Here is a 115343-nt window from a genome sequence, read left to right as displayed (position 1 = left end):
GCCGAACGCACCGCGGGCGTCCTGGCCGAGCGCGAACGGCTGGCCCGCGAGATCCACGACACCCTCGCCCAAGGCCTGTCCAGCATCCAGCTGCTGCTGCGCGCCGCGGAACGCTCCCTGCCCGACCGGCCGGGAGACGCCCTCGGCCACGTACGGCACGCCCGCGAGGCCGCCGTCGACAACCTCGCCGAGGCCCGCCGCTTCGTGCACGCCCTGAGCCCGCCGGGCCTGGACCACAGCTCGCTGCCCGCCGCCCTGGAACGGCTGTGCGCCACCACGGCACGCGCCTCGGGGCTGGCCGTGCACTGCCAGGTGTCCGGTACGCCCGCGGGGCTGCCCACCGCCCAGGAGGTCGCCCTGCTCCGTATCGCCCAGTCGGCGCTGGCCAACACGGTGCGGCACGCCGCGGCACAACGGGTGGAACTGACCCTCAGCTACATGGACACCGAGGTCGCCCTCGATGTCGTGGACGACGGCGCCGGTTTCCGGCCCGACGCGGTCCCGGCGCCCGGCACCGACACCGAAGGCTCCGGCTTCGGCCTTGCCGCGATGCGTGCCCGGGCGCGGGCTCTGCACGGCACCTTCGTGGTCGAATCGGCGCCGGGGGAGGGCACGGCCGTCGCGGTCACCCTGCCGTTCGCGCACCCGTCCACCGCCACCACGCCGTCCGGCCCCTCCGAACAGGACCGCACGTGACCGACGCCCCGTACACCGGCAGTCCCGCCGCACCGGAAGGCGGCCGCATCCGCCTCCTGCTGGCCGACGACCACCCTGTCGTACGCGCCGGGCTGCGGGCCGTACTGGAGACCGAACCGGACTTCGAAGTGGTCGCCGACGTGCCCACCGCCGAGGAAGCCGTGGCGCTCGCGGCCCGGCCCGGCGTCGACGTGGTCCTCATGGACCTCCAGTTCGCCGGTGAGATGCGCGGCCCGCAGGCCACCGCGGAGATCACCGCCCGGGACGGCGCCCCGCGCGTCCTGGTGCTCACCACGTACGACACGGACGCCGACATCCTCGCCGCCATCGAGGCAGGCGCCACCGGCTACCTCCTCAAGGACGCGCCGCCCGAGGAGCTGGCCGCCGCCGTCCGCACGGCAGCGGCGGGGAAGTCGGCACTCGCGCCGGCCGTCGCGCTGCGCCTGATGGACCGCATGCGCACTCCGGCGGCCGCGCTCTCGCGCCGCGAGACCGAGGTGCTGCAACTGGTCGCCGACGGCCTGTCCAACGCGCAGATCAGCAAGCGGCTCTTCCTCAGCCAGGCGACCGTGAAGTCCCACCTCGTGCACATCTACACCAAGCTGGGGGTCGACTCGCGCACGTCCGCGGTCGCGGCGGCGACGGCGCAGGGGATCGTCCGGCGCTGATCCGCGCCGTGGTGGCGGGTGCCGACCGGCCGCGGCCGGGTTTGTCGGTGCGGGGTGCGAGAATCGAGCCCGACCGACAAGCCCGCCGGCGACCGCCGGCCGAGCAGACCGACCAGGGAGACGTCACGATGGCACCCGGCATCCCCGCCGCGATGGACCGACCGCACTTCATCGGCATCGGCGGCGCCGGCATGTCCGGCATCGCGAAGATCCTGGCGCAGCGCGGCGCCGCCGTCGCGGGCAGCGACGCCCGGGAGTCGGCGACCGTCCTGGCCCTCCGTGAGGCCGGCGCCACGGTCCACATCGGCCACGCCGCCGAGCATCTCGGCGCGGACGCCACCAGCGTCGTCGTCTCCTCCGCCATCCGCGCCGACAACCCGGAGCTGGCCGCGGCGGCCGAGCGAGGCATCCCCGTCGTGCACCGCTCCGACGCGCTGGCCGCCCTGATGGACGGCGCCCGCCCGATCGCCGTCGCCGGCACGCACGGCAAGACGACCACCACCTCCATGCTGGCCGTCGCGCTCACCACCCTGGGTCTCGACCCGTCGTACGCCATCGGGGGCGACCTCGACGCGCCCGGCTCCAACGCCCGGCACGGCGCCGGCGAGATCTTCGTGGCCGAGGCCGACGAGTCGGACCGCAGCTTCCACAAGTACGCCCCGGAAGTCGCGATCATCCTCAACGTCGAGCTGGACCACCACGCCAACTACGCCTCGATGGAGGAGATCTACGAGTCCTTCGAGACGTTCGTGGCCCGGGTCCGCCCCGGCGGCACCCTCGTCGTCTCCGCCGACCACCCCGGCGCCCGCGAGCTGACCTCCCGCCTCGCCGGTCGCGCCGACGTCCAGGTGGTCACGTACGGCGAGGCCGAGGACGCCGACGTACGGGTCTTCAAGATCAACCAGCGCGGGCTGACCAGCGAGGTCACCGTCACCCTCGCGAACGGCAAGGTCCTCACCTTCACCGTCTCGGTGCCCGGCCGGCACTACGCCCTCAACGCCGTCGCGGCCCTCGCCGCCGGCACCGCGCTCGGCCTCCCGCCGCACAACCTGGCATCGGCCCTCGGCTCGTACACCGGCGTCAAGCGCCGCCTCCAGCTCAAGGGCGAGGCCAAGGGCGTCCAGGTCATCGATTCCTACGCGCACCACCCCACCGAGATGACCGCCGACCTGGAGGCGATCCGCGGCGCCGCGGCCGGTTCCCGCGTCCTCGTCGTCTTCCAGCCGCATCTCTTCTCCCGCACCCAGGAGCTGGGCCGCGAGATGGGCCAGGCGCTGGCGCTGGCCGACGCCTCCGTGGTCCTGGACATCTACCCGGCCCGCGAGGACCCGATCCCGGGCGTGACCAGCGACATGATCGTCAAGGCCGCCGAGGCGGCCGGCGCGACGGTGACCGCCGAGCACGACAAGGCCGCGATCCCCGAGGTCATCGCCGGAATGGCAGGCCCGGGTGACCTTGTTCTGACCATGGGCGCGGGTGACGTGACGGAGCTGGGACCCGAGATCCTGGCCCGCCTCGACGCCTGAGGCGGCCCCACCGGACACCCACCGGCCCGAAGGAGCGAGACCATGGCCTACGAGATCGACAAGCCCGACGAGCAGTGGCGCGCCGAGCTGAGCCCCGCGGAGTACCACGTCCTGCGCGAGGCCGGCACGGAGCCCGCCTTCGTCGGCGAGTACACCGACACCGAGACGCCCGGCGTCTACTCCTGCCGGGCGTGCGGCGCCGAACTGTTCCGCTCGGACACGAAGTTCGCCAGCCACTGCGGCTGGCCGTCCTTCTACGACCCGAAGGACTCCGACGCCGTCGAGCTGCTGGAGGACCGTAGCCACGGAATGGTCCGTACGGAGGTGCGCTGCGCCCGCTGCGGCTCCCACCTGGGTCACGTCTTCGAGGGCGAGGGCTACCCCACCCCCACCGACCAGCGCTACTGCATCAACTCCATCTCGCTGCGGCTGGCTCCGGAAGAGGGCTGAGCCCGTGGGCCGGCCGAGCGGCCCGGGCCCGCTTCCCGCAGGTGAGTGACGAGGCCCTGCCCGAGAGGCGGGGCCTCGCTCGCATGTGCCTCGTAGCCTGCCGCCGGGCGGGTGCGGGAGTCGGCCGGCGGCAGGCTGCGCCGCGCTTCACCGCGCGGCGTACCGGAAACCGTTGCGGTACTCGGTCGGCGTGGTCGCCAGTTGGCGGCGGAAGGCCCGGATGAGGGTGTCGACGGTGCCGAAGCCGCAGGTCGCGGCGATGCGTTCGAGGGTCTCGTCGGTCGACTCCAGCCGGTTGCGGGCGAGTTCGACGCGGGCGGACTCGATGTAGGCGGCCGGTGTCGTGCCGAGGTCGGCCTTGAAGATGCGCGAGAGCTGCCGCTCGGAGACGTGGGCGTACGCGGCCAGGTCGGCGAGGCCGAGAGGCCGGGACAGGTTGCGGCCGATGTACTGCCGCAGGTCCTCGATGCGGCGGGTCGGGGAGACCGGTTCGAGGGGTACGGAGAACTGGCTCTGCCCGCCGGGGCGCTTGAGGTACATCACGAGCTGGCGGGCCACCCGAAGGGCGGCGGCCTCGCCGAAGTCCTCGGCGACCAGGGCCAGGGACAAATCCAGGCAGGAGCTGATGCCCGCGCCGGTCCACACGGCGCCGTCGCGGATGAAGATCGGGTCGGCGTCCACGGTGACGGCGGGGTGGTCGGCGGCGAGCTGGCGGGCGGTCGACCAGTGCGTGGTCGCGCGCTTCCCGTCGAGCAGGCCCGCGGCGGCCAAGAGGTGGGCGCCGACGCACACGGAGGCGATGCGGCGCGCGGCGCCCGCGAGCTGTGCGACGCGTGCGGTGACGGCCGGGTCCGCCAGGGCGGTCACGCGCCGGTCGGCGTCGATGCGGACGGAGCCGGGGACCAGGAGCGTGTCGATGCTCCGGCCGGTCACCTCCTCGAACGTGGTGTCGGGCAGGACCCGCACGCCGGCCGCGGTGGTGACCGGCTCCGCGGTCTCGGCGGCCAGTAGCACCTCGTAGCCGGTGTCGGAGTCGACCTCGCGCTGCAAGAGGGCGAACACCTCCGGCGGGCCGGTGATGTCCAACAGGTCGACCCCGTCGAAGACGACGATGACGACGAGGCGTTTCGGTGCGGCCACGCTTCCCCCTGGGTGTCCGGATCTGCAAGTCGGATGACATTGCAGACATCAGCGCGCGGATCGTAGCGTCGAACACGTCGGCGCCGCCAGGCGGCCGGCGCCCCAACACCCCGCCTGAGAAGGGCTTCTGCCATGCCTACGACGACGCTGCGCCAGGTCAACGGATTCGACGAGACCCCGGCGTCCCTCGCCGACGCCACACTGATCATGGTCGACTTCCAGAACACCTACACGCGGGGCGTGATGGAGCTGACCGGCTGGCGCGCCGCCCTGGACGCCGCGGCGGCGCTGCTGGCGCGGGCGCGCGAGGCGGGGACGCCGGTCGTCCACGTCGTCCACGACGGCGGTCCGGACACCCCGTACGACATCCGTGCGGAGATCGGCGCCGTCCACCCCGACGTGGCCCCCGTGGACGGGGAGCCGGTCGTGGTGAAGCACGCGCCGAACTCGTTCCACGGCACCGACCTCCAGCAGCAGATCGAGGCCGCCGGTCGCAAGGACGTGATCATCGCCGGCTTTATGACGCACATGTGCGTCACCTTCACCGCCGAAGGTGCGTTCCTGCGCGGCTACGCGCCCACCGTCGTCGCCGACGCCTGCGCCACGCGGCCCCTGACGGGCGGCGGTACCGAGCTGACCGCCGAGCAGATCCACCACAGTGCGCTCGCCACGATCGGGGACCTCTACGGCGTCGTCGTACCGAAGGGCGCCGACCTGGCGTGACGTTTCGGCGGCCCGTGGGCCTGCGCACGGCCTCACTGCACGGTGCGCGTCAGTACCTTCCCCAGGTCGTACCGCACCGGCTCCTCCAGCTGGGCGTACGTGCAGCTCTCCGGGGCGCGGTCCGGGCGCCAGCGGCGGAACTGGGCCGTGTGCCGGAAGCGCTGCTCGTTCTCCATGTGGTCGTACGCCACCTCCAGGACGCGCTCCGGGCGCAGCGGCAGCCAGGACAGGTCCTTCTTGCCGCTCCAGCGGCTGGGCGCGCCGGGCATCCGCGCGGACTCGTGCGCCTCGGCGTTCGCCCAGTCCGCCCACGGGTGGCCCGCCGCCGACTCCATGCGCAGCGGTTCCAGCTCCGCCACCAGCTCCTCGCGGCGCTTCATGGAGAACGCGGCGCACACGCCTACGTGCTGCAGCGCGCCGGCCGCATCGTAGAGGCCCAGCAGCAGTGAGCCGACCACCGGGCCGCTCTTGTGGTAGCGGAAGCCGGCCAGTACGCAGTCCGCCGTGCGCTCGTGCTTGACCTTGACCATGACCCGTTCGTCGGGCCGGTACGGCATGTCCAGCGGCTTGGCGAGCACGCCGTCCAGCCCCGCGCCCTCGTACTGCGTGAACCACTCGGCCGCGACATCGGGGTCCGTGGTGGCGGGTGCGAGGTGCACGGGGGCCTCGGCGCCCCGCAGCGCTTCGGTGAGCCGCGCCCGCCGCTCCTTCTGGGGCGTGCGCAGCAGCGCTTCGTTGTCCAGCGCCAGCAGGTCGAACGCCACGAAGCCGGCCGGGGTCCGCTCGGCCAGCGTGTCCACCCGGGACTTGGCGGGGTGGATGCGCTCGGTGAGCGCATCGAAGTCCAGCCGGTCGCCGCGCGCGATCACGATCTCGCCGTCGAGGACGCAGCGCGCGGGCAGATTGGCGCGCACCGCCTCGACCAGCTCGGGGAAGTAGCGGGTGAGGGACTTGCCGGTACGGCTGCCGAGCTCCACCTCGTCGCCGTCCCGGAAGACGATGGCCCGGAAGCCGTCCCACTTGGCCTCGTACTGCATGCCGGGCGGGATCTTCGCCGCCGGCTTCGCCAGCATCGGCTTCACGGGTGGCATCACCGGGAGATCCATGCCTCGATTGTGCTCGTACGTCCCACATGTCGCCCGACGAGTGCACCCGGCCGCGCGGCCGGCGCCCGACGAGCGCCCCCACCCGGGTGCCCTTACCGTGGCGCTCATGGGCGGTTCAGGTGGCGCCGGAGCCACGAGCGGTGCCAAGGGTGCGAACGACGCCGAAGGCGGCGCGAAGGGCAGCCGAAAGCGTGCGGGCGGCGCGGCGACGGAGATCGAGGCCGGCGGCCGTACCGTACGGCTGTCGCATCCGGACAAGGTCTACTTCCCGGAGCGCGGCTTCACCAAGCTGGACGTGGCGCAGTACTACCTGGCCGTCGGCGACGGCATCCTCCGCGCGCTGCACGACCGGCCGACGACCCTGGAGCGGTACCCGGACGGCGTCACCGGCGAATCGTTCTTCCAGAAGCGCGCCCCGAAGAACAAGCCCGACTGGCTCCCGACGGCGCACATCACCTTCCCCAGCGGCCGGTCCGCCGACGAGATCTGCCCCACCGAACTCGCCGCCGTGCTCTGGGCGGCCAACCTCGGCTGCCTGACCTTCCACCCCTGGCCGGTCCGCCGCGACCGGCCCGACCACCCCGACGAGCTGCGCATCGACCTCGACCCGCAGCCGGGCACCGACTACGCGGACGCCGTACGGGCCGCACACGAGCTGCACGCGCTCCTGGACGAGCTCGGGCTGCGCGGCTGGCCGAAGACCTCCGGGGGTCGCGGCCTGCACGTCTACGTGCCGATCGAGCCGCGCTGGACCTTCACCGAGGTGCGGCGCGCGGCCATCACGCTCGGCCGCGAGCTGGCCCGCCGGATGCCCGACCAGGTCACCACGGCCTGGTGGAAGGAGGAGCGCGGCACCCGGGTCTTCGTGGACTACAACCAGATGGCGCGGGACCGCACCATCGCCTCCGCCTACTCGGTGCGGCCCCGGCCGCAGGCCACGGTGTCCGCGCCGCTGCGCTGGGACGAGCTGGACGACGCCGAGCCGCTCGACTTCGACCTGGCCACGATGCCGGCCCGGTACGCGGAACGGGGCGACGTGCACGCCGACATGGCCGACCAGGCCTTCGGACTGGAGCCCGTGTTCGCACTCGCCGAGCGCGATGCCGAACTCGGCGACCTGCCCTACCCGCCCGACCACCCGAAGATGCCCGGCGAGCCCACCCGCGTCCAGCCGAGCCGCGCCCGGCACTGAGGCGGGGCATCGGCCGGCTCTCAGGGGCGGCCTTTCGGCCCACTCTCGTGCGGCGCCTCCCGCACCCCCAGGTGGCTCGCGCCCCGCGTCACTCGTGTCACGCGCCCCGCTCCGCCCGAAGGCGCAGCGCTCGTGCCGCCTCCGTGTACGGATGGGTCTCCCCGTACGCGGCGGCGCAGGCCCGTTCGCTCCGCCGGGCGGCGGACCGCGCCGTGTCCCAGTCGGTCTGTTCGGCCCGCGGTCCCTGCCGGCCGGCCAGTGAGAGGCCCTGCTCGCGCGCGTCCGACTCGGCCGCACGCAGCGCCTCGCGCAGGACGGCGGCGGCTTGGGCGAACTCGCCCGAGGCCAGCAGCTCTTCGCCCCGGGCCAGCTGTTCCGCGGACGTGGGCGCGGATGCGTGGCCCGGTGGCGCGCGGTGCACGTGGAACGTCCGGCGGTCCTCGATGATGTACTGATCCCGGCCCGACTGGTGGACGCGGCCGTCGCCGCGCGCCTCGGCGCGGAAGGACTCGTCGCTCACGGAACCTCCTGCCCCCTCGTTCCGCCGGGAGGCTACCCCCGAAGGGCCGCGCCCGCTCCCTTGTGGACGGCGGGCCGTACCCGTGGCGCGGGCGGGCCCGCCCGCCACGGGCGCCGCGGTGTCACACCTGCCCGCCGCGCCGGATCCGGGTGGCCAGCCACAGGTCGAAGCGGTCGTCGGCGTCGTCCAGGCGGCGGCCGGTGAGGGACATCGCCTTGTCGAGGCGGTTGCGGACGGTGTGGCGGTGCACGCCCAGGCGGCGGCTGGTGGTGTCCCAGGAGCCGCCGGACTCCAGCCAGGCGGCCAGCGTCGCGATCAGCTCCTCGCCGTTGTCCGTGAGGTCGAGAGGGCCGAGGACGGCGTCCGCGTAGCCGAGGAGGGTGCGCCGGTCGCCCAGGTCCAGCAGCAGCCGGCTGGCCTGGCTCTCCCGGGCCTCCACGGGCTCGCCCGCGGCCCGGCTGAGGCTCAGCAGCCCGGCGGCCTGCCGCAGGGACGTCCGTACGGTCTCCGGGGCCGTCAGCGGGCCGAGGCCCGCCGGGCAGCCCGGCGCGAAGCGGCCGAGCACGTCCCGTACGTCCAGCTCCGCGCCGACCACGGCCTCGACGAGGCCCTTCTCGGTGACCCGCACCAGGCCGCCCGGTACGGCGAGGGCGAGATCGGCGGCCGACTCCTGGGCGCTTTCTCGTGGCGCCTCGAACACCACGCCACGTACGCGGTCGGCGGCCAGGCCCACGGAGGCGAGGATGTCCCGCGCGCGGCCCGCCGCACGCTCCTGGCCGGCCTCCGGTTCGGTGAGAAGTTCGGCGAGCAGCGCGGAACGGCGGCGCCGTTCGGGCTCGTCCATGAGGTGGCGACGCTCCAGCTCCAGGGAGAGGAGCGAGACCAGGCCGGGTACGACGGCGCGGGCCGCGGCGTCGGGGCCGCCACTGAGGAGGAGCAGGCCGCGCAGCCTACGGGCGCCCAGCGGCTGCACCTCCAGTTGCCGCCCGCCGGCCGTGCTGGCGGCGCTGCCGCGCAGCCCTCGGGAGGCCACCCGGTCGACGAGGTCGCGGGCGTCCTCCACTACAGGGGCGGCGTCCGCCCCGCCCGAAGCGAGCAGTCGGCCCATCGGGTCCAGGACTGCTGCGCCGACCCCGGTGGCGGCCGTCCACTCCTCCAGCATCGGGCGCAGCCCGTTGTCGGTGGCCGCCGCGGTCAGCCGCCGCTGGGTCGCGAAGGCCCGCTGGAGCACCTGCCGCTCCTCGTGGGCGCGCGCCTCGAAGACGGCCTTCGTGACGGCGATGAACGGCACCTCGTCCGGGACGGTGAGCAGCGGCAGCCCGGCCTCCTGCGCCGCGTCCACCAGGGGCTGCGGCGCCGCCTGGTACGGCAGGCCGTGCCCGAGGCCGAGCGCCAGGGCCGCGGCGCCGCCGGCCGCCACGTCGGCGACGTACGCCCGGCAGTCGGCGGGCTCCATCGGGAGCAGCAGGCCGATGGTCATCAGCAGCTCGCCGCCCTGCAGCCACTCTCCGGGATGCAGCAGGTCGGAGACGGTGGCGGCCTCGATCGTGCGGTCCAGTAGCCCGGGCGCCGGGGCGCCGGTGACCGAGAGGTTCAGGTCGGCACGGGCGAGGAGGTCGGTCAGGTACAACGGCATAGACATAGTGTCCATCACATATCTATCGGATGGACGATCGGGCGATCGAAGCGGCTCCGAACGGACCGTAGGTTCACACCACCGCGCTGACCCCCGGGCCGCACCACCCCCGTAGGCCCCCACCGTCCCCGTACTACGGCCCCCGAGCCGAGCACCGCACCACCCGAGGAGGACCCATGGATGCCGCCCCCAGGGTCATCGAACAACGCTCGATCGACTACGTGCCCGTGCGCGAGCGCCACGGCAAGGTATGGCACCAGGGGCCGTTCTGGTTCACCGGGAACTTCGTGCTCACCACGATGGTCACCGGCTTCCTCGGCCCCGAGCTGGGCCTGAGCCTGGGCATGTCCGTGCTGGCCGTGATTCTCGGTGCCTGTTTCGGCACCTTCTTCATGGCGTTCCACGCGAACCAGGGCCCCCGGATGGGCCTGCCGCAGATGATCCAGTCGCGCGCCCAGTTCGGCACCCGCGGCGCCATCGTGCCCTTCGCCGCCGTCGTCTTCGTGTACGTCGGCTTCAACGTCTTCAATGTGGTGCTGGCCACGGAGGGGCTGCAGACGGTCCTGCCCGGTGGCACCACCCTCTGGTACGCCCTGATCATCGCCCTCGCGATCGTTCTCGCGGTCGTCGGCCACGATCTGCTGCACCTCGTGCAGCGCTGGCTGACGTACGTACTGATCGCCGTCTTCGGCGTGCTCACCATCGGGGCGTTCGTTCAGCTGGACCCGGGTACCGCGCACGCCGCCGCGTCCGGTGGCGGTTCGACCTGGACCTCCTTCCTGGTCGTCTTCTCCGCCGCGGCCGGCTACCAGATCAGCTACGCGATCTACGTCTCGGACTACTCGCGCTACCTGCCGAAGGACGTCCCGGCCCGCAAGGTCATCTGGTGGACCTACGCCGGCGCGGCCGGTTCCGCCGTCTGGCTGATGTCGCTCGGCGCGCTGCTGTCCTCCGCGCTGCCCGAGCCGGGCGCGATCACCGGTATCCGCCAGGTCGGCAACGACATCCTGCCCGGCTTCGGCACCTTCGCCGTGGTGGTCTCCTCCGTCGCCCTGATCGGCATCACGGCCGTCAACGCGTACGGCGCGATGCTCACCACCACCAGCGCCGTGGACGCCTTCCGTACGGTCAAGCCGACCGTCCGGCTGCGGGTCGCCGGCATCGCGGCGGTCGGCGTCGTGATCTTCACCGTCGCCATGCTGCTCCCGGAGAACTACCTGGAGAGCTTCAACACCTTCGTGCTGATGATGCTGTACTTCCTGGTGCCGTGGACCGCGGTCAACCTGGTGGACTTCTACTGCGTGCGGCGCGGCCACTACGCGGTCACCGCGATCTTCGACTCGAACGGCGGCATCTACGGTCGCTGGTCCTGGCGCGGCATCGTCTCCTACGCCGTCGGCTTCGTCACGATGATCCCGTTCTTCGCCACGCACGCCTGGGAAGGCCCGGCCGCCAAGGCCTTGGGCGGCGCGGACCTCTCCTTCGTGCCCGGTCTGCTCATCGGCGGCGGGCTGTACTACCTGCTCAACCGCAACCTCGACCTGGCCGCCGAGCAGGCCGCGGTCGAGGCGAGCGAGCGCGAGCTGGACGGCGACCCGGAGCCGGCGGACGCGGTGGAGCCGGCAGAGGCCACCGCACCGTAGGAACGCGCGAGAACAGCGGGAACACGAACGGCCGCCGGTGGACCCGGCGGCCGTTCGCTGTGGGGGGTGGGGCGGGGAGGGCTGGAGGGCATGGACCCGGACTTACGGGCCGTCCACCACGTACGCCTCCTGGCTGTCCGTGTTCGCCGGACCGCCCTTGTCGTTGATGACGTGGTGGATGGTGCCCGTACCGCCGAGCGAGACCGCCACCATGTGGTGGAACGTCACGCCGTCCGCCTGCGGCACCTGGAATGCGCGGTCGGCGGCCACGGACTTGTCGACGTTGAAGAAGCAGTAGCTGCCGAGACCGTACGCCTGGTGGTCGGTGACCCCGTCGGCCACCTTGTACGCGGCGTAGCCCTTGGTGTCGCCGTCCATCCAGGAGCCCTGGTCCGGCGGGTCGTAGGGCATCTCGTTCTGGAAGAAGTACGTCCGGCCGCCGTTGCCGTTCCAGACGACCTGGTCCTTCTGGTAGTGCTCGACGAAGAGGCCGTACATCGTGACGTCGTCACCGTTGACGGTCAGGCCGTTGTCGGCGGTGTTCGCCGTCCAGCCGACGCCGTCGCCGTGGTCGGCACGCCAGATCCAGGTGTGGTCGCCGATGACGTCCGAGCTGTTGATGACGAGGCTCCTGGTCGCCTTGCCGACGCCCGCGCCGCCGACCCGGAAGTAGACGTCGTGGAGGGAGGACGGATCGGCGGAGTGATCTGCGGAAGCGCCCTTCTGACCCATCTCCATCAGCGTGTCGGAGTTCTCCTTGCCGGCGTCGATCAGCAGGCCGGCGATCTTCGCACCGTCGACGTCGGCCACCGAGAGGGCGGTGACGCCGCCGTCCGGGACGAGGGTGGCGAGCCCGAGGCCCAACACCACGGTGTCCGGCTTCGTCACCTTGATCGTGTCGTCCAGGTGGTAGACGCCGGGCGTGAACAGCAGGTGCTTGCCCGCGTCCAGGGCGGCGTTGATCTCGGACGCCTGCACACCGGGCTTGGCGATGAAGAAGTCGCCGATCGGCAGGGACGTGCCCTTCGGGGCGCCGCCGGCCCATGTGGTGCCCTGGGAGTCCGTGGCGACGTCGGGGACGAAGACCTTGTACGCGCCCGCCTCGTCGACGTAGAGGAACGGCTTCTCCCGGGACTTCGGGGTCTTGGCCACCGTGGTGTACGGCGGCTCGGGGAAGTCGCCGGAGGGCGGGTTCGTCGCGCCGACGAACACCATGTTCCAGTTGGCGCCTTCCCAGCCGCTCCACTCGGTGTTGCGGGAGAGGTACTGCTGCTGCGACCCGGAGGAGACCGAACCGTCGACCTTGGTGTCGGCGAGCAGACCACCGCTGGACCAGCCGTGGTTCCTCGGGTCCAGTTGGAGGTTGCCCTTCACGTGCATCCGGCGGAACGGCGCGGCCTGGGAGACGGCCCACCGGTCGGTGCCGTTCGCCGGCGTCACCGCCAGGTTCTCGGCGCCCCGCCAGAAGTTCTGCGTGGCGTTGTCGTCGAACCAGTCGGCTTCGGCGTGCACATCACCGTTGATGTCGGTGTCGTCGGGCGACAGGCCGAGCCCGGCGACCTGCGTGTAGAAGCCGACGTTGGCGTCCACGTCGTACTTGCCCGGCTTGAACAGCAGAGCGTGCCGCTCCTCGCCGAACTGGTTCTTCTCCTGCTCCTTGAAGACCGCGTCGAGCCGGGACTGGATCTTGTCCTTGGACATCGATGGGTCGAAGACGTCGACGTTCGGGCCGAGGTCGGGGGCGTCGGCCGCGGTGATGTTCTGCCGGGACGCGGCATGTTCGGGCTTCGCGCTCGCACTCTCGGTGGAGAGCAGGGCGGCCGTACCGGTCGTCAGGACGAGGGCGACGGCAGCGGCGGGCAGGGCGCGGCGCCTGCGGTGGCGCGGGCCGCCGGCCGCGGTGCGGGGCGTGATCGGCTTCATGTGGCGGCCTCCTCAGCCCGTGTATCCGGCGAAGATGTTGGCGAACTGCCAGGGCTCCTGGTCCACTCCGGAGCAGGTGTCGTCGTTGGGGTAGTCGCCGGCACACGGCCGGTCGTGGTTGGCCGACCAGTAGGTGAGCCGGGCGAGGTGGTGCTCCTGGGCGTAGGCGCGGATGGCCTCGAAGTTCTTCGTGGTGACCCGCTCGTCGGCGTCGGTGATGCCGTTCATCGAGGAGATGCCGCTGTGCCGGTAGGCCGCGTCGTCGCTGTAGCCGTAGGCGTCCTTGACGGTGTTCTTCAGGCCCTCGGCGGCCTTCTTGGTCAGTTCGCCCATGTCCTGGCCGCCCGCGTCGCCGAAGTCGAACGGCATGATCGTCCAACCGTCGACCTCCAGCCCCGAGTCGGCGGCCCGCTTGATCATGGTGTCGTCCGGGCCGTCCTGGGCGCTGGGGAACGTGACGTACGTCGTCAGACCGGAGTTGTCGGCCTTCACCTGCTTCAGCGCGTCGATGGTCTTCTGCTGTACGTCGGGGTCGCTGTAGGCGTCGCCCTCGATGTCGATGTCGATGGCCTTGAGGCCGTAGGCGTCGATCACCTTCTGGTACGCGCCCGCCAGTGCCGAGGCGTCCGAGCAGGTCTGTTCCAGCTTGTTGCCGCTCGCGCCGCCGAAGGAGGGGATGACGTCGCCGCCCTTGGCGCGGACCGCTTCCACGGTCTTCGCGTCGACGCCGCCGGTCAGGGGGCGGCTGCCGTCCCACTGGGGGTCGCACTCGCCGTTGCTGAGCACGAAGGCCAGGGTGAACCACTTGACGCCGGTGGCGTCCATGACCGTGGCGGGATCGGGCGTGTCGCCCCACCCGTTGTACAGGTACGGGGCGACGGCCTGCGGCGCGTCGGCCGCCTTCGGGCCGGCGGCCGGGGCGGCGCCGGCCACCGCCATGGTGGTGCCGCCGATGACCGCCGCTGCGGCGACGCCGATCGCGCCCCGGCGGACGGCGCGTATGCGCCGTTTCCTGCTTCCGTGTCGTGCAGATGAACGCATAAGGGCTCCTGTGCGGTGTGGGGGGGAGCGGGGGAGACCCGAGGACGGCCGCACTGCCGTCAGAAGTGCGTGTGCACCGGAGCATTGAAGTCCTGGACGCTCACGTCATGGACGTCGTACTCCTTCCCCGGCGGTGCACGGCCGGTCAGGCCGCGTCAGGACGGCCGGGAATGGCTCAGGATTCGCGCAACTCGCGCTGGTCCAGACCTAATTCACGCCTTGAGTTAACTCGGCGCGCGAAGGGGCGTCAAGGGATTCGGAACCATCCGCATCACTTCAAGAGGTGAACGCTATGGTCCTCACGACGCGAGGATCGCCACCGACTCCGGCGGCAGTTCCAGCGCCCCGCCCGCCACGGGGGCCGGCTTCGCGGGCCAGCCGGCCAGCGGCTCGGCGGCCGTGTCCGGCAGCTGGATCGAGGCCGTCCGGGACGGGTGCAGATTGACTGCGACATGCACCCCGGTCACCGCCTGTGACCGGGGTGCCGCCCGCACCGCCGTACGGTCCAGCCGCAGCCACCGCCCCTCCTCGTCGTACGCCACCCGCGTCCGCGTCAGGTCGGGGTCGGTGAGCGCGGCACGGTCGCGACGGAGCGCGAGCAGCGTGCGGTACCAGCCGAGCAGGCCGGCGTGCGGTGCCCGGCCCGGCTCCGCCCAGTCCAGGCAGGAGCGCTCCCGCGTGGCCGGGTCCTGCGGGTCGGGGATCTCCTCCGCCTGCCATCCGTGCGCGGCGAACTCGCGGCGCCGCCCGTCGCGCACCGCCGCCGCCAGCTCGGGGTCGGTGTGGTCGGTGAAGAACTGCCAGGGCGTGCCGGCGCCCCACTCCTCACCCATGAAGAGCATCGGCGTGTACGGAGCGCACAGCACGAGGGCCGCGGCGCAGGCCTGGAGGGCGGGCGAGAGCCGGTCCGAGAGGCGGTCGCCGAGCGCGCGGTTCCCGATCTGGTCGTGCGTCTGGACGTAACCGAGCAAGCGGTGCGCGGGGACGGTGTGCGTGTCCAGCGGCGCGCCGTGCGTGCGTCCCCGGAAGCTGGAGTACGTGCCGGCGTGGAAGAAGCCGCTGGTCAAGGTAGTGGCCAGGGCCGCCATCGGGGCCTGCGCGAAGTCCGCGTAGTAGCCCTGCGACTCGCCGGTCAGTGCGGCGTGCAGGGCGTGGTGGAAGTCGTCGTTCCACTGTGCGTGCAGGCCGTGCCCCCCGTAGGGGCGTGGCGCGGTGGTACGAGGGTCGTTGAGGTCGGACTCGGCGATCAGGAACAGCGGCCGGCGCAGCTGCGCGCCGAGCGCGTCCACGGCCTCCGAGAGCTCGGCGAGGAAGTGCCGGGCCCGGCTGTCGTGCAGCGCGTGCACGGCGTCCAGGCGCAGCCCGTCGATGCGGTAGTCGCGCAGCCAGGCCAGGGCGCTGCCGAGGAAGTAGGCGCGGACCTCGTCGGACCCGGGGGCGTCGAGGTTGACGGCGGCGCCCCAGGGGGTGTGGTGGGTGTCGGTGAAGTACGGCCCGAAGGCGGGCAGGTGGTTGCCGTGCGGGCCGAGGTGGTTGTGCACGACGTCCAGGACGATGCCGAGCCCGAGGCCGTGCGCGGCGTCCACGAAGCGCTTCAGCCCGTCCGGGCCGCCGTACGGCTCGTGCACCGCCCAGGGCGCTATGCCCTCGTACCCCCAGCCGTGGGTGCCCGGGAAGGGGCAGACCGGCATCACTTCGATGTGCGTGATGCCGAGATCCTTCAGGTGCGGCAGCCGTTCGACGGCCGAATCGAACGTGCCGCCGGGGGTGAACGTGCCTACGTGCAGCTCGTAGAGGACCGCGCCGGGCAGCCCGCGGCCCGGCCAGTCGTGCTGCCAGGCGTACCGGGCGTGGTCCACGACCGCCGCCGGGCCGTCGGGTCCGTCCGGCAGCCGGGCGGCGCGCGGGTCGGGCAGCGGCTCACCGCCGTCCAGCCGGAAGGCGTACCGGTCCCCGTGGCGGGCCGGTGCCTCGACCCGCCACCAGCCCGTACGGGAGGGGCAGCGCGCCAGGGGCGCGGTCGCGGGGGTCGCGTCCCGGCCCCCGTCGCCGTCCCACCGTTCGAGCTCGACCCGCTCGGCCTCCGGAGCCCACACCTCGAAGAGCACGATGGCCTCTCCCTCCTCGCCACAGCACGGCGACGCGCCCCTCGGACCCGATGCACCTGCGCACGCCTACCTGTCGAAGAAAGCACGCTCCTGGGTGACCGGGTACCCCGCCTTGGCGAATGCCGCCGCCATTGGGGTGTTGTGCTGGTCCGTATCGGCGACGATGCGGTCCACGCCGAGCGAGGCCAGCCGCCGTGTGCAGTCGACCAGCAGGTCGTAGGCGTAGCCGTGGCCACGTTGGCCGGGAACCACCCCGATGAAGCCGACGATCGGGGAGGTGTGGTTGCGGGCGGGGACATGCAGCCCCACCACGTCGCCCGCGGGCGTGTACGCCACCCGCCACCACTCGCGCGGCGACGGGCACCAGTGGAAGAACTCCAGCTCCTCGCGGGCGGCCCGCTCGATGCCGCCCGCGGCGACGGTCTGTCGGGCGTGTGCGTCCAGCGAGCCCCGCTCGACCTCCCGGAGCACGTCCAGGAGCACCTCGTCGTCCGGCTCCGGCCGGAAGACCAGCCGCCCGGGGGCCGCCGGCACGCCGCATTCGGGGGTCCAGGTGTACCGGAAGCGCTCGACCATGAGACGCAGCCCCGCGGCCCGCACGACAGCGGTGCGGGCCGCGGCGGCGGCCCGTACGGTGGGCAGATCCCGCCATCCGGGTGGCAGCATCAGCACGTACTCGGCCGACAGCGGCGCGGTGCGCAACAGCTCCGTCGCGGCGGCCGCCTCGCCGGGCGCGAAGTCCAGCCGGTCCAGGGAGAGCGGGCGGGCGTCGTCCGGTCCCGCCCACCACGCGGCGCGTGCCACGACGACGCCGTCGCGCAGCGCGACCCACGTCCAGTCGGGGCGGTACTCGCCGCCGGCCGCACGCGTGGCGTAGGGGCGGCCGAAGCGTTCGTGGCCCAGGAGCGGGGCCGTGGGGTCGTCCAGGGTGTGGAAGAGATGCGCGTCGTCCTCGGTGAGCGCGCGGATGACCGGATCGGTCACGGGTGGGGTCCCCTCGGGAGGCGCGCTCCCGACGGCCCGTCAGCGTAGCGAGCGGGCGGAGCGGGAGTGCGCGAACAGGTCATCGGCGGTGCCGTACATGCCGTTTCGCCTCCTTTCGCTCGTACGTTCCCGTACTGTGGTGGGACCTTATCCGTCGTACCGTGCGGCACACCAGGTGTTTTCCGGGGAACTGACCGGGCCCCGGAGTCGTCCTCCGAGGGGAGGCCGGGTGACGGTCAGGCCTCATCTGGACAGGAACGCAGGCCGGCCGGAGAATCATGGACATGTCATCGCTCGAATTCCCGGCACGGCCGGCCCGGTTGTCGGATGCCGAGCGGGACCGCGCGCTGGAGCTGCTGCGCGAGGGCGCGGCCGACGGGCGGCTGTCCCAGGACACCTTCCTGCGCCGCCTGGAGCTGGTGCTATCCGCCCGACACCGCGCCGAACTGGACCGGGCGACCGGCGACTTGGCCACCCGCGGCCGCTTCCAGGCCGCCGTGCTGCGCGCGGTCGGCAAGGCGTCCTCCTTCCACCTCACGGTCCGCAGAGCGTGGCGCACGGAGCGCCTCCCCAAGCTGCTGCTGCCCGACCCCGGACCGATCCCCCTCCTGATAGGCCGCGCTCCGGGGGCCGGGCTGCGCCTCCACCACGACACGGTCTCCCGTAGCCACGCGCAGCTCCGCACCTCCGGGGGCACCTGGTTGCTGCGCGACCTCGGCTCCATGAACGGCACGTACGTCAACGGCCGCCGGGTCCTGGGTGAGGTCGCCGTGGCCCCCGGCGACCACGTCAGCTTCGGCAGCGTCGCCTACGTGCTCACCGGGCGCTGAGCACGAGGAGCGCGACCGGAAGCCGGTCCAGGAGCGCGGCCAGCGGTACGGACGGGCCCTCGAAGTCGCGGCCCGTGAGCAGGTCGTGCCAGACCCCGGACGGCGCCTCCGGCAGCCGCAGGGCGGCCGAGTGCCACCCACCGGACTCCGCGAGGCGGAGCGAGAGCCGGGTGGCCACGGTCACCGCGCGGTCCGCGCGGGCGAACGCCACGCAGTGCCGGTCCGGATCCCCCTCGGCGTGCAGCGGCCGGTAGGTGCCTTCCGGGCCGAACCAGTCGGGGTGCGCGCGGCGCAGCCGCAGCGCGGCAGCGGTCAGCCGCAGCTTCTCGGCGGAGAGGTCCGGGAAGCCGTGCGGGTCGCCGGCCGCCGCCCCGCCGTCCGTGCCACCGTCCACGTCGGCCAGGAACTCCGGGGAGTAGCGCGCGGGCGCACGGTTGTCGGGGTCGACGAGCGCCGTGTACTCGCGCTCGGTGCCCTGATACAGGTCCGGCACGCCCGGCATGGTGAGGTGCAGCAGCGCCGCACCGAGCACGTTGGCGCGGACGAAGGGGGACAGCTCGTCGGCGAACGCGGCCAGTTCGGCGGCGGCGGCCGGGCTGCACGGGCCCGCCTCCAAGAAGTCGGTGACCGCCTCCTCGTAGGCGGAGTCCTGCTCGGTCCACGTGGTGTGCAGTGCCGACTCCCGCACGGCCTTCAGGATCGCCGGTTCGAGCCTTTCGAAGGAGACACCGTCCTGCGGGTACGAGGTGACGCCGTCCTGCGGGTACGAGGTGACGTCGTTCTGCCGATACGGGGCGATGCCGTTCTGCCGGTACAGGTCGGTGCCGGCGCACGTACGCGGAGCGGCCGCCGTCCCCGGCTCCGCACCCGCCCCCGGGCGCGCCATCCCGAAGGCCGTCTGCCAGGCCGCCCAGGCCATCTGCGGATCGGGCTCCGGGCCGTCCAGGGTGAGCGCCGTACGGGTGTTCAGACGGGTCAGGACCTCGCGCCAGCCTTCGGGGCACTCGCTCAGCGCGGCGATGCGGGCGCGGACGTCGGAGCTGCGCTTCGTGTCGTGGGTGGACAGCACCGTGCCGGACGTCGGCCAGTTCTCCTGCAGATGGCCGCAGAAGGCGTGGAACGCGTCCACGGTGACCGCCGGGCAGCCGGGGTCGCCGCCGACCTCGCAGGCCGACAGCAGCGGCGTGTAGCGGTAGAACGCGCGGTCCTCGACCGACTTGGCGTGCAGCGCCGCGGCGGTCTGCGCGAAGCGGGCGGCGAAGTCGGCGCGGTCCGCGGCGTCGTCGCCCTCGGCGTCGCCGCCCCGGCGGTCCAGCGCCAGGTCCCGCACCAGCTCCACGGAGCGGGCCTCCTCGCGCACCTCGAAGGCGGCGGCAGCCCCCTCCGCGGCGGACTCCAGCATCGCCGCGTCCCGTTCCGCGCACCACGGGTCCTGTGCGTACGGGCGGTACACGGGCAGCCGGACGAGCAGTTCGTGCAGGGCGCGGCGCACGGCCCAAGGCGCGTGGTCCCCGTGGTGCGGGGCGCGCTCACTGATACGCGTCGCCGTCCGCACCAGGCGGTCGACCTCGGCCGCCAGGTCGTGGGTGACGACTTCGTACGCGGCCTGCCGTACCGTTTCCTCCCAGTCGCCGCCGCGGTCCGCCAGCGGTGCCACGGCATCCCGGTAGGCCCCGAAAAGCAACTCGGCACCCTCCGGGCACACGAAGAGCCCGTCGATGTGGCGCAGCGCGTCGTATCCCGTGGTGCCCGCGCACGCCCAGCTCCGCGGCAGCCGTTCGTCGCCGGTGAGGATCTTCTCCACGACGGTCCAGCGCCCGCCCGTGGCCTGGCTCAGCCGCGTCAGGTAGCCCGCGGGGTCCGCCAGCCCGTCCGGGTGGTCGATGCGCAGCCCGTCGATCACGCCGTCCTCGACGAGCCGCAGCACCGTCGCGTGCGTCGCCCGGAAGACTTCCGGGTCCTCGACGCGGACCGCGATCAGTTCGGAGATGGTGAAGAAGCGCCGGTAGTTCAACTCCGTGCGGGCCAGCCGCCACCAGGAGAGCCGGTACCACTGCGCATCGAGGAGCTGGGGGAGCGGCAGCCGCTCCGTACCCGGCCGGATGGGGAACGCGTGTTCGTGGTAGCGCAGCACGTCCCCTTCGATGCGCATCGTGGGCAGCTCGTCGGCCAACCTGCCGCCCAGTACGGGCATCAGCAGCCGCCCGCCGTGCCCGCCCTCCCAGTCGATGTCGAACCAGCGGGCGTACGGTGAGGCGGGCCCGTCCCGCAGAACGGACCACAGCGGCCCGTTCAAGGAAGCGGGCGCCGGCCGGGCCATGTGGTTGGGCACCAGGTCCACCACGAGCCGCAGGCCGTGTGCGGCGGCGGTCCGCGCCAGCGCGCGCAGCCCCTCCTCCCCGCCCAGTTCGGCGCGCACCACGGAGTGGTCCACCACGTCGTACCCGTGCGTGGACCCGGGGACGGCGCCGAGCACGGGCGACAGATGCAGATGCGAGACGCCCAGGTCGGCGAGGTACGGCACGGCCTTCTCGGCCGCGGCGAACGGGAAGCCGGGCTGGAGCTGCAACCGGTAGGTGGCGGTGGGCGGCGCGCTGAATTCGGGCGTCATGGGGACACACGTACCCGCACGGTGCCTTGTTGCTTCATCCGATCGGGCGGGGTGTGCCCCGATTTTCGTTCGTACGTCCTGCCCGTACTGGCCGGGCCGGCCGGCCCGATAGCGTCGGGCGATGACCGCTGTACTGGCCACTTACCGCACCGTGCTCGCCGCCTGCGGCCCCGTGCTGCCCGTCGTCTCCTTCCTCGGCCGGCTGCCCACCGCCATGTGCCAGCTCGGCAGCGTCCTGCTGGTCGCGGAGACCAGCGGCAGCCTGGCGGCGGCGGGCGTGGTCGGCGGCGCACTGGCCGCCGGGCAGACCGTGGCGGGCCCGCTCATCGGCCGGCTCGCCGACCGGCTCGGCCAGCGCCCGGTGGTCCTCGCGGCCTGCTGGGCCAACGCCGTCGCCGTCGCCGCCCTCGTGCTCGCCGCGCCGGCCCACGTGGCCACGCTTCCGCTGGCCCTCCTCGGGCTGCTCGCCGGCCTGACCGTCCCCCAGGTGGGGCCGCTCGCCAGGACCCGGACGGTCGCACTCGTCCGGCGCGGCGGCGCCGACGAGCGCACGGTGAATGCCGCGCTCTCCTGGGAGGGCACGCTGGACGAGGTGTCCTTCGTGCTGGGCCCGGCCCTGGTGGGCGTGGCCGCGTCGATCGCCCATCCCGCCGTAGCCCTGGCCCTGGCGGCGCTCCTCCTGGCCGGCTGCGGCTCGGCGTTCGCGCTGCACCGGACGGCCCGGCTGACGGCCCCCGGCACACGCACGTCGGACGCTGTCACGCCGCGTGGCCGTACCGCGCACCCCGACCGACGCACGTGGCGGCAGCGACACGCCGAGGCGCGAGAACGCCGCAGGACGGCCCGGCGCGACCGCCCCGGCATTCCGCGGGCCGCGCACGTCCTGCGCGTCTCCATGGCCCTGCAGGGCGCCATGTTCGGCGCTTCGCAGGCAGGCATCACCGCGCTCACCGAACGGCTCGGCGTCCCCGGCCACGCGGGCCTGGTCTACGCCGCCATGGGCGTGATGAGCGCCGTGGCGGGACTGTCGCTGGTCCTCGTCCCGGCCCGCATCGGCCTGCCCGCCCGCTGGCGGGCCGCCGCCGTCGGCCTGACCGCGCTCTCCGTGCCGCTGCTCTTCGTCGGCTCCCTCGGCGCGCTGTACGCGGTGGCCGTGGTGCTCGGGGTCGCCTTCGCACCGCACCTCATCACGATCTTCGCGCTCACCGAACGGCTCGTGCCGGCGCGTCGAATGGCCGAGTCGATGGCCTTCCTGACCAGTTCGATCGTCGGCGGGCAGGCCCTCGCGCTGGCCCTGTCCGGGCGGCTGGCGGAGACGTACGGCCCGGCGGCCGCGTTCGCCGTCGCGGTCGCCGCCGCCGGCCTCGTGCTGTGCCTCGCGCTGACCGTCCGCTTCCGCAGCCGGCCGGCGAGCACGTCTTCGTACGGCAGCGACCGGCCGGGCGCGGAAGCGGACGCGGCGCTCCTCAGGCGGGCCGCTGGAGCACCATCAGACTCCGCGCCACCAGCGTGAGCGTGTCGCCGGCGCGCACCTTCGGGCCGCTCTCGGCGACCGCCTTCGGGTCCGCCGTGTCCACCACCGCCTGCCACTGCCGCCCGTGGTCGATCGGGACGGTGAACTCCTTCTCCTCGCCGTGCGCGTTGAACAGCAGCAGGAAGGAGTCGTCGGTGATGCGCTCGCCCCGCTTGCCCGGCTCGGTGATCGCGTTGCCGTTGAGGAAGACCATCAGCGACTTGGCGTGCGCCGCCTGCCAGTCGCGCTGCTCCATCTCCTCGCCCTCGGCCGTGAACCACGCGATGTCCGACAGCTCGTCGTGCGTGCCCTCCATGGGCCGCCCGTGGAAGAAGCGGCGCCGCCGGAACACCGGGTGGTTGCGCCGCAGCCACACCATCTGGCGCACGAACTCCAGCAGTTCCAGCGCTTCCTTGCCCTCGCCGCCCTCGCCGCCCTCGCCGTCCTTGGGCCAGTGCACCCAGGCCAGCTCGTTGTCCTGGCAGTAGGCGTTGTTGTTGCCCTGCTGGGTACGGCCGAACTCGTCCCCGTGGCTGAGCATGGGCACGCCCTGCGAGAACATCAAAGTGGCGATGAAGTTGCGGATCTGCCGGGTCCGCAGCTCCAGCACCTCGGGGTCGTCCGTCTCGCCCTCCGCGCCGCAGTTCCAGGAGCGGTTGTGGCTCTCGCCGTCCCGGTTGTCCTCGCCGTTGGCCTCGTTGTGCTTCTCGTTGTACGAGACCAGGTCGCGCAGGGTGAAGCCGTCGTGGCAGGTCACGAAGTTGACGGAGGCCAGCGGCCGGCGCCCGTCGCCCTGGTACAGGTCGGAGGAGCCGGTCAGCCGGGAGCCGAACTCCGCGAGCGTTCGGGGCTCGCCGCGCCAGAGGTCCCGCACCGTGTCGCGGTACTTGCCGTTCCACTCCGTCCACAGCGGCGGGAAGTTGCCCACCTGATAGCCGCCCTCGCCGACGTCCCACGGCTCCGCGATCAGCTTCACCTGGCTGACCACCGGGTCCTGCTGCACCAGGTCGAAGAAGGACGACAGCCGGTCGACCTCGTGGAACTGCCGGGCCAGGGTCGCCGCGAGGTCGAAGCGGAAGCCGTCGACGCGCATCTCGGTCACCCAGTAGCGCAGCGAATCCATGATCAGTTGGAGCACGTGCGGGCTGCGCATCAAGAGGCTGTTGCCGGTGCCCGTGGTGTCCATGTAGTACCGCGGGTCGTCGGTCAACCGGTAGTACGACAGGTTGTCCAGTCCCCGGAAGGACAGCGTGGGTCCCATGTGGTTGCCCTCGGCGGTGTGGTTGTAGACCACGTCGAGGATGACCTCGATGCCCGCCTGGTGCAGCGCGCGCACCGCCGACTTGAACTCCAGCACCTGCTGGCCGCGGTCGCCCCAGGAGGCGTACGCGTTGTGCGGCGCGAAGAAGCCGATGGTGTTGTAACCCCAGTAGTTGGCCAGCCCCTCGTCCGCCAGCCGGTGGTCGTTGACGAACTGGTGTACGGGCATCAGCTCCAGGGCCGTGACCCCCAGCTCCCGCAGGTGCTCGATGATCACGGGGTGCGCCAGCGCCGCGTACGTACCGCGCAGCTCCTGGGGCAGCTCCGGGTGCAGCATCGTCAGGCCCTTGACGTGTGCCTCGTACATGACGGTCTCGTGGTAGTCCGTACGCGGCGGACGGTCGTCGCCCCAGTCGAAATACGGGTTCACGACGACGGACGCCATCGTGTGCGGCGCCGAGTCCAGGTCGTTGCGGCTGTCCGGCTTGCCGAAGTGGTAGCCGTAGACCGCCTCGTCCCAGTCGATGGTGCCGCTGACCGCCCTGGCGTAGGGGTCCAGCAGCAGCTTCGCGGAATTGCAGCGGAGTCCTTGCGCCGGCTCGTACGGGCCGTGCGCCCGGAAGCCGTACCGCTGCCCCGGCATGATGCCGGGCAGATAAGCGTGACGGACGAACGCGTCGGACTCGCGGAGCTCGACCGCCGTCTCCGAACCGTCGTCGTGCAGCAGACACAGCTCGATACGTTGTGCCGCCTCGGAGAACACCGCGAAATTGGTGCCCGCACCGTCGTACGTGGCACCTAGCGGATACGCCTGTCCAGGCCAGACCTGCATGCGTCGACTCTTCCACTTCCTCGAGGGGCGCCGCGACGGACTGACGACCGCGGACCGAACCGGAATTCTTCCCCGATGAGCGGCAAACAGTGGGACGTTCGCGAGATCTTCGCCGAAAGTCAGGCAACCTGCCGCGAAAGAGGGTCCTCCGACCGGGGGAACGATCAGGTGTCCGACCGTAATCACGATGTATAGCGACATAATGCGCAGGAAGGTGCGTCCTGGGCGTGTCGCGGCGACCGAGCGATCACTTTCGGCCTCGTTCCCAGCCGTCTCCGGAGCCACCCCGAACCCCTCGCGAGGCGCGTGACGAGGGGAGAGGCCGCCGGGACTCCGGCGTGGCTCCCCGCGGCGCGACTATGACTCCGCTCACGCCCGCTGCCCTTTCCGGACACAACGGGCACGGCGAATAAGGGGAGTTGGTGGAAGAGTCGGCGCATCCGGCTGCACCCTCTCCCGGACCCGCAGTAGGGTGCCTTGATCGTTGGCACGGAGGTTCGGAAGGCGGTGTACAGGTGAGCTCGGGCGGGTTGGAGTTGCCTCCTGGTGACGATGGTCATGAGGGCGGCTCCATCGACGCACCGCCCGGCGCGGTGTCCCTCGCACGTCCCCTGGAGATCGGGGCGGAGCTGGAGTGGGACGCCGAGGCCTGGAGCGAGGTACGCACCCGCGCCAGACGCGCCGGGCGTGCCTACATCTGGCTGAATCTGGTCGAACAACGGCTGCGTGCCGTCGTGGCGGCCGTGCTGCGCCCCATCTACGAACCGGTGCACGGCGACGAATGGGTGGTCGCGGCGGCCGGGCCCGCCGGTCAGGAGTGGGTGCAGCGCGCCGTCGCCGTACGCGAGGTCAGCCGCCGCAAGGGCTACCTCCTCGACCCGGCCGACGACAACATCATCAGCTTCCTCACCCTTCCGCAGCTGCGCGAGCTGATGGTCCAGCACTGGCCCTGCTTCGAGCCGTACTTCGACGACCGGCGCGACGTCGAGCTCGCCCTGGACGAGCTGGAGGTCGCCCGCAACATCGTCTCCCGCAACCGCGCGCTCTCCGAGACGGTGCTCGCGCAGGCCGAACGCGCCTCCGCACGCCTCCTGGAGATACTGGGCTCCGGCATCGGCACCCGTACGGCCGGACGGCTCCCCATCGACGCCGTCGAGGACCTGGTGGGCGACCGCTACGCCGATGTCGTGGGCGTCCACCCCGACCGGGTACGCCTCCAGCGGCAGCTGCCCGCCGAGGACCTCTTCGGGGGCGCGCGCCGCCTCGACGCGGTCGGCATAGGCCTGAACCTGCTCGTCCAGAACTACTCGGGCCGCCGGCTGGTCCGGCTCGCCGAGTCCGGCTGCCGGGTACGGCTGCTCTTCCTCAACCCGGCCAGCAGCGCGGTCCGCCGCCGCGAGCGGGAGCTGGGCCTGAAGAAGGGCGAGATGAGCCGGTCGATCGAGATGAACATCATGCACATGCGGCGGGTACGGGCCCGGCTGCGCGACCCCGGTGCCTTCGAGATCCAGGTCTTCGACGAGACCCCGCGCTTCACGGCGTACCTCGTCGACGGCGACGGCCCGGACGGCCTGGCCGTCGTCCAGTCCTACCTGCGCAGGAGCCGGGGCATAGAGGCGCCGGTCCTGGTGCTGCGCGGCGGCGGCCGGGAGGTCGTCCGCCATGAGGACGGCCGGGAGAGCGACCACGGCCTCTTCGAGGTGTACCGCGAGGAGTTCGAGAGCGTGTGGGCGGACGCGCGGCCGGTGTCCTGAGACGAGGTGCCCGGATGTCCTGAGACGAGGTGCCCGGACGCCCAGGTGCCAGCCACCCGGGCGTCCAGCCACCCGGGCGTCCAGCTACCGGGCGCCCTCCCGGGACGTGACCTCCCGCGGGTTCTCGTCCAGGGGTGCCGGTCCGGCTGGCTCAGGGAGTGCCGGTGATGCCGCCGTCCACGCGCAGCTCGATGCCGTTGACGTAGTCGGCCAGGGGGCTCGCGAGGTACAGCACCGCGCCCGCGATGTCCTCGGCGCGCCCCAGTCGGCCCACCGGATTGGGCGCGTACCGAGCGGCCGCGTCCGCCGAGGTCTCGCCGCGTTCCTCGAACATCCGGTGCATCGAGGGCGTGGCGATGACGCCGGGACTGACGCAGTTCGCGGTGACCCCCGTGCCGGCCAGGTGCCCGGCCAGACTGGTCGTCATGTTCACCACCGCGGCCTTGGCGGCGGAGTACTCGACCATGTTGGGCAGCGGGGTCCGCACAGCCCGGGTGCCGATGTTGATCACCCGGCCCCAGCCGTCCGCGCGGAGCGAGGGCAGCAGCGCCTGCGTGAGCCGCGCCGCCGAGAACACGTTCCCCTCGAACGCCGCCCGCCAGTCCTCGGGCCGTACGGCGTCCCAGTCGTGCTCCACGAACGGCCCGGCGTTGTTGACCAGGATGTGCACCCCGAAGTCGCGCGCCGTGGCGGCTACCCGTTCCACGCCGCCCGGCTCACCGAGGTCGCCGAGCACCACGTCCGCACGGACCCCGTGGTCCGCCGCCCGGCGCGCGACCTCGGCGGCGGCCTCCGCGTTCCGCCCGTGCACCAGCACGTCGCAGCCCTCGGCCGCCAGCATGTCGGCAACCGCCGCCCCGATGCCGCCGCTGCTCCCCGTCACCACCGCACGCCGTCCGGCCAGTTGAAGATCCATACCGGCCACCCTAGGGGAGGGGGGCGAGCCGGGCGGGCGGGAAGAACCGGGAAGAACAAGGGCCGACGGCGGGAGCCGGCGGCGTTGTCAGTGGTGCGTGCGAGAGTGAGGGAACACGAGATCAGGGCCGCGCGGGACGCGGCGGACGATCACGTGCGACACGGGGGACGCACCACCGAAGGAGGCCGCATGAGCTGGCACAAGGAACCACTGGTCGGCTTCGACCTGGAGACCACGGGCACCGACGTCGAGACCGACCGGGTCGTCACGGCCGCCGTCATCCGGCTCGACGCGGCGGGACGGGCGGCACCGGCACTGAGCTGGATTCTCGACCCGGGCGTGCCGATACCGCCCGAAGCCTCCGCCATCCACGGCTTCTCGACCGACTACGTGCGGCAGTACGGCCGTCCGGCCGCCGCGGGCCTGACAGAGATCACCGAGGCGCTCGCCGCGGCGCTGGGCGAGGGCACCCCGCTCGTGGTGATGAACGCCCGGTACGACCTGTCGCTGTTGGACCGCGAGTGCCGACGGCACGGCGTGGTGCCGCTGTCGGAGCGGCTGGGGACGGACCCGGCGCCGGTCGTCGACCCACTTGTCCTCGACAAGCACCTCGACCCCTACCGCAAGGGGAAGCGCACCCTCCAGGCGCTGTGCGCGCACTACGGAGTGGTGCTGGACGCGGCCCATGAAGCGGGGGCGGACGCCGTGGCCGCGGTGGGCGTGGCCCGCCGAATAGGCGCCAAGCACCCGGAGGTCGCCGGGCTCACCCGGCCCGCCCTCCACGCCCTCCAGCGCCAGGCAGCAGCCGACCAGGCCGCGTCCTTCCAGCGCTACTTGCGCCGCACGGCCGATCCGACGGCCCACGTGGAACCGGCCTGGCCGCTGATACCGAAGGAGCGCTGACAACGCCGCGACGAGGGGCGAGGGGCGAGGGAGCTGAGGGCTGGGGGTTGGACTGAGGGCGACTGGAGGCTGGGGTACCGGACCGGGTGGGTGGGTGTCAGCGGTGGCTCAGGATGTTGACCACCCGGCCGTTGGGGTCGCGGACGAAGAAGCGCCGTACGCCCCATTCCTCGTCCTGCAACGGGTGGATGATCTCCGCGCCCTGCTCGCGCATCGCGGCGTAGGCCGCGTCCACGTCGTCCACCTCCACGCTCATGTCAGGGACGACCGGCGCCGTCCGGTCGGCCGTCATGAAGCTGACCTGCGCGGCCGGGTGGGCGGGCGAGGCGAGCGTCGTGATCCATCCGTGGTTCATGACCTCCTCGAAGCCCAGTAGCCCGTAGAAGTCCCGGCTCTCCTCCATCGCTTCGGAGGTGACATTGGGCATGACACGTCGAACGGCCATCGCTGACTCCAATCAATCATGAGAAAGGGCACGAGACGGGGTTGGGGGAGGGGGAGGGAGAGGGGCGGGGGACAGGGAAGAACGGGCGCTTTAGGGGGGCGAGGTGCGGGGTGTCGGGACGAGGGTGAGGTAGGCGATGCCGAGTACGTCACGGTAGCCGCTGAGCCAGGAGCTGCGGTGTGCGTCGACGCGTTCGCGGGTTTCGGGGGCGAGCGGGTGGTCGGGGTGGGTGGCCAGCCACTCCTCCGCGTCGCAGCGGTAGGCCGACTCGAACGTCTCCCATTCGTCGCTGTTCGCCGTCTCCACCCAGGCGGGACGGAAGCCTGCGGCGACGGCGAGTTCGACGAGCTCCGCCAGGCTCACGTGCTCCTCGGCGGTGGCGCCGGGCCACATGCGGCTCAGCTCCGCCGTGGTCGGCGGGCGCTGCCAGAACCCCTCGCCGTACAGCACGCGGCCGCCGGGGGCGACGAGACGGCGCAGTTCGCGCAGTACGGCGCGGATGTTGTGCGGCGTCTCGGGGCCGCTCAGGGCGTGGCCGGCGCCGAGGCAGAGGACGAGGTCGGCGGGGCCGCGGGTGGTCCCGTGCCCGGACTCCTCGGCGAACTCCACGCGGTCGGCGAGTCCGCGAGCCGCGGCGTTGGCCCGGCCTCTGGCCAGGTCGTCCGCGGCGAGGTCGATGCCGAGTCCGGTGGCGCCGGGCGTGGCGTCGAGGATCCGCAGCATGAATTCGCCCCAACCGCAGCCGATGTCCAGCACGGTGGCCGGGCGGGCGGCGGCGAGCCGCCGCACCAGCAGCCCGGCGCGTGCTTCGGACAGCGGCCCGTGGAAGTCGAGCCGGGTGAGCCGGGGTGGCCCGTCACCACCGGGCTCGCGGCCCGAGCCGTGGTCCGGCGGCGCCGGGTGCGTCGCATCCGCGGAGGGCACGGAGGGCACGGAGGGCACGGAGGGCACGGAAGACGTGGGAGGCACGGGGCGCACGGCAGGTGCGGGAGACGCGGGAGGCGGGGTCTCGGGCATGGGGCGGGACGTTAGCCCGCGAAGGGGTACGGACGGTACCGATTAATCGGCCGACCGAAGCCGGCAGCCCCACCGGCTGACCGGGTCGGCAGCTCGACCGGTCGATCGAAGCCGGCAGCCCCACCGGCTGACCGGGTCGGCAGCTCAACCGGTCGACCGAAGCCGGCAGCCCAACCGGCCGACCGGGTCGGCGGCTCGTCCGGCCGGCCGGGGCCGGTGGCCGGTGACTGCTTCTTCGATGCCGAGGGCGTCAGAACGGGTACCAGCGCACCGAGGCGTCGCCTTCGCGGAGGGAGGTGATGCGGCGGCGGAACTCCTTCAGGGCCGCGGGGTTGCCCGGGGCGTGCTGGGAGACCCAGGCGCAGCTGGCGGTCTCGCGGGAGCCGCGCAGGACGGCGCAGCCCTCCCAGTCCCGCACGTCCCAGCCGTAGGCCCGTACGAAGGTGTCGTACGCCTCGGCGCCCAGGCCGTACCGGTCGCGGCTGAGGGCCATGACCACGAGGTCGTGCTCGCGCAGGTCGCGGGAGAAGGTCTCCAGGTCGACCAGGACCGGGCCGTCGGGGCCGACATGGACGTTCCGCGGCAGCGCGTCACCGTGGATGGGGCCGCGTGGCAGGTGCGGCTCCAGGGCCGTCGCCGCGGCGGCGAACGCGTCCCGGCGCCCACGCAGGTACTCCGCGTCCTCCCGCGTCACCGCGTCCCCCGCCAGCCGCAGCCAGCGCTCCACGCCGCCCAGCAGCTCCCGCCGGGGCAGCTCGAACGGCGGCTCGGGCAGAGCGTGTACGAGGCGCAGCAGCTCGGCGAGGTCGGCGGGGCCCGCGGGGCGCACGACCTCGGGGAGCCGCTGCCAGAAGGTGACGGGGTGGCCGTCCACCAGCCGCGCTTCGGGCTCGGCGGCGCGCACCGCCGGGACACCCGAGTCGGCCAGCCAACGGGCCACCCGCAGCTCCCGCTCGGCGCGGGCGAGCAGTTCGGCGCTGCGGCCGACCCGGATCACGGGGCCGGCGTCGCCGAGCGCGAAGACGGCGTTCTCGCCGAGGGCGAGCAGCTGGGCGTCCGCCGCGGCGTCCGGTCGGCCGGCCGCGGCCAGCACCTCCCGTGCGCGCGCCTCGGTGAAGGGCGTGCCCGGCACGGAACCCGCTCCGCCGCTCGCCTCGGTCATGGTGCTGCCTCCTGCGCTCCGTGAGTACCCCGGTGCGCTTCGGCTGCCCCGGCCGCCCCGGTGTCTCGATCCCCCACAGTCTCTCAGGCGGCACTGACATCCGGTGCCTGGGCGGGTATCGCTCCGCTCCCTCGCGTGCACTTTCCCTCGGGACCCTGCCCTGCGGAGATTCGGCGGCCCTGTGGAGGTCCGGTGGCCCTCTGGAGGGCGCTTCCTGACACGTCCCCCATGGTCGTCCGGTAGGCGTCCGTGCCGGTTCTCCCCGGTTCTCCCGGTCCTCCCTGTTGACGGCGTCCCGTGGTGTCACGACGATGACGTCGGCTGTCCGCGCGGTTGGGCGCGCGCGGCCGTTCCGTGTCGGATGTACCGGACGTGCCGGACCGAGCCGCCCAAGGAGCCCCGTCGTGACTCTGCTGATCGAGCCGCGCCGAGGAGCCCCGTCGTGACTCTGCTGATCGAGCCGCGCCGAGGAGCCTCCTCGTGAGCCTCGGGACCGCGCCACGGCGGTCAGCGCGCCGTTCGGGCGGTGCGGGACCGCGCCGTGACCACGGCGTGTGGTTCCTCGTACTGCCCGCGCTGATACCGATCCTCGTGCTGAGCGTCGGTCCGCTCCTGTACGGCGTGTCGCTGGCCTTCACGGACGCGCAGTCCGGGCGTACCGAGCCCACCCGCTGGGTGGGGCTGCTGAACTTCGGTGATCTGCTGCGGGACACCCTCTTCTGGGAGTCCTTCCGCATCGGGCTGGTCTGGGCGGTGGGCGTCACCGTCCCGCAGTTCTTCCTGGCGCTGGGCCTCGCCCTGCTGCTCAACGAGAAGCTGCGGCTGCGCTGGCTGGCCCGGGCGCTGGCCATCGTGCCGTGGGCGATGCCCGAGGTCGTGGTCGGCATCATGTGGCGGCTCGTGTACCACCCGGACGCGGGCGTACTGAACGACACACTGCGCACCTTCGGGCTCGGCGACGGCCGCGACTGGCTGAGCGGCCTCGCCACGGCGCTGCCCGCCGTCATCGTCGTCGGCGTCTGGGCCGGTCTGCCGCAGACCACCGTGCCGCTCCTGGCCGGTCTGCAGAACGTGCCGCGCGAACTGCACGAGGCGGCTGCCATGGACGGCGCGGGCGCCTGGCGACGGTTCCGCACGGTCACCTGGCCCGCGTTGCGGCCGGTGGCGCTGGCGATCACCGCGCTGAACTTCATCTGGAACTTCAACTCGTTCGCGCTGGTCTTCGTGCTGACGGACGGCGGTCCCGGCGGGCGCACCCGGCTGCCGATGCTGTTCGCGTACGAGGAGGCCTTCCGCTACGGCCAGTTCGGATACGCGGCGGCGATGGGCCTCGCGATGGTCACCGTCATCGCCGTCCTGCTGGCCGTCTATCTGGCAGGCCGCCTGCGCACCGAGGAGGACGCCTGATGACCGCCCGCCGCGGACGTACTGCCGCCGGCCGTCGCAGGCGTGCCGCCGCGACCCGTTCCGGTCAGTACCTCGCCCTCCTCGGTTACCTGATCTTTCTGCTCGTGCCCTTCCTGTGGCTGGTGTCGACGGCCTTCAAGCCGCCGCGCGAGCTGGGCAGCATCGACCCCGGCTGGATTCCGCACGACCCCACCCTCGCCAACTTCCGGGCCGCCTTCGCCGAGCAGCCGCTGCTGCGCTCGGCCGCCAACAGCCTGCTCGCGGCGGCCGGGGCCGCGGTGCTGTCCGTCGTGGTGGCCACGCCGATGGCGTACGTCCTCGCGCGCTTCCGCACCCGGGCGGCGCGGGCGGCGACCGGGTGGGTGGTGGTCAGCCAGGCGTTCCCGCTGGTCCTCGTCATCATCCCGCTGTTCCTGCTGCTCAAGGCGGTGGGGTTGGTGGACTCGCTCGGCGGGCTCACCCTGGTGTACCTGGTGTGGTCGCTGCCGTTCGCGCTGTGGATGCTCACCGGGTACGTACGGGCCGTGCCGGTCGAGCTGGAGGAGGCGGCGGCCGTGGACGGGGCCGGCCGGGTCCGCACCCTCGTGTCCGTGACCGCGCCGCTCCTCGTGCCGGGGATCGTCGCGACGGGGCTGTTCGCGTTCATCACCGCCTGGAACGAGTTCTTCTTCGCGCTCGTTCTGCTGAAGTCGCCGGAGAAGCAGACGATGCCGGTCGTGCTCACGCACTTCCTCGGCGCCGAGGGCGTCGCCGACCTCGGCCCGTTGGCGGCCGCCGCCCTGCTCGCCACGGTGCCGGGGCTGGTGCTCTTCGCGGTCATCCAGCGCCGCATCACGGGCGGCATGCTCGCCGGGGCGGTGAAGCACTGATGCCCGCGCCGGTCCGCGCCGCGATGCGCCGCCGTACGTTCCTGGGCGCCGCCGCCTCCGTAGGTGCCGCGGCCGTCCCCCTGTTCTCCGGGTGCGCGCACCGCCGGACGGGGGAGGACAGCCGCCCCCTGCGGTTCCAGTCGCTCGCCTGGCAGACGGAGTCCGTGGCGGCCAACAAGGCGCTGGTGGCGGAGTGGAACCGGCTCCACCCGCGCACTCCCGTCCAGTACGTGCAGGGCGCCTGGCCCACCGTGCACGACCAGCTGCTGACCGCCTTCGAGGGCGGGGAGGCGCCCGACATCATCCACGACGCCTCCGACGACCTCGCGGACTTCGCGTACGGCGGCCGGCTCGCCGACCTCACGCCGTTGCTGCCCGACCGTCTCGCCACCGACATCCCCGAGCACAGCTTGCGAACGGCGACCTTCGGGGGGCGGCTGTACGGGGTGCCGTTCCTTCAGGAGCCGCGCGTCCTGATCGCCAACCGGGAGCTGCTGCGCGCAGCTTCAGGGGTGCGCGTCCCCACGCCGGAGGACCCCTGGAGCTGGCCGGAGTTCCGGGCGGCGGCGAAGAAGCTGAGCCAGGGCCGCCAGGGCGCCCGGTACGGAGTCGCCTGGCCGCTCAAGGAGCCGGTGTCGGCCACCCTCAACCTCGCGCTCTCCACCGGCGGCCGGCTCTTCCACCGCCGCGCCGACGGCCGGGCCGAGGTCCGGTTCGGCGCCGCCGACGAGGTCGTACCGCGGACGATCCACGACCAGGTGAACGTCGACGGCAGTGCGGCGCGCACCACGCTGGGCATGGGCGGCTCGGACACGCTCCCGGGGTTCTTCGCCGGGCGGTACGCGATGGTGCCGCTCGGCTTCTCGTACCGGCAGCAGATCGTTCAACAAGCCCCCAAGGGGTTCGACTGGACCGTGCTGCCGGCCCCCGCGGACGGCGCGCCCGCCCAGGGCGTGAGCCCGCAGACGCTCTCGATCGCCGCCGACTGCCCGCGGAAGGAAGCGGCGATGGCCTTCATCGCCTTCCTGCTGGAGCCGGCGAACATGGCGCGTCTCGCGCTCGGCGACTGGATGCTGCCGACGGGCACGACCGCGCTCCGGGACCCGCGGCTGCGGGTGCGGACGTACGGCTGGGCCACCGGTACGGCGCTGGCCGGCTCGCTGCACGCCGCGCCGGCCCAGTCGGTGCGCGGCTATCCGGAGTGGAAGGACAAGATCGCCACGCCGGGGCTGCAGGAGTACTACAGCGGCGCGATCGATATGGCGGAGCTGCGGGGGCGGCTGGTCGAGGACGGCAACCTCGTGCTCGCCCGTTATCAGCGCTGACCCTTGTTCTCTTGCGCATTAACAGCGCTGAGCTTTCTCCACCCCGGGACGGCGATTATTTCCCCATGTTGCAGCACTGTGACGGATGTTGAGGCAACCGGAGTCAATCCGAGTGCTCAATTTGCCCGTGTGTGACGGTATTTGCATTTTTGCAAGGTTGTTGTCTATGTCACACCGGAGAGGGGCCCTTGAATTGGACGCGTCAATCAGTCAGGGTTTCGAACCAGCCCGGAGGAGATCTTCTCGTTTCGCCGGGCGATCACGCAACGCTTTCCCCCCACACCACGAACGAGGAGAACCCTCGCCATGGCTCACAAGCGTTCCAGCAAGAAGCGGCTGATCACCGGCATAACCGCCGTCGTCGCCGCCACCGGCATCGCGGCCGTCACCGCGGTCACCGCCGACGCGACCCCCGCAGAGGGGAAGATCTACGGCGCGAGCGCCAAGTCCGCCGTCAGCGGCAGCTACATCGTCATGCTCAAGGACCAGGTCCGTACGGCGGAGAGCAAGGACCTCGCCGCGGAGTACGGCGGCAAGGTCAAGCGCACCTACAGCGCGGCCATCGACGGTTTCTCCGCCACCGGGCTGAGCGAGACCGAGGCCAAGCAGCTGGCCGCCGACCCGGCCGTCGACAAGGTCGTCCAGAACAAGAAGTTCTCCATCGACGCCACCCAGGACAACCCGCCGTCGTGGGGCCTGGACCGCATCGACCAGGAGGACACCGCGGGCGACAAGAAGTACGCCTACCCGGACAGCGCGGGCGAGGGCGTCACCGCGTACGTCATCGACACCGGTGTGCGCACCACGCACAAGGACTTCGAGGGCCGTGCGACCTCCGGCTTCGACGCGGTCGACAACGACGACGACGCCACTGACGGCAACGGCCACGGCACCCACGTCGCGGGCACCATCGCCGGCAAGGCACACGGCGTCGCCAAGAAGGCCAAGATCGTGGCCGTCCGCGTGCTGGACGACCAGGGCTCCGGCACCACCGAGCAGGTCGTGGCCGGCATCGACTGGGTGACCAAGAACCACAAGGGCCCCTCGGTCGCCAACATGTCCCTCGGCGGCGGCGCGGACGAGGCGCTCGACGCGGCCGTGCAGAAGGCCATCGACTCCGGTGTCACCTTCGGTGTCGCGGCCGGCAACGAGTCCACCGACGCGGGCCAGGGCTCGCCGTCCCGCGTCGCGGACGCCATCACGGTGGCCGCCAGCGACAAGGACGACAAGCAGGCGGACTACTCGAACTACGGCAAGGTCGTCGACATCTACGCCCCCGGCACCGACATCACCTCGGACTGGAACGAGGGCGACGACGCGACCAACACCATCTCGGGCACCTCGATGGCCACCCCGCACGTCGTGGGCGCCGCCGCGGTCTACCTGGCCGGTCACCAGGACGCCAAGCCGGCCGACGTCGCCAAGGCGCTGACCGACGGCGCCACCCCGGACAAGATCTCCAATCCGGGTGAGGGCACGCCGAACAAGCTCCTGAAGGTCGTGGAGTAGGAAGAGCAGGAAGAGGAGGCCCCCGAGGGGGTCGTGCAGCAGGACACTCGGCAGTTCGCGGACCGGTTCCGCGACGCCGCCCGGCAGGGGCGCCCCTGCCGGGCCCGGCCGCCGGCCGCCGCGCCCGCCCCCACGGGGCGCGGCGGCCGGCGGCGTCGAGTGCCCGGAACGGAGTGCGTAGCATGGCGCATGTGGCGCACACGGTGGGTATCAAGGATGTGGCACGCCAGGCCGGCGTCTCCATCGGCACGGTCTCCAATGTGATCAACCGGCCCGACATGGTCGCGCGGGAGACCCGGGAGCGGGTCCAGGCGGCGATCACGGCGCTCGGCTACGTCCGCAGCGAGTCGGCCCGGCAGCTGCGCGCGGGCCGCAGCCGGATCATCGCGCTGCTCGTGCTCGACATGGCCAACCCCTTCTTCGTCGACGTCGCGGCGGGCGCGGAGCGCGCCGCGCGCAAGGCGGGGCTCGGCGTGATGCTCTGCAACAGCGCGCAGAGCCCGGCCGAGGAGTCGGACTACCTCTCCCTCTTCGCCGAGCAGCAGGTACGGGGCGTGATGATCACCCCGGCCGACCTGACCGGTGGCACGCTCGCGCGGTTCCGGCCGCGCGGCATCCCGCTCGTCTTCGTCGACCGCGTCCTCGGCAGCGCCGAGGGCTGCTCGGTCTCCGTGGACGACGTGGCCGGCGGCGCGCTGGCGGCCCGGCACCTCGTCGAGCAGGGCCACGAAGGGCTGGTCTACATCAGCGGGCCGATGTTCCTGACCCAGTGCCAGGACCGGCGTACGGGGGCGTTGCGGGCGCTGCGCGAGGCGGGGCTGCCCGAGTCGGCGCTGCGGCACATCGAGACCGAGCGGATGGACGTGGCGGCGGGCCGGGACGCGGCCGCCCGGCTGCTGGGCATGTCGCCCCGGCCGACCGCCGTGTTCTGCGCCAACGACCTGCTCGCCCTCGGGGTCTTCCAGGCGCTCTACAACGCCGGGGTGGCGGTCCCCGACGACATCGCGTTGGTGGGCTACGACGACATCGAGTTCGCCGCGGCCGCCGCCGTGCCGCTCACCTCCGTACGGCAGCCCGCCCGGCAGATGGGCCGGACGGCGGCCGAGATGCTGATCGAGGAGACCGGCGAGGAGGCGGCGGCCCACGAGCACCGGCAGGTCGTGCTCGCGCCGGAGCTGGTGGTCCGCGCGTCCACCCTCCCCGGCCGGGCCTGAGCGCCCGCCCTCCCCGGCCGCGCCGGGGCGTCCACGCGCCGGTTCGCCCCGCCGAGGTGCCAAGCTGGAGTGCAGGGCAGCGCGGTGGCGGACCGAGGAGGCGGGATGAGCACCGAAGCGTGGATCGTCGTGGTGGTCGCGGGGGTGCTCGTCCTGGCGACGCTCGTCCTCGCCGTCCGCCTCCTGGTGCGGCTGGTCAAGGCCCGCGGGCTGCTGCGTGAGGCCGGCATCCCCGTGCAGAACAAGGCGGTCTTCTGGGGTGCCGTGCTCTACCTCGTCTCGCCGGTCGACCTGCTGCCGGATCCCGTGTACCTCGACGACATCGGCATCCTGCTGCTGGCGCTCCGCTCCCTGCACGCGGCGGCCGCGTCCGCGGGGCTGCGCCCGCGCCGCGACTGACATCCGGGCGGCGGGCTCACCCCTGGCGGACCGTGTCCGGCACCGGCACGCCGAAGTCGGGCGTGCCGTCGGCGTGCCAGCCGAGGGCCTGGACGCGGGTGTGCCGGTTGGGATCGTTCAGCGGGTCGCCGGTGATGTCCTTGTACTGCCGTGCGTGGTAGACGAGGACGTCGGTGCGGCCGTCCTCGGCCACCGTGAAGCTGTTGTGCCCGGGGCCGTACTGACCGGTGGTGTCGTTGCTGGTGAAGACCGGTTCGGGGGACTTGGTCCAGGAGGCCGGATCGAGCAGGTCGGCACGGGCGTCCGCGGTCAGCAGGCCCATGCAGTAGTTGGCGTCGGTGGCGCTGGCGGAGTACGTCATGAAGACCCGGCCGTTGCGTACGAGGACCGACGGACCCTCGTTGACCTTGAAGCCGATGGTCTCCCAGTCCAGGGTCGGGGAGGAGAGCCGGACCGGCGGGCTGCCGAGCGTCCAGGGGTTGCGCAGCCGCGCGATGTAGAGGTTGGAGTTGTTCTCGATGCCGGGCTCCTGCTGGGCCCAGATCAGGTGGCGGACGCCGCGGTGGGTGAAGGTGGAGGCGTCCAGGGAGAAGGTGTCCCAGGCGGTGGTGATGCGGCCCTTCTCCGTCCAGGTGCCCTCGAAGGGGTTCGGGTGGCTGTTCTCCAGGACGTACATCCGGATCTTCCAGATGTCCTCGGTGCTGCCCGCGGCGAAGTAGATGTACCAGCGGCCGTCGATGTGGTGGATCTCCGGCGCCCAGATGTGGGCCCCCATCTCGCCGGTGGTGTGCTTGCGCCACAGCACCGTCTCGGGCGCGTCCGCGAGGCCGCGCAGCGTGCGGGAGCGGCGCAGGACGATGCGGTCGTACTCCGGGACGGTGGCGGTGAAGTAGTAGAAGCCGTCGGTGTGCTTGAAGACGTGCGGGTCGGCGTGTTGGCGGACGAGGGGGTTGGGGTAGGGCGCCGCGGGACGGTGCCGACCGGTGGCCGCGGCGTGTGCTGTGCCCGGCAGCGCGGCGGCGGCGCCCACGGCCAGCGTGCCCAGCAGGACGCCTCTTCGGGTGGGTGCGTGCATGGTGCTCTCCTCCGGGGTCGGCGGGGCGGCCGCGGGTGTGGCGACCGCCCCGGGAACGTCAGCCGCGGGTCTTGATCCGCAGGAAGGTGACCGAGTCGGCCGGGAAGGTGTACGTGAACCGTCCGCCGATGCCGCGCAGGGTCGAGGTGCGGGGCGCGATGGGCTGGTCCTCGGCGGTGTTCTCGGCGTCCGGGGCGCCCTGGAGCGTGGTCAGCCGGGCGGTCGGCGCCACGTTCCGCGTGCCCAGGTCGATCCGGGTCCGGGCGGCCGTGTCCTGGGCGTTGACGACCTTGACGATCAGCTCGCCGGTCTTCTCGTCCTCGGTGACGACCTGGCGGAACGGCTCGGCCTCGGCGTCGTCGGTGAACTCGCCCCACTTCTTGCCGTCGAGGTAGAGCGTGACCTGCCGGCCGCGGACCTTGACGTCGAGGTCGTAGCTCCGGCCGGCCTCGATCTTCGTGCCGTCCTCGGTCCCGGCCAGCGTCTGCTTGGCGCCGCCGGTGGTCTTCTCCACGGCGGAGCGGGTGTTGCCCCAGCCGCCGAGGTTCCACCAGTAGTGGTTGCCGGTGTCCTGGACGCCGAAGGCGACCAGGAAGCCCTCCTTGCCGGCCTTCTTGGTGGCCTTCACGTGCAGGTCGTAGTTCTGCCAGCCGGGGTCGCCCGCGGTGACGAGGGTGTCCTCGGCCGCGGTGTCGGACTGGACGTACGCGCCGTCCTCGACCTTCCAGGTGCCGCGCCCGGCGGCCCTGGTCCACTTGCCGTCGCCGGCCGAGAAGTCGTCGCTGAGCAGCGTCTTCCCGTCCGCGCCGGTAACCTTGACGTCGTCGTACGCGGCGGAGGTGGCCCAGGTGGACAGGCCGACGGCGCCGGTGATCGGGGCGGTGGTGGCCGGGGTGCCGGAGGCGGTGCTCGGCACGACGCGGTCACCGGTGTTGTTCATGAACAGCTTCTGGACCTCGTAGCTGGTCGAGCCCCAGGACTTCCGGCCGTCGAACCAGACCATGTCGGGGCGCCACTGCACGGAGTCGGTGCGCGCGAGCAGCGGGGCGTACGAGGCGAGCTTGATGACGTCGGCGTTGCGTTCCAGCCCTGTCATGAACGCGGCCTCGGAGAGCGCGTTGCGGAAGCGGTTGTCCTGGGAGGCGTACTCGCCGAGGAAGACCTTGGGGCCGTTGCGGTCGTAGGAGTCGTAGCGTGCGTTGTTCTCCAGGAACCACTGCGGACTGTTGTAGTAGTGCTCGTCGACCATGTCGACCTCGGCGTCGCGGTTGAGCTGCCAGGCGCGGTCGAAGGTGGTGCCGCTGTCGTCGGGCCCGGAGTTGCTGATGACGGTGACGTCCGGGTACTTCGCCTCGATGGCGGCGCGGAACTCCTTGAAGCGGGCGAAGAACTCGTCGGGGAGGTTCTCCTCGTTGCCCACTTCGAGGTGGGTGAGGTGGAAGGGCTTCGGGTGGCCCATCTCGGCGCGCTTCCTGCCCCACTTCGAGGTCACCGGGCCGTTGGCGAACTCGATCAGGTCCAGGGTGTCCTGGACGTGCCGCTTCAGCAGCGCCGGGTCGTTGGTGGCCTTGTTCTGGCCGCAGCCGGTGACCAGCGCCGGGACGACCGGCAGCGGCATCGCGCCGATGTCCTCGGCGAACTGGAAGTACTCGTAGTAGCCGAGGCCGTAGGACTGGTTGTAGCCCCAGAAGTTGGCGTTGGTGGCGCGCTCCTCGACCGGGCCGACGGTGTCCTTCCACTGGTACGAGCGCTTGCGCTGGTAGCCGGACGCCTCGTCGTACCCCTCGTGGCTGCCGGTGTTGACCAGGCAGCCGCCGGGGAAGCGGACGAAGCCGGGGTCGAGCGCGGCGATCTTCTCGGCGAGGTCCTTGCGGAGCCCGTTCGGGCGGCCCTTGTAGGTGTCCTTCGGGAAGAGCGAGACCATGTCGAGCGCGACCGGCCCGTCGGCGGCGACGGCCAGCCGGCCGGTGGTGCTCGCCCGGGTGGCGGTGAAGGCCGCCGTGTACTTGGTCCAGCCGCCCCGCACGGCGACCTTGCGGGCGCGGGCCAGCTCACCGCCGGCGTCCCGGAGGGTGACGGTGAGCGCGGTGGCGCGGTCGGTGCGGGCCCAGACGGAGAAGTCGTACCGCTCACCCTTGCGGACCGTGATGCCGGTGCCGTACCCGGAGTTGGTGACCGAGGAGCCGCCGCCGAGGGAGAGGTAGCTGCGGTTGCGCGCGTTCAGCCGGCCGTCGTCGTTCACCACCTTCGCGGAGCCGGTGGTGTCCCACGAGGTCAGCGGCGTGTAGGAGGCGTTGTCGGCGCGGTCGTACTCGAACGAGCGATTCTGCACGAGCTCGGCGTACAAACCGCCGTCCGCGGCCCGGTTGATGTCCTCGAAGAAGACCCCGTACATCGTGTCGTCGATGGCCGGGCCCCGACGGGTCGGGTCGACGGCGAGGGTGTAGTCGGTGACGTCCGCCGCCGGGGGAGCGGCGAGGGCGGGCGCCGCGAGCGCGACGGTCAGCGCCCCGGTGAGGAGGGCGAGCCGGCCGCGTCTTCGCGGCCGGGGCCGCGCGGCGACGGATGCGGGTGCCGTGGTGGGCATGTGCGCTCCTGACGGGCTGTTCGATATATCGGACAGTGCTCGGGATATCGCCCGGTGAGAATGGCGTCAGCGCCACCACGCCGTCAACACCCCTGCATATCCGGGAAATCCGTGCCGCGACCGTTGACACCGCTCGCGTCGTGGCATTACCTGTCTCGCAGCATTTCGAACGTGTGACGAAATCTCGAACGAGAAGCAGTCGGACACCGCGAGCCGTGAAGGGGCACTTCCCGTGCGCATCACCGGAATCACCACTCATGTCGTCGGAACGCCCTGGCGCAACCTGACGTACGTCCAGGTCCACACCGACGAGGGGCTCACCGGCGTCGGCGAGACCCGCATGCTCGGCCACACCGACGCGCTCCTCGGCTATCTCCGCGAGGCGGAGGCCAATCACATCGCGGGCTCCGACCCGTTCGCCGTCGAGGACCTGGTGCGCCGCCTGAAGTACGGCGACTACGGGCGGGCCGGCGAGATCGTGATGTCCGGCATCGCGTGCGTGGAGATGGCCTGCTGGGACATCAAGGGCAAGGCGCTGGGCGTGCCCGTCTGGCAGCTGCTGGGCGGCAAGGTCACCGACAGGGTCAAGGCGTACGCCAACGGCTGGTACACCACCGAACGCACCCCGGAGGCCTACCACAAGGCCGCGCAGGCGGTCGTGGAGCGCGGCTACCGGGCGCTGAAGATCGACCCGTTCGGCACCGGCCACTTCGAGCTGGACCACGAGCAGACCGGCTACGCGGTCTCCCTGATCGAAGCCGTACGGGACGCGATCGGGCCCGAGCGCGAGCTGATGCTGGAGATGCACGGCCGGTTCAGCCCCTCCACCGCCGTCCGGCTGGCCCACGAGATGGCGCCCTTCAAGCCCGCCTGGCTGGAGGAGCCGGTACCACCGGAGAACCTCAAGGCGCTGGAGAAGGTCGCCGCGAAGGTCGACATGCCGATCGCCACCGGTGAGCGCATCCACGACCGCATCGAGTTCCGTGAGCTCTTCGAGTCGCAGGCGGTCGACATCATCCAGCCCGACGTCGGCCACCTCGGCGGCATCCTGGAGACCCGCAAGCTCGCCGCCACCGCCGAGACCCACTACATGCTGGTCGCGCCGCACAACGTCGGCGGCTCCGTGCTCACCGCCGCCTCCCTCCAGGTCGCCGGCTGCACCCCCAACTTCAAGATCCTGGAGCACTTCAACGACTTCGCCGACGCCGAGATCAAGAAGGTCGTCAAGGGCGCCCCGCAGGTCGTCGACGGCTACTTCCAGCTCTCCGACGCGCCCGGACTCGGCGTCGAGCTGGACACCGACGCGGCCGCCGAGTTCCCCCAGCAGCAGGCCCGCTTCGACCTGTGGGCCGAGGGCTGGGAGAAGCGCGACCCCACCGGGGCCGGCCGGTGACCGGCCGCGCGCTCGTCCTGGACGGCCCCGGCGCGTACCGCCTCACGGACGCGGCACCGGCCGACCCCGGGCCCGGCGAGGTACGCGTCAGGGTGCACGCCTCCGGGATCTGCGGCAGCGATCGGGAGCTGTGGGAAGGCCACCGGCCCGCGGGGTACGTGCGCTACCCGGTGATCCCCGGCCACGAGTGGTCCGGCACGGTCGAGGCGGTCGGCGCCGGCGTCCCCGAGGCGCTGCTCGGCCGGAAGACCGTCGGGGAGGGGTTCCGCAACTGCCAGGTGTGCGCCCGCTGCCACGCGGGCGAGACCACGCTGTGCGCGGCCGGGTACGAGGAGACCGGGTTCACCCGGCCCGGCGCGATGGCCGACACGCTCGTGTTGCCCGCCCGGCTGCTGCACCCGCTCGCCGACGGGGCCGACCTCACGGCCGCCGCGCTGCTGGAGCCCGCCGCCTGCGTCGCGGCCGCCGCGCTCAAGGCGGAGGTCCGGCCCGGCGACCGGGTCGCGGTGGTCGGCACGGGCACGCTCGGCATGATCGCCGTACAGTTCCTCGCCGCCGCCTCGCCCGCCGAACTGCTGGTCGTCGGCCGGGGCCGGGAGCGGGAGAAGCGCGCGCTGGACTTCGGGGCGACCGCCTTCCGTACGGCGGACGAGCCGCTGCCGGACGACGCCGACGTGGTCGTGGAGGCCGCCGGGTCGGCCGACGCGGCCGCCACCGCGCTGGGACTGCTGCGGCGCGGCGGCCGGCTGGTCCTCACCGGGCTCCCGGCCGCGGGCGCCACCGGTCTGGACCCGACCGACCTGGTGGTCCGCCAGGCCGAGGTGCGGACCGTCTTCGGCGCCCCGCCCGCCGCCTGGGCCCACGCCGTCCGCGCCTTCGACGCCGGGCTGCTGGACCTGCTGCCGCTGGTCACCCACCGACTGCCGCTGGACGCCTTCGCCGAGGCGGTCGGGATCGCCGGCCGGCCGGGCGCGGGAAAGGTGCTGCTCCACCCGTAATCGCCGCCCGTCCGTCGGGCACCTCGACGCGCTCCGCTCCATCACCCGAAGGGAACCGACCATGCCCACCCGCAGACGAGCCGCCGCCCTGGCCGCCGTCCTCCTCATCGGCTCGCTCACCGCCTGTGGCCAGGAGGCCCGCGGCGGCAGCCGCTACGTCCCGGAGAAGGGCAAGGGCGGCACCATCGGCCTGGCGATGCCCACCAAGTCCTCCGAGCGGTGGATAGCCGACGGCAAGAACATGGCCGAGCAGTTCCACAAGGCCGGCTACAAGACCGACCTGCAGTACGGCGACGACAAGGTCGAGAACCAGGTCGCCCAGATCGAGAACATGATCACCAAGGGTCACCGGCTGCTGGTCGTCGCCGCCATCAACGGCTCCGCACTCACCGACGTCCTCCAGCGCGCGCACGACGCGGGCATCCCCGTGATCTCCTACGACCGGCTCATCCTGGGCACGCCGTACGTCGACTACTACGCGTCCTTCGACAACGAGAAGGTCGGCCGGCTGCAGGGGCAGTACATCCTGGACCGGCTGAAGCTGAAGAAGCCCGACAAGGGTGCGGAGAAGCACTACAACATCGAGCTGTTCGCCGGTTCGCCGAACGACAACAACACGAAGTACTTCTGGGGCGGGGCCATGAAGGTCCTCGATCCCTACTTCAAGTCCGGTCAGCTCGTGGTCCGCAGCAAGCAGACGGAGATGAACCAGGCGACCACGCAGGACTGGAACGGCGGCATCGCGCAGAAGCGCATGGACGACCTCATCAGCAAGAGCTACGGCGACGAGAAGGTCGACGCGGTCCTGTCCCCGTACGACGGCATGTCGCTCGGCATCATCTCCGCGCTGAAGAGCGCCGGTTACGACGCCAAGGACCTGCCGGTCGTCACCGGGCAGGACGCCGAGCTGGCCTCGGTGAAGTCCATCGCCCGGGGCGAGCAGACCCAGACGGTCTTCAAGGACACCCGCAAGCTCGCCAAGCAGGCCGTCCAGATGGGCGACGCGGTGCTCACCGGCAAGAAGCCGGAGGTCAACAACCGCACCGACTACGACAACGGCAAGCGGGTCGTCCCGGCCTACCTCCTCAACCCCGTCTCCGTCGACAAGTCCAACACCCAGCTCCTCGTGGACGAGGGCTATTTCACGGCGGGACAGCTCAAGTGACGGGCCGCGACGCCACCCCGGAGCGTCCCGTACTGGAGATGCGGGGCATCACCAAGACCTTCCCCGGCGTCACCGCCCTCTCCGACGTGAACCTGACCGTGCGGGCCGGCGAGATCCACGCCATCTGCGGCGAGAACGGCGCGGGCAAGTCCACCCTGATGAAGGTGGTCAGCGGCGTCCACCCGCACGGCAGTTACGAGGGCGAGATCCGCTTCGCCGGCGAGCCGGTGGCCTTCAAGGACATCAACGCCAGCGAGCGGCGCGGCATCGTCATCATCCACCAGGAGCTGGCCCTGGTCCCCTTCCTGTCGATCGCGGAGAACATCTACCTCGGCAACGAGCAGGCCAGGCGCGGCGTCATCGACTGGACCAGCACCCTCAGCGGCGCCGCGAAACTGCTCAAGCGGGTCGGGCTGCGCGAGAACCCGCAGACCCCCGTCGCCGACATCGGCGTCGGCAAGCAGCAGCTCGTGGAGATCGCCAAGGCGCTGTCCAAGGAGGTCCGGCTGCTCATCCTCGACGAGCCCACCGCGGCGCTGAACGACGAGGACAGCGCCACCCTGCTGAACCTGATCCGCGAACTGCGCGACCAGGGCATCGCCTGCATCATCATCTCCCACAAGCTCAACGAGATCCGGGAGATCGCCGACACGGTGACGATCCTGCGCGACGGCCGCACCATCGAGACGCTGCCCGTTCGCGCGACCCCGGAGGCCGCGCCGGAGCTGTCCGAGGACCGCATCATCCGCGGCATGGTCGGCCGCGACCTGGACCACCGCTTCCCCGAGCGCACCGCGTACGAGGGCGACGACGCCGGGGAGATCGCGCTGACGGTGCGGGACTGGACCGTACGGCACCCCGTCGACCGCACCCGCAAGGTGGTCGACGGCGCGTCGCTGACCGTCCGGCGCGGCGAGATCGTCGGCATCGCGGGCCTGATGGGCGCGGGCCGCACCGAGCTGGCCATGTCCGTCTTCGGCCGCTCCTACGGGCTGCACGAGGGCGGCACCGTCCAGGTCGGCGGCCGCGAGGTGAACACCGCGACGGTGCCGCACGCCATCGCCGCCGGTATCGCGTACGTCACCGAGGACCGCAAGCAGTACGGCCTGAACCTCATCGACACCATCCACCGCAACGTCTCGCTGGCCTCGCTGCGCGGCATGACCCGCCGCGGCGCCGTCGACGAGCACCACGAGCGGTCCGTCGCCGAGCGCTACCGCACGTCCATGAACATCAAGGCGCCCACCGTCTTCGAGCAGGTGGGGCGGCTCTCCGGCGGCAACCAGCAGAAGGTCGTGCTGAGCAAGTGGATCCACGCCGACCCCGAGGTGCTGATCCTCGACGAGCCGACCCGCGGCATCGACGTCGGCGCCAAGTACGAGATCTACACCGTCATCGACCGGCTCGCGGCACAGGGCAAGGCGGTGCTCTTCATCTCCTCCGAACTGCCCGAACTGCTCGGCATGTGCGACCGGATCTACACCATGGCCGAGGGCCGGCTGACCGGTGAGGTCGCTCGCGCCGATGCCACGCAGGAAGTCCTGATGCGCCAGATGACCATGAACAGAAGCTGAGGCCCGCGATGACGACCACGACCACCCCACCCAAGGACTCCCAGACGCCGGTCCAGGGCGCCGCCCGCTCGGCCGGCGCGCTCCTGCTGCAGAGCGTGCGGAACAACATGCGCCAGTACGGCATGCTCACCGCGCTGGCCGCCATCGTCGTGCTGTTCCAGATATGGACCGACGGCACGCTGCTGCTGCCGAACAACGTCTCCAACCTGATCCAGCAGAACAGCTACATCCTGATCCTGGCCATGGGCATGATGATCGTCATCATCGCGGGCCACATCGACCTCTCCGTCGGCTCCCTGGTCGCCTTCGTCGGCGCCATGGCGGCGGTGATGATGGTGAAACAGGACGTGCCCTGGGTCCTGGCCCTGGTGCTGTCGCTGCTGATCGGCGCGGTCGCGGGCGCCTGGCAGGGCTTCTTCATCGCCTACGTCGGCATCCCGTCCTTCATCGTCACCCTGGCCGGCATGCTGCTCTTCCGCGGCCTGACGCAGATCGTGCTCGAGGGGCAGTCCATCGCCCCGTTCCCCGAGGGCTTCCAGGACCTCGCCAAGGGCTTCATCCCCGAGGTGGGCCCGTACACCCAGTACCACAACCCCACCCTGCTCCTCGGGCTCGCCGCCGTCGTCTTCCTGCTGCTGCGCGAGTGGCGCGACCGGCGCCGCCAGCTCGCCCTGGAGCTGGACGTGCTGCCCACCGGGCTGTGGGTCACCAAGTGCGTCGCGCTCACCGCCGCGGTCGTCGCCTTCACCCTGACCCTGGCGTCCTTCCACGGCGTGCCGGTGGTCATGCTGGTGATGTGCGCGCTGCTGCTCGGCCTCGGATACGTCATGCGCAACGCGGTCATCGGCCGCCATGTGTACGCGCTGGGCGGCAACAAGGCCGCGGCCAAGCTCTCCGGCGTCAAGGACAAGCGCGTCACCTTCCTGGTCTTCGTCAACATGGGCGTCCTGGCGGCCCTCGCGGGCTGCGTGTACGCGGCGCGGCTGAACGCGGGCACCACGCAGGCGGGCCTGAACTTCGAACTGGAGGCGATCGCCGCCTCGTTCATCGGCGGCGCCTCGATGAGCGGCGGCGTCGGCACGGTGATGGGCGCCGTGATCGGCGGCCTCGTCCTCGGCGTCCTCAACAACGGCATGTCGCTGGTCGGCATCGGCACCGACTACCAGCAGGTCATCAAGGGCCTGGTGCTGCTCGCCGCGGTCGGCTTCGACATCTACAACAAGCGCAAGGCCGGTTCCTGACAGGACGAGGGGCCCGGCCCCCGCACCTCATGAGGAGAGACTGCCCATGACGACCAGCAGACGTACCGTGATGACCGCGGCGGCGGCCGGGCTCGCGGCGACCGCCGTCGGTGCCGCGCCGGCCTTCGCCACGGCACCCGCCTCGGGCGGCGGCGGCAACCGACCCCGCAAGGAGCACTTCGGCACCCTGCCCGACGGCACCCGCGTCGACCGGTGGACGGTGGAGAGCGGCGGGACCCGGCTGGGCGTGCTGTCCTACGGCGGCATCGTCCAGACCCTGGAGCTCCCCGACCGGCACGGCCGACGGGCCAACGTGTCGCTCGGCTTCGACAACCTCGCCGACTACCTCACCGCCACCACCTACTTCGGTGCCCTCATCGGCCGCTACGGCAACCGCATAGCGCGCGGCACCTTCACCCTCGACGGGAAGACGTACCAGCTGCCCGTCAACGACGGCCCGAACAGCCTGCACGGCGGAGACAAGGGCTTCGACAAGCGGGTGTGGGACGTCGAGCCGTACGCCGGGAACTCCGGCACCGGTCTCACTCTCCGACGCGTAAGTCCGGATGGCGAGATGGGGTATCCCGGCACGCTGTCCGTCCGCGTCGACTACGTCCTCGACCGCCGCGGCGACCTGCGCATCTCGTACGAGGCGACGACGGACAAGGCCACCGTCGTCAACCTCACCAACCACACCTACTTCAACCTCGCGGGCGAGGGGAACGGCGACGTCCTCGGCCACACCCTGCAGATCGCCGCGGCCCGCTACACGCCCGTCGACGCGACCCTCATCCCGACCGGCGAGCTGCCGAAGGTCGCCGGCACCCCCTTCGACTTCCGGCGGGCCAAGCGGATCGGCCAGGACATCCGCAACGGCGATCAGCAGCTCGTCTTCGGCGGCGGCTACGACCACAACTTCGCGCTGGACAAGGGCGTCACCGCACGCGCCGAGCACGCCGCCACCCTCGCCGACCCGGCCTCCGGGCGCGTCATGGACATCGCCACCACCGAGCCGGGCGTGCAGTTCTACAGCGGCAACGGCCTGGACGGCACCCTGCGCGGTACCTCGGGCGCGCTCTACCGGCAGGCCGACGGCCTCTGCCTGGAGACCCAGCACTTCCCGGACTCGCCGAACCGGCCGGCCTTCCCCTCCACGGTGCTGCGCCCGGGGCAGACCTACCGGACGACGACCGTGCACTCCTTCGGAGTGCGCTGAGCCGACGGGCCATGGGGGAGAATGGCAGTTCGACCCGGGTGCGGCGGACAGTCGCCGCACCCGCCCCGCAGCAGGAGAACGACCCCCATGCCCCCAGCTGGCCTCCAGGCGAACTGCGCCGAGTGCTTCGGCCTGTGCTGCGTGGCGCTCCCCTTCGCCGCCTCGAACGACTTCGCGGTGGACAAGGAAGCCGGGACGCCCTGCGGCAACCTCCAGGCCGACTTCCGCTGCGGCATCCACGCGCAACTGCGCGCCAAGGGCTTCCGCGGCTGCACGGTCTTCGACTGCTTCGGCGCCGGCCAGAAGGTCTCGCAGCACACCTTCGGCGGCCGGGACTGGCGGACGCACCCGGGCACCGCCCGGCAGATGTTCGCCGTCTTCCCCGTCATGCGGCAGCTGCACGAACTGCTGGCGTACGTGACGGAGGCGCTGGACCGGCCGGAGTGCCGGCCGGCGCACGCCGGGCTCCGCCGCGCCGCCGAGAAGCTGGAACGGCTCACCCTCGGTCCCGCCGAGGTGCTCGCCGAGCTGGCCACCGAAGCGGTCCGCGACGAGGTCAACGCGCTGCTCGTACGGGCCGGCGAGCTGGTGCGGACGGCCGTACCCGGCAAGAAGAAGAACCACCGCGGCGCCGACCTCTTCGGCGCCCGGCTGAAGAACGCGAAGCTGAGCGGCGCCTGCCTCCGCGGCGCGTGCCTGATCGCCGCCGACCTCTCCGGTGCCGACCTGCGCTCGGCCGACGTGATCGGCGCCGACTTCCGGGACGCGGACCTGAGCGGCGCCGACCTGACCGACGCCGTCTTCCTCACCCAGTCCCAGCTGACCGCGGCCAGGGGCGACGCCCGCACCCGGCTGCCGGACGACCTGGCCCGCCCCGCCCACTGGCGGGACTGACGGCCGGCCTCAGGCGGTCAGCGCCGCCGCCGGCCGCCGCAGCGTCTCCGCGTAGCGCAGGGCCAGCAGGTGGGCCAGCTCCGGGGCCGGGCCCAGTACGTCGGCGAGCACGTCGGCGCCCGCCTCCCGGGCCCCGGCCACGATGCGGTCCGGGAGGCGGCCGGGCGCGATGACGTACGGCGCGACGGCGACGCGCGCGACGCCCTCGGCCCGCAGTTCCCGTACGGCGTCCGCCGTGCGGGGAAGGGATGCGGAGGCGAACGCAGGCCGCACGGCACACCAACCAGTGGTACGCCGCCACTCCCGCGCGATTTCAGCGATCACTGCGATCGCCTCCGGGTCTGAGGAGCCCGCCGAGGCCAGTACGACCCCGGTCGAGGCACGGTCGGCGGGGTCGAGCCCCGCCTCGGAAAGCCGCCGCTCCAGCGCGCCCACCAACAGGGGGGCCGGGCCGAGGACATCGGCCTGCTGGACGGTCAGCCGGGGCAGCCGCGCGCATGCCTCGCGCAGTACTGCCGGGATGTCGGTCTTGGCGTGGAAGGCGCGGGTGAGCAGCAGCGGCAGCGCCACCACCTCCCGTACGCCGTCCGCGTGCAGCCGCTCCAGCACCTGCGGCACGCTCGGCGCGTTGAAGTCCAGGTAGCCGACCTCGACGCGCAGTTCCGGGTGGAGCTCGCGGACCCGTGCGCACAGTGCGCCGACGGTCGCCGCGTGCCGCGGGTCCCGGCTGCCGTGCGCGATCACCAGCAGCGCGGGCCGCGCGCGCAGCCCGCACCGGCCGGCGGCCGAGGCGGTGCCGGGGGTGGGGGCGAGCAGGTGGGGTCGCATGAGCGTTCCGTTCGGAGGGGTCAGCGGGCGTGGGCGAGGAGGCCGCGGCTGCGCAGCACGCGGCGCTCGATCGGGGCGAAGATCAGCAACTCGATGCCGATGCCGACGATCAGGATGAGCAGGATCGCGGCGAGCACGAGGGACATGTCGGAGCCGACCCGGCCCTGGTCCAGCAGCTGGCCGAGGCCCGCGCCCAGGTCGGGCGAGGTGGCGATCAGCTCGGCGGCCATCAGCGACCGCCAGGAGAACGCCCAGCCCTGCTTCAGGCCCGAGATGTAGCCGGGCAGCGCGGCGGGCAGCAGCACGTGGCGTACGCCCTTCATCCCGGTCGCGCCGATCGTCCGGCCCGCGCGCAGGAACAGCGGCGGGATGCGGTCGACACCGGAGACCAGGCCGTTGGCGATGGACGGCACCGCGCCCAGCAGGACCACCGCGTAGATCGTGGCGTCGGTGATGCCGAACCAGATGATCGCGGCGGGCACCCACGCCACCGACGGCAGCGACTGCAGGCCGGAGAGGATCGGGCCGATCGCCGCGCGCACCGGGCGTACCCGGGCGACCAGCAGGCCCAGCGGCGTACCGATGATCAGCGAGGCCACGAAGCCGAGCGCGCCGCGCGAGACGGACTCCCAGACGTAGCTGAGGAGCGTGCCCTCCAGCCACTTCTCGCGGAGCGAGCCCCACACGTCCACCGGGCTGGGCAGCTGGTAGTGCGGCTTGACCTCGAAGTGGTACGCGAGCTGCCAGAGCGCCAGCACGATGACGACGGCGACGAGCGGCGGCAGCGCCTTGGTGAGCAGCGTGCGCAGCACCGGCGGGCGGCTGACGACCCGGGTCTCCAGCGCGTCCAGCCCGGCCTCCAGCCCGGCGGTCTCGCTGCCGCGCGCGTCGGCCGCCTTGGCGTCGGCCGCGTTGCGGGTCTCGGTGGTGGTGTCAGTGCTGGCCATGGCGGCGGATCTCCCCACGGAGCTGTTCGGTGATCTCTACGGAGAGTTCGGCGACGGCGGCGTCCTCGATGCGGCGCGGCTGCGGGATGTCGACCTCCCACTGCCGGGCGATGCGCCCGGGCCGGGAGGACAGCAGCACGACGCGCTCCGCGAGCCGCACGGCCTCGCGGACGTTGTGCGTGACGAAGAGGACCGAGAGGTTGGTCTCCCCCCAGATGCGGGTCAGCTCGTCGTGCAGCACGTCGCGGGTGATGGCGTCCAGCGCGGCGAACGGCTCGTCCATCAGCAGCAGCCCGCTGTCCTGGGCGAGCGCGCGGGCCATCGCGACCCGCTGCCGCATGCCGCCGGACAGCTCGTGCACCCGCTTGCCGTACGCGCCCTTGAGCCGTACCAGCTCCAGCAGCCGCTCGGCCTCGGGACGGCGCTCGGCGCGCGGCATCCCGCGCAGCTTCAGGGCCAGTTCGATGTTCTTGCCGGCGGTCAGCCACGGGAAGAGCGCGTGCTCCTGGAACATCAGGGCCGGCCGGCTGCCGGGCACGTCGATGGTCCCGGTGGTCGGCTCATCCAGCCCGGCCACGAGGTTGAGCAGCGTGGACTTGCCGCAGCCCGACGCGCCCAGGAGGCAGACGAACTCGCCCGGCGCGACATCGACCGTGATGTCGTCCAGTACGTGCTGCGCGCCGGGGCGGCCGAAGGACTTCGAGACGTGGTCGATACGCGCCGCGTAGCCCGCCGTCTCCTGCGTGCCGGCCGTGGCGGCCTGCTGGGTGAGGGTAGGGGTCGTCATCGGTGTCACCTCCTGGGACCGTACGGATCGATCGGTTACTGTGCGCCGAGCCCGGCGGCGTCGACCGGTGGCTTGCCCTCGGCCTTGAGGATCTTGTTGAGGAGTCGCAGGTCGTAGATGCCGTGCAGGTCGGGCTTCTTCAGCAGCCCGGCCTTGACCGCGTGCCGTGCCTCTTCCTTGAGGGTGGAGGCGAGGGGGTCGTCGGTGACCTGGACGTTCCGGAAAGCGTTGTGGAGCACCTGGTCCGGGAGCCGGGTGCCGGAAACCTTGGGGTCGGCGAGCGAGGTGTTGACCGCCTGGGCCGCCTCGGACGGGTGGCCCTTGATCCAGTCGTTGGTCTTCACCGAGCCGCGCAGCACCGCCTCGACGGCCTTGGGGTGCTCCTTGAGGAACTGCTTGCGGACGACGATGTTCGTGATGACGAACTTCCCGTCCTTCCACAGCTGCTTCTCGTCCAGCAGGGTGCGGCCGCCCTCGGCGACCAGCTTGGACGCGGTCGGCTCGGGCACCCACGCGCCGTCGACGCCGCCCTGCCGGAAGGTGTTGGGGATCTCCTTGTTGTCCTGCCGGAGGACCCCGACCTCGCCCTTCCCGGTGTCCGGATCGACCTGGTAGCCCTTCTCGCGCAGGTAGTTGAGGAGGGCCACGTCCTGGGTGTTGCCGAGCTGGGGCGAGGCGATCCGCTTGCCCTTGAGGTCCTTGAGGGACTTGATCTTCTTCGGGTTCACCACGAGCGAGACACCGCCCGAGGCGGAGCCCCCGATGATCTTCAGGTTGTCGCCGTGGGACTGCACGTAACCGTTGATCGCCGGGGACGGGCCGATCCAGCCGATGTCGATCGTCTTCGTGTTCAGCGCCTCGATCTCCGAGGGACCGGCGTTGAAGATGTACGGCTTGATCTGCGTGCCGCCCAGCTCCTTCTGGAGGAAGCCCTTCTGCCGGTCGACCATGGGCGTCGCGTGCGTGACGTTCCCGAAGTAGCCGATCTTCACCGAGTCCAGCCCGTCCGTCTTCGGCCCCTTCGCCGCCACCGGCGCGGTGCTCTTCGGCGCCTTGGACCCGTAACCGCAGGCCCCCAGCGCCCCGACCAGCAGCGGGACGGCGGCGGCCGCCGCCATCAGGCGGCGAGCGGCGGAGCGGGGGCGAGCGGCAGGCAGCACGGGAGGGTTTCCTCTCGGTGGGCCGGGGCGGTACGCCCTCTTACGGGGCGCCCGCCCGGTCGGGTGATCTTCGGAAGGATCCGGTGGGCAGGGGGGAGCGGAGCGGGGTCAGCGCACACATCGGCCGACTCCGCCCTGACCGCTTCCCAGGGCGCCGCTGCCGACGCGGCCGCCCTCCTTCGCGAAGGTCGAGAACACCTCGCCCGCCATGGTCAGAAGTCCCAGCCCTCGTCGTCGGCCTCGGTCTTCACCGGCTCCGGCGCGGCGAAGGACTCGCCGACCATGCCGGCGGTGAGCGTGGTGCCGTCGTTCGGGTCGATCAGGATGAACGAACCGGTACGCCGCGAGTCGGCGTAGGAGTCGACCGGCAGCGGCTCGGCGGTACGGATCTTGACCCGGCCGATGTCGTTGGCGACCAGCTGACCCGGGTGCGGGTGCAGCGACAGGTCGTCGAGGGTCAGCCGGGACGGGATGTCCTTGACGATCGCCTTGACCGTCCGGGTGCCGTGCTTGAGCAGGACCCGGTGGCCGACGGTGAGCGGGTGGTCGGCCACGTGGCAGACGGTCGCCTCGATGTCCTGCGTGGTCGCGGGCGCGTCCGGGGTCGGCACGATCAGGTCGCCGCGTGAGATGTCGATGTCGTCCGCCAGCTGGAGGGTGACCGACTGCGGGGACCAGGCGGCGTCGACCGGCTTGCCGAGCAGGTCGATCCCGCTGATCTTCGACTTCTTGCCGGACGGCAGCACGGTGACGTCGTCGCCGATGCGGAACGTACCGGCCGCGATCTGGCCCGCGTAACCGCGGTAGTCGGGGAGCTCGGGGGTCTGCGGGCGGATGACGACCTGCACGGGCAGCCGGGCGTGGCAGTGCGCCATGTCGTGGCTGACCGCGACGGTCTCCAGGTGCTCCAGCACCGTCGGGCCGCCGTACCAGTCCATGTTCGAGGACGGATCCACGACGTTGTCACCGGCGAGCGCGGAGATCGGGATCGCGGTGACCTCGGGGACGCCCAGCTCACCGGCGTACGAGGTGAACTCCTCGGCGATGTTCGCGAAGACGGACTCCTCGTACCCGACGAGGTCCATCTTGTTGACCGCGAGGACGACGTGCGGGACGCGGAGCAGCGCGGCGATCGCGGCGTGCCGGCGGGTCTGCTCGACGACACCGTTGCGGGCGTCGACGAGGATCACCGTCAGCTCGGCGGTGGACGCACCGGTGACCATGTTGCGGGTGTACTGCACATGGCCCGGGGTGTCGGCCAGGATGAACCGGCGCCGGGGCGTGGCGAAGTAGCGGTAGGCGACGTCGATGGTGATGCCCTGCTCGCGCTCGGCGCGCAGCCCGTCGGTGAGCAGCGCCAGGTCGGGCGCCTCCTGGCCGCGGTTGCGGGAGGCGTGCTCGACGGCCTCCAGCTGGTCGGTGAGGACCGACTTGGAGTCGTGCAGCAGCCGCCCGACCAGGGTGGACTTGCCGTCGTCGACGGAACCGGCGGTGGCGAACCGCAGCAGGGTGGTCTCCGCGAGAACCTCGTTCGTGATCGTGCTCATGGTTAGAAGTACCCCTCGCGCTTGCGGTCTTCCATCGCGGCCTCGGACATCTTGTCGTCGGCCCGGGTCGCGCCCCGCTCGGTGAGCCGGGAGGCGGCGATCTCGGTGATCACCGCGTCCAGCGTCGTCGCGTCGGAGTCGACGGCGCCGGTGCAGGACATGTCGCCGACGGTGCGGTAGCGGACCTGGCGGGTCTCGACGGTCTCGTCGTCCTTGGGGCCGCCCCACTCGCCGGCCGTCAGCCACATGCCGCTGCGCCGGAAGACCTGGCGCTTGTGGGCGAAGTAGATCTGGGGCAGCTCGATGCCCTCGCGGGCGATGTACTGCCACACGTCCAGCTCGGTCCAGTTGGACAGCGGGAAGACGCGGACGTGCTCGCCGGGCGCGTGCCGGCCGTTGTAGAGCTGCCACAGCTCGGGGCGCTGGCGGCGCGGGTCCCACTGCGAGAACTCGTCCCGCAGCGAGAAGACGCGCTCCTTGGCGCGGGCCTTCTCCTCGTCGCGCCGCCCGCCGCCGAACACGGCGTCGAAGCGGTGCTGCTGGATGGCCTCGGTCAGCGGCACGGTCTGCAGCGGGTTACGGGTGCCGTCCGGGCGCTCCTTGAGGACGCCGCGGTCGATGTAGTCCTGTACGGACGCGACATGCAGCCGCAGCCCGTGCTTCTCGACCGTACGGTCCCGGTACTCCAGGACCTCGGGAAAGTTGTGCCCGGTGTCCACGTGCAGCAGGGAGAACGGCACCGGCGCGGGCGCGAACGCCTTCAGCGCCAGGTGCAGCATGACGATGGAGTCCTTGCCACCGGAGAAGAGGATCACCGGCCGCTCGAACTCGCCCGCCACCTCGCGGAAGATGTGCACCGCCTCGGACTCCAGCGCGTCCAGGTGGGACAGCGCGTACGGAGAGTCGTCGCCCTCCGGGGTCGGGCCGGTACCGGTGATGGCCGTTGCCGTCGTCATGCCAGTCCCCTTTCGGTGAGCAGCGCGTGCAGCGCCGCCGCGGACTCCTGCACGGTCTGGGTGTGCGACTCGATCCGCAGATCGGGCGACTCGGGAGCCTCGTACGGGTCGTCCACGCCGGTCAGCCCGGAGATCTCGCCCGCCGCCTGCTTGGCGTACAGGCCCTTCACGTCCCGCTCGGAGCAGACGTCGACGGGCGTGGCCACGTGCACCTCCAGGTAGGGGGTGCCCTCCTGCTGGTGGCGCTTGCGGACCGCCTCCCGGCTGTCCGCGTACGGCGCGATCACCGGCACCAGCGCCTTGACGCCGTTGCTGGCCAGCAGCTCGGCGACGAAGCCGATGCGCTGGACGTTGGTGTGCCGGTCCTCCCGGCTGAAGCCGAGACCCGCGGAGAGGAACTCCCGGATCTCGTCGCCGTCGAGCACCTCGACGCGGTGGCCCTCGCCGCGCAGCCGCTCGGCCAGCTCGCGCGCGATGGTCGTCTTGCCCGCGCTCGGCAGACCGGTCAGCCAGATCGTGGCGCCCGTCATTCGTATCTCCTGAGTGTCCGTCATCGTGCGGTCAGCGGCCTTATCCGTGCAGTCCGCACTCGGTCTTGTTGCTGCCGGCCCAGCGGCCGGCGCGGGCGTCCTCGCCTTCCAGCACGCGCCGCGTGCAGGGCGCGCAGCCGACCGAGGCGTAGCCGTCCTGGAGCAGCGGGTTGGTGAGTACGCCGTGCTCGGTGACGTAGGCGTCCACGTCGGCCTGCGTCCACTTGGCGATCGGCGAGACCTTCACCTTCTGCCGCTTGGGATCCCAGCCGACGACCGGGGTGTTCGCCCGGGTGGGCGACTCGTCCCGGCGCAGGCCCGTCGCCCACGCGTCGTATCCGGCCAGGCCCTCTTCGAGGGGCTTGACCTTGCGCAGCGCGCAGCACAGGTCGGGGTCGCGGTCGTGCAGCTTCGGGCCGTACTCGGCGTCCTGCTCGGCGACCGTCTGACGCGGCGTCAGGGTGAGGACGTTGACGTCCATCACCTCCGCGACCGCGTCCCGGGTGCCGAGGGTCTCCGGGAAGTGGTAGCCGGTGTCCAGGAACACCACGTCCACGCCGGGGTAGGCACGCGAGGCCAGGTGCGCGACGACCGCGTCCTCCATCGAGGAGGTGACGCAGAAGCGCGGACCGAAGGTCTCGGCGGCCCACTTGAGGATCTCCAGCGCGGGAGCGTCCTCCAGGTCGCGGCCCGCCTGCTCGGCGAGCTGCTGGAGGTCGGTAGCGGTGGTCATGACGCACCTCCGTCGGAAGCGGGGGACGGGCCGGCCGCGCCAGGGGCCAGCAGGCCCAGGAACTTCAGCCGGAACGCACGGCTGCACGACCGGCATTCCCAGGCTGCGCCCTCTCCGCGGGAGGTCCCTTCTTCCGAAGGCCTCAGGTCCTCGTCCCCGCAGTACGGGCAGAAGAACGGGGCAGCGCGCTCGCTCACTTGAGAGCACCCTCTTCGGCGCGGGCCGCCCACTGGGCGAACCGCTCGCCGTCGGTGCGCTCCGCCTCGAAGTTGCGCAGCACCCGCTCGACGTAGTCGGGGAGCTCGTCGGCGGTGACCTTCAGGCCGCGGACCTTGCGGCCGAAGCCGGCGTCCAGGGCCAGCGCGCCGCCGAGGTGCACCTGGTAGCCCTCGACCTGGTTGCCGTCGTCGTCCAGGACCAGCTGGCCCTTGAGGCCGATGTCCGCGGTCTGGATACGGGCGCAGGCGTTCGGGCAGCCGTTCAGGTTGATGGTGATCGGCTCCTGGAACTCCGGCATCCGGCGCTCCAGTTCGTCGATGAGGGCGGCGCCGCGGCCCTTGGTCTCGACGATGGCCAGCTTGCAGAACTCGATGCCGGTGCAGGCCATCGTGCCGCGCCGGAACGGCGAGGGCTTGACCTGGAAGTCCAGCGCCTCCAGCCCGGCGACGAGCGAGTCGACCTGGTCAGCGGCCACGTCGAGGATGATCATCTTCTGCTCGACGGTGGTGTTCAGCCGGTCCGAGCCGTGCTCGGCGGCCAGCTCGGCGAGCTTGGTGAGGGTCTTGCCGTCCACGCGGCCGACGCGCGGCGCGAAGCCCACGTAGAAGCGGCCGTCCTGCTGCTCGTGCACGCCGATGTGGTCGCGCCACTTCGAGACGGGCGCGTCGGGCGCCGGGCCGTCCACCATCTTGCGCTTGAGGTACTCGTCCTCCAGCACCTGGCGGAACTTCTCCACGCCCCAGTCGGCGACCAGGAACTTCAGGCGGGCGCGGTTGCGCAGCCGGCGGTAGCCGTAGTCGCGGAAGATGCCGACCACGCCGGCCCAGACCTCGGCCACCTCGTCCAGCGGGACCCAGGTGCCCAGTCGCTGGGCGAGCTTGGGGTTGGTGGACAGGCCGCCGCCGACCCAGAGGTCGAAGCCGGGGCCGTGCTCGGGGTGGTTCACGCCGACGAACGCGACGTCGTTGATCTCGTGGACCACATCCTGGACAGGGGAGCCCGAGACCGCGGTCTTGAACTTGCGCGGCAGGTTGGAGAACTCCTTGCTGCCGATGTACCGCTCGTGGATCTCGTTCACGGCCGGGGTGCCGTCGATGATCTCGTCGGCGGCGATGCCGGCCACCGGGGAGCCGATGATCACACGCGGGCAGTCGCCGCAGGCCTCGGTCGTGGACAGCCCGACGGACTCCAGCTTGTCCCAGATGGCGGGCACATCCTCGATGCGTACCCAGTGCAGCTGGATGTTCTGCCGGTCGGTGATGTCAGCGGTGCCGCGGGCGTACTGCTCGGAGACCTCGCCGATGGCGCGCAGCTGGGCGACGGTCAGCCGGCCGCCGTCCACGCGCACGCGCATCATGAAGTACTTGTCCTCCAGCTCCTCCGGCTCCAGGACCGCGGTCTTGCCGCCGTCGATGCCGGGCCGGCGCTGGGTGTACAGACCCCACCAGCGCATACGGCCGCGCAGGTCGTTGGGGTCGATCGCGTCGAAGCCGCGCTTGGAGTAGATCGTGTCAATGCGTGTCCGCACATTGAGACCGTCGTCATCCTTCTTGAACTGCTCGTTGCCGTTGAGCGGAGTGTGGTGACCAACGGCCCACTGTCCCTCACCGCGATGGCGTCCGACCTTGCGGCGGGTCGTGGCGGGGCGTTCCGGGGTGGCGGCCATGGTGAATACGTCCTTCTCGGCGGCTGCAGGGGATGCGGTTTCAAGCCGGGTGCACCCACTGTGACCTGCGAAGACGTGCCGGTTCACGACGCGTCGGAGCGCGCCTTGGCATGACTTGCCGGATCAGGGGTGGTCGCACGTCCGCGACGATGGGGACGGCGAGGGAAAATCGGTGGAGCTGGGTGCTGTCAGGGGCGAAGAACCCCTGTGCGGTACAGCGTCAGCGCGCCAGACAAATGGCGCTGGACACGCGCGCAAGGTCGACGTGGCGTCGACTCACCAAGGCATTTCCAGCTCGATCCATGACGGAAGCGTGTCACGACGCTCTTGGGCCAGTCCACCGTCGTCCAGAATCCGGACGCAGACGTCTCGTACAGTGAGACATTGTGGCGCCGGTCACGTTCCGCTTGGGGTGACCGGCGGTCGAGGGGTGGTTCAGGCGCCCGGCCACGGGCCCGGCGTGGGCACGTCGGGCTCCTCCTCGACGGTCGTGTCGTAGAGCCGGAAACCGCGGCGCTCGTAGTTGTTCATCGCGTAGCGGCCGTCCTTGCTGCAGGTGTGCACCCACACCCGCTTCGTCGGCGGGCACTCCGGCCACCGCTCGGCCAGGTCCCAGGCGCGCGCGAGGCCGTACGAGAGCAGGTGGCCGCCGATCCGCCGGCCGCGGAACGCCGGTATCAGCCCGAAGTAGACCACCTCCACCGAGCCCGCGGAGTCCGCCTGGAGCTCGATGAAACCGGTCGGCGTCCCCCGCTCGTACGCCACCCAGGTCTCCGTGCCGGGGCGCCCCAGGTGCGCCTCCCACTCCGCGTACGTCCACGGCAGCCGGTCGGTCCAGGTGACGTCCCCGCCCACCGCCGTGTAGAGGAACCGGCTGAACTCCGGCAGCGGCGTCCCGGACCGCACGATCCGCACCTCCTGCTCGGCGGGCGGTTCGGCGGCGGGCACGAGATCCGAGGGGGCGGTCTGCTCCAGGTACCACGTGGTGACGGTGACGCTCATGGCCGTCAGCCAATCATGGCGGGGATCGGCGCGGACCGCCGGTCCCCGGATCACGCCGGCCGCCGCCTCGGGCGAGCCGCACCGGCACCGCCACCGGACCGCGGGAGACGACCGACTCGCGCCACCGGATGCGTTCCGGTTCCGTCGCGAGCCGCAGTTCCGGAAAGCGCGCGAAGAGGGCCGGCAGCGCGACGGCGGCCTCCAGGCGGGCGAGCGGGGCGCCGAGGCAGTGGTGGATGCCGTGCCCGAAGGCGAGATGGCCTTGGTCCTCGCGCGCGACGTCGAAGACGTCGGGATCCGCGTGCCGTCGGGGATCGCGCCCCGCGCCCGGCAGTGGGATCATCACCGGCTCGCCGGCCGGTACCCGCACCCCGCCGATCTCCACGTCCTCGACCGGGAAGCGGTGGACGGCCATGACCACACTGCCGTTCCGGCGCAGCGTCTCCTCCACGGCCCGCGGCCACAGCTCCGGCCGCTCGGCCAGCAGCGCCCGCTGCGCGGGGTGGGCGGTGCGGTGCAGCGGCGCGAGCAGCACCTCGGTCTGCAGCCGGATGCGGGAGGTCGCGCCGGCCAGTGCGGCCAGGGTGATCAGGGGCTCGGGGTTGTCGTACACCAGCCGGTCGAGCAGCGCGAGGGTGCGGAAGGGGCCGGCATCCGCGCGCCGGGCCCAGACCGGCAGGGTGACGGGGTCGGCGATGGGCAGGCCGAGACCAACGTGCATGGGAGGTGCCTCCAGAAGGGCAGCGGTGAGCACAACGTGTCGTGTCGCCCGCTCGCTCGACCCATGCGCGGCGCTTGCCGCGCGCCGGCCGCTCCCGTTCTGCGACGTCCTTCTGGGGAGCTGAATTCGAAGTGCGCTCACCGTACGCAGGGGCCGCCGGCCGCGGCAACCGGTTTTTTGCTGGGCCACGTTCAGGTGCGGGGCGCGGGTCCGCGGACCACCCGTACGGCCGGGGCGAGGGAGTGGGGGAGGAGCGCCGCGGGGTGGGCCGGGCGGCGCAACTCCACCTGGATGCCGTCGGCGAAGCGGTACGGGCGGTGGGCGAGCACACAGCCGAAGGTGCGGCGCAGCCGGGAGAGCTCGGCGCGGACCGTCGTCGTGCGGCGGTCGTCGCCGAACAGGTCGAGGGAGAGCTGCGCGGCGGTCCGGCCGTCGGGGTGCGTGGCCAGGATGAAGAGCAGTTCGGCGTGGCGCGGGCTCAGCTCGTGCGACCAGCTGCCGGCCGGCCCGGAGACCGTCACCGTCCAGCGGTCCCGGCCGCTGAGGTCGAGCACCACCCGGCTCGGCTCCGGATCCAGCGGCCCGTCGTCCCCGATCCGCACCAGCCAACCGCCCGGCAGCGGCTCCAGTACGCAGCTGCCGTACCGGGGCAGCCACACCGGCCCGGCCTGCGGGTACCGGGGCAGCGCCACCCGCTCCGGCGGGGCCGTGCCGAGGGCCGCCGCGGTCCAGCCGTCCCGGTCCACCGCCAGCGCCCGGCCGCCGAGCCGGGCCAGCAGCGGCGTCGCGCTCGCCCGCAACCGGTCCAGCGTCGCCAGGTGGCGGGTGCGCTGTTCGGACTCGGCGAGCCGGGCGACCGCGGAGACCAGCGGGAGGGTGGTCGGGTGGAAGGAGTGGGCGGGGCCGCTGAGGTCGACCACGCCGAGCAGCCGCCCGTCGCGCGGGTCGTGCAGCGGGGCGCCGGCGCAGGTCCACCGGTGGTGGGTGCGGACGTAGTGCTCGGCGGAGTGCACGAGCACCGGCTGCCGGGTGACCAGCGCCGTACCGATCCCGTTGGTGCCGACCACGTCCTCGGCCCAGGCGGCACCCGGCTCGAAGCCGTGCCGGTCGGCCATCCGCCGTACCGTCGCCGCGCCCTGGCGCCACAGCACCCGCCCTTCCGGGTCGGTCACCACCAGGATCTGCTGGGCGGCCTCGGCGACCGGCAGGAGGTGGGCGTGCAGCACCGGCAGCAGCTGCGCGAGCTGCGAGCGGTGCCGGCGTTCCGCCAGTTCGGCGAGGGACAGCGGCCGTTCGCGGCGGTCCCGCTCCGGGTCCAGTCCGCTGCCGAGCATCCGCCGCCAGGATTCCCCGATCACCGCGCGGGGGGCGTCGGGCGGCTCGTCCCCCGCGAGGGTGGCCTCCCGTACGGAAGCCAGCCGGCGGGCCGCTTCCCGGGAGTCCAGCGCCGTTGGCAGGACGGGGGTCCGGGTCCTGTCGTGGTGCCGTGTGCTCAACATCGCTCCGCTTGTGCAGTTCTGGTGAATCGCCGCGGCCCATCGTGCCGGTGCGGCGCCCCCGCCGCGTACGGAATCGGCAGATCCAATGCAACGTCGTGCAACGGTTGTCCTTACCCGTCATCAGCGGAAAGGGTGGGCGCGAGCCGTCCCCGTGCGCCGGCGGCCGGGCCCCTTGGCGGGCCCGCCCGCGCCAGGTCCGGCTGTCCCGTCGGAAGCGGTGCCGAGTCGGCGCGGCACCGCTTCCGTGCCGGGACGCAGCGGCCGGGCGCCGTGCCTCTCACCCCGAGCAGAGGCACGGCCCGGCCGCCGCGCCCCTCCGCCGCGCCGCGCGCCCCGCCCGCGACCTGACCCGACCGGGCCGGACAGGGTGCGAGTCGTACCTTTCGTGCCGGATACGGTGAGGAGGTGCAGCAAGCGAACGAACCACCCGACCAGCACCGGGGCCGTCTGCACAGGGCTCGCGTCCTGTACCGCCACGTGTCCAAACGCCGCCTCGGCTGGCTGCTGCTCAAGGACACCGTCAACTCCTGCATGGAGTACCGCGTCACCGGGCTCGCCGCGGAAGCCGCCTTCTTCTGCCTGCTCTCGCTGCCCCCGCTGCTCCTCGGCCTGATCGGCCTGCTGGGCTATCTGGAGCCCTGGATCGGCCACGACACCATCGACACCATCCGGCAGAACATCCTCCACGCGTCCGCCGCCGTCCTCTCCGACCAGGGCGTGGACCAGATCGCCCGGCCGCTGCTGGACGACGTCTTCCGCGGTGGCCGCCCCGACGTCATCTCCCTCGGCTTCGCCATCGCCCTGTGGTCCGGCTCCCGCGCCCTGAACGTCTTCGTCGACACCATTACGATCATGTACGGCCTGGAGGGCAAGCGCGGCATCGTGGCCACCCGCCTGCTGGCGTTCGTCCTGTACCTCGTCGCGCTGGTCCTCGGCGCCATCGCGCTGCCGCTGATGGTCGCGGGCCCGGACACGGTCGTGCACCTGCTGCCGGCCAGCGAGAACGCCGTCCGGGTGCTGTACTGGCCGGTGGTCCTGCTGCTCTCGGTCGTCTTCCTCACCACGCTGTACCACGTGTCCGTGCCGGTCCGCTCGCCGTGGCAGGAGGACATCCCCGGCGCGGTGGTCGCGCTCGCGATGTGGGTACTGGGCAGCCTGCTGCTGCGTGTCTACCTCGCTTCCACGGTCGAGGGGCCGACCATCTACGGCTCGCTCGCCGCCCCCGTCGCGGTCCTGCTCTGGATCGGCGTCTCGGCCTTCGCCGTACTGGTCGGCGCGGCGGTCAACGCGGCTCTGGACCGGGTCTGGCCCTCGCTCGCCACCGCGGCGGGCCGCGCCGAACGCGAGGAGCGCCGCAAGAAGGAGGCCGAAGTGCTGCGCCGCGCCCGCGAAGAGGCCGAGCGCGCGCACGAACTGGACGACGAGAACGCCGAGAACGCCGAGAACGCCGAGAACGACGGGGGCAACGAGGACGGCACCGAGGGCGCCGAGGACGGCGGCGTCGGCTCGGGGGAGGGGCGGCGTCCCCCCGGGAAGGGCGAGCAGGAGGAGTGACGCGCCGGGCCCGGGGCGGTGCGGCGCGGTTCACCGCCGCTCGCCGAACACCCGCCGGTACGCGCCCGGCGTCGTCCCCACGGCCGCACGGAAGCGGCGCCGCAGATTGACGGCGGAGGAGAGCCCGACCCGGGCGGCGATCGCGTCCACCGCGAGATCGGTCTCCTCCAGCAACACGCGCGCCGCGTCGATGCGCCGGGCCAGCAGCCACTGCCCGGGGCTGACGCCGAGCTGCTCGGCGAACCGGCGGGCGAGGGTCCGTTCGGACAGCCCGGCACGCGCGGCGAGCCGGGCCACGCCCAGCCCGTCGTCCAGCCGGGTCAGCGCCCACTCCAGCACCGGGGCCAGCGAGACGTCCCCGCGGGCCGGTGCGGCGGGCGCCGCCGCGTACTGCAACTGGCTGCCCTCCCGGTGCGGCGGCAGCACCATGCTCCGCGCGATCCGGGCTGCGTACGCGGCCCCGTGGTCCGTGCGCACCAGGTGCAGGCACAGGTCGATGCCGGCGCCGCTGCCCGCACTGGTCGCCACGTCCCCGTGGTCCACGTACAGCACGTCCGCCGCCACCTGTACGGCGGGGAACTCGGCGGCCAGCCGGGCGGTGCGCTGCCAGTGCGTGGTCGCCCCGCGGCCGTCCAGCAGCCCGGCCTCGGCCAGTGCGAACGCGCCGCTGCAGATGCTCGCGACCCGGGCGCCCCGGCGGTGCGCGGCGCGCAGCGCGGCCCGCACGGCGGGGGAGGCGGGCACGCCGGTCGGCAGCCAGCCCGGTACGAGCACGGTGTCCGCGGTCTCCAGCGCGTCGAGCCCGGCCTCGACGACCATCGTGTACCCGGCGGTGGTGCGCAGCGGGCCCGGCCGCTCGGCGCACACGGAGAAGTCGTAGTACGGCGCGGCGCCGTCCCGGGGCGCGCCGAACACCTCGGCGGCACCGCCGAGTTCGAAGGCGCCCTGCGGCTCGCGGAGCAGGGCCACCACACGGTGCGGGGTCATGGCAGGAAAGTACCCGATGATGTCTTTTCCGACTCTCCTCCGGCGTCGCGCGTCCGGCGAGGGTGGAGCCATGAGCGAACAGAGCGAGACACAAGAGCTGAAGACCGTGCTGCACATCGAGGACGCGGAGACGCAGGAGATCGGCCCCGGCATCGTGGCCCGCCGGTTCCAGCGGACCGATCACGCGCGCGGCTGGCTGATCGAGTTCGCCCCGGGCGCGGAGTGGCCGGTGGTGGACCACCACCCCACCGAGGAGCGGTACTTCGTGCTCGACGGGGAGGTCATCGAGGGCGACGAACGACACGGACCCGGCACCTACGTGGTGTTCGCACCAGGCAGCAGCCACCGACCGCGGACGGACACGGGGGCGCGGATCCTCGGGGTCACCGTCCGGGGCCGGTGACACGGCGGCGCCGACGGCCCGAGCCGTCGGCGCCGGCCGCGGGCCGTCAGATCAGGTCCATCGCCGCCACCTCGTCGGGGCGGCCGTAGCTGACCGGGCCCTGGAAGCGGTGCCGGGCGGTGGCGAACCACCACACCGTGGCGATGACCAGCACCACCGCGAGCGCGATCGGCGCGTAGTTGAACGAGCCCGGCGTGATGGGGGAGGCCTGCGGCAGCATGAACAGCACGTTGCTGAGCACGATCCAGACCACCGCGACGGCCGCGACGGGCTTGCCCCAGCGGCCCAGGTTCCACGGCCCCGGCTCGAAGGTGTCCAGCCGCAGCCGCAGGAAGATCGGCACGCCGTACGCGAGGAAGAGGCCGACGACGTTGACGCTGACGATGGCGGTGAAGGCGGTGTGCGACCACCAGCCGGGGATCACCAGCACCAGCGAGCAGGCGGCGGCGAGCCACACGGCCTTGACGGGCGTACGGGTGCGCGGGGAGACCGAGTGCCACCAGCGCGAGCCGGGCATCGCGCCGTCCCGCGAAAAGGCGAAGATCTGCCGTGTGTTGCTCGTCATATTGGCCAGCCCGCAGAAGAGCATCGCGCCGATCACGATCAGCAGCAGGAACTTGGCGGTGCCGGTGCCGAGCGCGTCGAGGAGAATTTGCACGGGCGGTGCGTCAGCGCTCGCCTCCGCTGCGTAATCGCGGATCGCGTAGACCAGGGCGAGCATGAGGATCAGGCCGGTGATCGCGGAGTAGCCGATCGCCCGCATGATTCCCTTGGGCGCGTTGACGGTGGCGCCCACCGTTTCTTCCGACATGTGGAAGCTGCCGTCGAAACCGGTGAACGTCCAGCTGGTGACGAGCAGCCCCAGCAGCGCGCCGTAAAGCCCGTTCGTGAAGCCGGTGTTGTTGGCGAAATGCGTCACGAACGACGCGGACCGGTGGTGCTCCGGCAGCACCGTCAGGGCCACCACGATGACCACCATGCCGATCAGCAGCCACCACACCGAGATGCGGTTCAGGATCGCGACCAGGTGCACGGTGTAGGTGTTGGCCAACGCCTGGACCAGCAGGATCGCCGCCGTGATGAGGACCGTGCGCTGTTCGGACACCTGGTAGGACGGCCACTGCATCGCGAGGAACGCCTGGATGAAGGTGGCCGCCGCGTAGCCGGTGGCGGCGGTCCCGCCGACCTGGCCCACGAAATTCAACCAACCCGTGTACCAGGACCAGGCGCCGCGGTGCCGCTTGGCGAGTTTGCCCGCAGAGAAATACAGCGCGCCACTCGTGGGATAGGCGGAGGTGATTTCCGCCATCGAGGCGCCGATGAACAGTACGAGGATCGACACCGCGATCCAGCCGAACACCAGGATGCGCGGTCCGCCGGCATTCATGCCGAATCCGAACGACGAAAAGATGCCGGATATGATGTTGATGATCGTGAACGAGATCGCGAAATTGTCGAACGCGCGGAATCTGCGGGTGAGTTTCCGCGGATAACCCATGGCATGCAGCGTGGCGTCGTCGTCCAGGGCGGCCGGCGGAGCCGCCGGCTTCGGTGAACGCACCCGTGCGAGGAATGCGGAATCGGACGCGGAGTCGGACACGGACGTACCTTTCTGGGGGGATGGGCGGTGCGCGCCGGCCGCACAGTGGGGGGAGCCGGCGGGTCGGAACCGGTTTCAGGAGGAGTCCGGCGCGTGCGGGACCGGGAGCCCGCACCGGCGCCGTGCCCTGCTCAGCTGCTCGGCCGGGTCGCCGAACACGCTCCAGGGCATCCGCGAGGCGTACGGGCCCATGGCCGTGAAGACCGCCCGCGCTTCGAACTCGTGCCGCGCCATGCACAGCGCGTGTGCCAGATACGCCAGGTCCAACACGGGTGTGAAGCGGTAGCCCGCCACCTCCGGCAGCCAGTGCTGGTAGATCCGCAGCGCCGTCGTCCGCCACTGCGGCTGCTCCCACGTGTGGTCGGCCAGCGGCGCCGCGGGGTCGTACGCGTCGACCGCGGCCACCAGCGGCAGTACCCGCAGCGCGGAGTTCGCGGGCGCGCGCTGGGCGAGGAACGCGGCGACGTCCCAGGAGGCACCGGCCGAACCGCCGTGCCGGGTGAAGAAGCAGGACAGGAAGCGGTGGTGGGCCTCGCGGTGCCAGGGATCCAGCCGCAGGATGTGCGAGAACAGCGACCACGGGCCGGGCGGCGCGGTGATCAACCCCTCCGGCGCCGGGTCCAGATGGCGCTGGAAGCGGGCCAGCGACAGCTTGGCGGCCCACGGGGTCGGGTCCAGCGGGGCCAGCTCCGCCGCCCGGTCGCAGGCGGAGAGCGCTATCCGGCTCAGCGCGTTGGCGTGCCGGTCGCCGGTCTCGGCGGCGCGGGTGGCGCGCAGCGCCGCGACCCGCGCCCACAACAGGGCCGCCTCGGTGCCCGGTTCCTCGGCGAGCCAGCGCTCGGTCAGGTCCGAATCGGCCGCTTCGGAGGCGAGCACCAGCGAACGGTGGGCACGTGCTCCGAAATCGCGTCGGGTCTCCCGCAACACCTCCCGGGCGCTGAAGTAGCGTCCGGCGCGCACATCCACACAGGCGCTCGCCAGTCGGCGATCATCGGCCGCCGGATGCCATACGTACTGCCCTTCGAACAGGCCAGCGGCCATGCTGCGTGCCGTTCCTTTCCCCGTTGTCCGGCGATGCGGAATTGCGGGGCCCGCGGCGTGGTCGGAATTGCTCCGAGGGCCCGACTGACGCCACACCTTACTCAGGTGCCACACGGACCGAAAGCATGCACTCAGGAAACCGGATTGTCGGTGGAATATTTCTCTCCGGGGCCATGAACTCCGGCTCGTGGAGGCACACCGTGACCGACGGCGACCGACGGCGACCGACGACACGGAGAACAAGAACCGGCTGCCGGCCGGGGGAACTCGGACGCGGGTCAAGGGTGCTCAGGCCACCAGATGCAGGGCTCCCGTGGCGGCCACCACTCCGGCACTCGCCAGCACCAGTCCGGCCCCGGCGAACGGCAACTTCGCGATCCGGACGCCGTGCGCCCGGCACCGCTCGAACCAGATCAGCGTGGCCAGCGAGGCGAACGGCGTCACCAGCGGCCCGACGTTGACCCCGATCAGCAGAGCGAGCAACTGCGTGTGCGCGTCGGCCGGGATCACCGACTCCGTCGACAGGTAGGCAGGCAGGTTGTTCAGCACGTTCGAGAGGCCCGCACCGACGGCGGCCGTACGCAGCAGACCGGCGAAGCCGCCGTCACTCCCGACAGCGGACATCAGCAGGTCCCGCAGCCCCAGCGAACTGATCCAGTCCACGACGAGGAACATCCCCGGTACCAGGGCCAGCAGCCGCCACGGCACCAGCGACCAGCGCAGCTCGCCCCGGCGCCGCACGAAGAACGCGGCGGCGGCGAGGAGCGCGGCCCCCGCGGACGCCGCCGGGAGCGCGACGTCGAAGCCGATGATGGCCAGCAGGAACAGCCCGCATGCCGCGGCGCACACGCCGAACAGCCACGGATCGGCGGCCGCCGGGCGCTCCGGCGGCACGTACACCTCGTCGCCGCGCGCCGACCGCCGCCAGTAGAAGCCCCACAGGCAGGCCATCGTCACGACGATGGCCGCGAGTTGAGGCGCCCACATGACGGCGGCCATCTCCGTGGGCACCAGCACCACTCGCTGAGCGGCCAGCAGGTTCGTCAGGTTGGACACCGGCAGCAGCAGGCTCGCGGTGTTGGCGAGCCACACGGTGGTCATGGCCAGCGGCACCGGGCGGATGCCCACGCGGGAGGCCAGGGCCAGCATGACGGGGGTCAGCAGCACCGCCGTCGTATCGAGGTTCAGGGCGATGGTGGTGGCCGAGGCGAGGGCGACGCACCACAGGAACAGCAGCGGATAGCTGCCGCGCGCCAGGCGCGCGACCCACGTGGCGGCGACGTCGAACACCTGGGCCCGACCGGCCAGTTCGGCCAGCACCACGGCGGTGAGGAGAAAGGCGAGCAGCGGGGCGATGCGCTCGCCCACCTCCCACGCCCGCTCGGAGGGCAGGGCACCGGTACCCCACAGCAGAAGGCCGGCCGCGAGCAGTGCCACCGCCAGCCCGTCGAGATTGAGGACGCGTCTCCGCAGAAAAGTGCCGGCAGGTGAGGAGATCGCGCTCGCCCACCTGCCACGGAGGCTCAGGTCTCCTACCATGGTGCGCATGTTATCCGAGGGGGGAACGCAGAGCAGTCCCGGCGAGCGCCCGCTCTTCTTCGTGAGCTATTCGCCCGCGGACGAGGCCTGGGCGACGTGGATCGCGTGGACGCTGGAGCGCGAGGGATACCGCACGGTCATCCAGGCATGGGACTTCACCGCGGGGACGAACTTCATCGACTACATGGACCGCGGGGTGAGCGAGTCCGCCGCGGTGATCGCGGTGCTGTCGCAGAACTACGCGCGCTCCCGGTACGGGCGGATGGAGTGGCAGGCCGCCCTGCGTGCCTCCCCGGACAACCCGGAGCAGCGCCTGATCACCGTACGGATCGACGAGGCGCCGATCGACGGGCTGCTCGCCACCATCACCTACATCGACCTGGTGGCCGCCCGGGGCGAGGCGGAGGCGCGGGAGATGCTGCTGACCCGCGCGCGGGATGCGCTGAACGGGCGGGCGCCGGCGTCGGGACGTCCGCGTTTTCCAGGTTCTCCAGGTTCTCCAGGTTCTCCCGGATCGGCGGCGAGTCCCCCGCCGGTGCCACCGCAGCGGACGGGGTCGACCCGCAACGGCGACCCGTGGTACCCCGGGCGGCTCCGGCCGCGGACCGCACCGGCCTTCCCGCTGAACGCTCCGGAGCGCGAGGGCGACCACATCAGCATTCTGCACCTGCCCGGCCCGGACTTCGGGCGCGGCAACGAGCCGGACGACACGCTCCACGAGCTGCGCGGCGACCTGCTGGAGCTGCAGGACGCCGAGGCTCCCAGACCGGACCTCGTCGTGGTCACCGGCAATCTGACGGCCTCCGGCACGCCCCGCGAGTGCGGGCAGGCGCTCTCCTTCCTGACCTCCCTGCGCGCCCAGCTCGACCTCCGCCCCCACCAAGTCGTCCTCGTACCGGGCGCGGAGGACGTCAGCCTGAAGGCGTGCAGCTCCTACTTCTCCTCCTGCGAGGCCGACGAGGTCACGCCGCAGCCGCCGTACTGGGAGAAGTGGCGGCACTACGCGAAGCTGTTCCACGAGTTCTACGAGGGCATCGACCGGGTCTTCGCCGCCGACCAGCCCTGGACGCTGTTCCCCGTACCGGAGCTCAACACCGTCGTCGCCGGCTTCAACTCGACGATGGCGTACAGCCACCGGCCCGAGGACCAGTTCGGCTACGTGGGCCGGGACCAGATCACCTGGTTCGCCGAGGCCCTCCACCAGTACGAGCGGGACGGCTGGCTGCGCATCGGCGCGATACGGCACCCGCTGGAGACACCCGCGGCGACAGGCGGCTCGGGGGTCGGTGCGATCCGCGACGCCGAGGCGTTCCAGCGGCTGGCCGCGCCCCGGCTCAACCTGCTGCTGCACGGTCCGGTCAACGACCCGCGCACCACCCGCCGCGACCCCGTCGACACCCGTCTCGGCACGCTCCCCGTCTTCGGCGCCGCGGCACCGGCCCGCTTCCAGCTGCTGAAGGTCTCCGCCTCCGGGGTCACCCGCTGGCACTCCCCCACCGCCCCCGCCGCGGAGTTCCGCGAGGAGTGGCGGCGCGTCCGCACCCCGCTGGGCCCGCAGGCGTTCCCCTCGCAGGCACCGCGGCAGGAGCCCGACCCGGTCCGCGACACGTTCACCGACCAGGTGAAGGAGATCTGCCGCGCCAAGTGGCAGGACGTGGGCATCCGCGATGTCACCGTGCGGCGCAGCGACGACCCCACCACCCAGTTCGTCGCCACCTGGAAGCGCGACGGCCTCGTGTTCCAGTCCCGTATCGCCGCGCTGCCCGGTGACCCCCGCGAGGAGGACCTGGCGCGCTTCGCCGAGCAGGTCCGCGCGGCCGAGGGCACCACGGCGGAGAACGTGCTGGTGTACGGCGGCCAGGCGCCACCGCGGGACGTGGTGGAACGCTTCGCCGACCGCATCCGGGTACGGAGCTTCCTGGAGTTCCAGGGCCTGATCGATCTGCGCGCCTACGTGGCCGACCAGACCGCGCGGCTGAGTTCCGACCGCGCCTACCGGCCGGAGCTGTACCTGCCGCAGCGGTACCGGGAAATCACTCCCCGGTCCGAGGGCGGGGGGCACGGCCGCCTCGTGGACGAACTGCTGGACACCCTGGACACCGAACACGGCCGGTTCGTGCTGCTCCTCGGCGACTTCGGCCACGGCAAGACCTTCTCCCTGCGGGAGCTGGCCCGGCGGCTGCCCGAGCAGTCCGCGCACCTGACGCCGGTGTTCATCCCCCTCAACACCTTCGACCGGGCGCACAGCCTCATGGGCCTGGTGACCACGCACCTCGCCAATCACGGTGTGACCCGCATCGACACCAACGCCCTGCAGTACATGATCCGCCAGGGCCGCATCGTGCTGCTCTTCGACGGCTTCGACGAACTGGTCAACCGCGTCAGCTACGACCGCGCCGCCGACCACCTGCAGGCACTCCTGGACGCCGCGGTCGACAACACCAAGATCGTGGTGACCAGCCGCACCCAGCACTTCAAGTCCACCGAGCAGGTCTTCACCGCCCTCGGCGAGCGCGTCGGCGCCCTGCCGCAGCGCCGCGTGCTGACCGTGGAGAGCTTCCAGCCGCAGCAGATCAAGGAGTACCTGGAGCGCACGTACCACTCCCGGGAGAAGGCCGAGCAGCGGTACGACCTCCTCGCCGGCATCCCCAACCTGCTGGAGCTGTGCGGCAACCCGCGGCTGCTGTCCTTCGTCACCGCCCTCAGCCACGAGCAGCTGCAGTCCGTGGCCGGCGCCGGGCGGACCCTGAGCGCCGCCGGACTGTACGAGGAAGTGCTCACCGCGTGGCTGGAGTTCGAGGTCGAGCGGGGCAGCGGCGGGCCGGGAGCGGCACCGGGCCTGTCGCTGGAGGACCTGTGGAAGGCCGTGACCTCGCTGGCCGTACGGCTGTGGGAGACGCGGCGCAACGTGCTGCGGCTGGACGAACTGGCCGAGACCACCGGGCGGGCCCTGGACGGCCTCACCCGGTCGCACATGACGGCCGAGGAGCGGGCGCAGGCCGTCGGCGCGGGCAGCCTTCTGGTGCGGACCGAGGACGACCTGTTCCAGTTCATCCACTCCTCCGTCGTGGAGTGGCTGATCGCCCGCGAAGCCGCACGCCAACTGGCCGGACCGGCGGAGGGCACGCCGCCGCTGCTGGCGGCGCGGCCGCTGACGCAGCTGGCCGTGGAGTTCTTCTGCGACCTGGCCGACCGGGGCGACTGCCAGGCCTGGGTGCGCCAGGTCCTCGGCGACGACACCTCCCCGGACAGTCCCGCCCGGCAGAACGCGGTGCGCGTCAATCACCGGCTGCGCATCCCCACCGACGTGGCCCTGCGCGGCGTCGTGCTGCGCGGGGAGAACCTCTCCCACCGCGACTTCTCCGGCGTCGACTTCACCGGCGCCGACCTCGGCGAAACCGTACTGACGGGGGCGAAGCTCGCCGGAGCGGACCTCACCGGCGTCAACCTGACGGCTGCCAACCTCGACGACGCCGACCTGTCCGGCGCCTGCCTGGAGGGCGCGGACCTCTCCCGGGCTCGCTTGATCCGTGCCGACCTGCGCGGCGCGCGCCTGTCCGGCAGCCGTTGGGCCAGAGCCGCCCTGGTCAGCGCCCGCATGGACCCCGAGCAGCAGTCCGCGCCCGAGCTGCGGTCCGCCGCGCTCGCCCCGGGCATGCCCGTCGACGTGGGCCTGCGGCCCGCGGCCGTCGGCGTCCCGTACGGCTTCGACATCAACCACGTCCGGCTGCCCGAGCCCATGGCGTACGCGCGCGACGGTGAGCTGCTGGCCGTGGGCACCGAGGACGGCGGCGTCCTCATGTGCGATCCGGACGACGGGCGGCCGCTGCGCACCCTGCGCGGGCACCACGGGCGCGTGTACGCGGTGAAGTTCGCGCACGACCTGCTGGTGACGGGCGGCGCCGACGGCCACGTGGTCATCTGGGACCCGGCCACCGGCAGGGAGCGACACCGCCTCGAAGTGCATCCCGACGGCGTCTGGCCCGTCGTGGTCGAGCCGAGCGGCAAGCTGCTGGTGACCGGCGACAAGGAAGGCCTGGTCACCGTGTGGGACCCGGCCGCCGGCCGCCCGGTCCACCACCTGGCCGGGCACGCGGCTCCGGTCTACACCGCCGGTTTCAGCCCGGACGGCACGCTGCTGCTCACCGGCGACGCCTCCAGCCGGGTCCGGATGTGGGACCTGGCCACCGGGCAGTGCGTCCGCGAGATCGACGGGCACCGCGGCTCGGTGTACCGGGCCGCGTTCGCCCCGGACGGCCGGCGCTTCGTCACCGCGGACAACGGCGACGGCGAGGGCGGACACGTCCGGGTGTGGGAGACGGGGACCGGACGGCTGCTGCACGACTTCGCCGGCCACCCGGAGCGCGTCTACACCCTCTCCTTCCACCCCGGCGGCAAGTGGCTGGCCAGCGGCGACACCTCCGGCCAGGTGCGGCTGTGGGACGTCTCGGTCGGTGCCTCCCTGGGCTGCCTGGAGACGCTGGGAGGCGGCGTGTACCAGGTCCGCTTCGACCCGGCGGGCACGCACCTGGCGGCCTGCGGCAGCAACGGCTCCGTACGGCTGTGGACGGTGACCGGCACGTCGACCCCGGACCTGCGGCAGCACCCGAAGCAGCCGGAGCCACACCGTGGGTCCGCCTGGTGCGTCGCCTTCCGGCCCTCGCGCGCCGCCGACGCCTCGTCGGGCAGGTCCCAACTGGTCACGGTCGGCAACGACGGCGGGGCCCACATCTGGGAGATCGCCGCCGGACGCGGCAAGCGGCTGGTGAACGGGCACAACCGCCGGGTCGTCGCCGTCAGCTTCAGCTCGGACGGCGAGCGGATCAGCGTGGGCGGCAACGACGGTGCGGTGCGCGTGTGGGCGGCCCGTACCGGCAAGTGCCTGGCCACCCTGCACGGGCGTGGCGACCGGCTGGTGTCGGCCCTGTTCAGTCCCGCCCCGGAGGGCCAGGTGGCGGCCGCCAGCAACGACGGCGACGTGTACCTGTTCAGCTCGTCCGACGGCGAGTACCAGCGGCAGTTCGACGCCAACACCGAGCACGTGTGGGCACTGGCCTTCGGCGGCGACGGCGAACTCCTGGCCACCGCCAACGACGACGACACGGTCGGAGTGTGGAACCTCCGCAGCTCCGGCGGTCACGTCACCACCCTCGCCGAGCACGCGGGACGGGTCCGCTCCATCGCCTTCCGCCGCGGCTCCGAGCGCCTCGCCACGGGCTGCGACGACAGCGTGGTGCGCATCTGGGACGTGCGGGGCGGCGCCATCCGGCACACGCTCCGCGGCCACCGGGACCGGGTGTACGGGGTGGCGTTCGGCCACGACAACTCCTGGCTGGCGAGCGCCGGCTGGGACGGCGACGTCATCATCTGGCGCGACGGCGCCGAGGCCCTGCGGCTGCGCGGATCCGGCGAGCGTCTCTGGGCGTTGGCCGCCCACCCGTCCCAACCCCTGCTGGCGGCCGCGGGCGACGACCGCGTCATCCGCATCTGGCACGCGGAGACCGGCGCCGAGGTGCACGCCCTGACCGGGCACACCGGCCGGGTCCTCTCCCTCGACTTCTCCCCGGACGGCGCGCTGCTGGTCAGCGGCGGGGAGGACGGCGTGGCACGGTTGTGGTCCCTGGACGGGGAGCCCGCCCTGCGCGGCACCTTCCTGGGCCTCGCCGAGGGCTGGGCCGCCCTCTCGCCCACCGGTCGCTACAAGTCCCACGGCACCGTCAGCGACGAGTTCTGGCACGTCATCGGCATGACGCGCTTCGAACCCGGCGACCTCGAGGAACACCTGCCCGCGGTCCGCCGCATGGCCATGGGCGAGGTACTGCCCGGCCTGGAGACCACCGGGAGTAACGCGTGAGCACCACGGACCAGCGGCGCTCGCGCCGCCTGCAGCGCGCGCTGCGCTGGCTGTACGACTACCTCGACGTCCTGCTGCCCATCGTGCTGGCCTTCAGCGTCGGCCTCATCGACTTCACCAGCGACCTGGTTCCCGAGGACGCGCGCTTCGGTTTCACCATGGCCGTCCTCGGCATCATGGCCATCGCCAGCTTCAAGGACCGTTCCGCGCACGGCAAGACCGTGGAGGATGCGGTCACCCGGTCCGTACATCCCCTGGAGGAGCAGGTCGAGCGGACCGCCCGCAGCCTGGAGGACAACGCGCTCATCCGGACCGTCCGCCCCGACGAGATGTACGACGTCCACCGCCGTGCCCGGCAGGACACCACGCAGTGGCAGTTCAAGGGCGGCACGGGCTCCCACATCCGCCCGGTCACCCTGCCCGAGCTGGTCCAGGCCGCCCGCGAACGCCGTTCCCGGCTCACCGTCCACATCGAGATCATCGACCCGGGCTCGACCGAATCCTGTCAGGAGTACTCCCGCTTCCGGCAGAGCTTCAGCCCGCCGGGCAGCGGCAGCCCCTGGACGCTCGACCGCACCCGCAAGGGCTCGTACGCCACGGTCCTGGCGGCGTTCTGGCACCTGAACCGGCTGCCCACGCTCGACATCAGCGTGCACACCACCACCCGTGTCAGCGCCCTGCGCTACGACCTCTCCGACAGGTACCTGATCCTCACGCAGGACGACCCGACGAGGGAGAACTTCCTCATCGAGCGGGAATCACTCCTCTACAAATACTTCGAGATCGAGCTCCACCAGAGCCGGAACCACGCACCGCGCATCGACTTCTCGGGGGCGACGGAGCTGTCGGACTACCCGACCGCCGACGAGGCCCGGACGTTCTTCGACGCCGTGGGCAAGCCGCTGCCGTCGTACTCCGACTCCGAGGTGAGCGAGATCATCGAACTGGCCCTGAACGGCGTGGACCCGTACCGGAGGTGACATGCACTTCCACGACCTGGAGCAGCAGCTGGACGGCCCCATGGCCGCCGCCGCTGCCACCGCATACTCCGCGCGCCTGCTGGAGCAGATGTCGGCCGCGACCCTCGACGTACCTGTCGTCCACCACCCGCTGGGTTTCGTGTGCCTGCCCGTCGTCCGCGACGGCGAACTGGGCGTCTGTCTCCACTTCTTCGGCCACGGCACCGACACCGAGCCGGGTGTCGAACCGCACCACGCCCACAGCTGGGACCTGACCAGCCACGTCCTGTACGGGCGCGTCGCGCACGAGCCCATGGACGTGGCCGGGTCCGGGGAGCCGACACACCGGATATACGAGGTGCTCAGCGAGGCGGGCGGCAGGGACGAAGTGCACCCCACCGACACCCTGGTGCACGGCGAGGCGTGCCCGCCCCAAGTGTGCACGGCAGGCGAAACGTACCGCCTTCCCGCGGGTCTCTTCCACGCCTCCCGCGCGGACGGGCCCGCCGCCACCCTCGTCCTGGGCCGCTCCCGCCCCGGCGGCCGGGACCTGTCGCTCGGCCCGGTCGACGCCCGGGGCCGCGGCCGTACCACCACCCGGCGCCGCTGTGCCGGCGCCGACACCTCGCGACTGCTGCGCACGGCCCTGAGGAGGCTGCATGCCGGGTGATCTGGACCGTGAACGCCGCGTCGCCGTGGCCGCCGCCGAGGAGGCCGGCGCCCTGCTCGCCGCCTCCTTCCACTCCGCGCACACCGTGCACGCCAAAGGCGGCCGGGACGTGGTGCTGGACCTCGACCTGGCCGCCGAGAAGATCATCGTGTCGCGGTTGCGGGAGGCGTTCCCGGACGACCACATCCTTTCCGAGGAGGCCGGGGACCAGGGGCCGCAGGGCGGCCGCACCTGGCTGGTGGACCCGCTCGACGGAACGAACAACGTGGCCATCGGGCTGCCCGCGTACGCCGTCGGCATCGGCCTGATGAGCGGCGGGGCACCCGTCCTCGGCGTCGTCCACGAGCCCGTGACCGGCGCCACCTTCCACGCCGTCGCGGGCCGGGGCGCGTACGGCCCCGCCGGTCGGCTCCCCGGGCCTGCCTCGGTCCTCCCCGAGGCAGGGCCCGTGGTCGCCTGGACGCAGGGGTACGGCGTGGGCCGTGCGCCGACCGCTGCCCGGATACGTGCCGAGCTGGAGCGCGAGTCCTGGCGGGTGCTCCAGTTGTGGGCGCCGCTGCTGGGGTGGGTGCTGCTGGCGCGGGGGACGATCGACGCGTTCGTGGGGTACTGCGCCGAGGGGGTGGACCTGCCGGCCGGGGCGTTGCTGGCCGCCGAGGCCGGGGCCGAACTGCGCACGCTGGACGGCGAGGTGTTCACACCGGAGCACGCCGGGCCACCGGAGGGACGGAGTTTCGTGGCGGCGCGAGGGGAGAACCTGGCGTGGGCGCGGCTCAGATGTTCCGGGTGAGAAGCCGTTGGCCGTCCCGGACTTCCGTAACCGGTGGGCGCGCGACATCGTCCGGCGCGGCGGGCTGAGGTCCGGTCGCGGAAAAATGCTTGGCGTGCCGGCCGGTCGCCTGGCTAGGGTGGCAGCACACGTCACGGCGACCGTCCGGTTGCTGTGCTACGGCGTGTGTTTCGGCTGAGGATGACGAAGGAGGTGTGACCGATGGCTGTCGTTGCGATGGACGCTGCCCGCACTCAGACGATCATCAGTTCCGCTTCCGCGACCTCCGGCTGACCTCTTCGATTTTCTCTTCCGCGCCCTCTGCGGCGCGCGGTGCCGGGGCCGCCCTTGTGAAGGGTTTCCCTTGACTCGCTTTTCTGGCTCCTCTGGCTCTTCTGCTTCATCTGCCGCGTCTTCGTCGAGCCCCCTGTCGTCGTACGGCTGGGACGACGGATTCGCCGCGAGCTTCGCTCCCTTTGCCGCACAGGGCCTGCTGCCCGGCCGTCTGGTGCGCATCGACCGCGGCCGGGTGGACGCCGTCGTACCCGACGCGACCGGCGTCCGCACCGTTCTCGCCGCCACCGCGCCGGTGGCCACCGGCGATCCGCTCAAGGTGCCCTGTACCGGCGACTGGGCCGCCATCGATCCCGGCAGCGGGCCGGACGCCGTCGTCCGCGCGCTGCTCCCGCGGCGGACAGCGCTGGTGCGGTCCGCCTCCTCCAAGCGGTCCGAGGGCCAGATCCTGGCCGCCAACCTCGACACCGCCGTCATCGCCGTCTCGCTCGCCGAGCCCCTCGACCTCGGTCGCGTCGAACGCTTCGTGTCCCTGGCCTGGGAGAGCGGCGCCACCCCGCTCGTCGCCCTGACCAAGGCCGACGTGGTGCCGGACGGGGCGGGGCTGACCCACCTCGTCGCCGACACCGAGGGCGCGGCGCCCGGCGTGCAGGTGCTGGCGGTGAGTGCCGCCACGGGCGCGGGCCTGGACGTCCTCGCCGCGGCGCTGGCCGGCGGCACGGCCGTCCTGCTCGGCCGGTCCGGCGCCGGCAAGTCCACCCTCGCCAACGCGCTGATCGGCGCCGACGTGCAGGACGTGCACGCGGTACGCGACCGGGACGGCAAGGGCCGGCACACCACGACCACCCGTGACCTGCTGGTCCTGCCCGCCGGCGGGGTGCTGATCGACACCCCGGGGCTGCGCGGCGTCGGCATGTGGGACGCCGAGGAAGGCCTCGCGCGCACCTTCACCGATGTCGAGGAGCTGGCCGCCGACTGCCGGTTCCACGACTGCGCGCACACCACCGAGCCCGGCTGCGCGGTGCTGGCCGCGGTGGACGCCGGTGAGCTGGCGGAGCGTCGGCTGGACAGCTACCGCAAGCTGCTCCGGGAGAACCAGCGCCTGATCGCCAAGACCGACGCCCGGCTCCGCGCCGAGCTGCGCCGGGACTGGAAGCAGAAGCAGGCGCTCGGCCGGCACATGGGCGAGCGGAAGCGCGGGACGCGGCGGTAGCCGGGGCTCCGGGCCGCCCGTGCGCGGGCGGCCCGGACGCCATGTCCGATTTCCGCCGGAGGCGGCCGCCCGCATCCCGCACACTGGACGGTGTGATGGACGAGAGCAGCAGGTACGAGGCGGTGGCGAGCCGGGACGCGCGCTTCGACGGAGAGTTCTTCTTCGCCGTGGTCACGACCGGCATCTACTGCCGCCCGAGCTGCCCCGCGGTCACCCCGAAACGCGTCAACGTACGGTTCTTCCCGTCCGCCGCGGCCGCCCAGGGCGCGGGCTTCCGCGCCTGCCGCCGCTGCCGTCCGGACGCCGTCCCCGGCTCGGCCGACTGGAACGTCCGGGCCGACCTCGTGGGCCGCGCCATGCGCTTCATCGACGACGGCGTCGTCGACCGGGAGGGCGTCGCGGGCCTCGCCACGCGGCTCGGCTACAGCGCCCGCCAGGTGCAGCGCCAGCTCACCGCCGAGCTGGGTGCGGGCCCGGTCGCCCTGGCCCGCGCCCGCCGCGCCCACACCGCGCGCATCCTGCTCCAGGCCACGGCCCTGCCGGTCACCGGGCTGGCTTTCGCGGCCGGGTTCGCCAGCGTTCGCCAATTCAACGCGACCATGCGGGAGATCTACGGGGCCACGCCCAGCGAGCTGCGCGCCCGCGCCCGCGGCCACGCCGCACCGGGGAGCGGCGGCGCGCCCGGCGGCATCCCCCTCCGGCTGGCCTTCCGCGGCCCGTACGCCGCCCGGGAGATCTTCGACGACCTGGCGGCCGCGGCCGTACCGGGCATCGAGGAGATCACCGGCAGCCCCGGGTCCCGCACGTACCGCCGCACCCTCCGCCTCACGTACGGCAGCGCCGTCGCCGAGGTCGGCGAGCGGCCCGGCAGGCCCGGCGGGCCGGCCGGCTCCGGCTGGCTCGACTGCCGGCTGCACCTCACCGACCTGCGCGACCTGCCGACCGCGAGCCAGCGGCTGCGCCGCCTGTTCGACCTGGACGCCGACCCGTACGCGGTGGCGGCCCGGCTGGCGGCCGACCCGCTGCTCCGGCCGCTGGTCGCCGCCCGGCCCGGACTCCGCTCGCCGGGCGCGGCGGACCCGGCCGAGCTGGCCGTACGCACCGTGCTCGGCGGGCCTCCGGAGCGTGCCGCCGCCCTCGTTCGGGCCTACGGCAAGCCCCTGGACGCCCCCGACGGCACGCTCACCCACCTGTTCCCGACCGCGGACGAATTGGCGGCGGCCGACGCCGGAGAGGGCGTGCGGGCCCTGTGCGCCGCGCTCGCCGACGGCACCGTCGACCTCGAAGCCGGCGCCGACCGGGACGCCGCCGAACGCGCCCTCGCCGCCCTCCCGGGCGTCGGCCCGGCCGCGGCGGCCGTCATCAGGCGGCGCGCACTGGGCGACCCGGACGTGGGCCCGCCGGGCCCGGCGCCCGCCGAGGCGGAATGCCGGCGGCCGTGGCGCTCGTACGCCCTGCAGTACCTCCGGCACGCCGGCCTCGGCGCCGGTGCCGCACGCGAACCCGACGACCACGACCCGAAGGACATCCGCGACCATGCCGCTCTACACGCTGCTTGACAGCCCGCTCGGCCGGCTCACCCTGGTGGGCGAACCGTCGGCCGACGCCCCCGGCGGCACGGCGCTGACCGCCCTCTCCGTCCCGGAGCAGAAGCGCGGCGTCGTGCCCGCGCCGGACTGGATCCGCGAACCGGCCGCCTTCGCCGAGGCGGAGCGGCAGCTGAAGGAGTACTTCGCGGGCGAGCGGCGGGAGTTCGACCTGGCGCTCGCGGCGCGCGGCACGGCCTTCCGCGAGCGCGTCTGGACGGCGCTGGACGACGTGCCGTACGGCGAGACCGTCAGCTACGGCGAGATCGCCCGGCGCATCGGCGCGGCGCGGCCCGCGGTGCGGGCCATCGGCACCGCGATCGGCGCCAACCCGCTGCTGGTCCTGCGCCCCTGTCACCGCGTCATCGGCGCGGACGGTTCGCTCACCGGCTACGCGGGCGGCCTGGACCGCAAGCGTGCGCTGCTGTCCCTGGAGGGCGTCGCCGTGGCCCGCTGACGCGTCGTCCAGCACTCTTTTGTGCACTGTTTCGCGGCGGGCCCGCGAGGGACAATACGGGGCATGAGTCAGCAGGGGGACACACGCGGACACGAGGACGACTGGTGGCGCGAACTGTACGAAGCGGGTGACGGCGAACCCGGTGACGCGGGGCCCTCGGGCGCGCCGGACTCGCTCGACGACCGCGTGGACTCCGCCCTGCGCGCGGTCGGCGCCACCGACCCCGAGCCCGTCGAGGAGTTCCCGCCTGCCGCGCCGCCGCCTGTCGCGGAGGCCCCGCCCACCGTGCCGCCATCCGTCGCCGAGTCCCCGCCCACCGCGCCGTCGCCCGTCGAGGACTTCCCGCCTGCCGCGCCGCCGCCCGTCGTGCCGCCGCCCACCGCGCCGCCGGCCGGCGAGCCGTGGCCGGTCGCCGCGCGGGCCGCCGGGCCCCGGACCGACCCGCCGCCGCCCGCCGTGGAGTTCGTCGGGGCCCGGCCGCCCGCGTACGCGGCGGAGCCCGTCGCGCTGCCCGCCGCCGACCCGGCCGACCTCGCCGGGCTGGTCCCGGACACCGAGCTGGACGGCGCCCAGTACGGCACGCTCACGCTGCGCGCCGCCTCCATACGGGGCGACTCCGCGCGCTACCGCGGCGAACCGCGCCGCGACGCCCTGCTCACCGCCCGGTTCGGCGCCGGGCGGCAGACCCTGATCCTGGTCGCGGTCGCCTCCGGCGCGCACGGTTCGCCCGAGGGGCACCGCGCAGCCCGGGACGCCTGCCGGTGGATCGGTGCCGCCGTCGGCCGCTCCGGAGCCCGGCTGGCCGACGACATCCGCACCGGCCGCAGGGAAGCCCTCAGGTCCGGGCTCCAGCGCCTCACCGACCGCGGCTACGGCCGGCTGCGGGCCCGCGCCGCCGAGCTGGGCCTGGAGCCGCACGCGTACACCGCGTCGCTGCGCTGCCTGCTGCTGCCCGCCGATCCGGCCTGCCGCACCCGGGTCTTCTTCGGTGTCGGCGGGGGCGGCCTCTTCCGGCTCCGGGACGGCGTCTGGCAGGACCTGGAGCCGCCGCCCCCGGCGGGGGCGACCGGCGGGCCGGTCGTCGGGTACGGCACGCGGCCGGCCGGCATCCCGGCGCAGCGCGGCCTCGCCGACCCGGAGTCGACGATGGACCTCGGGATCACCCCGGCGCCGGATGCCGCCGAGTTCGCGGGGAAGCCGGCCGAGGGGGCGACCGGTACGGCAGCGGAAGGAGCCGCAGGTACGGCAGCGGGAGGGGCCGGCCCGGCGACCGGCGAGGCCGGTCCGGCGGCCGGGTCCATGGCCGGCGGTCCTTCCGGCACGGCAGGCGAACCGTTCCGCTTCCGTGCCTCCGTGGCCCGTGCCGGGGACACCCTGCTGCTGTGCAGCGCGGGCCTCGCCGAGCCGCTGCGCGAGGCGCCCGACTTCGCCGCGCGGCTGGCCGGGCGGTGGGCCGAGACCGAGCCGCCGGGGCTGACCGCCTTCCTGGCCGACGCCCAGCTGCGCCTCCAGGGGCACGCGAAGGACCGTACGGCCGCCGCGGTCTGGGACAGCTGAAGGGCAGCCGGGGGACGCGGGGGCCGGGCCCCGCAGCACGCCGTACGCCTTCCGGGGCCGCCCCGGAGTTCAGTGGTAGAACCGATCCGATGCCGCAAAAGCGGGCAAAATCCCGCGAGCGGTGCGAGCCACTGATCCCCACCCGAAGGGCGTGCGCGCGATGGCGAAGCAGACCGTGGCCGAGCAGTTCGTCGACATCCTGGCGCGCGCCGGGGTCAAGCGGCTCTACGGGGTCGTCGGCGACAGCCTGAACCCCGTCGTCGACGCCATCCGCCGCACCTCGGCCGTCGAGTGGGTCCAGGTCCGGCACGAGGAGGTCGCGGCGTTCGCGGCCGGCGCCGAGGCGCAGATCACCGGCCGGCTCGCGGCCTGCGCCGGGTCCTGCGGCCCGGGCAACCTCCACCTCATCAACGGCCTCTTCGACGCGCACCGTTCGATGGCCCCCGTCCTGGCCCTGGCCTCGCACATCCCCTCCAGCGAGATCGGCACGAGCTTCTTCCAGGAGACCCATCCCGACCAGCTCTTCCAGGAGTGCAGCCATTACTGCGAGCTGATCTCCAACACCCGCCAGATGCCGCGCGTCCTGCAGACCGCGATCCAGCACGCGGTGGGCCGCAGCGGCGTCTCGGTGGTCGCGCTGCCCGGCGACATCGCGGGGGAGGCGGCGCCCGAGCGCGCCGAGGAGCACGCGCTCGTCACCTCGCGGCCCTCCGTCCGCCCGGGTGATGCGGAGATCGCCCAGCTCGCCCGCATGATCGACGAGGCCGGCAAGGTCACGCTGTTCTGCGGCAGCGGTACGGCGGGCGCGCACGCCGAGGTCATGGAACTGGCCGAGAAGATCAAGTCACCGGTCGGCCACGCACTGCGCGGCAAGGAGTGGATCCAGTACGACAATCCTTTCGACGTCGGGATGAGCGGTCTGCTCGGATACGGCGCCGCCTACGAGGCCACGCACGAATGCGATCTGCTGATCCTGCTCGGCACGGACTTCCCGTACAACGCCTTCCTGCCGAAGGACGTGCCGATCGTGCAGGTGGACGTGCGCGCCGAGCACCTCGGCCGCCGCTCCACGCTCGACCTCGCCGTCTGGGGCGACGTGCGCGAGACCTTGCGCTGCCTGACCCCGCTGGTCGAGGAGAAGAAGAACCGCCGCTTCCTGGACCGGATGCTGAAGAAGCACGCCGACGCGCTGGAAGGCGTGGTCAAGGCGTACACCCGCAAGGTCGACAAGCACGTGCCGATCCACCCCGAGTTCGTCGCCTCCGTGCTGGACGAGGAGGCCTCCGACGATGCGGTCTTCACGGTCGACACGGGCATGTGCAACGTCTGGGCGGCGCGCTACCTCACCCCCAACGGGCGCCGCCGCGTCATCGGTTCGTTCACCCACGGCTCGATGGCCAACGCCCTGCCGCAGGCGATCGGCGCCCAGCTGACGGACCGCCGGCGGCAGGTCGTCTCGATGTCGGGGGACGGCGGCTTCGCCATGCTCATGGGCGACTTCCTCACCCTGGTGCAGCACAACCTGCCGGTGAAGGTCGTACTGTTCAACAACTCCTCGCTCGGCATGGTCGAGCTGGAGATGCTGGTGGCCGGGCTGCCCTCGTACGGCACCGACAACCACAACCCCGACTTCGCCGCCATCGCCAGGGCCGCGGGCGCGTACGGCGTCCGGGTGGAGAAGCCGAAGCAGCTGCGCGGCGCGCTGCGGGACGCCTTCAAGCACAACGGTCCCGCGCTCGTGGACGTCGTCACCGACCCGAACGCGCTGTCCATTCCGCCGAAGATCAGCGCGGACATGGTGACCGGGTTCGCGCTCTCCGCCGGCAAGATCGTGCTGGACGGGGGAGTGGGTCGGATGGTGCAGATGGCCCGGTCCAATCTCCGCAACATCCCGCGCATGTGAGCCGTCACCGCCCAGCGGGGCACATGCCCCGCACGTGTGCCCGGCGGTGGCAGGAGACGTCAGGAGCTTCCGGGCTGCGACGGCCTGCCGTAGCCGCCCGGACGCGGACGTAGACGCACCGGGCCACTCGATGGAGCCACCCCCTCGACGGCTCCACCGGAGGCGGCGCACCGGCTGCGGCAGCGGGCCGGTCGGCAGCGGAGGCGAATTCGCCCTACGGACGGCGGCGCGGCGGCCGGGACTCCGCCCTTGTCATGGCCGCCCGGCCGGCGCTTGGTCGGTACCAATCGGGCATCCCATGGCATATGCGGAAGCACGGGACGAAGCTTGGGGGGTCCGCCGGTGGGCATGGATCACCGTGAGGTTGTCCGGAAGATCGGCGACACGGAAACGCTCGGGGCGGGGAGGATGAATCGTCAGCCTGTACGGGGCGAGCAGGTGCACGGACGGGGCGACGGGCCGATCACCGGGCCTGTCGACACCTGCATCGACACATGGACCGAAGGGCAGCGGCCGAGAGCCATCCGGCGCCGGCTGCGCCGCGCCGACCTCACGGCGGTCGCGGACGTCCGCAAGGACCTGCGTCACCTGCTGCTCCACTGGGGGGAGACCGGCAGGTCGGACATCGCGGAGCTGCTCATCAGCGAGCTGGTGACCAACGCGCTGGTGCACACCGAGCGGCCCCCGCCCCCCGCGGGGGGGGGGGGCGCCGGCCCCCGCCCCCCCCCCCGCCGCTCTCCCGTGCCCCGGGACACGGTGTGCTCAGCCGAACTGCCGCTCGATCTCGGCGAGCTTCTCCTCCAGGGAGTCCAGCCGCGGAAGCGCCTGGGTGTCGTCCTCGGAGGTGAGGTCGACGGTCCGCCCGCCGGGCCGCTCGGCACCGCCGCCGGCGCGGCCGGTCACGGCTTTCAGCGTGGGACGGGACCGGGACGCGTCACCGACGGCCGTGCCGTCGCCGGCCGCCGGGCCGTCGAGTGCGGGGTTCTCGGCGGCCCGGCCCCCCGCTGCCGGTGCTCCGGCCGCCTGGCCCTCGATGGCCGGCGCCCCGGGCTGCTGCGCAGCGGGCCGCCCGGCGTCCACGGCCGGCACCTGGCGGGCGCCGCGGCCCCACCGGTGCTGCCGGTTCAGTGCCCGTACCCGGGCCCGGTCCAGCTTCCGGTGCTCGCGCCGGCGCCGCCGGCTGCGCTCCCGCTCGCGGCGGTCCTCGCGTACCTCCTCGACCGCCTCGTCCAGGCTCCGCACACCCTCCAGCAGCATCAGCGACCAGGCGGCGAAGGTCTCGCGCGGGGCGCGGAGCCAGCGCACCATGCGGATCTGCGGCAGCGGCCGCGGCACCAGGCCCTGTTCACGCAGCGCCGCCCGGCGGGTCTGCTTCAGCGCGCGGTCGAAGAGGACGGCGGCCGACAGCGACATGCCCGCGAAGAACTGCGGTGCGCCCGCGTGGTCCAGGCCGCGCGGCGCGTGCACCCAGTTGAACCACGCGGCCGCGCCCGCGAACGTCCACACCAGCATCCGGGAGCCGAGCGCCGCGTCACCGTGGCTGGCCTCGCGCACGGCGAGTACGGAGCAGAACATCGCGGCGCCGTCGAGGCCGAACGGCACCAGGTACTCCCAGCCCCCGGAGAGGTTGAGGTTCTGCCGGCCGAAGCCGACCAGGCCGTGGAAGGAGAGTGCGGCGGCCACCGCGGCACAGCAGAAGAGCAGCAGGTAGGCCGCCGAGCCGTAGACGGCCTCCTTGCGGCGCCGGCGCTCCTCGCTGCGCTCCCAGGAATCCTCGGTCGCCGTCTTCGCCGGGCCGCGCTTGCCGCGCAGCACCACGGCGACGGCTGCGGAGACGCCGATGAGCAGCAGGGCTCCCGGGACGAGCCAGTCCAGCGATATGTCCGTCATTGCCATCTGGGACCCCTTGCTTCGCGATACGCGTTTTCGCGCGACATCCTGACGGAGTCGGCCGGATCCGCAGGGGCTTTCGGGGCAAGAGGACACCAAGGAGGCGCACGGGCCCGCCAGGAGGGGGGAACTGTTCGCACACCCTTGAGAGGGGCGGCAGTTGAGTTCGATTACCGTCACTCGTTCAGGTGACGGCGGGGAACTGGCTCGGGGTCAGGCGCTCGCGGTCAGTCGCGCGACCCGGTCCGCGTCACAAGTACGCGGACAGGTGACGCAGGTGTCCTCCGGACGCACCGTGTAGAACATGCAGCAGCTCGCACGGTCCCGCGTCGCGAGCTTCTCCCCGGCCGGGCCGGTCAGCTCGCGGAAGCCCGCGCCGCCCACGTACGGCGCCGTCGCGCCCGGCAGCAGCCGCTCCACTTCGGCCACCGCGCGCGGCTCCTCGCCGAGCAGGTGGCCGAGGTACCACAGGCCCTCGACGATCTCGTCCGTCGCCATGCCCCACAGGGCGCGCGGCCCGCGCCGTACGCGGGGGCGGAAGCCGTCCAGTACGGGTGCGAGGTGTTCGGCCACGGCGGACCGCACCTCGGCGCGCAGGGCCTCCTCGTCGGGGACGACCGCGGCGCCCGGCAGCTCGGCCGCCGGATCGCCGGGCAGGCACGCGAAGGAGGTGATCCGTACGACCGCGTGGCCCAGCTCGCGCGGGAAGAAGACGGCGTCGGCGGGGAGCCGGGGCACCCGGCGGTGCAGGAACCACGGCATGGTGATCAGCAGGCAGGCGGGCCAGGCGTAGCGGTGCAGTCCGAAGCTGGCGACCACGTCGGGACGCGCCTGCTTCCCGTAGTTCTCGACCACCTGCGCGGCGTCCCAGGCCAGGAAGGCGTCCAGGGTCGCGCCGCCGGCCGCCAGCTCCGCCGCGCCGGTCCAGCGCTCGCCCGCCGGGGCCGGGTCCGCCGGGCCGAGCTCGGTGACGCGCAGGTGGGGGAACACCTCGGTGAGCCGGGCATAGGCCCCCGTGACGGGGGAAGGGGACGGCGGGGCGGCGAGAGCGGAAGAAGCCATGCGGAGGACCACCGAATCGCTGTCGTTGGCAGGTAAGGCTTACCTTAGCGGATGACTCCGGGGTTTGACCTGCGGCGGGGGCCGCCTAGGGTGCAACAGGACATTCAGGAGGTACCCCATGGAGCAGCGCGCGGCAGAGCAGCCCCCGCGAATACGCGCCCGCGTGCCCGCTCGGGGGCGCGCCGAGGCGGCCCGCGGGCGCCATCCCGCCGACGCGGACGGCGCGCAGCGGGTACCGGCAGCGCCGGCGCCGGGCAGCGACTCCCGCGGGGACACCGGGCCCGCCGCACGCACCCACGCCGTGGCCGCGCCGCCCCCCGCCGCGGCCGTACGCAAGCCCCAGCGGCACTCCGTACGCGCGCAGGTCCTGGCGGCGCTGCGCGACTCCCTGCTCTCCGGCGAGCTGGCGCCCGGCGCCGTCTACTCGGCGCCCGCGCTCGCCGAGAGCTTCGGCGTGTCCCCCACCCCGGTCCGCGAGGCGATGCAGCAGCTCGCCGTCGAGGGCGCGGTCGAGGTGGTGCCCAACCGCGGTTTCCGGGTCGCCGAGCGCACCCCTCGTGACCTCGCCGAGCTGGCCGAGGTGCGGGCGATGCTGGAGATACCGGCCGTGCTGCGGCTGGCCCGCGCGCTGCCGCCCGAGCGGTGGGAGGAGCTGCGCCCGTCGGCCGCCGCGACCGTCACGGCCGCGGGCCACGGCGACTGCGTGGCGTACGCGGAGGCCGACCGGGCCTTCCACCGTGCGCTCCTCGCCCTGACCGGCAACCGGCAGCTGACGCTGGTCGCCGACGACCTGCACCGCCGCGCGGGCCGGCCCTGCGGCGGTGCGACGGCGGGCGTCGCCGACCTCCTGGCCGACGCCGCCGATCACATGGCGCTCCTCGACGCCCTCGCGGCCCAGGACCCGGCCCTCGCCGAACGCATCCTCCGCGACCACCTCACGAGCGCGCGGCTGCCGCACTGAGGCGCGGCCGTCCGGCCACCGGGCCGCGGCCGTCCGACGGCTCGGCCGCGGCCGTCCCGCCGCTGAGTCGCAGTCTTCCGGCCCGGCCCCGTGGCGTCCGCCGGCGCGTTCCTACGCCGCCGTCGGCAGGTGGTCCGCGAGCCAGGTGGGGACGCCGCCCATGAGGCGGAAGAGGCGGGCGGCCTCGGCGCGGAGGCGGGGCGCCTCCTCTTCGGGCGCGGCGTCGGCAAGGGCGGCGAGGGCCGGGGCCGTGCCGATGAGGTAGCCCAGTTCCTCGCGGATCCGCAGGGATTCGGCGAAGCCGTGCCGGGCTTCGGCCAACTCGCCGTCGCGGAGGGCGAGTCCGGCCAGGTGCCGCCAGGTGAAGGAGAGCAGCAGCGGGTCTTCCTGGGCGGTGGCGGCGGCGTGCGCGCGGCGGTAGGCGGCGCGCGCGGACTGCGGGCTGTCGGCGATGTGCTCGGCCATCAGGCCGCGCCGGTAGTCCAGCAGCGCGCGCCCCGGCGCCGTGGGCGGCAGCAGGGCGGCGGCGCGGCCGAGTGCGGCGCGGGCCTCGTCGGCGCGGTCCCGTACGCCCAGCACCGTGGCGGTGTAGGCGAGATGGCCGCGCTCGCAGGCCGCGTCGCCGCGTTCGTCGTCGGTGGCCGCGCGGGCCTCGGCGTACCGCAGGGCGTCCTCGGCCTCGGCCCAGCCGGCGCAGGTGAACATGCAGCGCTCCACGAGGAGCGCCGCACGGTGCAGCGCGGTGGGCGCGTGTGCGGCGGTGTGTGGTTCCAGCAGGGCGGCCGCGTCCTCCCAGCAGCCGCGGGAGCGGAGTCGCCAGACGGCCCGGTCCAGTGGGTCGTCCCCGTCGGCGGCCCGGCCGGCCGTCCGCGCGGCCGGCAATCCTGTCACCGGTGCTCCCGGCACCGGCAGTCGTTCGACGGTCCCTTCGGAGCCGTCGGATTCCGCAGATTCCGGCATGGCGGTATCCGCCACATTGCCCTCCCCGAGCGCACCTTTGAGCCTGGACTGGAAGCAGTGGGCGAATCTCAGCACGAATTTCGGCGCGCGGCCAAGGGGTTGAGTGAATGATTTCACAATCTCCCGCGGGCCGTGTACGGAGCGGAGTTGAGCCGCTAGGAGAGCCGGCCGCGGCTCTGCGGTGGGGGCGACGGACCGGGCGGTCCGGCACGGAATGGTCTGACCTGCCGCTTCGATCGCCGCGCGGCGGCACGGAAAAGCCGCTCGAAGGAGTGACCCGGAGTCGTGCCGTCGTTCGTGCGCCGTGCGCCGCTCACCCTCCGCGCCGTGATCCCGTCGGCCGGTCCCGCTGGGGGACGCGGCGGTGGACGCCTGACGGGGGCCGGACCACCGCATCGAAGGGTGCGCGCCGGGCGCCGGGACGCGCGCCGGATGACGTGTGTGTCGAGGGCCGTGCGTCACCGGTGGCGGGGCGTCACTCCCAGGGGATGTTCCGCCACGGGCTGGCCGGGTCGGTGGTGAGGATGCGGTGCGCCGTGACCATGTCCGCGTACCAGTGGCCGAACTCCTCCTCATCGAACTGCAGGCAGCGGCCGAGGATGAAGCCGGCCGAGAAGTCCTCCCAGGAGCGGTACGCGTTCCGGCTCGCCCGGCCGGCCCGCAGCACGGCCTGCTCCGCCTCCTGCAGGTCGCAGTAGCGCGCGCCGAGCCCCCAGCGCGCCATGCCGGAGGCGCGCCCGTAGTCCCAGGCCTCGGTGGACCGGACGAACTTCCCTTCGGGCAGCACGCCGTCCGCGCGGAACCGCGCCTCGTACCGGGCGATCCGGCCGATCAGCCGCTGTACGCCCGCGACCTGCGAGGCGATCTCCGCCTCGCTCGGCGGCTCGGTCTTCGTCACGCCCTCCGGGGTGAGCTTGACCTCGGCGCCCTTGGAGGCGTTGTGCCGCAGCACCCGCTCGGCCACCCCGCGCCAGTGGTCCACGCTCACGGCGCCCGCGAAGTCGAGCGCCAGCGAGCGCCGTACGGCGAGCGCGAACTCCCAGACCTCGCTGACCATGTCGGCGGCGGTGAGCCGCTCCTGGGCCTGCTGCCAGGACGCCCGGTCGGTGACGCCCCAGAAGTCGGCGAGCTGCTTCTTCTCCGGGTAGTAGCCCCGGCCGTGGTGGGCCATGGCGTTCCACGGCTGGCCGTTCTTGACGAACAGCAGCGCCCCGCAGGCCAGCCCGTGCGCCACCGGGCCGTGCAGCGGCCCGCCCACGTGCAGCGCGCGCAGCCGGATGGGCTCCTCCTCGGCGGAGGCGGCGGCCGCGGCGTGCCGCTGCCACAGGGCGCGGTGCTCGGGGGAGGTGGGGAAGTACGCCTCGCAGGGGCTGCCGGGATTGATGGCCAGCCACGGCGGGTCGTGCGGTTCCCAGTTGCGCGCGTACCAGTCCAGCGAGCCGGACCAGAAGACCGGGTCGGCCACGGGCGCGGGCAGCATGCCGGTGGTGAAGGCGGCCAGGCACGGCGTGCCGGTCCGCCGGTCCCAGTACGGCTGGAAGCGCACCGTCCCCGGATGCGCGTCGGCCGCGGCCCGGGAGTCGGCGATGAACAGCTCGGTGCGGGCCAGCACGTCGAAGTACGCGGACCAGTCCCCGCGCACCTTCGCGTCGTACAACTGCTGCTCGACCTCGCTCGGCGCCTGCCAGGCCGGGGCCGCCGGTTCCGCCGGCCCCGGTTCGGCGGCCGCCTCCGGCCCGTCCGTCATCGCCATGGGAAAACCTTATCGAGCCGTGATCAGGGGGTGCGCGGGGCCCGGCGCGACCTCCGCCGGGCAGGTCACGTCGGGTCGTCAGTCACCCACAGGGCTGGTCGTCACGTCACCCACAGGGCCGGTCGTCACGTCATCCGCAGGGCCGGTCGTCACGTCATCCGCAGGGCCAGGAAGAAGTCGAGCTTGTCCTCCAGGCGGGAGAGGTCGCGGCCGGTGAGCTGCTCGATGCGCCCGACGCGGTAGCGGAGCGTGTTGACGTGCAGGTGGAGCCGGCCGGCGCAGCGGGTCCAGGAGCCGTCGCTGTCCAGGAACGCCTCCAGGGTCGGGATCAGCTCGGCACGGTGCCGCCGGTCGTAGTCCCGGAGCGGGTCCAGCAGCCGGGCGGTGAAGGCCCGGCGCACGTCGTCGGGCACGAAGGGCAGCAGCAGGACGTGCGAGGCCAGCTCCTCGTGGCCGGCGGCGCACACCGGCCCCGGCCGGGCCGCCGCGACCCGGCGGGCGTGCCGGGCCTCCTCCAGCGCGCCGCGCAGGCCCTCCGCCGAGTGCACGGCGGCGCTCACGCCGAGGGTGAGCCGGCCGTCGTCGGCCAGCCCGCGGGAGAGCGGCTCCTGGACCGCGGCGAGCAGCGCGTCGGCGTGCAGCCCCGCGGCCTTGGCGTCGGAGTCGTCGTCGTGCAGGGCGGGCAGCGGTACCAGCGCGACCGCCTCGTCCCCGGTGTGCGCCACGGCGATCCGGTCGGCCGGATCGGGCCCCGCGGCGCCGGGGTCGACCAGGACTTCCTCCAGGAGGGACTGGGCGACCGGGCCGCCGGGGAGGTCGCCGCCGTCCCACTCCACGCGGGCGACGACGACCTGCCAGTGCGGCGCGGTGCCGAGGCCCGGCAGGAGCACGGGCGCGGCGACCCGCAGCCGGGCGGCGATCTCGGCGGGCGCCGCACCCGTCTGGACGAGCTCCAGGACCTCCTGGGCGAGTCGGCGGCGCACCGTACGGGCCGCGTCGCGCCGGTCCCGTTCGACGGCGATCAGCTGGGTGACGCCGTGCAGCAGGTCCAGCCGCTCCGCCGGCCAGTCGCCGGCGTCCGCCTCGACCGCCAGCAGCCAGTCCGAGAGGAGGGTCTCGCGCAGGTCGCGGGAGCCGCTGCGGATGGGGAAGAGGGAGTAGGTGGTGTTGCCCAGCAGGACCCGGTGCGGGGCGCGGCGCCCGCTGCGGGCCGCCGCCAGGTGCTCGCCCGCCAGCCGGGCGCCGGCCGCGGCGGCGTCCCCGGCGTCCCCCGCCTCGCCGCCGGGCGTCGCGCCCGCGATCCGCCGTCCGGTGGGGGAGAGGACCCAGGCGCGCAGGTCGAGGTCGGAGCCGAGCAGGTCCAGGACGACCTCGGGGCCGCCGCCGGCCGGTCCCGACGTCATCAGGCGGCGGTGCCGGTCCACGACGGCGGCCAGGTCGCCGGCGCGCTCGCCGGAGACCTGCCGCACGACGTACTCCGTGACCGTGGCGAAGGAGACCGACTCGGCGACGGAGAAGAGCGGCAGGCGGTGCCGCGCACAGGCCGCGATCAGGTCCTCGGGGACCGGGCCCAGCTCCGCCGTGCCGGCGGCCAGCCCGGCCACTCCGGCGGTGGTAAGGATTCGGACGAACTTCTCCGAGTCCTCGGGCTCCCGCCGCCAGGCGAGGCCGGAGAGGACCAGTTCGCCCCCGGAGAGGTACCGGCTGGGGTCCCGCAGGTCGGTGGTCATCACCCCCCGTACCGTGCGGTCCAGCTCGTCCTCGCCCCCGAGAAGCCGCAGGCCAAGGGAGTCGGTGTCCAGAAGTGCACGGAGCCGCATGACCTCGCCCGCCGATCTTTTCCGTCTCGTGTTGCCGGTGAAATACCGCGAGGTTGCCGCTCCCCGCTTTTCGTTCGAATCTACAAGACAGGTGACCTGGCCAGCCAACCGCTTCATGGTTTCGGTGACTGCACCGGGCAGGTGCCGGGCGCGTGTACTGGGTCGCATCGCGTGAACGACAGATGAACAACCCGAGGGACGGCGGCCGGATGACTACGGCGGCGGCCCCGTCACCGCCGGCCCTGTTGACACCGCCGACCGCAGTGGTGAGGACACGATTCGGAGAAGAGAGCCGCACATGGACTTCCTTCGCCCCGCCAGCTGGGAGGAGGCGCTCGCCGCGAAGGCCGAGCACCCCACCGCCGTGCCGATCGCGGGTGGCACGGACGTGCTGGTCGAGATCGCCTTCGACCACCGCCGCCCGGAGTACCCGATGGGTCCGGACCGCATCGGTGCGCTGCGGGAGGATCCCCAAGCCTCACCGACCACCTGATCCCCACGATGTCGGACACCCCCACCCTTCCGGTGGGCGTCCTCTTGCTTGCCGATGAGCACGCTCCCCACGGGCTGCGTGGCGTCGGCGAGGCGCCGACCCTGTCGTCGACCCCGGCTGTCCTCTCCGCCATCCGGGTGGCGACAGGTCCGGCGCTCACGAAAACGCCGGTGCGGCCGGAACGCCTCACCGGCACGTGAAGCCTCCGGGCGGTACGGACGGTTTGGGGTGTCCTGTCCGTCCTCCCGCGATTCGTGCCGCCCGGAGTTTCCCCACGTCAGCCAGGGCTCCTAGGATCCGTCCTCGGCGCCGCATCTGGCTGAAAAACGTTCGTCTCGGGCCGTCCCCCGGGTCGTGCGGCCCGCTCCATCCCAAATCTCACATTCCCCCCTTGTGAGTGCCCCTATGAACCTTGGGAGATAGGCACCATGACCCAGCCCACCATCGAGCCGACCACGGCGGAGGACGCCGGCGCGGGCACGCGTCAGCCCTCCGGACGGTCCTGGCTCGACCGGTACTTCCACATATCCGAGCGCGGTTCGACCCTCGGCCGGGAGCTGCGCGGCGGCATCACCACCTTCATGGCGATGGCGTACATCCTGCTGCTCAACCCCGTCCTGCTCAGCGGCAAGGACGCGGTCGGCGGCACGCTCGCACCGAGCGCCGTCATCACGGCGACGGCCTTCGCCGCCGCGATCGCGACCCTGTTGATGGGCGTCGTCGGCAAGGTGCCGCTGGCGCTCGCCGCGGGACTCAGCGTCTCCGGCGTGCTCGGCACGCAGGTGATCAGCGACATGTCCTGGCCGCAGGCCATGGGCATGTGCGTGATCTACGGCGTGGTGATCATGCTCCTGGTGATCAGCGGCCTCCGCGAGAAGATCATGAACGCGATCCCGCTCGGCCTCAAGCACGCCATCACCATCGGCATCGGGCTCTTCGTCACCATGATCGGCCTGGTCAAGGCCGGGTTCGTCGGCCTCGGCAACGCCTCGGCGCCGGTCACCCTCGGCGTGCACGGCCACCTCGCCGGCTGGCCCGTGCTCGCCTTCTGCATCACCCTCGTCGTCATCTTCATGCTGCTGGCCCGCAACGTCCCCGGCGCGATCCTGATCGGCATCGCCGTCGGCACGGTGTTCTCGCTGATCGTCACCGCGGCCTTCGGGCTGGGCGACAAGCAGTGGGGCCTGGCCACGCCGGCGCTCCCGGACACCGTGGTCTCGTCGCCGGACTTCAGCCTGTTCGGCAAGATCGAGTTCGGCGGCTTCGCCGAGCTCGGGGCCACCACCGTCGCGATGGTCGTCTTCACCCTGGTTCTGGCGGGCTTCTTCGACGCCATGGCCACGATCATCGCCGTCGGCCAGGAGGCCAAGCTCGCCGACCACCTCGGCCGGATGCCGGGCCTGAACAAGGCGCTGCTCATCGACGGCGCGGGCGGCGCGATCGGCGGCGTCTCCGGCGCCTCGGGCCAGACCGTCTTCATCGAGTCCGCCAGCGGCGTCGGCGAGGGCGCCCGTACCGGCCTGTCGGCCACCGTCACGGGTCTGCTCTTCGGCCTGGCGCTGCTCTTCACCCCGCTGGCGGAGATCGTGCCCGCCCAGGTGGCGTCCGCCGCGCTGGTCGTCATCGGCTCGATGATGATGCAGAACGCACGGCACGTGGACTGGCGCGACCGGTCCGTGGCGATCCCGGTCTTCCTGACCGTGGTGATCATGCCGTTCACGTACTCGATCGTGAACGGGGTGGCCGTCGGCATCATCTCGTACTGCGCGATCAAGCTCGCGCAGGGCAAGTGGCGCGAGCCGGGCCCGCTGATGTGGGTCCTCGCGTTGGTGTTCATCGCCAACTTCGCGTTCAACAACATCGGGTAGGGGAGACCCGCCCGGCCGGAGGCCGCATCGGCCCTCCGCGCAACCGCAGACAGGGAGCTGGGCATGCTGGACATCGCCGACGAGCTGAACCGGTGGGTCGAGCAGGGACGCGACTTCGCCGTGGCCACCGTGGTGGGCACCGGCGGCAGCGCACCCCGGCAACCGGGCGCCGCACTCGCCGTCGACCGCGGCGGCACGGCGATCGGGTCCGTCTCCGGCGGTTGCGTGGAGGGCGCGGTGTACGAGCTGTGCCGGCAAGCCCTGGAGTCCGGTACGCCGGTGCTCCAGCGGTTCGGGTACAGCGACGAGGACGCCTTCGCGGTCGGCCTGACCTGCGGCGGCACCATCGACATCCTCGTCACCCCGGTACGCGCGAGGGCCCCGGAGCCATCGAAGGGGCCGGACGACCCCCCGGCCCCGGTGGACAGCACCTCCAGGACGCTCGCGGCCGCGGTGGCCGCCGCCGTCTCCGCCGAGGCGGCGGCCCTCGCGCGCATCGTCTCGGGCCCGGCCGACCTGCTCGGCCGGGCCCTGCTCGTGCGCGCCGACGGCAGCCGCACCGGCAGCCTCGGCGGCCCTCCCGACCTGGACCGCACCGCGCTCCAGGAGACCCGCGCCCTGCTGGACGCGGGCCGCACCACCACCGTGGAGATCGGCGCGGCCGGCAGCCGGTGCGGGGTCCCCCTGACCCTGCTCGTCGAGTCGTCCGTGCCGGCCCCGCGGATGCTCGTCTTCGGCGCCGTCGACTTCGCCGCCGCGCTGGCCCGGGCCGGGAAGTTCCTCGGCTACCGAGTCACCGTCTGCGACGCCCGGCCCGTCTTCGCGACGCGGGCGCGCTTCCCCGACGCCGACGACATCGTGGTCGACTGGCCGCACCGCTACCTGGCGTCCCAGGAACTGGACTCCCGCGCGGTGCTCTGCGTGCTCACCCACGACGCCAAGTTCGACGTCCCGCTGCTGGAGCGGGCCCTGCGGCTCCCCGTCGCCTACGTGGGCGCCATGGGCTCCCGCCGCACCCACCTGGACCGGCTGAGCCGCCTGCGGGAGGCGGGCCTGGGCGACCCGGAGCTGAACCGGCTCCGGTCCCCGATCGGTCTCGACCTCGGCGCCCGTACGCCCGAGGAGACCGCTCTGTCGATCGCCGCCGAGATCGTCGCCGCCCGCCGCGGGGGCACGGGAACGCCGCTCACCGGCGCACATACGCCGATCCATCACGACACATCGGTCACCGCACGCCGTATCGGGTCCGTTGCCTGAGACGGTGGGTGCCGCTCCCGGTAGGTGGACGATAAGATCGGCTGCCGGCCGTCCGCGCCAGTTGTGGGCGGCTGTTGCCATGTCCGAGAACGAAGGAACACTGCACGATGAACTCGCCGGACAGACCCCTCACCCCGATCTACGATCAGCTCATCACCGAGCACGGTGATGTCGCCACCGAGGCACGCGAGTACGCCGAGAAGACCGAGCGGGAAGCCAACGAGGTCCTGGACTTCGGCATGCCCGCGCCCTCGGCGCAGTAGCGGCCGGCTTCAGCCGCCCCCCGGCACGCGCAGCGCCAGCAGTGCCACGTCGTCCTCGTTCGCGGCGTACAGGGCGCGGCTGATGAGCTGGTCGCAGAACTCGTCCAGCGAGCGGTCGGCGAGCGCGGCGGCGAAGCTCGCCAGCTGCTCCAGCCCCTCGCTCAGCGGCAGGCCGCGCGCCTCGATCAGGCCGTCGGTGTAGAGCACGACCGTGCTGCGCGGCGGGAGCGCCTGCCGGAAATCGGTGCGCCCCGGTGACAGGTCCGTGCCGAGCACCAGGTCGGCCGCGTCCTGTTCCAGGAAGCACACCCGGCCGTCCTGGTGGACCAGCAGCGGCGGCGGGTGCCCGGCGTTGGTCCAGCGCAGCCACCAGTCGCCGTCCCGTTCGACCTGGGCCAGGATCATGGTCGCCAGTTGGACGTCGCTGATGTGCGTGAGCGCCCGGTCCAGCCGGTCGACGGTGACCGATGGCGCCTCCGTGTGCTCCCAGGCGAACGCCCGCAGCATGTTGCGCACCTGGGCCATACAGGCCGCCGCCTGCAGGTCATGGCCCACCACATCCCCGATGACCAGCGCCGTCTTCCCGTCGGGCAGCGCGAAGACGTCGTACCAGTCGCCGCCGACCCGCGAGGCGTGCGGCGCCGGATGGTAGCGCACCGTCATCTCCAGGCCCTCGATGCGGGGGAGCGGCGGCAGCAGGTGGCGCTGCATGGTCTCGGCGACCCGCCGCTGCCGCTCGTAGAGCTGCGCGTTGTCCACGGCGAGCCCGGCCCGGCGGGCGATGTCGTCGACCAGCGCCAGCTCCGCCGCGTCGAACGGAGTCTCCTGGTCCGTACGGACCAGGGTCAGCGCGCCGAGCACCTTGCCCGGACCGCGCAGCGGCGCGATCACCGCGGACCGCATGCCGATCGCCCGGAACATCTCGCGCTGCTGGACGGCGACCCCGGAGTCCGGTGGTCCCGCGTAGTCGTCCGGTGAGACGATGCGCGGCGCGGCCCCGCGCAACACGCTGGACAGCGGCATCCGCGAGGACTCCAGCACCGGCGGCATCGGGCCGGCCAGCTCGTCCACCCGTACGTGCTGCCCGTTCACGTGGTGCACGACGGCGACCCGGCGCAGCGAGTTCTGCTCCTCCAGCAGATCCACCACCGCCCAGTCCGCCAATCGGGGCACGACCAGCCGGACGAGCCGCTTCAGCGATTCGTCCAGGTCCAGGGTGGAGGTCAGCACGGCGGTGGTCTCGGCGACCATGGTCAGCCGGTCGGCGAGGTCGGTGAGCGCCGCGACGTTCGCCGCGTCGGCGGGCTCGCGCTCCTCCTCGGGCGGCCGGCGGAAGAAGACCACGGCGGCGCCGCCCGGCGCGCCGTCCACCTCGTACGGCACGGACAGCCCGCCGACGCAGATCAGCTCGCCGTCCCCGCGCGCGAACCACTGGCAGCCGTCCAGGGAGACGGTCTCGCCGGCCAGGAACGCCTGGAGCAGCCGGCAGTTCGGCCGCGGCAGCCGGCTGCCGTCCGCGTTGCGGTGCAGCAGCTCGTGCGGGTCGCCGCCCAGCAGTTCGGCGGCCGGCCGGCCCAGCAGCTCCTCGGCCTTGGCGTTGACGTAGGAGATCCGCCCGAAGGCGTCCTGGACGTAGACCCCGGCCGCCAGCCCCGCCGGCAGGGCGGGTTCTCCCTCGCTCCCGGTCGCGGGACCTGACACGGGCGGCCCTCCTCACTGACGCCACACCGACCGACGGCCGTCTCCAGCGTCTCGCAGGATCGCGGCCGTGGCCTGCCCGGGAGCGCCGGGGGAGTGGCGTGAGCGCGGCCCGGGGCGTCAGGGCAGCAGGCCGGCCCGGCGGGCCGCGACGACCGCCTGCAGCCGGGTGCGGGCGCCCAGCTTGCGCATGGCGGAGCGCAGGTATCCCTTGACCGTCTCCGGACGCAGCCCCAGCCGCTCGGCGACCTCCGCATTCGTCGCACCGGAGGCCACCCAGGACAGCACGTCCACCTCGCGCGGCGCGAGGGACACCGCGGGGCCGCCGCGGGCCTCGCCCGAGGCCGCCGCGAGCCGGCCGCAGGCCGCCAGCATCTCCTGCCGCAGCGCCGGGTCGCCGATCCGGTGGGCCAGGGCACGCAGGGCGCTGTGCGCCTCCCTGACCTCTTCCCACATCACCGGATCGGCGGCGGTCGGCTGCCGGGCCACCGACAGCAGCCGCGCCACCTCGTCCTGCACCACCAGCGCCTGCTCCAGCTCCCTGGCCGCCTCCAGCGCGGCCGACAGCGGCCGGTCACCCAGTTGCAGCGGCTGCCGCAGCGCCCCGTACAGCACGCCGCGCACCCGCCGCCGTACCACGACCGGCACGGCCAGGACGGACTTCAGGCCCTCCGCCGCCACCGCCGCGTCGTACTCGTGGCTGATCACCACCGAGGAGTGGTAGTCGGTCACCGCGAACGGCCGGGAGCGGGCCGCGGCCTTGCCGCCCAGCCCGTTGCCCGAGTGGATGTGCAGGCCGTGCAGCGCGGTGGTGGCGGTGCCGGTCATCTCCTCGATGCGGAAGCGGCCACTGCCCGAGAGCAGACCACCGAAGGCCACGGGCAGCCCGCTGGCCCTGCGTAGCCGCAGCAGCGCCGCCCCGACTTCGGCGGACTCGTTCCGCTCCGCATCGTTCCGCACGCGTCAACCTCCGCTTCCCCCCATTCGGGGGTGGTGAGACCTGCGTCACTGATTACACGATGGCCGGAAGCCGCGGGGCAATGAGGAGGACACATGGCGGACACGCGCGGATCGAGCGCGACGGAGACGTTCCGGGCAGCACGGGACTTCCTGCTGCGGCACCGGGAGAACTACGACGCCGCACGCGAGGGCTTCAGTTGGCCGCGCCCCGAGCGCTTCAACTGGGCACTGGACTGGTTCGACGCCATCGCCCGGGACAACGAACGGCTCGCGCTGCACATCGTCGAGGAGGACGGCCGGGAGACCCGGCTGACCTTCGAGGAGATGCGCCGCCGGTCGAACCGGGCGGCGAACTGGCTGGCCTCGAAAGGAGTACGCGCCGGCGACCGCATCATCGTCATGCTCGGCAACCAGGCCGAGCTGTGGGAGACCGCGCTCGCCGCGATGAAGCTGCGCGCCGTCGTCATCCCCGCGACGCCGCTGCTCGGCCCCGCCGACCTCACCGACCGCGTCGAGCGGGGCCGCGCCCGGCACGTGATCGTGCGGTCCGCCGACACGGCCAAGTTCGACGGCGTGCCCGGCGAGTACACCCGGATCGCGGTGGGCGGCGCGGCGCCCGGCTGGCTCGCCTACGAGGACGCGTACGACAGCTCCGACGCCTTCGAGCCCGTCGGCGAGACCGCGCCGGACGACCCGCTGATGCTGTACTTCACCTCCGGGACGACGGCCCGGCCCAAGCTGGTCGAGCACACCCACACCTCGTACCCGGTCGGCCACCTGGCGACGATGTACTGGATCGGCCTCCGGCCGGGCGACGTGCACCTGAACATCTCCTCGCCGGGCTGGGCCAAGCACGCCTGGTCCAACCTCTTCGCGCCCTGGAACGCCGAGGCCACCGTCTTCCTCTACAACTACACCCGGTTCGACGCGGCCCGGCTGATGGCGGAGATGGACCGGGCGCACGTCACCACCTTCTGCGCGCCGCCCACCGTCTGGCGGATGCTCATCCAGGCCGACCTGAGCGCCCTGAAGACCGCGCCCCGCGAGACCGTCGCGGCCGGCGAGCCGCTCAACCCGGAGATCATCGAGCAGGTCCGCCAGAGCTGGGGCGTGACCATCCGGGACGGCTTCGGCCAGACCGAGACCGCCGTCCAGGTCGCCAACACCCCCGGCCAGCCGCTCAAGCCCGGTTCGATGGGCCGCCCCACGCCCGGCTACGACGTGGTCCTGCTGGACCCGGTGACCGGCGAGCCGGGCGACGAGGGCGAGATCGCGCTCGACCTGCGGGACCGCCCGGTCGGCCTGATGGCCGGCTACCACGGCGACCCCGAGCGCACCGCCGAGGCGATGGCCGGCGGCTACTACCGCACCGGCGACATCGGCGCCCGGGACGGCGACGGCTACCTGACGTACATCGGCCGCGCCGACGACGTCTTCAAGGCCTCCGACTACAAGATCAGCCCTTTCGAGCTGGAGAGCGCGCTGCTGGAGCACGAGGCGGTCGCCGAGGCCGCCGTCGTCCCCGCGCCCGACCCGCTGCGGCTGGCCGTGCCCAAGGCGTACATCGTGCTGGCCGCCGGCTGGGAGCCCGGCCCGGCGACCGCCAAGGCGCTCTTCGAGCACTCCCGCGAGGTGCTGGCCCCCTACAAGCGCGTCCGGGTCCTGGAGTTCGCCGAGCTGCCCAAGACCGTGTCCGGCAAGATCCGCCGCATCGAGCTGCGCGAGCGCACCGCCGGCGGCGACCGCTCCGCCGAGTACCGCGAGGAGGACCATCGATGAGCGCAACCGAGAACGCCACCGCACCGGACGGCCGGCCGCTGTCCTATGAGAGCGGCGAGCGCGACCGCCCGCTGCTGGACCGCACCATCGGAGCCGACCTGGAGCTGGCCATCGAGCGGTTCGGCGACCGTGAGGCGCTGGTCGACGTGGCCGGCGGCCGGCGCTGGACGTACGAGCAGTTCGGCCGCGCCGTCGACGAGGTCGCGCTCGGCCTGCTCGCCAAGGGCATCGGCAAGGGCGACCGGGTGGGCATCTGGGCGCCCAACTGCGCCGAATGGACGCTGGTCCAGTACGCCACGGCCCGTATCGGGGCCATCATGGTCAACATCAACCCGGCCTACCGGGTGCACGAACTGGCGTACGTGCTCAACCAGTCGGGCATCGCGCTGCTGGTCTCCGCGACCGCGCACAAGACCAGCGACTACCGGCGCATGGTCGAGGAGGTGCGCCCGGACGCCGGGAGCCTCCGCGAGGTCGTCCACATCGCCGACCCCACCTGGGAGGAGCTGCTCGCGGCCGGCACGTCGGTGCCCGCGGCGAGACTGGCGGAGATCGCGGCGACCCTCACCCCCGACGACCCGATCAACATCCAGTACACCTCCGGCACCACCGGCTTCCCCAAAGGCGCCACCCTCTCGCACCGCAACATCCTCAACAACGGCTACTGGGTGGGCGAGGCCGTCGGCTACACCGAACAGGACCGGGTCTGCCTGCCGGTGCCCTTCTACCACTGCTTCGGCATGGTCATGGGCAACCTCGCGATCACCTCGCACGGCGCCTGCTCGGTCATCCCCGCCCCCTCCTTCGACCCCGCCGCGACGCTCCGCGCCGTGCAGCAGGAGCGCTGCACCTCCCTCTACGGCGTCCCGACCATGTTCATCGCCGAGCTGAACCTCCCCGACTTCGCCTCCTACGACCTCTCCTCGCTGCGCACCGGCATCATGGCCGGCTCACCCTGCCCGGTAGAGGTCATGAAGCGGGTGGTCGCCGAGATGCACATGGCGGAGGTCTCCATCTGCTACGGCATGACCGAGACCTCGCCCGTCTCCACCCAGACCCGCCGCGACGACGACCTGGAGCACCGCACGGAGACCGTCGGCCGGGTGCTGCCGCACGTCGAGGTCAAGGTCGTCGACCCGGCGACGGGGGAGACGGTGGAGCGCGGCGAGCCCGGCGAACTGTGCACCCGCGCGTACAGCGTGATGCTCGGCTACTGGGAGGAGCCCGAGCGCACCGCGGAGGCCATCGACGCGGACGGCTGGATGCACACCGGCGACCTGGCCGTCATGAACGACGACGGCTACCTCCGGATCGTCGGCCGCATCAAGGACATGATCATCCGGGGCGGCGAGAACGTGTATCCGCGCGAGATCGAGGAGTTCCTCTACTCCCACCCCAAGATCGCGGATGTGCAGGTGGTCGGCGTACCGGACGAGAAGTACGGCGAGGAGATCGCCGCCTGCGTCATCCTCAAGGACCCGGACACCACCCTCACGCAGGCGGAGCTGGCCGACTTCTGCCGCGACCGCCTCGCCCACTACAAGGTCCCGCGCTACGTCGACGTGCTCGACGCCTTCCCGATGACGGTCAGCGGCAAGGTCCGCAAGGTCGAACTCCGCGACCGGCTGGCCGAGGAGCTCAGGGCCGGTCCAGCCTGAGGCGCTGCGCGCGCGGCAGCCCGGCGACCACCAGGTCGTAGGAGTCCTCGATCAGCTCCCTGATCCGGTGGTCCGGGAGGGCGCCGGTGAGGGTGACGGTGTTCCAGTGCCGCTTGTTGAGGTGGTAGCCGGGGACGATCTCGGGGTGTGCCGCGCGCAGCCGTACCGCTTCCTCGGGGTCGCACTTGAGGCTCACGGTGAGCGGGTCGGCGGCGTCCAGCGCGGAGAGCGCGAAGATCTTGCCGCCCACCTTGTAGACCGCCACGTCGGGGTTGAAGGGGTACTCCTCGACGGCGCCGTTGAACTCCAGGCAGAAGGCGCGCAGGGCGCGGTGGTCGATCATGCGGCCATTATCCGGCCGGGCCCGCGTGCTGCCGTCGGCAAGCACATGACCGGCCAAGTTCCCCCAAACGGAGAAGGAGGCCGGGCCGGGCGGACCGAGGCGCTCTTGATCGCGCAGAGCTCTTGACCTGTCTACTCGTCATATGGCTGATTGAGAGGCCCTTGACGAGGTGATGGAGGAAAGCTCTGTGCTCACGCTCGAAGGCAAGACCGCGGTCATCACGGGTGCGGCCCGCGGCCAGGGAGAGGCGGAGGCCCGGCTGTTCGCGCGGCTCGGCGGACGGGTGGTCCTGGCCGACGTGCTGGACGAGCCCGGGAAGCGGGTCGCCGACGAGATCGGTGAGGCGGCGCGCTACGTCCACCTCGACGTCACCGACGAGGCGGGCTGGCAGACGGTCGTGGCCGCCGCGACCGCGGAGTTCGGCGGCGTGGACGTACTGATCAACAACGCCGGCGTGCTGCGCTCGATGCCGCTGGCCGACGAGACCATGGAGAACTTCGAACGCACGCTGCGGATCAACCTCGTCGGCCCGTTCCTCGGCATCAAGGCGGTCCGCGAGGCGATGATCGCGGCCGGCGGCGGCTCGATCGTCAACATCTCCTCCGTCGGCGGGCTCACCGGCATCCCCCGCACCGGCGGCTACGGCGCGTCCAAGTGGGGCCTGCGCGGCCTGACGAAGGTCGCGGCGCTGGAGCTGGGCCAGTACGGCATCCGGGTCAACTCCGTACACCCGGGCGTCATCGACACCCCGATGCTCGCCGAGGTGGCGGCCACGGCGGACGCGGGCGTGGCACCGGCCGTCGCGCTCGGCCGCATCGGCCTGCCGGACGACGTCGCGGGCCTGGTCGCCTTCCTCGCCTCGGACGCCTCCGCCTACCTGACCGGCGCCGAGATCGCCGTGGACGGCGGCTCGTCGGCGGGCCCGGTGCCGCCGGCCGCCGTGCAGGGCGAGGCGGCCGCTGTGGGATAACTCTCGCCCACCGCGCCCGCAGGGGCGAAGGGGGCGTGGCACGACAGAACGGGCGCACGGTACCGGCTGGTTCACGACCGGTTCCGTGCGCCCTTCTTGCTGCCGCGGCAGTCCGTAGACTGTTCGGGAAGGCGAACAGTGGCGAACGGTGCCTCGGTCGGGCCGTTCGGTTGACGGAACAGGAGCGCGGCCGCGTCGCCGCGGAAGGGCGGCACGGTGGACGTCCCCGAAGGCTCGATCCGGGACATGCTGGCGGCGAACCTGAAGCGCGCCAGGGCGCAGCGCGGGCTCTCGCTCTCCGAGCTGTCCCGGCGCTCCAGGATCGGCAAGGCGACCCTCTCGCAGCTGGAGTCCGGCACCGGGAACCCCACCATCGAGACGGTGTTCAGCCTCTCCCGCGCGCTGGCGGTGCCGATCTCCGGGCTGCTGGACACCAGCCCCGCCGACGGCCCGACCGTGGTGCGCGCCGCGGACGTGGAGGTGCTCAGCGGCGACGCGGTGGACCTGCGCCCGCTGCGCCGGTTCGAGCTGGGCGAGGGCGGCTTCGAGGTGTACGACCAGCAGGTGCGCGAGGGGGCCCGGCAGGACTCGCTGGGGCATGTCGGCACCGAGCACACGATCGTGCAGGCCGGCCGGCTCGCCGTGGACGTCGAGGGCGAGCGCGTCGAGCTCGGGCCCGGCGACTACATCGGCTTCGACGCCTCGCGGCCGCACGCCTACACGGCGCTGGGCGGCCCGGTCCGCTCGGTGCTGCTGCTGCACTACCGGGCGGGCGGGCGGCCGGCGGACGGGGAAGCGCACCCGGCGCTGGGCCCGCACGCCTGAGGGCCCGTGCGCCGGCCTGGATGCGGCGCAGCTGATGCAGTGCAGCTGATGCGGCGCAGCTGATGCTTCGTCAGGTGCGATCCCGGTCCGCCCCATTGACCATCCCCCTGGGCCTCTCCTAGCCTCACAACGTTCGGTAAAGCGAACGAAGGAGCGGCCTATGCGGTCGATGAACGGAACGCGGGTGGTGGTCATCGGCGCCGGCATCGTCGGCGCGGCCTGCGCCCGCGAACTCGCCCTGACCGGCGGCTTCCAGGTGACGGTCGTGGACCGGGGCGGCGCGGCCGAGGCGACCACCGCGCACGGCGAGGGCAACGTCCTCGTCTCCGACAAGGGCCCCGGCCCCGAACTCCGGCTCGCCCAGCTCTCCCGCCGCCTGTGGCCCGAGACACTGGCCGCCGTCGCGGCGCGCTCGCCCCGCGCCGCCGATGTCGTACGCGCCGTCGAATGGGACCCCAAGGGCGGCATCGTCGTCGCCACCACCGAGGCCGGCGCCGCGGAGCTCACCCGCTTCGCCGCCGCCCAACGCGCGGCCGGCGTACGGGCCGAACCGCTGGACGCCGCCGCGCTCGCCGCCGCCGAGCCGCACCTCACCCGCGACCACGCCGCGGCCCTGCACTACCCCGAGGACGCCCAGGTCCAGCCCGCCGCCGCGGCCGCCGCACTGCTCGGCGACGCCCTCGCGCACGGCGCCACGCTCCGCACCGGATGCGAGGTGCGCGGCGCCCGTACCCGCGGCGGCCGGCTCACCGCCGTCCGCACCACCGAGGGCGACCTGGCCGCCGACCTCGTCATCAACGCGGCGGGCCCCTGGTCCGGACGGCTCGCCGCCCGCCTCGGCGCCCCCGTGGACGTCCGCCCGCGCCGCGGCGACATCCTCGTCACGGCCCCGCTGCCGCCCACCGTCTTCCACAAGGTCTACGACGCCGACTACGTGGGCGCGGTCGGCAGCAGCGCCGAGGACCTGCAGACCTCGGCCGTCGTCGAGGCCACCCGCGGCGGCAGCGTGCTGCTCGGCTCCTCCCGCCGTCGTACCGGCTTCGACGACCGGCTGCGCCCCGACGTGCTGTCCGCGCTCGCCGCCAAGGCCCTCCGGCTCTTCCCCGGCCTCGCCGGCGTGGCCGTCATGCGCGCCTACGGCGGCTTCCGCCCGTACGTCCCCGACCACCTGCCCGTCATCGGCGCCGACCCGCGGCTGCCGGGCCTGTGGCACGCGAGCGGCCACGAAGGCGCCGGCATCGGCCTCTCCCTCGGCACCGCCCGCCTGCTGCGCGACCTGGTGTGCGGTGCGGAGCCGGAGATCGACCCGGCCCCGTTCCGGGTGGACCGCCCGGCCGTACTGGGCGCCTCGGCCACCGCCCCGAGTGAGGAGAGCGCATGAGCCCCCGACTGTTCCGCGCCCCGTCCGACACCCCCGGGCAGCGGCCCGAACGCCCCCTGCGCATCACCGTGGACGGCGAGCCGGTCGACGGCGTCGCGGGCCAGAGCATCGCGGGCGTGCTGCTCGCGGCCGGCCGCACCTCCTGGCGCACCGCCCGCTCGGGCGCCCCGCGCGGCGTCTTCTGCGGCATCGGCGTCTGCTTCGACTGCGTCCTGACCGTCAACGACGTCCCCGACGTGAGAGCCTGCCGCCGCCGCGCCGCGGACGGGGATGCGGTGACCACCCAGACGCGGGCGGCGGAGGACGAGGACGCGGTGACCACGCAGACGGGGGCGGCGGGGGACGGGGACGAGCCGGCCGTTCGGGCGCGTACGGCGCCGGAGAGTCGGGGGGATCGGGCATGACGGCCGCTTCGCGCGAGGACGCCCGTCGTCACGTGGTCGTCGTCGGGGCCGGGCCCGCGGGCCTTGCCGCCGCGGCTGCCGCGCTGGCCGCCGGGGCGCGGGTCACCCTGGTCGACGCGGCCGAGCGGCCCGGTGGCCAGTACCACCGCACGCTCGCCGAGGAGTTCGGCGGGCCGCACGACGGCGGGTCCCCCTTCGCGCGCCTCCGTCGCCGCGTCCTCGGCCACCCGCGCTGCACGTGGCGCGCGGAGACCTCCGTCTGGGCACTGGAGCGGCCGGACCCCGAGCAGCCGGGCCCGCCCCTCGTCCACACCCTGACCGGCCCCGCCGACGGCAACGGTCGGCGGCGCCGCGTCCTCACCCCGGACGCCCTGGTGCTCGCCCCCGGCGCCCACGACCGCGTCCTGCCGTTCCCCGGCTGGGACCTGCCCGGGGTGTACGCGGCCGGTGCCGCGCAGGCGCTCGTCAAGGGCGAACGGCTGGTGATCGGCGACGCCGTACTGCTCGCGGGCACCGGCCCGTTCCTGCTCCCGGTCGCCGCCTCGCTGCTGGCCGCCGGCGCCGGGCTGCGGGAGGTGCTGGAGGCCAACCCGGCAGCGACGGTCGCCCGCGGCTGGGCGCGCCGCCCCTGGGAGCTGACGGCGCAACCGGGCAAGGCCGCCGAACTCGCCCGGTACGCCACACTGTTGGCGCGCCACCGCGTCCCGTACCGCACGGGCCGGACCGTCATCGAGGCACGCGGCGAGGGTCGCGTCGAGGAGGCCGTCACCGCACGGCTGCGGCCCGACTGGTCGGTGGTCCCGGGCACCGAGCGGACCGTCGCCGTGGACGCGCTCTGCGTCGGCCACGGCTTCAGCCCGCAGCTGGAACTGCCGCTCGCCGCGGGCTGCACGCTGCTGCGCACCCCGGCCGGCCCGGCCGGCGAGTTCGTCGCCGTCGACGGTGACCAGCTGACCAGCGTCCCCGGCGTGTACGCGGCGGGGGAGATCACCGGCATCGCGGGCGCGCCCGCCGCCCGTACCGAAGGCGCGCTGGCCGGCTGGCTCGCCGCCGGCGGCGAGCCCGCTGCCCCCGCGCTGCGCCGGGTCCGCCGCAACCGCGACCGCGGCCGGGCCTTCGCCGCACGGCTCGCCGCCGCCCACCCCGTCGGCGCCGCCTGGCCCGGCTGGCTGCGCTCTGAGACGGTGATCTGCCGCTGCGAGGAGACGGACTACGGCGCGCTGTGCCGGGCCGCCGCCGACGAAGCGGGCGCCGCGCCGCGCGTCACGAAGCTCGCCACCCGCGCGGGCCTCGGCCCCTGCCAGGCCCGGATCTGCGGTCCCATCGTCGCCGAGCTCACCACCCGGTTGCGCGGCGCCCCGCCGGGCGGCCCGGCGGAGGGCCTGCCGTCCGCGGCGCCGCACCGCCGCCCCCTCGCCCAGCCCATCCGCCTCGGTGAGCTGGCCCGTACCCCCGACGCACCGGACACCGGCACGACCGATCCGAGCGATCCGACCGATCCGAGCCATCCGAGCGAACCGACCGACTCGAAGGAGAGCACCGCATGAACAGCACCGCCTCCCACCGCCCCGCCGGCCTCGGCGGCGTCGTCGTCGCGACCGCGCTGCCGTACCGCGCGGACCCGGCGGCCCCGGCCGGGCTCGCCGTCGACCTGGATCGGTACGCCGAGCACTGCCGCTGGCTGCTGGACAGCGGCTGCGACGGCATCGGCCCGAACGGCTCGCTGGGGGAGTACTCCTCGCTCACCGACGCCGAGCGCCGCGCGGTCGCCCGGACGGCGGTCGAAGCCGCGAACGGCGACGGCACCGTGATCGTCGGCGTGCACGGCGTCGGCAGCCACCAGGCCCGGCACTGGGCCGAGATCGCCGCGGAGGACGGCGCCGACGGGGTGCTCTGCCTCCCGCCGACCATGTACCGCGCCAACCCCGGCGAGGTCATCGCCCACTTCGAGGCGGTGGCCGGCGTCGGCCTGCCCGTCATGGTCTACAACAACCCCATCGACACCAAGGTCGACCTCACCCCGCAACTCCTCGGTGAGATCGCGCAGATCGACAACGTCGTGGCGGTCAAGGAGTTCTCCGGCGACGTGCGCCGGGTGCTGGAGATCAAGGAGCACGCACCCGGACTGGACGTCATCAGCGGCGCGGACGACGTGGTGCTGGAGAGCCTGCTGATGGGCGCCGTCGGCTGGTTCGCCGGCTTCCCGAACGTCTTCCCCGCCGAGTCCGCGAAGCTCTACGCGTTGGCCGGGGCCGGGCGGCTGGCGGAGGCCCGCGCGCTGTACGAGCCGCTGGTCGCCGCCTTCCGCTGGGACTCCCGCACGGAGTTCGTACAGGCCATCAAGGCCGGCATGGACCAGGTCGGCCGGTACGGCGGGCCGTGCCGCCCGCCGCGCGGCCCGCTCGTCCCCGAGCACCGCGAGCAGGTCCGGGCCGACATGGCCCGCGCGATCATCGCTCTCGACAAGCTGGCGGCCGCCTGATGAGATCCCTCCGCACCCTCACCGCCGTCGACTCGCACACCGAAGGCATGCCGACCCGGGTGGTGACCGGCGGGGTCGCCCCGGTCCCGGGCGCCACCATGGCCGACCGCCGCCGGTACGCCGTCGAACACCTCGACGGACTGCGCCGGTTCCTCGTCGACGAGCCGCGCGGCCATCCCGCCATGAGCGGCGCCCTGCTGCAGCCGCCCACCCGCGACGACGCCGACTGGGGCGTCCTCTACATCGAGGTCAGCGGCTTCCTGCCGATGTGCGGGCACGGCACGATCGGCGTCGCCACGGTCCTGGTCGAGACCGGCATGGTCCCGGTCACCGAGCCGGAGACCGTCGTCCGGCTGGACACCCCGGCCGGGCTCGTCGAGGCGCGGGTGACGGTGCACGACGGGGCCGCCGAGAAGGTCACGCTGCGCAACGTGGATGCCTTCGCGCTCGAACTGGACGCCGAGGTCGACGTGCCGGGCCTCGGCGAGGTCCGCTACGACATGGCGTACGGCGGCAACTTCTACGCGATCGTGGAGCTGGACCGGCTGGGGCTGCCGTTCGACCGGGCCCGCAAGGACGAGATTCTCTCCGCCGGCCTGGCGATCATGGGCGCGGTCAACGAGCAGAACCGCCCGGCGCACCCGGTCGACCCGCTCATCTCCGGCTGCAAGCACGTGCAGTTCGTCGCGCCCGGCTCCGACGCCCGGCACTCGCGCAACGCCATGGCCATCCACCCCGGCTGGTTCGACCGCTCGCCCTGCGGTACGGGCACCTCGGCCCGCATGGCCCAGCTGCACGCCCGCGGCGAACTCCCCCTCCACACCGACTTCGTGAACGAGTCGTTCATCGGGACGCGGTTCACGGGGCGGCTCGTCGGCACCACCGAGGTCGGCGGACTGCCGGGTGTCGTACCGGAGTTCGCGGGCCGCGCGTGGATCACCGGCACCGCCAACTACCTGCTGGACCCCCGGGACCCCTTCCCCGAGGGGTTCGTCCTGTGAGCGTCGCGAGAGAGATCTTCCGCCGCAAGCCCGTGGACTCCTCCGAGGAGGAGAGCGCGGGCGGGCTGCGCCGCACGATGGGGCTGTGGCAACTGGTCGCGCTGAGCCTGGGCGGCCTCGTCGGCGCGGGCGTCTTCTCGCTGGCCGGGGTGGTCGCGCACGAGGACGCCGGGCCCGGCGTCATGCTGTCCTTCCTGATCGCGATCATCGCCAGCAGCGCGGCGGCGCTCTGCTACGCCGAGTTCGCCGGCACCATCCCGAAGGCGGGCTCCGCGTACACCTACTCCTACGCGGCGCTCGGCGAGATCGTCGGCTGGGCCATCGGCTGGGACCTGCTGCTGGAGTACACCGCGATCGTCGCCGTGGTGGCCATCGCCGTCTCCGGCTACTTCTCCTACGTCCTGCACGGCGTCGGCCTCGACCTGCCGGCCTGGATGCTCGGCGCGCCCGGCACCGGCGCCGGGCACCGCGTCGACCTGCTCGCCGCGCTGCTCTGCCTGCTGCTGGCTTTCGTCCTCTCGCGCGGTACGAAGGAGTCGGCGCGCTTCGAGACGGTCCTGGTCGTGGTCAAGCTGGGCATCGTGGCGCTGGTCGTGGTCGCCGGGGCCTTCCACATCTCGGCGGGCAACTACAGCCCGTTCCTGCCGTACGGCCTCGGTGGCGCGTTCACTGGCGCCGCGACCACGTTCTTCGCGGTCTACGGGTACGACGCGATGAGCGCGGCCGCGGAGGAGAGCGCCGAGGCGAAGAAGGTGCTGCCGAAGGCCATCGTGCTCTCCCTCGCCATCGCCGCGGTCGTCTACCTCCTGGTCTGCGTCGTGCTGCTCGGCATGCAGGACTACCGGCGCATCGACGTGCACAGCCCGTTCTCCAGCGCGCTGGCCTCCGTAGGCCTCGGCGGGCTCGGCATGGTGGTCGCCGTCGGTGCCATCATCGGCATCACCACCTCGGCCTTCGCCAACATGCTGGCGGTGTCGCGGGTGTGGTACTCGATGAGTCGGGACGGGCTGCTGCCGCGGTACTTCGCGCGGAACCACCCCGAGCGGCAGGTGCCGACGCGGGTGATCTGGCCGGTCGGCATCGGCTCGGCGCTGATCGCCGGGTTCCTGCCGATCCGGGAGGCCGCCGATCTCACCAACATCGGCATCCTGATGGCGTTCATCGTGGTCGCGGTGGCGGTCGTGGTCATGCGGCGCACGCGGCCCGATCTGCCGCGGGCCTTCCGTACGCCGCTGGTGCCGCTCCTCCCGGCCGTCGGCGTGGCCTTCTCCGGCTGGCTGATCGCCAACCTGGACCCGGTGACCTGGCTGCGCTTCGCGGGCTGGATGGCGGTCGGCATGATCGTGTACGCGCTGTTCGGTTACCGCAACTCGCAGGAGCGTCCGGGGCGTTCGGACGCCGCCCGGGGCCGGCTCACGGGCCGTTCCTGATCAGCTCGTCCGCCGCGTCGTTCACCGGCTGCGGGGTGCCCGTGAGGTCCATGACGAACAGCGGCACGTGCAGTGCGTCGGCGCGGGACCGGGCGTCCTTGGCGTACCCGGCGAGCGAGAAGAACACCGCGAGCGCCGAGTCGTTGAGGCCGTTCAGCCAGACCGTCTCGATCTCGCGGAGGCGGGTGGGACGGGTGGTCGGGTCGACCTGGGCGACCAGCCCGCGGCCCCGTACGTCCACCCCCGACGCGCTGCGCTCGGGGGCGCGTACGACCTCGGTGAAGCCCAGCCACTTCAGGTACTGGACGGCGGCGGTGACGCAGTCCCGGGCGGTCCGTATCGTCACGGGGCGGAAGGCGGGCCGCAGCGTGGCCGGGGGCGTGGGGGAGCGGTAGCGGTGCGCGGCACGGCCGGGCGGGGTGGTCTCCGGGGCGGGGGGTCCCGGTGCCGGTATGACCGGGACCCGGGCGACGGTGCCGCAGGCGCACGCCGACTCCGGCGCCGGCCACTCGTCCAGCCGGCCGCAGGACTCGCACCGCACCTCGACCCAGGAGCTCTGCCAGGTGCGGTGCTGGATCTCGACGGGCACCCCGCCGCGCAGGACGGGCATGGTCAGGGGCGCCCCGCAGGCGCACGGGAAGGTGGGCGGCGTGAAGGCGTTCTCGCGGCGGCACGTGGGGCAGCGCACCGGCACGCTGTCGGCCATGTTCGGCTCCTGGCGGGTTGGTCGGTTCATCACCGCCCATGGTCCCCCGGAACGCGTCGTTCGCGCGGCGAAACGCGCGGAGAGCGACACAGGGCCCGGCGCTCCGTGACCGTACGGAGCGCCGGGCCCTGCGGGTGGTACCCGTCCGGTGACACGGGATACAGGCGCGACAGGACACGCGCCACCGGACGGAGTCTGGGGGAGGGGTGGGAAGGGGGTGCTCCGCGGTGCGGGGAGAGGACGCGCCCTTCCCTATGGGACGCGCCCGTACCACCGCACTGGCTTCTCCCGTGGCACCGCGGAGCCACCGTCGGCCGGCGGCCGAGGCCGCCGGCCGGTCCGTACCGCCCGGCCACCCCTCAACGGGCCGGACGGTACGGACGCGTAAGGGTGCTGACCTCCCGTCAGTCCTCACGCCGTCTGCCGGACCGGTGTCAGTCCTCGCGCAGCTCGCGGACCTTGGCCTCGACGCGCTTGCCGTAGTCCTGGTCCGCCGCGCTGAAGTGCGCGATCATCTTTTCGATGACGTCGTCGCGGGAGACCTGCGAGAGGCCGCCGGCGATGTTCGCCACCAGACGCTGCTTCTCGTCCTCCGACATCAGCCGGTACAGCTCGCCGGCCTGGAAGTAGTCGTCGTCCTTGGTGTGCTGCGGCGCCTCGTGGGTGCCGGTGTGCCCGTTGACGGCGAACGGGGCGGACAGCGCCTCGTTCGTCTGCACCGGGCCGCCGTAGCTGTTCGGCTCGTAGTTCTTGGCGTTGCGGTCGTACGCGTTGGCGGCCATGAAGCCGTCCCGGCCGTAGTTGTTCGCCTTGGTGGCCTTGGGCGCGTTGACCGGCAGCAGGGTGTGGTTGACGCCCAGGCGGTAGCGCTGCGCGTCGGCGTAGGCGAAGAGCCGGCCCTGCAGCATCTTGTCGGGCGACGGGCCGATGCCGGGCACGAAGTTGTTCGGCGAGAACGCGGCCTGCTCGACCTCGGCGAAGACGTTGTCCGGGTTGCGGTCCAGGACCATCCGGCCCACGCGCTGCAGCGGGTAGTCCTTGTGCGGCCACACCTTGGTCAGGTCGAACGGGTTGAAGCGGTAGTCCGCCGCCTCGGCCGCCGGCATGATCTGCACGTACAGCGTCCAGGACGGGTACACGCCGCGCTCGATGGACTGGAGCAGGTCGGTCTGGTGCGAGTTCGGGTCGGTGCCCGACAGCTCGGCGCCCTGCTCGGCGTCCAGGCAGCGGATGCCCTGGTTGGTCTTGAAGTGGTACTTGACGAAGAACTGCTCGCCCTTGGCGTTGGTCCACTGGTAGGTGTGTGAACCGAAGCCGTGCATGTGGCGGTAGGAGGCCGGGATGCCGCGGTCGCCCATCAGCCAGGTGACCTGGTGGATCGCCTCGGGCGAGTGCGCCCAGAAGTCCCAGACGTTGTCCGGCTCCTGCTTGCCCGTGAAGGGGTCGCGCTTCTGGGAGTGGATGAAGTCGGGGAACTTGATCGGGTCCTTGATGAAGAACACCGGGGTGTTGTTGCCGACGAGGTCGTAGTTGCCCTCTTCGGTGTAGAACTTGACCGCGAAGCCGCGCGGGTCACGCGCCGCGTCCGGGCCGCCGAGGCTGTCGGCGACGGTCGAGAAGCGGATGAACAGCTCGGTCCGCTTGCCGACGGTGTTCAGGAAGTCGGCGCGGGTGAAGCCGGTGACGTCGTCGGTCACCTCGAAGTAGCCGTAAGCACCGGAACCGCGGGCGTGCACCACACGCTCCGGGATGCGCTCCCGGTTGAAGCGGGCGAGCTTCTCGATGAGGTGCTGGTCCTGCAGGACGATCGGGCCACCGACGCCGGCGGTGGCGGAGTTCTGGTTGTCGGCGACGGGGGCGCCCGACTCCGTGGTGAGTGTGCGCGCCGTCAGCGTGGGCTTCGACATGGTGACCTTCCGTACGAAGAGCGCGGAAGCCGACTTCCGCATGTTGGAGCGTATGGAGGGCTCCAACCAAACGTCAACAGTTTGTTGAAAACTTGCTGGGGGTCCTTCTACCACCGCACGCAGCGGCCGGAAAAGGGTCCCGGCGGCGGCACCTGGGCGCGACAGGACAGGTGTCGGTGCCGCCGCCGGAGTCTGTGTGCGAGGCATCAGACCTCGGGTGCGGCCAGGACGGAGACCAGCACCGGACGCCGCGTGGAGACGGTCTCCGTGACCTGGTTCGGCCGTGGGGCGCCGCTCCGTACCGGCAGCGGTGCGTCCGCCGCCGACGCGTACGCGAGCTCCGCCTCGGCCGTTCCCGGGGACAGCTCCACCAGGACCGGACCCGGCCGGCCCTCGCGGGCCGTGCGGAACGCCTCGCGCAGCGCCCACGGCAGGCGGGCGGCCGAGGCGGCCGGCAGCACCTGCTTGGTCACCGGCCGGGCCGGTCCGGCGGCGCCGGGCCCGGCCGCGAGGCAGACCAGCGGCACGCCGTCGGCCTGCGCGGTGTGCAGGCCGGGCACCAGCCCCGGCCCGGACGCCGCGCCCGCGACGACCACCCCGGTACGCCCGCTCGCACGGGCCCAGCCGTCGGCCATGTGCACGGCCGACTGGGGGTGACGGGCCGTCAGGCGACCGAGGCCCGCCGCCGCGAACGCCGCGTACAGCGGGGCGCCGGGCGCGTCCGGGCAGCCGAAGGCGTGGTCGACGCCCTCGTCCCGGACGATCCGGGCGGCCGCCGCCGCTGCGGTCGTCCTCGGTGTCGGCATCGGTCGCTCCCCCTCTCGGCCCGTCGCTCAGGCCTGGGTGGGGAGGCCGGAGAGGCGCTCGACGCCGCGCAGGAGGGCGGAGTGGTCCAGGCCGCCGTCGCCCTGGGCGCGCAACGACGCAACGAGGTTGGCGACGACGGCGCCGACGGGGAGGGCCGCGCCGACGTTGCGGGCGGCGTCGGTGACGATGCCCATGTCCTTGTGGTGCAGGTCGATGCGG

At 72.7% G+C, this 115343-nt stretch carries 95 protein-coding genes and 3 pseudogenes (1 of these 98 running past the window's edge); 52 read left to right on the top strand and 46 right to left on the bottom strand.

The genetic code is table 11. The features are described from left to right. The 4 genes from IF20_RS29550 to msrB form a co-directional block, all read left to right on the top strand. A protein-coding gene (locus tag IF20_RS29550; RefSeq protein WP_052868425.1) for a sensor histidine kinase crosses the window boundary here: on the top strand, positions 1-696 show its 3' portion. It extends 543 nt beyond the left edge of the window; 696 of the gene's 1239 nt are visible here — the last part of the coding sequence; its start codon lies off the left edge, out of view; the stop codon is at positions 694-696. Then, positions 693-1364: a response regulator gene (locus IF20_RS29545; protein ID WP_052868424.1), complete on the top strand. Its 672-nt coding sequence runs from the start codon at positions 693-695 to the stop codon at positions 1362-1364. The genes IF20_RS29550 and IF20_RS29545 overlap by 4 nt, the downstream gene beginning before the upstream one ends. A 128-nt stretch (positions 1365-1492) precedes the next feature. After that, positions 1493-2890, top strand: a complete 1398-nt coding sequence (murC, locus tag IF20_RS29540) for a UDP-N-acetylmuramate--L-alanine ligase (RefSeq protein WP_052868423.1) — start codon at positions 1493-1495, stop codon at positions 2888-2890. A 42-nt stretch (positions 2891-2932) separates the two neighbouring features. Further along, positions 2933-3340 (top strand): peptide-methionine (R)-S-oxide reductase MsrB, encoded by a 408-nt coding sequence (msrB, locus tag IF20_RS29535; protein ID WP_052868422.1) that lies wholly within the window; start codon positions 2933-2935, stop codon positions 3338-3340. Between the two features lie 147 nt (positions 3341-3487). Here msrB and IF20_RS29530 read toward each other — a convergent pair whose 3' ends face one another. Continuing rightward, positions 3488-4480, bottom strand: coding sequence for a GlxA family transcriptional regulator (locus IF20_RS29530; RefSeq protein WP_052868421.1), 993 nt, complete (start codon positions 4478-4480; stop codon positions 3488-3490). Positions 4481-4612: 132 nt separating this feature from the next. Here IF20_RS29530 and IF20_RS29525 point away from each other — a divergent pair, with 132 nt between their 5' ends. Further along, positions 4613-5203, top strand: a complete 591-nt coding sequence (locus tag IF20_RS29525) for a cysteine hydrolase family protein (protein WP_052868420.1) — start codon at positions 4613-4615, stop codon at positions 5201-5203. Positions 5204-5235: 32 nt separating this feature from the next. Here the strand turns inward: IF20_RS29525 and IF20_RS29520 are convergent, their stop codons facing one another. Beyond that, positions 5236-6309 carry an ATP-dependent DNA ligase gene (locus tag IF20_RS29520; RefSeq protein ID WP_052868419.1) on the bottom strand — a complete coding sequence of 358 codons (1074 nt, stop codon included), beginning with the start codon at positions 6307-6309 and terminating at the stop codon, positions 5236-5238. 106 nt (positions 6310-6415) lie between these two features. Here IF20_RS29520 and ligD point away from each other — a divergent pair, with 106 nt between their 5' ends. Further along, positions 6416-7501 (top strand): non-homologous end-joining DNA ligase, encoded by a 1086-nt coding sequence (ligD, locus tag IF20_RS29515; protein ID WP_110944646.1) that lies wholly within the window; start codon positions 6416-6418, stop codon positions 7499-7501. A gap of 97 nt (positions 7502-7598) precedes the next feature. On the opposite strand, the gene IF20_RS29510 is transcribed toward ligD, so the two are convergent. Next, a complete protein-coding gene (locus IF20_RS29510; RefSeq protein ID WP_052868418.1) occupies positions 7599-8021 on the bottom strand; it encodes a hypothetical protein in 423 nt (140 codons plus the stop codon). 121 nt (positions 8022-8142) lie between these two features. Then, on the bottom strand, positions 8143-9657 hold the full coding sequence (locus IF20_RS29505) for a PucR family transcriptional regulator (RefSeq protein ID WP_052868417.1): 1515 nt from the start codon (positions 9655-9657) through the stop codon (positions 8143-8145). Between the two features lie 176 nt (positions 9658-9833). On the opposite strand from IF20_RS29505, the gene IF20_RS29500 reads away from it, so the two are divergent. Further along, positions 9834-11300 carry a purine-cytosine permease family protein gene (locus IF20_RS29500; protein WP_052868416.1) on the top strand — a complete coding sequence of 489 codons (1467 nt, stop codon included), beginning with the start codon at positions 9834-9836 and terminating at the stop codon, positions 11298-11300. Positions 11301-11402: 102 nt separating this feature from the next. Here IF20_RS29500 and IF20_RS29495 read toward each other — a convergent pair whose 3' ends face one another. From IF20_RS29495 to IF20_RS29480, 4 genes are all read right to left on the bottom strand, one after another. Then, entirely contained in the window at positions 11403-13223 is a 1821-nt protein-coding gene (locus IF20_RS29495; protein WP_110944645.1) for a coagulation factor 5/8 type domain-containing protein, read from the bottom strand. 12 nt (positions 13224-13235) lie between these two features. Further along, entirely contained in the window at positions 13236-14264 is a 1029-nt protein-coding gene (locus IF20_RS29490) for a chitinase (protein ID WP_052868415.1), read from the bottom strand. 299 nt (positions 14265-14563) lie between these two features. Continuing rightward, positions 14564-16372 (bottom strand): malto-oligosyltrehalose trehalohydrolase, encoded by a 1809-nt coding sequence (gene treZ, locus IF20_RS29485; protein ID WP_052868414.1) that lies wholly within the window; start codon positions 16370-16372, stop codon positions 14564-14566. A gap of 66 nt (positions 16373-16438) precedes the next feature. Then, entirely contained in the window at positions 16439-17356 is a 918-nt protein-coding gene (locus IF20_RS29480; protein WP_052868413.1) for a GNAT family N-acetyltransferase, read from the bottom strand. Positions 17357-17640: 284 nt separating this feature from the next. Between IF20_RS29480 and IF20_RS29475 the strand changes: the two genes are divergently transcribed. Further along, positions 17641-18186: a DUF1707 and FHA domain-containing protein gene (locus tag IF20_RS29475; protein WP_052868460.1), complete on the top strand. Its 546-nt coding sequence runs from the start codon at positions 17641-17643 to the stop codon at positions 18184-18186. Here the strand turns inward: IF20_RS29475 and treY are convergent. Next, positions 18173-20797 carry a malto-oligosyltrehalose synthase gene (treY, locus tag IF20_RS29470; RefSeq protein WP_052868412.1) on the bottom strand — a complete coding sequence of 875 codons (2625 nt, stop codon included), beginning with the start codon at positions 20795-20797 and terminating at the stop codon, positions 18173-18175. The genes IF20_RS29475 and treY overlap by 14 nt on opposite strands. A 121-nt stretch (positions 20798-20918) precedes the next feature. Between treY and IF20_RS29465 the strand changes: the two genes are divergently transcribed. Continuing rightward, on the top strand, positions 20919-22310 hold the full coding sequence (locus tag IF20_RS29465; RefSeq protein ID WP_110944644.1) for an MFS transporter: 1392 nt from the start codon (positions 20919-20921) through the stop codon (positions 22308-22310). Here the strand turns inward: IF20_RS29465 and glgX are convergent. Beyond that, positions 22264-24402, bottom strand: a complete 2139-nt coding sequence (gene glgX, locus IF20_RS29460; protein WP_052868411.1) for a glycogen debranching protein GlgX — start codon at positions 24400-24402, stop codon at positions 22264-22266. The two genes, IF20_RS29465 and glgX, sit on opposite strands and share 47 nt — an antisense overlap. Positions 24403-24917: 515 nt before the next feature. On the opposite strand from glgX, the gene IF20_RS29455 reads away from it, so the two are divergent. Continuing rightward, positions 24918-26156: an SAV2148 family HEPN domain-containing protein gene (locus IF20_RS29455; RefSeq protein ID WP_052868410.1), complete on the top strand. Its 1239-nt coding sequence runs from the start codon at positions 24918-24920 to the stop codon at positions 26154-26156. Between the two features lie 151 nt (positions 26157-26307). Here the strand turns inward: IF20_RS29455 and IF20_RS29450 are convergent, their stop codons facing one another. Next, the gene (locus tag IF20_RS29450) at positions 26308-27072 is read right to left on the bottom strand and encodes an SDR family NAD(P)-dependent oxidoreductase (protein ID WP_052868409.1); all 765 of its coding nucleotides are present in this window, start codon (positions 27070-27072) and stop codon (positions 26308-26310) included. A gap of 189 nt (positions 27073-27261) precedes the next feature. Here IF20_RS29450 and IF20_RS29445 point away from each other — a divergent pair, with 189 nt between their 5' ends. Further along, a complete protein-coding gene (locus IF20_RS29445) occupies positions 27262-27975 on the top strand; it encodes an exonuclease domain-containing protein (protein WP_052868408.1) in 714 nt (237 codons plus the stop codon). Between the two features lie 97 nt (positions 27976-28072). On the opposite strand, the gene IF20_RS29440 is transcribed toward IF20_RS29445, so the two are convergent. The 3 genes from IF20_RS29440 to IF20_RS29430 form a co-directional block, all read right to left on the bottom strand. Beyond that, entirely contained in the window at positions 28073-28420 is a 348-nt protein-coding gene (locus IF20_RS29440; RefSeq protein ID WP_052868407.1) for a VOC family protein, read from the bottom strand. 90 nt (positions 28421-28510) lie between these two features. Continuing rightward, positions 28511-29353 (bottom strand): SAM-dependent methyltransferase, encoded by an 843-nt coding sequence (locus tag IF20_RS29435; protein ID WP_407702569.1) that lies wholly within the window; start codon positions 29351-29353, stop codon positions 28511-28513. A 334-nt stretch (positions 29354-29687) separates the two neighbouring features. Beyond that, positions 29688-30599: an aminoglycoside phosphotransferase family protein gene (locus tag IF20_RS29430; RefSeq protein ID WP_052868406.1), complete on the bottom strand. Its 912-nt coding sequence runs from the start codon at positions 30597-30599 to the stop codon at positions 29688-29690. 480 nt (positions 30600-31079) lie between these two features. Between IF20_RS29430 and IF20_RS29425 the strand changes: the two genes are divergently transcribed. From IF20_RS29425 to IF20_RS29400, 6 genes are all read left to right on the top strand, one after another. Next, positions 31080-32006: a carbohydrate ABC transporter permease gene (locus IF20_RS29425; protein ID WP_052868405.1), complete on the top strand. Its 927-nt coding sequence runs from the start codon at positions 31080-31082 to the stop codon at positions 32004-32006. Then, positions 32006-32875, top strand: coding sequence for a carbohydrate ABC transporter permease (locus IF20_RS29420; protein ID WP_052868404.1), 870 nt, complete (start codon positions 32006-32008; stop codon positions 32873-32875). Before IF20_RS29425 ends, IF20_RS29420 begins: the two co-directional genes overlap by 1 nt. Continuing rightward, the gene (locus IF20_RS29415) at positions 32875-34200 is read left to right on the top strand and encodes an ABC transporter substrate-binding protein (RefSeq protein ID WP_234426859.1); all 1326 of its coding nucleotides are present in this window, start codon (positions 32875-32877) and stop codon (positions 34198-34200) included. Before IF20_RS29420 ends, IF20_RS29415 begins: the two co-directional genes overlap by 1 nt. A 306-nt stretch (positions 34201-34506) precedes the next feature. Continuing rightward, positions 34507-35709, top strand: a complete 1203-nt coding sequence (locus IF20_RS29410; RefSeq protein ID WP_052868403.1) for a S8 family peptidase — start codon at positions 34507-34509, stop codon at positions 35707-35709. 182 nt (positions 35710-35891) lie between these two features. Continuing rightward, complete coding sequence (locus IF20_RS29405) at positions 35892-36923, top strand: LacI family DNA-binding transcriptional regulator (protein WP_052868402.1); 1032 nt, start codon at positions 35892-35894, stop codon at positions 36921-36923. Between the two features lie 105 nt (positions 36924-37028). After that, positions 37029-37322 carry a YkvA family protein gene (locus IF20_RS29400; protein ID WP_052868401.1) on the top strand — a complete coding sequence of 98 codons (294 nt, stop codon included), beginning with the start codon at positions 37029-37031 and terminating at the stop codon, positions 37320-37322. A gap of 16 nt (positions 37323-37338) precedes the next feature. On the opposite strand, the gene IF20_RS29395 is transcribed toward IF20_RS29400, so the two are convergent. Both IF20_RS29395 and IF20_RS29390 read right to left on the bottom strand, forming a co-directional pair. Then, positions 37339-38397: a family 43 glycosylhydrolase gene (locus IF20_RS29395; RefSeq protein ID WP_052868400.1), complete on the bottom strand. Its 1059-nt coding sequence runs from the start codon at positions 38395-38397 to the stop codon at positions 37339-37341. 58 nt (positions 38398-38455) lie between these two features. Then, entirely contained in the window at positions 38456-40984 is a 2529-nt protein-coding gene (locus tag IF20_RS29390; RefSeq protein ID WP_052868399.1) for an alpha-L-arabinofuranosidase C-terminal domain-containing protein, read from the bottom strand. Between the two features lie 232 nt (positions 40985-41216). On the opposite strand from IF20_RS29390, the gene IF20_RS29385 reads away from it, so the two are divergent. From IF20_RS29385 to IF20_RS29355, 7 genes are all read left to right on the top strand, one after another. After that, positions 41217-42377 carry a mandelate racemase/muconate lactonizing enzyme family protein gene (locus IF20_RS29385; RefSeq protein ID WP_052868398.1) on the top strand — a complete coding sequence of 387 codons (1161 nt, stop codon included), beginning with the start codon at positions 41217-41219 and terminating at the stop codon, positions 42375-42377. Further along, positions 42374-43375, top strand: coding sequence for a zinc-dependent alcohol dehydrogenase (locus IF20_RS29380; RefSeq protein ID WP_052868397.1), 1002 nt, complete (start codon positions 42374-42376; stop codon positions 43373-43375). The genes IF20_RS29385 and IF20_RS29380 overlap by 4 nt, the downstream gene beginning before the upstream one ends. A gap of 61 nt (positions 43376-43436) precedes the next feature. Further along, entirely contained in the window at positions 43437-44540 is a 1104-nt protein-coding gene (gene chvE, locus IF20_RS29375) for a multiple monosaccharide ABC transporter substrate-binding protein (RefSeq protein ID WP_052868396.1), read from the top strand. A 38-nt stretch (positions 44541-44578) separates the two neighbouring features. Continuing rightward, complete coding sequence (mmsA, locus tag IF20_RS29370; RefSeq protein ID WP_052868457.1) at positions 44579-46114, top strand: multiple monosaccharide ABC transporter ATP-binding protein; 1536 nt, start codon at positions 44579-44581, stop codon at positions 46112-46114. Between the two features lie 8 nt (positions 46115-46122). After that, positions 46123-47355 carry a multiple monosaccharide ABC transporter permease gene (gene mmsB, locus IF20_RS29365; protein ID WP_052868395.1) on the top strand — a complete coding sequence of 411 codons (1233 nt, stop codon included), beginning with the start codon at positions 46123-46125 and terminating at the stop codon, positions 47353-47355. A gap of 46 nt (positions 47356-47401) precedes the next feature. Beyond that, the gene (locus tag IF20_RS29360) at positions 47402-48571 is read left to right on the top strand and encodes an aldose epimerase family protein (RefSeq protein ID WP_052868394.1); all 1170 of its coding nucleotides are present in this window, start codon (positions 47402-47404) and stop codon (positions 48569-48571) included. Between the two features lie 87 nt (positions 48572-48658). Next, the gene (locus IF20_RS29355) at positions 48659-49465 is read left to right on the top strand and encodes a pentapeptide repeat-containing protein (protein ID WP_052868393.1); all 807 of its coding nucleotides are present in this window, start codon (positions 48659-48661) and stop codon (positions 49463-49465) included. Positions 49466-49474: 9 nt separating this feature from the next. On the opposite strand, the gene IF20_RS29350 is transcribed toward IF20_RS29355, so the two are convergent. The 14 genes from IF20_RS29350 to IF20_RS29290 form a co-directional block, all read right to left on the bottom strand. Further along, positions 49475-50233 (bottom strand): sirohydrochlorin chelatase, encoded by a 759-nt coding sequence (locus IF20_RS29350; RefSeq protein ID WP_052868456.1) that lies wholly within the window; start codon positions 50231-50233, stop codon positions 49475-49477. Between the two features lie 80 nt (positions 50234-50313). Further along, positions 50314-51240 (bottom strand): ABC transporter permease, encoded by a 927-nt coding sequence (locus IF20_RS29345; RefSeq protein ID WP_052868392.1) that lies wholly within the window; start codon positions 51238-51240, stop codon positions 50314-50316. Continuing rightward, on the bottom strand, positions 51227-52027 hold the full coding sequence (locus tag IF20_RS29340) for an ABC transporter ATP-binding protein (RefSeq protein ID WP_052868391.1): 801 nt from the start codon (positions 52025-52027) through the stop codon (positions 51227-51229). Before IF20_RS29340 ends, IF20_RS29345 begins: the two co-directional genes overlap by 14 nt. 35 nt (positions 52028-52062) lie before the next feature. Beyond that, entirely contained in the window at positions 52063-53184 is a 1122-nt protein-coding gene (locus IF20_RS29335; protein ID WP_052868455.1) for an aliphatic sulfonate ABC transporter substrate-binding protein, read from the bottom strand. Positions 53185-53399: 215 nt separating this feature from the next. Continuing rightward, entirely contained in the window at positions 53400-54734 is a 1335-nt protein-coding gene (locus IF20_RS29325; RefSeq protein ID WP_052868389.1) for a sulfate adenylyltransferase subunit 1, read from the bottom strand. A 2-nt stretch (positions 54735-54736) separates the two neighbouring features. Then, entirely contained in the window at positions 54737-55690 is a 954-nt protein-coding gene (cysD, locus tag IF20_RS29320) for a sulfate adenylyltransferase subunit CysD (protein ID WP_052868388.1), read from the bottom strand. Further along, entirely contained in the window at positions 55687-56220 is a 534-nt protein-coding gene (gene cysC / locus IF20_RS29315; RefSeq protein WP_052868387.1) for an adenylyl-sulfate kinase, read from the bottom strand. Before cysC ends, cysD begins: the two co-directional genes overlap by 4 nt. A gap of 40 nt (positions 56221-56260) precedes the next feature. Continuing rightward, the gene (locus IF20_RS29310; protein ID WP_052868386.1) at positions 56261-56953 is read right to left on the bottom strand and encodes a phosphoadenylyl-sulfate reductase; all 693 of its coding nucleotides are present in this window, start codon (positions 56951-56953) and stop codon (positions 56261-56263) included. Further along, positions 56950-57150, bottom strand: a complete 201-nt coding sequence (locus tag IF20_RS40125) for a hypothetical protein (protein WP_110944640.1) — start codon at positions 57148-57150, stop codon at positions 56950-56952. The genes IF20_RS29310 and IF20_RS40125 overlap by 4 nt, the downstream gene beginning before the upstream one ends. After that, entirely contained in the window at positions 57147-58838 is a 1692-nt protein-coding gene (locus IF20_RS29305; protein ID WP_052868385.1) for a nitrite/sulfite reductase, read from the bottom strand. Before IF20_RS29305 ends, IF20_RS40125 begins: the two co-directional genes overlap by 4 nt. A gap of 220 nt (positions 58839-59058) precedes the next feature. Further along, positions 59059-59142: a putative leader peptide gene (locus IF20_RS40955; RefSeq protein WP_407702568.1), complete on the bottom strand. Its 84-nt coding sequence runs from the start codon at positions 59140-59142 to the stop codon at positions 59059-59061. Between the two features lie 131 nt (positions 59143-59273). Further along, positions 59274-59840 (bottom strand): GNAT family N-acetyltransferase, encoded by a 567-nt coding sequence (locus IF20_RS29300; protein ID WP_052868384.1) that lies wholly within the window; start codon positions 59838-59840, stop codon positions 59274-59276. Positions 59841-59853: 13 nt separating this feature from the next. Continuing rightward, positions 59854-60561 carry a cytochrome P450 gene (locus IF20_RS29295; RefSeq protein WP_052868383.1) on the bottom strand — a complete coding sequence of 236 codons (708 nt, stop codon included), beginning with the start codon at positions 60559-60561 and terminating at the stop codon, positions 59854-59856. Between the two features lie 191 nt (positions 60562-60752). After that, positions 60753-62060 carry a GAF domain-containing protein gene (locus IF20_RS29290; RefSeq protein ID WP_052868382.1) on the bottom strand — a complete coding sequence of 436 codons (1308 nt, stop codon included), beginning with the start codon at positions 62058-62060 and terminating at the stop codon, positions 60753-60755. Positions 62061-62465: 405 nt separating this feature from the next. On the opposite strand from IF20_RS29290, the gene IF20_RS29285 reads away from it, so the two are divergent. Next, entirely contained in the window at positions 62466-63614 is a 1149-nt protein-coding gene (locus IF20_RS29285) for a YihY/virulence factor BrkB family protein (RefSeq protein ID WP_052868381.1), read from the top strand. Between the two features lie 30 nt (positions 63615-63644). Here IF20_RS29285 and IF20_RS29280 read toward each other — a convergent pair whose 3' ends face one another. After that, positions 63645-64601, bottom strand: coding sequence for a GlxA family transcriptional regulator (locus IF20_RS29280; protein ID WP_052868380.1), 957 nt, complete (start codon positions 64599-64601; stop codon positions 63645-63647). Between the two features lie 70 nt (positions 64602-64671). Here IF20_RS29280 and IF20_RS29275 point away from each other — a divergent pair, with 70 nt between their 5' ends. Beyond that, entirely contained in the window at positions 64672-65004 is a 333-nt protein-coding gene (locus IF20_RS29275; RefSeq protein WP_052868379.1) for a cupin domain-containing protein, read from the top strand. 46 nt (positions 65005-65050) lie between these two features. Here IF20_RS29275 and IF20_RS29270 read toward each other — a convergent pair whose 3' ends face one another. From IF20_RS29270 to IF20_RS29260, 3 genes are all read right to left on the bottom strand, one after another. After that, the gene (locus IF20_RS29270; protein ID WP_052868454.1) at positions 65051-66502 is read right to left on the bottom strand and encodes an amino acid permease; all 1452 of its coding nucleotides are present in this window, start codon (positions 66500-66502) and stop codon (positions 65051-65053) included. Positions 66503-66679: 177 nt separating this feature from the next. After that, positions 66680-67645: a hypothetical protein gene (locus IF20_RS29265; RefSeq protein WP_052868378.1), complete on the bottom strand. Its 966-nt coding sequence runs from the start codon at positions 67643-67645 to the stop codon at positions 66680-66682. A 288-nt stretch (positions 67646-67933) separates the two neighbouring features. Continuing rightward, complete coding sequence (locus tag IF20_RS29260) at positions 67934-69184, bottom strand: SLC13 family permease (RefSeq protein ID WP_110944653.1); 1251 nt, start codon at positions 69182-69184, stop codon at positions 67934-67936. 7 nt (positions 69185-69191) lie between these two features. Here IF20_RS29260 and IF20_RS29255 point away from each other — a divergent pair, with 7 nt between their 5' ends. The 10 genes and pseudogenes from IF20_RS29255 to IF20_RS40120 all read left to right on the top strand — a co-directional run. Continuing rightward, positions 69192-75038, top strand: a complete 5847-nt coding sequence (locus IF20_RS29255; RefSeq protein ID WP_052868377.1) for a WD40 domain-containing protein — start codon at positions 69192-69194, stop codon at positions 75036-75038. After that, positions 75035-76018: a hypothetical protein gene (locus tag IF20_RS29250; protein WP_052868376.1), complete on the top strand. Its 984-nt coding sequence runs from the start codon at positions 75035-75037 to the stop codon at positions 76016-76018. Before IF20_RS29255 ends, IF20_RS29250 begins: the two co-directional genes overlap by 4 nt. A gap of 1 nt (position 76019) precedes the next feature. Further along, positions 76020-76667, top strand: coding sequence for a hypothetical protein (locus tag IF20_RS29245; RefSeq protein ID WP_052868375.1), 648 nt, complete (start codon positions 76020-76022; stop codon positions 76665-76667). Then, positions 76657-77457, top strand: coding sequence for an inositol monophosphatase family protein (locus tag IF20_RS29240; protein ID WP_052868374.1), 801 nt, complete (start codon positions 76657-76659; stop codon positions 77455-77457). The genes IF20_RS29245 and IF20_RS29240 overlap by 11 nt, the downstream gene beginning before the upstream one ends. Positions 77458-77800: 343 nt before the next feature. Then, positions 77801-78943: a ribosome small subunit-dependent GTPase A gene (gene rsgA / locus IF20_RS29235; protein WP_052868373.1), complete on the top strand. Its 1143-nt coding sequence runs from the start codon at positions 77801-77803 to the stop codon at positions 78941-78943. 95 nt (positions 78944-79038) lie between these two features. Beyond that, a complete protein-coding gene (locus IF20_RS29230) occupies positions 79039-80502 on the top strand; it encodes a DNA-3-methyladenine glycosylase 2 family protein (protein ID WP_110944639.1) in 1464 nt (487 codons plus the stop codon). Continuing rightward, positions 80480-80986, top strand: coding sequence for a methylated-DNA--[protein]-cysteine S-methyltransferase (locus tag IF20_RS29225; RefSeq protein ID WP_052868372.1), 507 nt, complete (start codon positions 80480-80482; stop codon positions 80984-80986). The genes IF20_RS29230 and IF20_RS29225 overlap by 23 nt, the downstream gene beginning before the upstream one ends. 63 nt (positions 80987-81049) lie before the next feature. Continuing rightward, entirely contained in the window at positions 81050-82543 is a 1494-nt protein-coding gene (locus tag IF20_RS29220; RefSeq protein WP_052868371.1) for a protein phosphatase 2C domain-containing protein, read from the top strand. Between the two features lie 160 nt (positions 82544-82703). After that, on the top strand, positions 82704-84446 hold the full coding sequence (locus IF20_RS29215; protein ID WP_052868370.1) for a pyruvate dehydrogenase: 1743 nt from the start codon (positions 82704-82706) through the stop codon (positions 84444-84446). A gap of 522 nt (positions 84447-84968) precedes the next feature. Beyond that, positions 84969-85124, top strand: a pseudogene (locus IF20_RS40120) (ATP-binding protein); the annotation flags it as partial. Between the two features lie 84 nt (positions 85125-85208). Here the strand turns inward: IF20_RS40120 and IF20_RS29210 are convergent. Both IF20_RS29210 and IF20_RS29205 read right to left on the bottom strand, forming a co-directional pair. Then, positions 85209-86342, bottom strand: coding sequence for a DUF2637 domain-containing protein (locus tag IF20_RS29210; RefSeq protein ID WP_052868369.1), 1134 nt, complete (start codon positions 86340-86342; stop codon positions 85209-85211). A gap of 207 nt (positions 86343-86549) precedes the next feature. Beyond that, on the bottom strand, positions 86550-87398 hold the full coding sequence (locus IF20_RS29205) for a (2Fe-2S)-binding protein (RefSeq protein WP_052868452.1): 849 nt from the start codon (positions 87396-87398) through the stop codon (positions 86550-86552). 118 nt (positions 87399-87516) lie between these two features. Here IF20_RS29205 and IF20_RS29200 point away from each other — a divergent pair, with 118 nt between their 5' ends. Next, entirely contained in the window at positions 87517-88359 is an 843-nt protein-coding gene (locus tag IF20_RS29200) for a GntR family transcriptional regulator (RefSeq protein WP_110944638.1), read from the top strand. Positions 88360-88470: 111 nt separating this feature from the next. On the opposite strand, the gene IF20_RS29195 is transcribed toward IF20_RS29200, so the two are convergent. The 3 genes from IF20_RS29195 to IF20_RS29185 all read right to left on the bottom strand — a co-directional run bounded on the left by IF20_RS29195 (position 88471) and on the right by IF20_RS29185 (position 92892). Next, on the bottom strand, positions 88471-89334 hold the full coding sequence (locus IF20_RS29195; protein WP_407702566.1) for a hypothetical protein: 864 nt from the start codon (positions 89332-89334) through the stop codon (positions 88471-88473). 460 nt (positions 89335-89794) lie between these two features. Next, positions 89795-91072: a DUF1266 domain-containing protein gene (locus tag IF20_RS29190; protein ID WP_110944637.1), complete on the bottom strand. Its 1278-nt coding sequence runs from the start codon at positions 91070-91072 to the stop codon at positions 89795-89797. Between the two features lie 149 nt (positions 91073-91221). Beyond that, positions 91222-92892, bottom strand: a complete 1671-nt coding sequence (locus tag IF20_RS29185; RefSeq protein ID WP_052868367.1) for a PucR family transcriptional regulator — start codon at positions 92890-92892, stop codon at positions 91222-91224. 298 nt (positions 92893-93190) lie between these two features. Here IF20_RS29185 and IF20_RS29180 point away from each other — a divergent pair. The 5 genes and pseudogenes from IF20_RS29180 to IF20_RS39355 all read left to right on the top strand — a co-directional run. Next, positions 93191-93358 (top strand): annotated as a pseudogene (locus tag IF20_RS29180) (FAD binding domain-containing protein); the annotation flags it as partial. Positions 93359-93360: 2 nt separating this feature from the next. After that, a pseudogene (locus IF20_RS29175) lies at positions 93361-93585 on the top strand (hypothetical protein); the annotation flags it as partial. A gap of 228 nt (positions 93586-93813) precedes the next feature. After that, positions 93814-95253, top strand: a complete 1440-nt coding sequence (locus IF20_RS29170) for an NCS2 family permease (RefSeq protein WP_052868364.1) — start codon at positions 93814-93816, stop codon at positions 95251-95253. A gap of 63 nt (positions 95254-95316) precedes the next feature. Beyond that, the gene (locus IF20_RS29165) at positions 95317-96510 is read left to right on the top strand and encodes an XdhC family protein (protein ID WP_052868363.1); all 1194 of its coding nucleotides are present in this window, start codon (positions 95317-95319) and stop codon (positions 96508-96510) included. A gap of 107 nt (positions 96511-96617) precedes the next feature. Then, positions 96618-96773, top strand: coding sequence for a hypothetical protein (locus IF20_RS39355; protein WP_199896785.1), 156 nt, complete (start codon positions 96618-96620; stop codon positions 96771-96773). 9 nt (positions 96774-96782) lie between these two features. On the opposite strand, the gene IF20_RS29160 is transcribed toward IF20_RS39355, so the two are convergent. Both IF20_RS29160 and IF20_RS29155 read right to left on the bottom strand, forming a co-directional pair. Then, entirely contained in the window at positions 96783-98474 is a 1692-nt protein-coding gene (locus tag IF20_RS29160; protein ID WP_052868362.1) for a SpoIIE family protein phosphatase, read from the bottom strand. A 117-nt stretch (positions 98475-98591) separates the two neighbouring features. Further along, positions 98592-99431: a helix-turn-helix domain-containing protein gene (locus IF20_RS29155; RefSeq protein ID WP_052868361.1), complete on the bottom strand. Its 840-nt coding sequence runs from the start codon at positions 99429-99431 to the stop codon at positions 98592-98594. 93 nt (positions 99432-99524) lie between these two features. Between IF20_RS29155 and IF20_RS29150 the strand changes: the two genes are divergently transcribed. Next, positions 99525-101210 (top strand): AMP-binding protein, encoded by a 1686-nt coding sequence (locus tag IF20_RS29150; protein ID WP_052868360.1) that lies wholly within the window; start codon positions 99525-99527, stop codon positions 101208-101210. Further along, positions 101207-102868 (top strand): AMP-binding protein, encoded by a 1662-nt coding sequence (locus IF20_RS29145; protein ID WP_052868359.1) that lies wholly within the window; start codon positions 101207-101209, stop codon positions 102866-102868. Before IF20_RS29150 ends, IF20_RS29145 begins: the two co-directional genes overlap by 4 nt. On the opposite strand, the gene IF20_RS29140 is transcribed toward IF20_RS29145, so the two are convergent. Next, positions 102849-103211 carry an MmcQ/YjbR family DNA-binding protein gene (locus IF20_RS29140; protein WP_052868358.1) on the bottom strand — a complete coding sequence of 121 codons (363 nt, stop codon included), beginning with the start codon at positions 103209-103211 and terminating at the stop codon, positions 102849-102851. The two genes, IF20_RS29145 and IF20_RS29140, sit on opposite strands and share 20 nt — an antisense overlap. A 187-nt stretch (positions 103212-103398) precedes the next feature. On the opposite strand from IF20_RS29140, the gene IF20_RS29135 reads away from it, so the two are divergent. The 8 genes from IF20_RS29135 (at position 103399) to IF20_RS29100 (ending at position 111704) form a co-directional block, all read left to right on the top strand. Beyond that, positions 103399-104181, top strand: a complete 783-nt coding sequence (locus IF20_RS29135; RefSeq protein WP_234426857.1) for a glucose 1-dehydrogenase — start codon at positions 103399-103401, stop codon at positions 104179-104181. 216 nt (positions 104182-104397) lie between these two features. Then, positions 104398-105006 (top strand): helix-turn-helix domain-containing protein, encoded by a 609-nt coding sequence (locus IF20_RS29130; RefSeq protein WP_199896784.1) that lies wholly within the window; start codon positions 104398-104400, stop codon positions 105004-105006. A 169-nt stretch (positions 105007-105175) separates the two neighbouring features. Continuing rightward, the gene (locus IF20_RS29125) at positions 105176-106387 is read left to right on the top strand and encodes an NAD(P)/FAD-dependent oxidoreductase (RefSeq protein WP_052868448.1); all 1212 of its coding nucleotides are present in this window, start codon (positions 105176-105178) and stop codon (positions 106385-106387) included. Then, the gene (locus IF20_RS29120) at positions 106384-106791 is read left to right on the top strand and encodes a (2Fe-2S)-binding protein (protein ID WP_110944636.1); all 408 of its coding nucleotides are present in this window, start codon (positions 106384-106386) and stop codon (positions 106789-106791) included. The genes IF20_RS29125 and IF20_RS29120 overlap by 4 nt, the downstream gene beginning before the upstream one ends. After that, entirely contained in the window at positions 106788-108338 is a 1551-nt protein-coding gene (locus IF20_RS29115) for an FAD-dependent oxidoreductase (protein ID WP_052868356.1), read from the top strand. Before IF20_RS29120 ends, IF20_RS29115 begins: the two co-directional genes overlap by 4 nt. After that, positions 108335-109273, top strand: coding sequence for a dihydrodipicolinate synthase family protein (locus tag IF20_RS29110; protein WP_052868355.1), 939 nt, complete (start codon positions 108335-108337; stop codon positions 109271-109273). The genes IF20_RS29115 and IF20_RS29110 overlap by 4 nt, the downstream gene beginning before the upstream one ends. Continuing rightward, complete coding sequence (locus tag IF20_RS29105) at positions 109273-110274, top strand: proline racemase family protein (RefSeq protein ID WP_052868354.1); 1002 nt, start codon at positions 109273-109275, stop codon at positions 110272-110274. Before IF20_RS29110 ends, IF20_RS29105 begins: the two co-directional genes overlap by 1 nt. Next, positions 110271-111704, top strand: coding sequence for an amino acid permease (locus IF20_RS29100; RefSeq protein WP_052868353.1), 1434 nt, complete (start codon positions 110271-110273; stop codon positions 111702-111704). Before IF20_RS29105 ends, IF20_RS29100 begins: the two co-directional genes overlap by 4 nt. On the opposite strand, the gene IF20_RS29095 is transcribed toward IF20_RS29100, so the two are convergent. The 4 genes from IF20_RS29095 to IF20_RS29080 form a co-directional block, all read right to left on the bottom strand. Further along, positions 111688-112410, bottom strand: a complete 723-nt coding sequence (locus IF20_RS29095; RefSeq protein WP_052868352.1) for a hypothetical protein — start codon at positions 112408-112410, stop codon at positions 111688-111690. The genes IF20_RS29100 and IF20_RS29095 overlap by 17 nt on opposite strands. A 434-nt stretch (positions 112411-112844) precedes the next feature. Continuing rightward, a complete protein-coding gene (locus tag IF20_RS29090; RefSeq protein WP_052868447.1) occupies positions 112845-114302 on the bottom strand; it encodes a catalase in 1458 nt (485 codons plus the stop codon). 221 nt (positions 114303-114523) lie between these two features. Continuing rightward, the gene (locus IF20_RS29085) at positions 114524-115123 is read right to left on the bottom strand and encodes a thiamine pyrophosphate-binding protein (protein WP_052868351.1); all 600 of its coding nucleotides are present in this window, start codon (positions 115121-115123) and stop codon (positions 114524-114526) included. A 27-nt stretch (positions 115124-115150) separates the two neighbouring features. Next, positions 115151-115343: NAD-binding protein (locus IF20_RS29080; RefSeq protein ID WP_199896783.1), on the bottom strand; the 193-nt coding region annotated here is incomplete at its 5' end.

The organism is Streptomyces niger (assembly GCF_000718305.1).
Taxonomy (GTDB): Bacteria; Actinomycetota; Actinomycetes; order Streptomycetales; family Streptomycetaceae; genus Streptomyces; species Streptomyces niger.
This window is presented reverse-complemented; position numbering and strand designations above follow the sequence as displayed.

Bases quoted from the DNA above. Each gene is read 5' to 3' on its own strand.
- murC (WP_052868423.1), top strand. From the start codon at position 1,493: ATGGCACCCGGCATCCCCGCCGCGATGGACCGACCGCACTTCATCGGC.
- msrB (WP_052868422.1), top strand. From the start codon at position 2,933: ATGGCCTACGAGATCGACAAGCCCGACGAGCAGTGGCGCGCCGAGCTG.
- IF20_RS29525 (WP_052868420.1), top strand. From the start codon at position 4,613: ATGCCTACGACGACGCTGCGCCAGGTCAACGGATTCGACGAGACCCCG.
- IF20_RS29520 (WP_052868419.1), bottom strand. From the start codon at position 6,309: ATGGATCTCCCGGTGATGCCACCCGTGAAGCCGATGCTGGCGAAGCCG.
- ligD (WP_110944646.1), top strand. From the start codon at position 6,416: ATGGGCGGTTCAGGTGGCGCCGGAGCCACGAGCGGTGCCAAGGGTGCG.
- IF20_RS29505 (WP_052868417.1), bottom strand. From the start codon at position 9,657: ATGCCGTTGTACCTGACCGACCTCCTCGCCCGTGCCGACCTGAACCTC.
- IF20_RS29500 (WP_052868416.1), top strand. From the start codon at position 9,834: ATGGATGCCGCCCCCAGGGTCATCGAACAACGCTCGATCGACTACGTG.
- IF20_RS29495 (WP_110944645.1), bottom strand. From the start codon at position 13,223: ATGAAGCCGATCACGCCCCGCACCGCGGCCGGCGGCCCGCGCCACCGC.
- IF20_RS29490 (WP_052868415.1), bottom strand. From the start codon at position 14,264: ATGCGTTCATCTGCACGACACGGAAGCAGGAAACGGCGCATACGCGCC.
- IF20_RS29475 (WP_052868460.1), top strand. From the start codon at position 17,641: ATGTCATCGCTCGAATTCCCGGCACGGCCGGCCCGGTTGTCGGATGCC.
- treY (WP_052868412.1), bottom strand. From the start codon at position 20,797: ATGACGCCCGAATTCAGCGCGCCGCCCACCGCCACCTACCGGTTGCAG.
- IF20_RS29465 (WP_110944644.1), top strand. From the start codon at position 20,919: ATGACCGCTGTACTGGCCACTTACCGCACCGTGCTCGCCGCCTGCGGC.
- glgX (WP_052868411.1), bottom strand. From the start codon at position 24,402: ATGCAGGTCTGGCCTGGACAGGCGTATCCGCTAGGTGCCACGTACGAC.
- IF20_RS29450 (WP_052868409.1), bottom strand. From the start codon at position 27,072: ATGGATCTTCAACTGGCCGGACGGCGTGCGGTGGTGACGGGGAGCAGC.
- IF20_RS29445 (WP_052868408.1), top strand. From the start codon at position 27,262: ATGAGCTGGCACAAGGAACCACTGGTCGGCTTCGACCTGGAGACCACG.
- IF20_RS29440 (WP_052868407.1), bottom strand. From the start codon at position 28,420: ATGGCCGTTCGACGTGTCATGCCCAATGTCACCTCCGAAGCGATGGAG.
- IF20_RS29430 (WP_052868406.1), bottom strand. From the start codon at position 30,599: ATGACCGAGGCGAGCGGCGGAGCGGGTTCCGTGCCGGGCACGCCCTTC.
- IF20_RS29420 (WP_052868404.1), top strand. From the start codon at position 32,006: ATGACCGCCCGCCGCGGACGTACTGCCGCCGGCCGTCGCAGGCGTGCC.
- IF20_RS29415 (WP_234426859.1), top strand. From the start codon at position 32,875: ATGCCCGCGCCGGTCCGCGCCGCGATGCGCCGCCGTACGTTCCTGGGC.
- IF20_RS29410 (WP_052868403.1), top strand. From the start codon at position 34,507: ATGGCTCACAAGCGTTCCAGCAAGAAGCGGCTGATCACCGGCATAACC.
- IF20_RS29405 (WP_052868402.1), top strand. From the start codon at position 35,892: ATGGCGCATGTGGCGCACACGGTGGGTATCAAGGATGTGGCACGCCAG.
- IF20_RS29400 (WP_052868401.1), top strand. From the start codon at position 37,029: ATGAGCACCGAAGCGTGGATCGTCGTGGTGGTCGCGGGGGTGCTCGTC.
- IF20_RS29395 (WP_052868400.1), bottom strand. From the start codon at position 38,397: ATGCACGCACCCACCCGAAGAGGCGTCCTGCTGGGCACGCTGGCCGTG.
- IF20_RS29390 (WP_052868399.1), bottom strand. From the start codon at position 40,984: ATGCCCACCACGGCACCCGCATCCGTCGCCGCGCGGCCCCGGCCGCGA.
- chvE (WP_052868396.1), top strand. From the start codon at position 43,437: ATGCCCACCCGCAGACGAGCCGCCGCCCTGGCCGCCGTCCTCCTCATC.
- mmsA (WP_052868457.1), top strand. From the start codon at position 44,579: ATGCGGGGCATCACCAAGACCTTCCCCGGCGTCACCGCCCTCTCCGAC.
- mmsB (WP_052868395.1), top strand. From the start codon at position 46,123: ATGACGACCACGACCACCCCACCCAAGGACTCCCAGACGCCGGTCCAG.
- IF20_RS29360 (WP_052868394.1), top strand. From the start codon at position 47,402: ATGACGACCAGCAGACGTACCGTGATGACCGCGGCGGCGGCCGGGCTC.
- IF20_RS29355 (WP_052868393.1), top strand. From the start codon at position 48,659: ATGCCCCCAGCTGGCCTCCAGGCGAACTGCGCCGAGTGCTTCGGCCTG.
- IF20_RS29345 (WP_052868392.1), bottom strand. From the start codon at position 51,240: ATGGCCAGCACTGACACCACCACCGAGACCCGCAACGCGGCCGACGCC.
- IF20_RS29340 (WP_052868391.1), bottom strand. From the start codon at position 52,027: ATGACGACCCCTACCCTCACCCAGCAGGCCGCCACGGCCGGCACGCAG.
- IF20_RS29325 (WP_052868389.1), bottom strand. From the start codon at position 54,734: ATGAGCACGATCACGAACGAGGTTCTCGCGGAGACCACCCTGCTGCGG.
- cysD (WP_052868388.1), bottom strand. From the start codon at position 55,690: ATGACGACGGCAACGGCCATCACCGGTACCGGCCCGACCCCGGAGGGC.
- cysC (WP_052868387.1), bottom strand. From the start codon at position 56,220: ATGACGGGCGCCACGATCTGGCTGACCGGTCTGCCGAGCGCGGGCAAG.
- IF20_RS29310 (WP_052868386.1), bottom strand. From the start codon at position 56,953: ATGACCACCGCTACCGACCTCCAGCAGCTCGCCGAGCAGGCGGGCCGC.
- IF20_RS29305 (WP_052868385.1), bottom strand. From the start codon at position 58,838: ATGGCCGCCACCCCGGAACGCCCCGCCACGACCCGCCGCAAGGTCGGA.
- IF20_RS40955 (WP_407702568.1), bottom strand. From the start codon at position 59,142: ATGGATCGAGCTGGAAATGCCTTGGTGAGTCGACGCCACGTCGACCTT.
- IF20_RS29300 (WP_052868384.1), bottom strand. From the start codon at position 59,840: ATGAGCGTCACCGTCACCACGTGGTACCTGGAGCAGACCGCCCCCTCG.
- IF20_RS29295 (WP_052868383.1), bottom strand. From the start codon at position 60,561: ATGCACGTTGGTCTCGGCCTGCCCATCGCCGACCCCGTCACCCTGCCG.
- IF20_RS29290 (WP_052868382.1), bottom strand. From the start codon at position 62,060: ATGTTGAGCACACGGCACCACGACAGGACCCGGACCCCCGTCCTGCCA.
- IF20_RS29280 (WP_052868380.1), bottom strand. From the start codon at position 64,601: ATGACCCCGCACCGTGTGGTGGCCCTGCTCCGCGAGCCGCAGGGCGCC.
- IF20_RS29275 (WP_052868379.1), top strand. From the start codon at position 64,672: ATGAGCGAACAGAGCGAGACACAAGAGCTGAAGACCGTGCTGCACATC.
- IF20_RS29270 (WP_052868454.1), bottom strand. From the start codon at position 66,502: ATGGGTTATCCGCGGAAACTCACCCGCAGATTCCGCGCGTTCGACAAT.
- IF20_RS29265 (WP_052868378.1), bottom strand. From the start codon at position 67,645: ATGGCCGCTGGCCTGTTCGAAGGGCAGTACGTATGGCATCCGGCGGCC.
- IF20_RS29260 (WP_110944653.1), bottom strand. From the start codon at position 69,184: ATGGTAGGAGACCTGAGCCTCCGTGGCAGGTGGGCGAGCGCGATCTCC.
- IF20_RS29255 (WP_052868377.1), top strand. From the start codon at position 69,192: ATGTTATCCGAGGGGGGAACGCAGAGCAGTCCCGGCGAGCGCCCGCTC.
- IF20_RS29245 (WP_052868375.1), top strand. From the start codon at position 76,020: ATGCACTTCCACGACCTGGAGCAGCAGCTGGACGGCCCCATGGCCGCC.
- IF20_RS29240 (WP_052868374.1), top strand. From the start codon at position 76,657: ATGCCGGGTGATCTGGACCGTGAACGCCGCGTCGCCGTGGCCGCCGCC.
- IF20_RS29230 (WP_110944639.1), top strand. From the start codon at position 79,039: ATGGACGAGAGCAGCAGGTACGAGGCGGTGGCGAGCCGGGACGCGCGC.
- IF20_RS29225 (WP_052868372.1), top strand. From the start codon at position 80,480: ATGCCGCTCTACACGCTGCTTGACAGCCCGCTCGGCCGGCTCACCCTG.
- IF20_RS29220 (WP_052868371.1), top strand. From the start codon at position 81,050: ATGAGTCAGCAGGGGGACACACGCGGACACGAGGACGACTGGTGGCGC.
- IF20_RS29215 (WP_052868370.1), top strand. From the start codon at position 82,704: ATGGCGAAGCAGACCGTGGCCGAGCAGTTCGTCGACATCCTGGCGCGC.
- IF20_RS29210 (WP_052868369.1), bottom strand. From the start codon at position 86,342: ATGGCAATGACGGACATATCGCTGGACTGGCTCGTCCCGGGAGCCCTG.
- IF20_RS29205 (WP_052868452.1), bottom strand. From the start codon at position 87,398: ATGGCTTCTTCCGCTCTCGCCGCCCCGCCGTCCCCTTCCCCCGTCACG.
- IF20_RS29200 (WP_110944638.1), top strand. From the start codon at position 87,517: ATGGAGCAGCGCGCGGCAGAGCAGCCCCCGCGAATACGCGCCCGCGTG.
- IF20_RS29190 (WP_110944637.1), bottom strand. From the start codon at position 91,072: ATGGCGATGACGGACGGGCCGGAGGCGGCCGCCGAACCGGGGCCGGCG.
- IF20_RS29185 (WP_052868367.1), bottom strand. From the start codon at position 92,892: ATGCGGCTCCGTGCACTTCTGGACACCGACTCCCTTGGCCTGCGGCTT.
- IF20_RS29170 (WP_052868364.1), top strand. From the start codon at position 93,814: ATGACCCAGCCCACCATCGAGCCGACCACGGCGGAGGACGCCGGCGCG.
- IF20_RS29165 (WP_052868363.1), top strand. From the start codon at position 95,317: ATGCTGGACATCGCCGACGAGCTGAACCGGTGGGTCGAGCAGGGACGC.
- IF20_RS39355 (WP_199896785.1), top strand. From the start codon at position 96,618: ATGAACTCGCCGGACAGACCCCTCACCCCGATCTACGATCAGCTCATC.
- IF20_RS29150 (WP_052868360.1), top strand. From the start codon at position 99,525: ATGGCGGACACGCGCGGATCGAGCGCGACGGAGACGTTCCGGGCAGCA.
- IF20_RS29145 (WP_052868359.1), top strand. From the start codon at position 101,207: ATGAGCGCAACCGAGAACGCCACCGCACCGGACGGCCGGCCGCTGTCC.
- IF20_RS29140 (WP_052868358.1), bottom strand. From the start codon at position 103,211: ATGATCGACCACCGCGCCCTGCGCGCCTTCTGCCTGGAGTTCAACGGC.
- IF20_RS29125 (WP_052868448.1), top strand. From the start codon at position 105,176: ATGAACGGAACGCGGGTGGTGGTCATCGGCGCCGGCATCGTCGGCGCG.
- IF20_RS29120 (WP_110944636.1), top strand. From the start codon at position 106,384: ATGAGCCCCCGACTGTTCCGCGCCCCGTCCGACACCCCCGGGCAGCGG.
- IF20_RS29115 (WP_052868356.1), top strand. From the start codon at position 106,788: ATGACGGCCGCTTCGCGCGAGGACGCCCGTCGTCACGTGGTCGTCGTC.
- IF20_RS29110 (WP_052868355.1), top strand. From the start codon at position 108,335: ATGAACAGCACCGCCTCCCACCGCCCCGCCGGCCTCGGCGGCGTCGTC.
- IF20_RS29105 (WP_052868354.1), top strand. From the start codon at position 109,273: ATGAGATCCCTCCGCACCCTCACCGCCGTCGACTCGCACACCGAAGGC.
- IF20_RS29095 (WP_052868352.1), bottom strand. From the start codon at position 112,410: ATGGCCGACAGCGTGCCGGTGCGCTGCCCCACGTGCCGCCGCGAGAAC.
- IF20_RS29085 (WP_052868351.1), bottom strand. From the start codon at position 115,123: ATGCCGACACCGAGGACGACCGCAGCGGCGGCGGCCGCCCGGATCGTC.